This window comes from Streptomyces griseocarneus, from assembly GCF_014655595.1.
GTDB classification, from domain to species: domain Bacteria; phylum Actinomycetota; class Actinomycetes; order Streptomycetales; family Streptomycetaceae; genus Streptomyces; species Streptomyces griseocarneus.
Window position 1 is genome coordinate 7,877 of the sequence record NZ_BNBL01000003.1, and the last position, 115,343, is coordinate 123,219.

At 72.9% G+C, this 115,343-nt stretch carries 91 protein-coding genes, 2 pseudogenes and 1 riboswitch (1 of these 94 cut by a window edge); of the genes and pseudogenes, 22 read left to right on the top strand and 71 right to left on the bottom strand.

From position 1 onward, the window contains the following. Window positions 1-168: 168 nt before the first annotated feature. The 3 genes from IE295_RS08795 to eccD form a co-directional block, all read right to left on the bottom strand. Window positions 169-2,388 (bottom strand): polyribonucleotide nucleotidyltransferase, encoded by a 2,220-nt coding sequence (locus IE295_RS08795; protein WP_190063439.1) that lies wholly within the window; start codon window positions 2,386-2,388, stop codon window positions 169-171. 315 nt (window positions 2,389-2,703) lie between these two features. Continuing rightward, on the bottom strand, window positions 2,704-2,991 hold the full coding sequence (gene rpsO / locus IE295_RS08800; RefSeq protein ID WP_190063001.1) for a 30S ribosomal protein S15: 288 nt from the start codon (window positions 2,989-2,991) through the stop codon (window positions 2,704-2,706). A 230-nt stretch (window positions 2,992-3,221) separates the two neighbouring features. Then, on the bottom strand, window positions 3,222-4,658 hold the full coding sequence (gene eccD, locus IE295_RS08805) for a type VII secretion integral membrane protein EccD (RefSeq protein ID WP_190063002.1): 1,437 nt from the start codon (window positions 4,656-4,658) through the stop codon (window positions 3,222-3,224). Window positions 4,659-4,853: 195 nt separating this feature from the next. Between eccD and eccCa the strand changes: the two genes are divergently transcribed. Next, window positions 4,854-8,807: a type VII secretion protein EccCa gene (gene eccCa, locus IE295_RS08810; RefSeq protein ID WP_190063003.1), complete on the top strand. Its 3,954-nt coding sequence runs from the start codon at window positions 4,854-4,856 to the stop codon at window positions 8,805-8,807. Window positions 8,808-8,877: 70 nt separating this feature from the next. Here the strand turns inward: eccCa and IE295_RS08815 are convergent, their stop codons facing one another. Continuing rightward, complete coding sequence (locus IE295_RS08815; RefSeq protein ID WP_190063004.1) at window positions 8,878-9,186, bottom strand: WXG100 family type VII secretion target; 309 nt, start codon at window positions 9,184-9,186, stop codon at window positions 8,878-8,880. A 109-nt stretch (window positions 9,187-9,295) separates the two neighbouring features. Beyond that, window positions 9,296-9,700: a WXG100 family type VII secretion target gene (locus IE295_RS08820; RefSeq protein WP_190063005.1), complete on the bottom strand. Its 405-nt coding sequence runs from the start codon at window positions 9,698-9,700 to the stop codon at window positions 9,296-9,298. 222 nt (window positions 9,701-9,922) lie between these two features. Here IE295_RS08820 and IE295_RS08825 point away from each other — a divergent pair, with 222 nt between their 5' ends. Further along, the gene (locus IE295_RS08825) at window positions 9,923-10,123 is read left to right on the top strand and encodes a DUF397 domain-containing protein (RefSeq protein ID WP_190063440.1); all 201 of its coding nucleotides are present in this window, start codon (window positions 9,923-9,925) and stop codon (window positions 10,121-10,123) included. Window positions 10,124-10,215: 92 nt separating this feature from the next. Here the strand turns inward: IE295_RS08825 and IE295_RS08830 are convergent, their stop codons facing one another. Genes IE295_RS08830 through eccB form a run of 4 tightly spaced genes read right to left on the bottom strand, consistent with a single transcriptional unit; the run spans window position 10,216 to window position 16,182 of the window. Next, entirely contained in the window at window positions 10,216-11,691 is a 1,476-nt protein-coding gene (locus IE295_RS08830; protein ID WP_190063006.1) for an outer membrane protein assembly factor BamB family protein, read from the bottom strand. Window positions 11,692-11,747: 56 nt separating this feature from the next. After that, window positions 11,748-13,304 carry an outer membrane protein assembly factor BamB family protein gene (locus IE295_RS08835; protein WP_190063007.1) on the bottom strand — a complete coding sequence of 519 codons (1,557 nt, stop codon included), beginning with the start codon at window positions 13,302-13,304 and terminating at the stop codon, window positions 11,748-11,750. A 25-nt stretch (window positions 13,305-13,329) separates the two neighbouring features. Then, on the bottom strand, window positions 13,330-14,607 hold the full coding sequence (gene mycP / locus IE295_RS08840; RefSeq protein WP_190063008.1) for a type VII secretion-associated serine protease mycosin: 1,278 nt from the start codon (window positions 14,605-14,607) through the stop codon (window positions 13,330-13,332). A 12-nt stretch (window positions 14,608-14,619) separates the two neighbouring features. Next, on the bottom strand, window positions 14,620-16,182 hold the full coding sequence (gene eccB, locus IE295_RS08845) for a type VII secretion protein EccB (protein WP_190063009.1): 1,563 nt from the start codon (window positions 16,180-16,182) through the stop codon (window positions 14,620-14,622). Between the two features lie 227 nt (window positions 16,183-16,409). On the opposite strand from eccB, the gene eccE reads away from it, so the two are divergent. From eccE to IE295_RS33380, 3 genes are all read left to right on the top strand, one after another. Next, entirely contained in the window at window positions 16,410-17,696 is a 1,287-nt protein-coding gene (eccE, locus tag IE295_RS08850) for a type VII secretion protein EccE (RefSeq protein WP_190063010.1), read from the top strand. Further along, on the top strand, window positions 17,696-18,430 hold the full coding sequence (locus IE295_RS08855) for a hypothetical protein (protein WP_190063011.1): 735 nt from the start codon (window positions 17,696-17,698) through the stop codon (window positions 18,428-18,430). Before eccE ends, IE295_RS08855 begins: the two co-directional genes overlap by 1 nt. Window positions 18,431-18,626: 196 nt before the next feature. Beyond that, window positions 18,627-21,644: an SCO5717 family growth-regulating ATPase gene (locus tag IE295_RS33380; protein ID WP_224323647.1), complete on the top strand. Its 3,018-nt coding sequence runs from the start codon at window positions 18,627-18,629 to the stop codon at window positions 21,642-21,644. Window positions 21,645-21,721: 77 nt separating this feature from the next. On the opposite strand, the gene IE295_RS08865 is transcribed toward IE295_RS33380, so the two are convergent. From IE295_RS08865 to rimP, 9 genes are all read right to left on the bottom strand, one after another. Next, entirely contained in the window at window positions 21,722-22,687 is a 966-nt protein-coding gene (locus IE295_RS08865) for a bifunctional riboflavin kinase/FAD synthetase (RefSeq protein ID WP_190063012.1), read from the bottom strand. Window positions 22,688-22,739: 52 nt separating this feature from the next. Next, entirely contained in the window at window positions 22,740-27,323 is a 4,584-nt protein-coding gene (locus IE295_RS08870; RefSeq protein WP_190063013.1) for a trypsin-like peptidase domain-containing protein, read from the bottom strand. 251 nt (window positions 27,324-27,574) lie between these two features. Beyond that, a complete protein-coding gene (gene truB / locus IE295_RS08875; RefSeq protein ID WP_190063014.1) occupies window positions 27,575-28,477 on the bottom strand; it encodes a tRNA pseudouridine(55) synthase TruB in 903 nt (300 codons plus the stop codon). Further along, window positions 28,474-28,929 carry a 30S ribosome-binding factor RbfA gene (gene rbfA, locus IE295_RS08880; protein WP_190063015.1) on the bottom strand — a complete coding sequence of 152 codons (456 nt, stop codon included), beginning with the start codon at window positions 28,927-28,929 and terminating at the stop codon, window positions 28,474-28,476. The genes truB and rbfA overlap by 4 nt, the downstream gene beginning before the upstream one ends. Before the next feature lie 55 nt (window positions 28,930-28,984). Further along, the gene (locus IE295_RS08885) at window positions 28,985-29,281 is read right to left on the bottom strand and encodes a DUF503 domain-containing protein (protein WP_190063016.1); all 297 of its coding nucleotides are present in this window, start codon (window positions 29,279-29,281) and stop codon (window positions 28,985-28,987) included. Window positions 29,282-29,433: 152 nt separating this feature from the next. After that, window positions 29,434-32,487: a translation initiation factor IF-2 gene (gene infB, locus IE295_RS08890; RefSeq protein ID WP_190063017.1), complete on the bottom strand. Its 3,054-nt coding sequence runs from the start codon at window positions 32,485-32,487 to the stop codon at window positions 29,434-29,436. A 151-nt stretch (window positions 32,488-32,638) separates the two neighbouring features. Next, window positions 32,639-32,920, bottom strand: a complete 282-nt coding sequence (locus tag IE295_RS08895) for a YlxR family protein (RefSeq protein WP_190063018.1) — start codon at window positions 32,918-32,920, stop codon at window positions 32,639-32,641. Window positions 32,921-33,122: 202 nt separating this feature from the next. Then, on the bottom strand, window positions 33,123-34,112 hold the full coding sequence (gene nusA, locus IE295_RS08900) for a transcription termination factor NusA (RefSeq protein ID WP_190063019.1): 990 nt from the start codon (window positions 34,110-34,112) through the stop codon (window positions 33,123-33,125). Between the two features lie 2 nt (window positions 34,113-34,114). Further along, entirely contained in the window at window positions 34,115-34,642 is a 528-nt protein-coding gene (gene rimP / locus IE295_RS08905; RefSeq protein ID WP_190063020.1) for a ribosome maturation factor RimP, read from the bottom strand. Between the two features lie 170 nt (window positions 34,643-34,812). On the opposite strand from rimP, the gene IE295_RS08910 reads away from it, so the two are divergent. From IE295_RS08910 to IE295_RS08920, 3 genes are read left to right on the top strand one after another with little or no spacing between them, the layout of a single operon-like run. After that, window positions 34,813-35,370, top strand: coding sequence for a hypothetical protein (locus tag IE295_RS08910; protein WP_190063021.1), 558 nt, complete (start codon window positions 34,813-34,815; stop codon window positions 35,368-35,370). Beyond that, a complete protein-coding gene (locus IE295_RS08915; protein WP_190063022.1) occupies window positions 35,367-35,813 on the top strand; it encodes a ferritin-like domain-containing protein in 447 nt (148 codons plus the stop codon). Before IE295_RS08910 ends, IE295_RS08915 begins: the two co-directional genes overlap by 4 nt. Before the next feature lie 47 nt (window positions 35,814-35,860). Further along, window positions 35,861-36,799, top strand: coding sequence for an aminoglycoside phosphotransferase family protein (locus tag IE295_RS08920; protein ID WP_190063023.1), 939 nt, complete (start codon window positions 35,861-35,863; stop codon window positions 36,797-36,799). A 31-nt stretch (window positions 36,800-36,830) separates the two neighbouring features. Here IE295_RS08920 and IE295_RS08925 read toward each other — a convergent pair whose 3' ends face one another. The 10 genes from IE295_RS08925 to IE295_RS08970 form a co-directional block, all read right to left on the bottom strand. After that, a complete protein-coding gene (locus tag IE295_RS08925; RefSeq protein WP_190063024.1) occupies window positions 36,831-38,525 on the bottom strand; it encodes a proline--tRNA ligase in 1,695 nt (564 codons plus the stop codon). A gap of 116 nt (window positions 38,526-38,641) precedes the next feature. Beyond that, window positions 38,642-39,175, bottom strand: a complete 534-nt coding sequence (locus IE295_RS08930; RefSeq protein ID WP_190063025.1) for a GNAT family N-acetyltransferase — start codon at window positions 39,173-39,175, stop codon at window positions 38,642-38,644. A 37-nt stretch (window positions 39,176-39,212) separates the two neighbouring features. Beyond that, window positions 39,213-40,058, bottom strand: coding sequence for a GNAT family N-acetyltransferase (locus IE295_RS08935; RefSeq protein WP_190063026.1), 846 nt, complete (start codon window positions 40,056-40,058; stop codon window positions 39,213-39,215). A gap of 146 nt (window positions 40,059-40,204) precedes the next feature. Then, window positions 40,205-41,362, bottom strand: coding sequence for a flavodoxin-dependent (E)-4-hydroxy-3-methylbut-2-enyl-diphosphate synthase (gene ispG / locus IE295_RS08940; RefSeq protein ID WP_190063027.1), 1,158 nt, complete (start codon window positions 41,360-41,362; stop codon window positions 40,205-40,207). 164 nt (window positions 41,363-41,526) lie between these two features. Then, a complete protein-coding gene (locus IE295_RS08945; RefSeq protein ID WP_190063028.1) occupies window positions 41,527-42,828 on the bottom strand; it encodes a M50 family metallopeptidase in 1,302 nt (433 codons plus the stop codon). Continuing rightward, entirely contained in the window at window positions 42,825-44,099 is a 1,275-nt protein-coding gene (dxr, locus tag IE295_RS08950) for a 1-deoxy-D-xylulose-5-phosphate reductoisomerase (protein ID WP_190063029.1), read from the bottom strand. The genes IE295_RS08945 and dxr overlap by 4 nt, the downstream gene beginning before the upstream one ends. Window positions 44,100-44,169: 70 nt before the next feature. Continuing rightward, on the bottom strand, window positions 44,170-46,104 hold the full coding sequence (locus IE295_RS08955; RefSeq protein WP_190063030.1) for an acyl-CoA dehydrogenase family protein: 1,935 nt from the start codon (window positions 46,102-46,104) through the stop codon (window positions 44,170-44,172). 253 nt (window positions 46,105-46,357) lie between these two features. Continuing rightward, window positions 46,358-47,803: an aldehyde dehydrogenase family protein gene (locus IE295_RS08960; RefSeq protein ID WP_190063031.1), complete on the bottom strand. Its 1,446-nt coding sequence runs from the start codon at window positions 47,801-47,803 to the stop codon at window positions 46,358-46,360. Window positions 47,804-47,936: 133 nt separating this feature from the next. Then, window positions 47,937-49,529, bottom strand: coding sequence for a PucR family transcriptional regulator (locus tag IE295_RS08965; protein ID WP_190063032.1), 1,593 nt, complete (start codon window positions 49,527-49,529; stop codon window positions 47,937-47,939). A 110-nt stretch (window positions 49,530-49,639) separates the two neighbouring features. Further along, entirely contained in the window at window positions 49,640-52,129 is a 2,490-nt protein-coding gene (locus IE295_RS08970; RefSeq protein ID WP_190063033.1) for an ATP/GTP-binding protein, read from the bottom strand. 279 nt (window positions 52,130-52,408) lie between these two features. Here IE295_RS08970 and gabT point away from each other — a divergent pair, with 279 nt between their 5' ends. After that, window positions 52,409-53,761 (top strand): 4-aminobutyrate--2-oxoglutarate transaminase, encoded by a 1,353-nt coding sequence (gene gabT / locus IE295_RS08975; RefSeq protein ID WP_190063034.1) that lies wholly within the window; start codon window positions 52,409-52,411, stop codon window positions 53,759-53,761. A gap of 384 nt (window positions 53,762-54,145) precedes the next feature. Next, window positions 54,146-54,646: a phosphatase PAP2 family protein gene (locus tag IE295_RS33385; RefSeq protein ID WP_224323541.1), complete on the top strand. Its 501-nt coding sequence runs from the start codon at window positions 54,146-54,148 to the stop codon at window positions 54,644-54,646. Here the strand turns inward: IE295_RS33385 and IE295_RS08985 are convergent. Genes IE295_RS08985 through IE295_RS09000 form a run of 4 tightly spaced genes read right to left on the bottom strand, consistent with a single transcriptional unit; the run spans window position 54,629 to window position 58,927 of the window. After that, window positions 54,629-56,041 carry an NAD(P)/FAD-dependent oxidoreductase gene (locus IE295_RS08985; RefSeq protein WP_224323540.1) on the bottom strand — a complete coding sequence of 471 codons (1,413 nt, stop codon included), beginning with the start codon at window positions 56,039-56,041 and terminating at the stop codon, window positions 54,629-54,631. The genes IE295_RS33385 and IE295_RS08985 overlap by 18 nt on opposite strands. 5 nt (window positions 56,042-56,046) lie before the next feature. Further along, window positions 56,047-56,853 carry an ABC transporter permease gene (locus IE295_RS08990; RefSeq protein ID WP_190063036.1) on the bottom strand — a complete coding sequence of 269 codons (807 nt, stop codon included), beginning with the start codon at window positions 56,851-56,853 and terminating at the stop codon, window positions 56,047-56,049. Continuing rightward, on the bottom strand, window positions 56,853-57,764 hold the full coding sequence (locus tag IE295_RS08995) for an ABC transporter permease (protein WP_190063037.1): 912 nt from the start codon (window positions 57,762-57,764) through the stop codon (window positions 56,853-56,855). Before IE295_RS08995 ends, IE295_RS08990 begins: the two co-directional genes overlap by 1 nt. After that, complete coding sequence (locus tag IE295_RS09000; RefSeq protein WP_190063038.1) at window positions 57,761-58,927, bottom strand: ABC transporter ATP-binding protein; 1,167 nt, start codon at window positions 58,925-58,927, stop codon at window positions 57,761-57,763. The genes IE295_RS08995 and IE295_RS09000 overlap by 4 nt, the downstream gene beginning before the upstream one ends. 347 nt (window positions 58,928-59,274) lie before the next feature. Between IE295_RS09000 and ybiA the strand changes: the two genes are divergently transcribed. Beyond that, window positions 59,275-59,940 (top strand): riboflavin biosynthesis intermediates N-glycosidase, encoded by a 666-nt coding sequence (ybiA, locus tag IE295_RS09005; protein ID WP_190063039.1) that lies wholly within the window; start codon window positions 59,275-59,277, stop codon window positions 59,938-59,940. Here ybiA and IE295_RS09010 read toward each other — a convergent pair. Continuing rightward, a complete protein-coding gene (locus tag IE295_RS09010; protein WP_190063040.1) occupies window positions 59,886-60,701 on the bottom strand; it encodes a DUF4190 domain-containing protein in 816 nt (271 codons plus the stop codon). The genes ybiA and IE295_RS09010 overlap by 55 nt on opposite strands. Before the next feature lie 109 nt (window positions 60,702-60,810). On the opposite strand from IE295_RS09010, the gene IE295_RS09015 reads away from it, so the two are divergent. Then, a complete protein-coding gene (locus IE295_RS09015; protein ID WP_190063041.1) occupies window positions 60,811-61,833 on the top strand; it encodes an adenosine deaminase in 1,023 nt (340 codons plus the stop codon). 27 nt (window positions 61,834-61,860) lie between these two features. After that, entirely contained in the window at window positions 61,861-62,580 is a 720-nt protein-coding gene (locus tag IE295_RS09020) for a glycerophosphodiester phosphodiesterase (protein WP_190063042.1), read from the top strand. Window positions 62,581-62,618: 38 nt separating this feature from the next. Here the strand turns inward: IE295_RS09020 and IE295_RS09025 are convergent, their stop codons facing one another. Together IE295_RS09025 and IE295_RS09030 are read right to left on the bottom strand one after the other, a co-directional pair. After that, the gene (locus tag IE295_RS09025) at window positions 62,619-63,782 is read right to left on the bottom strand and encodes a polyamine ABC transporter substrate-binding protein (protein WP_190063442.1); all 1,164 of its coding nucleotides are present in this window, start codon (window positions 63,780-63,782) and stop codon (window positions 62,619-62,621) included. Between the two features lie 152 nt (window positions 63,783-63,934). Beyond that, on the bottom strand, window positions 63,935-65,386 hold the full coding sequence (locus IE295_RS09030; RefSeq protein ID WP_190063043.1) for a gamma-aminobutyraldehyde dehydrogenase: 1,452 nt from the start codon (window positions 65,384-65,386) through the stop codon (window positions 63,935-63,937). Window positions 65,387-65,553: 167 nt separating this feature from the next. Here IE295_RS09030 and IE295_RS09035 point away from each other — a divergent pair, with 167 nt between their 5' ends. The 5 genes from IE295_RS09035 to IE295_RS09055 all read left to right on the top strand — a co-directional run bounded on the left by IE295_RS09035 (window position 65,554) and on the right by IE295_RS09055 (window position 70,713). Continuing rightward, a complete protein-coding gene (locus IE295_RS09035; protein WP_190063044.1) occupies window positions 65,554-66,057 on the top strand; it encodes an Lrp/AsnC family transcriptional regulator in 504 nt (167 codons plus the stop codon). Beyond that, window positions 66,042-67,421, top strand: coding sequence for an aspartate aminotransferase family protein (locus IE295_RS09040; protein ID WP_190063443.1), 1,380 nt, complete (start codon window positions 66,042-66,044; stop codon window positions 67,419-67,421). Before IE295_RS09035 ends, IE295_RS09040 begins: the two co-directional genes overlap by 16 nt. A gap of 301 nt (window positions 67,422-67,722) precedes the next feature. Beyond that, a complete protein-coding gene (locus IE295_RS09045) occupies window positions 67,723-68,460 on the top strand; it encodes an ABC transporter ATP-binding protein (RefSeq protein WP_190063045.1) in 738 nt (245 codons plus the stop codon). Then, window positions 68,442-69,662: a hypothetical protein gene (locus tag IE295_RS09050; RefSeq protein ID WP_190063046.1), complete on the top strand. Its 1,221-nt coding sequence runs from the start codon at window positions 68,442-68,444 to the stop codon at window positions 69,660-69,662. The genes IE295_RS09045 and IE295_RS09050 overlap by 19 nt, the downstream gene beginning before the upstream one ends. A 127-nt stretch (window positions 69,663-69,789) precedes the next feature. Next, a complete protein-coding gene (locus IE295_RS09055; RefSeq protein WP_190063047.1) occupies window positions 69,790-70,713 on the top strand; it encodes a DMT family transporter in 924 nt (307 codons plus the stop codon). 56 nt (window positions 70,714-70,769) lie between these two features. Here the strand turns inward: IE295_RS09055 and IE295_RS09060 are convergent, their stop codons facing one another. The 9 genes from IE295_RS09060 to rpsB all read right to left on the bottom strand — a co-directional run bounded on the left by IE295_RS09060 (window position 70,770) and on the right by rpsB (window position 80,675). Next, the gene (locus tag IE295_RS09060) at window positions 70,770-71,786 is read right to left on the bottom strand and encodes an ABC transporter ATP-binding protein (RefSeq protein WP_190063048.1); all 1,017 of its coding nucleotides are present in this window, start codon (window positions 71,784-71,786) and stop codon (window positions 70,770-70,772) included. Continuing rightward, a complete protein-coding gene (locus IE295_RS09065; protein ID WP_372479727.1) occupies window positions 71,787-73,490 on the bottom strand; it encodes an ABC transporter permease in 1,704 nt (567 codons plus the stop codon). Continuing rightward, a complete protein-coding gene (locus IE295_RS09070) occupies window positions 73,466-74,557 on the bottom strand; it encodes a thiamine ABC transporter substrate-binding protein (RefSeq protein WP_190063049.1) in 1,092 nt (363 codons plus the stop codon). Before IE295_RS09070 ends, IE295_RS09065 begins: the two co-directional genes overlap by 25 nt. Then, window positions 74,553-74,658, bottom strand: a riboswitch (TPP riboswitch). (Overlaps the previous gene by 5 nt.) Window positions 74,659-74,705: 47 nt before the next feature. Further along, the gene (gene rlmN / locus IE295_RS09075) at window positions 74,706-75,815 is read right to left on the bottom strand and encodes a dual-specificity RNA methyltransferase RlmN (RefSeq protein ID WP_190063050.1); all 1,110 of its coding nucleotides are present in this window, start codon (window positions 75,813-75,815) and stop codon (window positions 74,706-74,708) included. Between the two features lie 231 nt (window positions 75,816-76,046). Beyond that, window positions 76,047-77,132, bottom strand: coding sequence for a phosphatidate cytidylyltransferase (locus IE295_RS09080; RefSeq protein ID WP_190063051.1), 1,086 nt, complete (start codon window positions 77,130-77,132; stop codon window positions 76,047-76,049). Beyond that, window positions 77,132-77,689 carry a ribosome recycling factor gene (gene frr / locus IE295_RS09085; protein ID WP_071965847.1) on the bottom strand — a complete coding sequence of 186 codons (558 nt, stop codon included), beginning with the start codon at window positions 77,687-77,689 and terminating at the stop codon, window positions 77,132-77,134. The genes IE295_RS09080 and frr overlap by 1 nt, the downstream gene beginning before the upstream one ends. 167 nt (window positions 77,690-77,856) lie before the next feature. Then, entirely contained in the window at window positions 77,857-78,636 is a 780-nt protein-coding gene (gene pyrH / locus IE295_RS09090; RefSeq protein ID WP_190063052.1) for a UMP kinase, read from the bottom strand. Between the two features lie 160 nt (window positions 78,637-78,796). Continuing rightward, a complete protein-coding gene (tsf, locus tag IE295_RS09095) occupies window positions 78,797-79,633 on the bottom strand; it encodes a translation elongation factor Ts (RefSeq protein WP_190063053.1) in 837 nt (278 codons plus the stop codon). 175 nt (window positions 79,634-79,808) lie between these two features. Further along, window positions 79,809-80,675, bottom strand: a complete 867-nt coding sequence (gene rpsB / locus IE295_RS09100; RefSeq protein WP_190063054.1) for a 30S ribosomal protein S2 — start codon at window positions 80,673-80,675, stop codon at window positions 79,809-79,811. A 313-nt stretch (window positions 80,676-80,988) separates the two neighbouring features. Between rpsB and IE295_RS09105 the strand changes: the two are divergent. Beyond that, a pseudogene (locus IE295_RS09105) lies at window positions 80,989-81,552 on the top strand (murein hydrolase activator EnvC family protein); the annotation flags it as partial. A gap of 69 nt (window positions 81,553-81,621) precedes the next feature. Here IE295_RS09105 and IE295_RS09110 read toward each other — a convergent pair. From IE295_RS09110 to proS, 18 genes and pseudogenes are all read right to left on the bottom strand, one after another. Beyond that, window positions 81,622-82,179 (bottom strand): TetR/AcrR family transcriptional regulator, encoded by a 558-nt coding sequence (locus IE295_RS09110; RefSeq protein ID WP_190063445.1) that lies wholly within the window; start codon window positions 82,177-82,179, stop codon window positions 81,622-81,624. Window positions 82,180-82,277: 98 nt separating this feature from the next. Beyond that, window positions 82,278-83,114: an RNA polymerase sigma factor WhiG gene (whiG, locus tag IE295_RS09115; RefSeq protein WP_190063055.1), complete on the bottom strand. Its 837-nt coding sequence runs from the start codon at window positions 83,112-83,114 to the stop codon at window positions 82,278-82,280. A gap of 232 nt (window positions 83,115-83,346) precedes the next feature. After that, window positions 83,347-84,528: a DNA-processing protein DprA gene (dprA, locus tag IE295_RS09120; protein WP_224323539.1), complete on the bottom strand. Its 1,182-nt coding sequence runs from the start codon at window positions 84,526-84,528 to the stop codon at window positions 83,347-83,349. Further along, window positions 84,525-86,138 carry a YifB family Mg chelatase-like AAA ATPase gene (locus IE295_RS09125; protein WP_190063446.1) on the bottom strand — a complete coding sequence of 538 codons (1,614 nt, stop codon included), beginning with the start codon at window positions 86,136-86,138 and terminating at the stop codon, window positions 84,525-84,527. Before IE295_RS09125 ends, dprA begins: the two co-directional genes overlap by 4 nt. After that, on the bottom strand, window positions 86,138-86,500 hold the full coding sequence (locus tag IE295_RS09130) for a YraN family protein (protein ID WP_190063057.1): 363 nt from the start codon (window positions 86,498-86,500) through the stop codon (window positions 86,138-86,140). Before IE295_RS09130 ends, IE295_RS09125 begins: the two co-directional genes overlap by 1 nt. A 103-nt stretch (window positions 86,501-86,603) precedes the next feature. Beyond that, window positions 86,604-86,912: a DUF2469 domain-containing protein gene (locus IE295_RS09135; protein WP_071965846.1), complete on the bottom strand. Its 309-nt coding sequence runs from the start codon at window positions 86,910-86,912 to the stop codon at window positions 86,604-86,606. A gap of 39 nt (window positions 86,913-86,951) precedes the next feature. Next, window positions 86,952-87,464, bottom strand: a complete 513-nt coding sequence (locus IE295_RS09140; RefSeq protein ID WP_190063058.1) for an NUDIX hydrolase — start codon at window positions 87,462-87,464, stop codon at window positions 86,952-86,954. Beyond that, window positions 87,457-88,197: a signal peptidase I gene (lepB, locus tag IE295_RS09145; RefSeq protein ID WP_190063059.1), complete on the bottom strand. Its 741-nt coding sequence runs from the start codon at window positions 88,195-88,197 to the stop codon at window positions 87,457-87,459. The genes IE295_RS09140 and lepB (IE295_RS09145) overlap by 8 nt, the downstream gene beginning before the upstream one ends. Before the next feature lie 108 nt (window positions 88,198-88,305). Next, window positions 88,306-89,397 carry a signal peptidase I gene (gene lepB, locus IE295_RS09150; protein WP_190063060.1) on the bottom strand — a complete coding sequence of 364 codons (1,092 nt, stop codon included), beginning with the start codon at window positions 89,395-89,397 and terminating at the stop codon, window positions 88,306-88,308. Further along, window positions 89,318-90,483: pseudogene (gene lepB, locus IE295_RS09155) on the bottom strand (signal peptidase I); the annotation flags it as partial. The gene lepB (IE295_RS09150) and the pseudogene lepB (IE295_RS09155), both read right to left, overlap by 80 nt. Next, window positions 90,476-91,321 (bottom strand): signal peptidase I, encoded by an 846-nt coding sequence (gene lepB / locus IE295_RS09160; RefSeq protein WP_190063062.1) that lies wholly within the window; start codon window positions 91,319-91,321, stop codon window positions 90,476-90,478. The pseudogene lepB (IE295_RS09155) and the gene lepB (IE295_RS09160), both read right to left, overlap by 8 nt. Before the next feature lie 45 nt (window positions 91,322-91,366). Then, window positions 91,367-91,717 carry a 50S ribosomal protein L19 gene (gene rplS, locus IE295_RS09165; protein WP_190063063.1) on the bottom strand — a complete coding sequence of 117 codons (351 nt, stop codon included), beginning with the start codon at window positions 91,715-91,717 and terminating at the stop codon, window positions 91,367-91,369. 130 nt (window positions 91,718-91,847) lie between these two features. Next, a complete protein-coding gene (gene trmD / locus IE295_RS09170) occupies window positions 91,848-92,657 on the bottom strand; it encodes a tRNA (guanosine(37)-N1)-methyltransferase TrmD (protein WP_190063064.1) in 810 nt (269 codons plus the stop codon). Next, window positions 92,657-93,220 carry a ribosome maturation factor RimM gene (gene rimM, locus IE295_RS09175; protein WP_190063065.1) on the bottom strand — a complete coding sequence of 188 codons (564 nt, stop codon included), beginning with the start codon at window positions 93,218-93,220 and terminating at the stop codon, window positions 92,657-92,659. Before rimM ends, trmD begins: the two co-directional genes overlap by 1 nt. Before the next feature lie 192 nt (window positions 93,221-93,412). Then, entirely contained in the window at window positions 93,413-93,652 is a 240-nt protein-coding gene (locus IE295_RS09180) for an RNA-binding protein (RefSeq protein ID WP_190063066.1), read from the bottom strand. A 2-nt stretch (window positions 93,653-93,654) separates the two neighbouring features. Further along, entirely contained in the window at window positions 93,655-94,089 is a 435-nt protein-coding gene (gene rpsP / locus IE295_RS09185) for a 30S ribosomal protein S16 (protein ID WP_190063067.1), read from the bottom strand. 268 nt (window positions 94,090-94,357) lie between these two features. Further along, entirely contained in the window at window positions 94,358-94,948 is a 591-nt protein-coding gene (locus tag IE295_RS09190; RefSeq protein WP_086566029.1) for a hypothetical protein, read from the bottom strand. 244 nt (window positions 94,949-95,192) lie between these two features. Then, window positions 95,193-96,608, bottom strand: a complete 1,416-nt coding sequence (gene proS / locus IE295_RS09195) for a proline--tRNA ligase (protein WP_190063068.1) — start codon at window positions 96,606-96,608, stop codon at window positions 95,193-95,195. 318 nt (window positions 96,609-96,926) lie between these two features. Here proS and IE295_RS09200 point away from each other — a divergent pair, with 318 nt between their 5' ends. Next, window positions 96,927-97,754: a methyltransferase domain-containing protein gene (locus IE295_RS09200; protein WP_190063069.1), complete on the top strand. Its 828-nt coding sequence runs from the start codon at window positions 96,927-96,929 to the stop codon at window positions 97,752-97,754. Window positions 97,755-97,853: 99 nt separating this feature from the next. Here IE295_RS09200 and ffh read toward each other — a convergent pair whose 3' ends face one another. The 5 genes from ffh to nsdA form a co-directional block, all read right to left on the bottom strand. After that, window positions 97,854-99,401 carry a signal recognition particle protein gene (ffh, locus tag IE295_RS09205; RefSeq protein WP_190063070.1) on the bottom strand — a complete coding sequence of 516 codons (1,548 nt, stop codon included), beginning with the start codon at window positions 99,399-99,401 and terminating at the stop codon, window positions 97,854-97,856. A gap of 74 nt (window positions 99,402-99,475) precedes the next feature. Next, window positions 99,476-101,869 (bottom strand): [protein-PII] uridylyltransferase, encoded by a 2,394-nt coding sequence (locus tag IE295_RS09210; RefSeq protein WP_190063071.1) that lies wholly within the window; start codon window positions 101,867-101,869, stop codon window positions 99,476-99,478. A 17-nt stretch (window positions 101,870-101,886) separates the two neighbouring features. Continuing rightward, on the bottom strand, window positions 101,887-102,225 hold the full coding sequence (locus tag IE295_RS09215; RefSeq protein WP_086566034.1) for a P-II family nitrogen regulator: 339 nt from the start codon (window positions 102,223-102,225) through the stop codon (window positions 101,887-101,889). Then, window positions 102,222-103,496: an ammonium transporter gene (locus IE295_RS09220; protein ID WP_190063072.1), complete on the bottom strand. Its 1,275-nt coding sequence runs from the start codon at window positions 103,494-103,496 to the stop codon at window positions 102,222-102,224. Before IE295_RS09220 ends, IE295_RS09215 begins: the two co-directional genes overlap by 4 nt. A gap of 279 nt (window positions 103,497-103,775) precedes the next feature. Continuing rightward, on the bottom strand, window positions 103,776-105,272 hold the full coding sequence (gene nsdA / locus IE295_RS09225; RefSeq protein ID WP_190063073.1) for a transcriptional repressor NsdA: 1,497 nt from the start codon (window positions 105,270-105,272) through the stop codon (window positions 103,776-103,778). 424 nt (window positions 105,273-105,696) lie between these two features. Here nsdA and IE295_RS09230 point away from each other — a divergent pair, with 424 nt between their 5' ends. Continuing rightward, window positions 105,697-106,368: a bifunctional DNA primase/polymerase gene (locus tag IE295_RS09230; RefSeq protein WP_190063074.1), complete on the top strand. Its 672-nt coding sequence runs from the start codon at window positions 105,697-105,699 to the stop codon at window positions 106,366-106,368. 100 nt (window positions 106,369-106,468) lie between these two features. On the opposite strand, the gene ftsY is transcribed toward IE295_RS09230, so the two are convergent. Beyond that, the gene (ftsY, locus tag IE295_RS09235) at window positions 106,469-107,722 is read right to left on the bottom strand and encodes a signal recognition particle-docking protein FtsY (protein ID WP_190063075.1); all 1,254 of its coding nucleotides are present in this window, start codon (window positions 107,720-107,722) and stop codon (window positions 106,469-106,471) included. 209 nt (window positions 107,723-107,931) lie between these two features. Between ftsY and IE295_RS09240 the strand changes: the two genes are divergently transcribed. Beyond that, a complete protein-coding gene (locus IE295_RS09240) occupies window positions 107,932-109,440 on the top strand; it encodes a purine-cytosine permease family protein (RefSeq protein ID WP_224323538.1) in 1,509 nt (502 codons plus the stop codon). Window positions 109,441-109,837: 397 nt separating this feature from the next. Here IE295_RS09240 and IE295_RS09245 read toward each other — a convergent pair whose 3' ends face one another. The 3 genes from IE295_RS09245 to IE295_RS09255 all read right to left on the bottom strand — a co-directional run. Continuing rightward, window positions 109,838-111,256: a sugar porter family MFS transporter gene (locus IE295_RS09245; protein ID WP_190063076.1), complete on the bottom strand. Its 1,419-nt coding sequence runs from the start codon at window positions 111,254-111,256 to the stop codon at window positions 109,838-109,840. A gap of 190 nt (window positions 111,257-111,446) precedes the next feature. Next, window positions 111,447-115,016 carry a chromosome segregation protein SMC gene (gene smc, locus IE295_RS09250; RefSeq protein WP_190063077.1) on the bottom strand — a complete coding sequence of 1,190 codons (3,570 nt, stop codon included), beginning with the start codon at window positions 115,014-115,016 and terminating at the stop codon, window positions 111,447-111,449. Window positions 115,017-115,263: 247 nt separating this feature from the next. After that, window positions 115,264-115,343 carry the end of a hypothetical protein gene (locus IE295_RS09255; RefSeq protein WP_086574568.1) on the bottom strand. Its footprint extends 124 nt past the window's final position, so the window shows 80 of its 204 coding nt (coding positions 125-204); its start codon lies beyond the right edge, outside the window — the gene reads right to left on this strand; it ends in the stop codon at window positions 115,264-115,266.

The window sequence follows — 115,343 nt, forward strand, 5'->3', positions numbered from 1 at the left end:
CACATGGGCGGGTGTCCCTCCTCGGTAGGCGATCCCCCGTGGGGCACGGTCCGCCGGTGGTGCGGCGGACCGTGCCGATGCCGTTCTCGCCCTTGAGAAGCGTTTGGGTACGGGCGACGGCCCGCCCCTCCGAGGAGGTGCGGGCCGTCTTCCGTGTACTACGGGACGTCACTTGTCGGACTCGTCCTTGCTCTCGCCCTCGGCGTCCTCGCCCTCGATCACGGGGATCAGGGAGAGCTTGCCGCGCTGGTCGATCTCGGCGATCTCGACCTGGACCTTGGCGCCGACGCCGAGCACGTCCTCGACGTTCTCCACGCGCTTGCCACCGGCGAGCTTGCGGATCTGCGAGATGTGCAGCAGGCCGTCCTTGCCCGGGAGCAGGGAGACGAACGCACCGAAGGTGGTGGTCTTGACGACCGTGCCCAGGTAGCGCTCGCCGACCTCCGGCATGGTCGGGTTGGCGATGCCGTTGATCGTGGCGCGGGCGGCCTCGGCGGCCGGGCCGTCGGCGGCACCGATGTAGATGGTGCCGTCGTCCTCGATCGTGATCTCGGCGCCGGTGTCCTCCTGGATCTGGTTGATCATCTTGCCCTTGGGGCCGATGACCTCACCGATCTTGTCCACGGGGATCTTGACGGTGATGATCCGCGGGGCGTTGGGGGACATCTCGTCCGGGGTGTCGATCGCTTCCATCATCACGTCGAGGATGTGGAGGCGGGCGTCGCGGGCCTGCTTGAGGGCCGCGGCCAGGACGGAGGCCGGGATGCCGTCCAGCTTGGTGTCCAGCTGCAGGGCGGTGACGAACTCCTTCGTACCGGCGACCTTGAAGTCCATGTCGCCGAACGCGTCCTCCGCACCGAGGATGTCGGTGAGGGCGACGTAGTGCGTCTTGCCGTCGATCTCCTGGGAGATCAGGCCCATGGCGATGCCGGCGACGGGGGCCTTCAGCGGCACACCGGCGTTCAGCAGCGACATGGTGGAGGCGCAGACCGAGCCCATGGAGGTGGAGCCGTTGGAGCCGAGGGCCTCGGACACCTGACGGATCGCGTAGGGGAACTCCTCGCGCGTCGGCAGCACGGGCACGATGGCCCGCTCGGCCAGGGCGCCGTGGCCGATCTCGCGGCGCTTCGGCGAACCGACACGGCCGGTCTCACCGACGGAGTACGGCGGGAAGTTGTAGTTGTGCATGTAGCGCTTGCGGGTCACCGGGGAGAGGGTGTCCAGCTGCTGCTCCATGCGGAGCATGTTGAGGGTGGTGACGCCCAGGATCTGGGTCTCGCCACGCTCGAACAGGGCGGAGCCGTGGACGCGCGGGATGGCCTCGACCTCGGCGGCGAGGGTACGGATGTCCGTCACCCCACGGCCGTCGATGCGCTTGCGCTCCTTGATGACGCGCTCACGGACCAGGGACTTGGTCAGCGAGCGGTACGCGGCGGAGATCTCCTTCTCGCGGCCCTCGAACTGCGGGAGCAGCTTCTCGGCGGCGATCTCCTTGACGCGGTCGATCTCGGTCTCGCGCTCCTGCTTGCCGGCGATGGTCAGCGCCTGGGCGAGCTCGGTGCGGACGGCGGCGGTCAGGGCCTCCAGGACGTCGTCCTGGTAGTCCAGGAAGACCGGGAACTCGCCCTCGGGCTTGGCGGCCTTGGCGGCGAGCTCGGACTGGGCGCGGCACAGCACCTTGATGAAGGGCTTCGCGGCCTCGAGACCGGCGGCGACGACCTCCTCGGTGGGGGCGTCGGCGCCGTCCTTGACGAGCTGGATGGTCTTCTCGGTGGCCTCGGCCTCGACCATCATGATCGCGACGTCGCCGTCGGGCAGGACGCGGCCGGCCACGACCATGTCGAAGACGGCGTCCTCGAGCTCGGTGTGGGTCGGGAACGCCACCCACTGGCCCTTGATCAGAGCGACGCGGGTGGCGCCGATCGGACCGGAGAAGGGCAGGCCCGCGAGCTGCGTGGAGCAGGAGGCGGCGTTGATCGCGACCACGTCGTACAGGTGGTCGGGGTTGAGCGCCATGACCGTCTCGACGATCTGGATCTCGTTGCGCAGGCCCTTCTTGAAGGAGGGGCGCAGCGGCCGGTCGATCAGGCGGCAGGTGAGGACGGCGTCCTCGGAGGGCCGGCCCTCACGGCGGAAGAAGGAGCCGGGGATCTTGCCGGCCGCGTACATCCGCTCCTCGACGTCCACCGTCAGGGGGAAGAAGTCGAGCTGGTCCTTGGGCTTCTTGGAAGCGGTGGTGGCCGACAGCACCATGGTGTCGTCGTCCAGGTACGCCACGGCGGAGCCGGCGGCCTGCTTGGCCAGGCGGCCCGTCTCGAAGCGGATGGTGCGGGTGCCGAAGGTGCCGTTGTCGATGACGGCCTCGGCGTAGTGGGTCTCGTTCTCCACCAGGGATATCTCCTCGTCTGCGTCCTCGCCCGTGTGGCGGGGACGGTGGCGGAGGGCGCCGCTTGCTCCGTGCGGGCCGGTCTTCGATCGAAGCACCCGGAATTCCCTGTTCCGGGGGCCACTACCGAGGACCGGCGAAGAGCCCGGCGCTCCTCCTCGTCAGGTGTCTCGTTCTGTATGCCGTTGTGGGACCAGACTACAAAGCTTCTGCTCGTCTCTGCTTCCCACAGGACGCGGTGCGGGATCGTTCTACGCGCCGCGGCATACGCGAAGGGAGCGGCTCCCGGGTGTGGGAACCGCTCCCTTCATGGCGTCTTACTTGGCGCCGGCGGCACCGCGGCGGATGCCGAGGCGCTCGACCAGGGCGCGGAAGCGCGTGATGTCCTTCTTGGCCAGGTACTGCAGCAGGCGGCGACGCTGACCGACCAGGAGCAGCAGACCACGGCGGGAGTGGTGGTCGTGCTTGTGCTGCTTGAGGTGCTCGGTCAGGTCCGAGATGCGGCGGGTGAGCAGCGCGACCTGGACCTCGGGGGAGCCGGTGTCGCCCTCCTTGGTGGCGAACTCGGTCATGATCTGCTTCTTCGTAGCGGCGTCGAGCGACACGCGGTACTCCTTCTGAGTCTCGTTTCGGCCACCGAGTGCCCCTGGTCTCTTTCTCAGGGGAGCTTCCGTTACTCGGGAGGCGGGGTCCGCTGGGCGCTGTCTCCAGAAGCCCTTCGGGGCGGTCCGGAGGCGCGTACACAAACGGCCACTGCACACAGTACCAGCCCGGGTGCGCGGGCCCGGCCGCCGGTCGCAGGTCAGTGGCGGTGCGGCGGGCCGCGGGGCCGCGCTCAGCCGCCGGCCAGCCCGCGCGCTGTCGAGTACACGTCGAGTACGGCGAGGCACAGGGGCACCAGTGCGAGGAGGAGGGCACTCTCCGTTACGTCCGACAGTCTCCCCCAAAAGGGTGACAGTCCCTTGCGGGGGACGATCAGGGCGACGCCGGTGAGCGGGGCGGCGACGGCGATGACGGCCGCGGTGAGCCACAGCGTGCGGGTGTCGGAGGGGACGCCGGCCGGCGGGTGCAGGGCCAGGCCCAGGACCAGCAGTGCGAGGCCGGCCAGGCCGGCGCCGAGGAGGGCCGCGACCTGGGCGGTGTAGCGGAAGAGCCGGGCGCGCAGCAGGGCGGCCAGGGCGGTGGCGAGGGCCAGGCCCTGGGCCCAGGGGTCGGCCGAGAAGGCGAGGACGGCGGTAGCGCCGGTGACGACGGCCGCGCAGCCGGCGACCAGGCCGAGCAGCAGCTCGTGGCCGCGGCGGGCCTGCGCGGCGACGCGCTCGGCGTCCACGGGCTCGGCCGGGTCCGCCTCGCCGGGGGCGTCGAGGTCGTCGTCGGCGGCGGCGCGGGGCGCGGCGTAGCCGACGGGCAGCCGGGCCACGCGGGCCGAGAGGGCGGGCAGGAAGGCGAGGGCGCCGATCGCGACGACCGCGCAGACCGCGGCGGCCGCGGTGGGCCGGGCGGCGACGAGGATCGTGCCGAAGGTGGCCAGGATGCCGGTGGCGGAGGCCACGACGACCGCCACGAAGGGGGCGTCGCCGGAGGGCATGAGGGCGACCAGGACGACGGCGGCGAGCAGGACGGCCGAGCAGCCGAGCAGGAACTGCAGCCGGCCCGCGCCCTCCCCGGCCGCCGGCGCCGGCACCCCCGCCCCGGCGATCAGCAGGTGCGGCACGGCGGCCAGTCCCAGGGCCACGGCGGAGGTCCGGTCGTCGTAGACGCGGGCGCGTACGCCCGCGAAGGCGGTCAGGAAGACGGCGACCGCGCCGGCGGCGATGCCGGGCGTGCCGTGCGTGTCGTGGCGCACGGGATCGGCGAACCACAGGACGCAGCCCATGAGGGCCAGCAGCAGGGCGCCGGCGGTCAGGCCGAAGCCGTGCAGCAGCCGGGCGTCCCACAGCGCGCGGTCGCGCAGCACCGCGGTGGCGACGGCGTCGGAGACGTCGTCGTGGACCGCGGGCGGCAGCGATTCGGCGAACGGGCGCAGCGAGAGGATCTCGCCGTCGAGGACGTGCTGGGCGGCGAGGGTGCGGGCGCCGTCGAGGACGGTGCCGTCGCGGCGCACGAGGTGGTAGCCGGTGGGGGTGCCCGCCGGCTGCGTCCCGCCGGTGAGCCTGAGGACCTCGGGGTGGACGTCGGCGACGGGCAGGTCGTCGGGCAGGGCCACGTCGACGCGGCGGTCCGGCGCGACGACGGTCACCCTGCAGAAGCCGGTCGTGGCGGACGTACTCACCCTGATTGCCCCCTGATGCTCTGTTTCCTGTCGCACGCTCATCCACGCGCCCACGTCGTCGCGTTGTGGCGGCTCGTCACCCTACCCGGGCCGAACGTCCGTACGCCGATAGGATCACCGTCTCGCGAGGGGAGGCCGGGCCGCTGGGGCGCCGGGAGCGAACTGCCCCGTCGCTTCGAGGGGTTGAGCCGTTTCGTGAGCCAGGTGGTCGTCAAACGCCAGCCGCGGGTGCTCCCGCCCGAGGTGCCGGGCGGGGAACTACGGCTGGAGGCGCCTCCCGAACTGCCGCGCGGCCGTCAGGACGGCATCCTGATGCAGCTGCTGCCCACCCTGGGCATGGCGTCGTCGATGGTCTACTTCTTCATGCCGGGCGCCCACCCCATGATGAAGATCATGGGCGTCCTGATGATGATCTCGACGCTCGGCATGACGGTCGCCATGGTGGTCCGCTACCGGCAGGGCTCACAGGGACAGCTGGCCGACATGCGCCGCGACTACCTCAGGTACCTCGCCCAGACCCGGCGCACCGTCCAGCGCACGGCCCGCGCGCAGCGCGACGCGCAGCTCTACCTGCACCCGGCGCCCGACCAGCTGTGGTCGGTGGTGGCCGAGGGCGGCCGCGTCTGGGAGCGGCGGGCGACCGACGACGACTTCGCGCAGACCCGGATAGGGCTCGGCGCGCAGCAGCTCGCCACGCCGCTGGTGGCGCCGGAGACGGCGCCCATGGACGAGCTGGAGCCGCTGACGGCGGGCGCGATGCAGCGCTTCCTGGCCGTGCACGGCTCGCTGGACGGCCTGCCGATGGCGGTGTCGCTGCGCGCCTTCTACCACGTGACGCTCTCGGGCGAGGCGGAGACGGTCGCCGGCGCCGCGCGGGCGCTCGTCGCCCAGCTCGCCACGCTGCACTCCCCGGAGGACCTGATCCTCGCGGTGGTCGCGGGGCGGGGCTCGGCACCGCGCTGGGAGTGGACGAAGTGGCTGCCCCACGTGCAGCTGCCGGGGGCCGCCGACGGGGCCGGGACGCGGCGGCTGATCGGTGACGACCTCACCGAGCTGGAGGAGCTGCTGGGGCCCTGGCTGGAAGGCCGCCCGCGCTTCAGCCGTGAGGCCCGGCCGCCGCACGACCAGCCGCACGTGGTGCTGCTGCTGGAGGGCGCGGCGGTGCCTCCCGACTCGGCCTTCGCCGCGCCGGAGGGCCTGCAGGGCGTGACGGTCGTGGAGGTGGTGCCGGGCGAGCTGGACGAGCTGCGGGGCGGGCTGGCGATCGCGGTGCGGCCGGGCAGGCTGCGGCTGCGCTCGCAGGTCGCGGCGTACGACGGGGTGCCGGACACGCTGTCGCCGGAGGCCGCCGAGGCGCTGGCGCGGCAGCTCGCGCCGCTGCGCGTGGGCGGTGACGACGAGGACGAACCGCTGCTGGCCAACTGGGACTTCACCGACCTGCTCGGGCTCGGCGACGCCGCGGCGGTGGACGTGGCCCGCACCTGGCGGCCGCGGAACGCCGCCGAGCGGCTGCGGGTGCCGATCGGCGTGGGCGAGGACGGCTCCCCCGTGATGCTCGACCTCAAGGAGGCGGCGCAGGACGGCATGGGCCCGCACGGCCTGTGCGTCGGCGCGACGGGCTCGGGCAAGTCCGAGCTGCTGCGCACGCTGGTGCTGGGGCTGGCGGTGACGCACTCCTCGGAGACGCTGAACTTCGTCCTCGCCGACTTCAAGGGCGGCGCGACCTTCGCCGGGATGTCGGGGCTGCCGCACGTCGCGGCCGTCATCACCAACCTGGCGGACGACCTGACGCTGGTCGACCGCATGCGCGACTCCCTCACCGGCGAGCTGCAGCGCCGCCAGGAGCTGCTGAAGTCGGCGGGCAACTACGCCAACCTCCACGACTACGAGAAGGCGCGCGCCGCCGGTGCCGCGCTGGAGCCGCTGGCTTCACTCGTCCTGGTGATCGACGAATTCAGCGAGCTGTTGACGGCCAAGCCCGACTTCATCGACATGTTCATCCAGATCGGCCGGATCGGCCGCTCCCTGGGCGTCCATCTGCTGCTGGCCTCGCAGCGCCTGGAGGAGGGCCGGCTGCGCGGCCTGGAGACCTATTTGTCGTACCGCATCGGCCTGCGCACCTTCTCGGCGGCGGAGTCGCGCACGGCCCTGGGCGTGCCGGACGCCTACCACCTGCCGACGGTGCCGGGGTCGGGGTACCTGAAGTTCGGCACGGACGAGATGACCCGCTTCAAGGCGGCGTACGTCTCCGGTGCGTACCGCGCGGGCGCGTCGGCGGGCACCGGCGGCGGGGGGCTGCCGGTCGAGCGCCGGCCCGTGCTCTTCACGGCGGCTCCCGTGCCCGTGACGTACACCGCCCCCGAGCCCGCTCCGGCGCCGGTGGCCGCCCCGGGCGGGGACGACGCGCTCGCGGACACCGTCCTGGACGTCGTGGTGCGCCGGATCGAGGGCCAGGGACCGCCGGCCCACCAGGTGTGGCTGCCGCCGCTGGACCGGGCGCCGTCCCTGGACCAGCTGCTGCCGCCGCTGACCGACGTGCCCGGCCGCGGCCTGACGGCCGGCGGCCATCCGCACCTCGGCCGGCTCGTGGTGCCCCTGGGCCTGATCGACAAGCCCTTCGAGCAGCGCCGCGACGTGCTCCACCGCGACTTCTCCGGCGCGGCCGGCCACATGCTCGTCGTCGGCGGCCCCCAGTCGGGCAAGTCGACGCTGATGCGCACGCTGATCACCGTCTTCGCCCTCACCCACACCCCGGCGGAGGTGCAGTTCTACGGGCTCGACTTCGGCGGCGGCGGCATGAGCGCCGTCGCGGGGCTGCCGCACGTCGGCGGCGTCGCCTCCCGGCTCGACCCGGAGCGGGTCCGCCGCACGGTCGCCGAGGTGGCGGGCATCCTGGCCCGCCGCGAGGAGCACTTCCGGGCCCACGGCATCGACTCGATGAGCACCTACCGGCGGCAGCGGGCCGCCGGCCACTTCGCCGACCAGCAGTGGGGCGACGTCTTCCTGGTCATCGACGGCTGGGGCGGCTTCCGGCAGGAGTACGACGTGCTCGAGGGCGTCGTCGCCGACATCGCGAGCCGGGGCCTGGGCTACGGCGTCCACGTGGTGGTGACCGCCTCCCGCAACATGGAGGTCCGGGCGGCGCTCAAGGACCAGCTGCTCAACCGCCTCGAGCTGCGGCTGGGCGACACCATGGACTCCGAGTTCGACCGCAAGGTCGCGGCCAACGTCCCCGTCGGCGTCCCCGGCCGCGGCCAGCTCCCCGAGAAGCTGCACTTCATGGGCGGCCAGCCGCGCATCGACGCCGGCAGCGACCCGGCGACGATGACGGAGGCGACGGCCGCCCTGGTGGAGCGGGTCGAGCGGGCCTGGTCCGGGCCGAAGGCGCCGCCGGTGCGGCTCCTGCCGCGCCTGCTGCCCGCCGACGAGCTGCCCAAGGGCGGCGAGCACCCCGGGCTGGGCGTGGCCATCGGCCTCGACGAGGCCGGCCTCGAGCCGGTGTTCGTCGACTTCGAGACCGACCCGTTCTTCCTCGTCTTCGGCGAGAGCGAGTCCGGCAAGACGGCCCTGCTGCGGCTGCTGGCCCAGCGGATCTCGGAGCGGTACGGCCCGGACGAGGCGAAGATCGTGGTCGGCGACTACCGCCGGGCGCTGCTGGACGTCGTCCCCGAGACGCATCTGCTGGAGTACGCGCCGATCGCCTCGGCGCTGACCGTCCACGCGGGCGCGCTCAAGGGCCTGATGGACCGCCGCGCCCCGCAGCCCGGCATCACGCCGCGGCAGCTGCGCGAGCGCAGCTGGTGGAGCGGCCCGCGGTTCTTCGTCATCGTCGACGACTACGAGCTCGTGGCCACCGGCAGCGGCAATCCGCTGGCGGTCCTGACGGAGAACCTGCCCTTCGCGCGGGACGTCGGCGTCCGCTTCATCATCGCGCGCAGTGCGGCGGGGGCGTCCCGCTCGATGTTCGAGTCCTTCATGCAGCGCGTGAAGGAGCTCGGCGCCCAGGGCGTCGTGCTGTCCGGCGACCCCGGCGAGGGCGAGGTCCTCGGCGGCGTCCGGCCGCGCCCGATGCCGCCGGGCCGGGGCTTCTTCGTCTCCCGCAAGCGGGGGACGCCGCTGGTGCAGCTGGGGTGGGTGCCGGAGCAGTGAGCCGGCGGTGGGCCCGCGGTGGGCCCGCTCCCCCGGGCGCGGGCTCACCGTGCGGGTGCCGTCAGCCGGTTCAGTAGCTGACGTCGAACAGGCGGGAGGCCTTGCGGTCGGTCTCGGCGTAGTGCGAGCTGCCGGTCCGGATGGTCTCCGCGATCTTCGTCAGCGTCTCGTGGATGTGGTTGCCGCGCGCGTGGAACTGCGTGTCGGCCGCGTTGAACATCTCGCGGGCCTCACCGGTCCAGCTGCCCGAGACGGTCCGCACGGCGGCCCAGATCTCGTCGAGGTTCTTCTGCACCACGCCCGCGGCCTGGTCGATGGCCGTGGCCAGTTCGCTGACGTGCGCGTAGCTGACCTTCAGGTCGACGTCGTTGCCGGACATGTGCTGCTCCTTGGGAATCGAAAGTCTGTGAAACGGCCCGAGCGTGTGAAAGGCCTGAGCCCGTTGACGTCCTGAGTCCGTGAACGGCCCGGCCCATGAGCCCGATCGGCTACAGGGAGTAGCTGTCGATCTTGCTGGTGAGGCCGGCGCTCACGTCACTGGTGCCGCCGTTCGCCTGGCTCATGCCGCCCAGGTGGCCGCCCGCGGCGGCGCCGTTGACGTCGATTCCCTTGAAGCTCGCGAGCACGTCGTGGTCGTTGGCGCTCGTCGCGCGCCGGGTGGCGATCGCGGCCTGGTGGATGCCGTCGATCAGGCGGCGCAGCGCGTCGTGGTCGTCGTTGAGCGCGCGCTGCGCGGTGACGAAGGCGTTGGCGCCCTCGCCCTGCCAGCCGGCCCGCACGGTCTCGAGCAGGTTGGCGAGGGTCTGCAGGTTCTTGGAGAGGTGGCCGGTCACCTCCCCGATGGTGTTCTCGAACTTGGCGAACGTCTCGTAATTGATGGACTGTCCGGACATGGTCCTTGCCCCTTCCCCCCCATGCGTGTGCGTAAAGCGCAACTCTAGTCACTCGCTGCACGCGCCCCAACTGACCAGCACGGAACGGCCGAAAGCCTGTCCCGGCGGCCGCGGCCGTTGCTAGCGTCGGTCTCTCGCGACCGGACGCCGAAGAGACGGCAGGCATCGGAAAGAGGAGCCCGGACAGTGGCTACAGAAGAAGAGACGGCGGCGCTGTACGCCATGGACATCTCCGGCGCCGAGTGGATCGGCGCGCCGGGCGACACGTCCGAAGAGCGGGTGGAGATCGCCTACCTCGAGGGCGGGGCGGTCGCGATGCGGTCGTCGGCGGACCCGGACACGGTGCTGCGGTACACCGAGAGCGAGTGGCGGGCGTTCGTCCTGGGCGTGCGGGACGGGGAGTTCGACATCGAGGTGCCCTGAGGCGGGCAGCGAGGTGTCCTGAACGTGGGCATCGAGGTGCCCTGAACGCGGGTGGGGCCGGGGACACAGGTCCCCGGCCCCTCCGGCGGGCGTCAGTCGTCGTCCGACGGCGCGTTGATCGCGAAGATCATGCCGCTGCCCGCGTCATCGTAGGCACCGTCGTTGATGAGCAGCAGGCGGTCGTTGCGCAGGCGCGGATAGCCGTCGATCCTCGCCATCATCGCCTCGTTCCTGCGGTCCGCCTCCCGGTCGGAGTGCTCGACCGTCCGCAGGGACTTCCCGCTCGCGGCGGACACGTAGGTGACGCGGCCCCGGCGCTCGGCGGTCGCGGGCGTGTAGGCGGCGACCTCGCCGTCGCGTACGGACACGGGCAGGGTGACGCGGCTCGCGTCGGCCTTGTAGGTCCAGCGCTCCTTGCCGGTGGTCAGGTCGTAGGCCATGGTCACGCCCTTGCCCGCGACGTAGAGGCTGGTGTTGTCGGTGAGGGCTCCGGTGCAGCCGGACGTCGGGAGGAAGCAGACGCCCAGCCGCCAGAAGCTGTTGTAGGGGACGCGCGTCTTCTCCTTTCCGCTCGACGGGTCGAGGACGACGAAGTCGAAGCGGGCGTCCGGGCCAGCCTTGCCCGGGCTCTGCGTGAGGACCAGGGGGCTGGTGGAGACGATGGACAGGATGCCGTCCTGCTTCTCCTCGATCTTCCTGCTCCAGCGGGGCTTCTCGAGCTTCTCGGGGTCGAGCGACCGGATGGTGGTGCCCTTGTCGCCGCAGTAGGTGATGGCGATCAGCTGGTCACCGCCCGCGGTGTCGACCATCTCGCAGGCGTCCCGCTTCTCCTCCTCGACCCGCTTGCCGTCCGTCAGGCGGCGCGTCTGTCCTCCCGTGGCCCACAGCGCGTAGACGTGGCCGTGGTGGAGGGCGATCTCGAGGCCGGCCTTCTTCCACTTGCCGGGGGTGAGGGCTTCGGCGCCCTCCTTCTCGTCGACGATGAGCTCGTCCCAGACGCGGTGGCCGTCCCGCAGGTCCACGGCCATCATGCGCGCGCACACGCCGGCGAACTGGACGGCGACCACGGCGATGTTGTCCTCGGACTCCCGGGAGGCCGCGCAGAGGGGGCCGGCGAGGAGGAAGGACCACTTCTTCTCGCCGGTCCGGACGTCGTAGGCCGTGACCATGTCCGGCTCGGCCTTGACGACGAGCGAGGAGGTGAACCAGGTGCCCAGCGCCTCCTTCATCCCTTTGTCGTCCGGCTTGGTGCGGGCCCCGGCCTTCCAGGCGACCGTTCCGGCGGCGTCCTTCGCGGCGGCCGGGGTCTTGCGGCCCGGGCCGCCGTGGCCGAGGTAGGACCACAGCCCCCAGCCGCCCGCGCCGAGCACGAGGGCGAGCACCAGGCCGAGGACGGCGGGCCTGCGCCACACGGGCCGGCGGGCGGGGGACGGGGCCGGGTCCGGCGGGATCTGGACGACGGGCGAGGGGAGGGTGGGTGGTGCGAGCGGGGGCAGCGGCGCCGACGCGGGCTGCTGGTGCCTCTCGTCCGGCCGGGGCGGCCGGCCGTGGTGCGGTGGGTGCGACACTGACGGGACTCCTGCGTTCTCTGCGTTCTCGTGCGGGGGCTCTGGCCGGGGTCCGGTCAGTGGAAGGCCATGATCATTGAGCTGTCGCTCATGCCGTTGGAGGCGATCAGGTAGAAGCGCCCGTCGTGGAAGACGGCCGTTCCGTTGCGGGCGACGTTGTACTCCCGCTCGGCCGACTCCTGCGGCAGGTTCATGAAGACCTTGGAGTCGCCGTTGGCCGGGTCGAGGGAGAGCAGCTTTCCGCCCTCCTCCTTGGTGCCCTGCTGGTACACGAGCAGCCGGCCCTCGTGCATGGTGAGGGGGCGGTTGGTCCTGGTGCCGCCGAGGGGAACGGTCCAGCGCGGCTTGCCGGTGGCCAGGTCGATGGCGACGACGGCGTTGGGGCTGGCCCCGTCGTCGGTGACCTTGTCGTTCTGGGTGGCGAGGTAGAGCGTGCGGGCGTCGGTGACCGTCTTGTGGCAGGAGTCCAGACGACGGGGCTTGCAGTCCGCGATGTCGTAGGGGCCGGCGGAGAGGGATATCAGGGGCCGCATGCGGCCCTTGTCGTCCAGCGCGACGACGTCCGAGGCGAAGGTGTCGTTCTCCCTGCCGACGGCGAGCACCGCCGGTTCGACGGAGAAGACGTTCTTGACGGCGATGCCGTCGAGGACCTTCCAGGTCCACTTCTCCTGACCGCTCTTGGGGTCGACGTTCAGGATGAACTGCCGTCCGCTGATGAGCTCGCACTGGGCGAGCGTGAGCTGCCGGGAGCCCCTGACGACCGAACCCTGCTGCTGGCAGCCGTAGTCGGGGGCCTTGCTCCGCTTTCCGGTGCGCGCGGCGTAGACGTACGGCTCGCCCACGACGTCCACCAGCGTGACCTTGCCGTGGTCGACCGAGATGTTGGCCATGTCCCGGGACTGCGTCCGGCCCTTGGAGTCGACCACGTCCTGCGACCACAGCTGCCGGCCGTGCTCGAGGTCGACGGCCATGAGCTTGTCGCAGTCGTAGTCGCCCTTGCCCCAGACGACGGCCGCCACTCCCCCGTCGGACCGCGGGGAGGTGTTGCAGATCCTCCCGTCGACCGGGATGGTCCAGCTCTGCTTGCCGCCGTCCGTCGCGTACGCCGTCACCGCGTGCCGGGTGGCCATGACGACGGCGTCCTTGGTGAACCAGGGGGCGGGGAAGTCGTCCGCGTGCTCCTTGTCCTTCTCCGGCCTCGGCGCCATCCAGTCGAGCTTGGCGTCGACGGGCTGGGCCGTCGTCTTCCGCTTGGGTGCGGGATCGTTTCCGCTCCGCCCCCACAGCAGCCAGCCGCCCGTGCCCGCGCCGGCCACCAGCAGCAGGCCCAGGCCGATGACCAGGGCCTTGCGGCGCTTGCCGGCGCCGGTGCCCTCCGGTCCGCCGGCCCGCTCTCCCGTGGCGTCCGGCGTAACGAAGGGCAGCGGCGCGGGACCGAAGCCGGGAGGGGCCGTCGGGTGGTCCGCGAAGGACCGCGCGGGCGGCGGGGACGGCTGGGGTGCCGCGGGCGGGGCGCCCGGGGACGACGCGGCGCGGTCCCCGATGCGGGTGTCCCAGACCTGGGGTGGTCGTGGGCCGCCGTCGTGTGGGGGGAGGGAGGGTGGCTGAGTCATGGGTTCCTTGGTGGAGTGCCGCCCTTTAGGGCAGGCGGCGGCGGTTACGGTCTCGTACGACCACGGCCGATCCGGTGATCACGGCCACGAGGGCGGCCGTGCCGCCCAGGGCGTACGTGGCCAGGCGCACCTGTCGCTCCCGCTCGCTCTCCCCGAAGGGGAGAGCCGCGGGCTGGGGGGCGGCGATGCCGTGCGCCGGTCCTTGGGGGGTGGTGACGCGGTCGATGGGGTGGTCGTCCTCGGTGAGCGCGCGGGCGGGGTCGACCACGCCCCAGCCCACGTGGCGGTCACGGCCGTTGGCGACGCGTTCGGCGGTCTGCTCGATCTGGGCGACGACCTGGTGCTGCTTCCAGTCGGGGTGCTTGGCCCGGATGAGGGCGGCGACTCCGGCGACGTAGGGGGCGGCGAAGCTGGTGCCGTAGTCGACGCACTGACCGCCGCCGGGGACGGTGGAGACCATGTCGACGCCGGGCGCGGCGACGCCGATGAAGTCGCCGGACTGGGAGAAGGGGGCGCGTTCGTTGTTGCGGTCGGACGCGCCGACGGCCAGGACGCCCTGGTAGGCGGCCGGATACGTGGGCTTGGGCAGGCCGTCGGCGCCGTCGTTGCCGGCCGAGGCGACGACCACGACGTCCCGTGCGAGGGCGTACCCGACCGCGAGCTCGAGCTCGCGGTCGGCGTCCGGGCCCGGCGGCGTGGTGGTCTCCTGCGAGATGTTGATGACGCGGGCGCCGGCGTCGACGGCCTGTTTGATGCCCACGGCCAGGGTCCGCGAGGTGCCGGTGCCCTTCTCGTCGTTCTGCCGGATCGGGATGATGACCGATTCCGGGGCGATGCCGACGAATCCGCTGGCCGGGGAGGGCCGGGCGGCGATGATGCCGGCGACCTTGGTGCCGTGGCCGACGAGGTCGACGGCCGGGCCCCTGGCGGGGTCCTTGGGGCCCGAGAGCAGGTCGGTGCCGCTCTTGACGTCGACGGCGCCGGCCAGCTGCGGGTTCTTCACGTCCACGCCGGTGTCGATGACGGCGACGCGGACCGGGCGGCCCTCGGCGTCCCTGCCCTTGGTGTCCTGCCAGAGCTGGTCGAGGAGGACGCGCTGCAGCGCCCAGGGGGTGCCCTTGATGGGCTTGGCGGGGTAGTCGCACTCCCCGCTGCCGTTCAGGGCCGTCGCCGTGGGGCCGGAGGAGGCGGGGGCAGCCGTGGTGGAGCCGGTCGCGGCGGCGCTCCCCGCGGCGGCCGGCGCGAGGAGGGCGGCCGTGAGGGCCGTGGTGGCGGCGAGGACGGCCCGGCGTGTGAGGCGCATGCGGAGCCGTCCCTACGAACCCTGCGGCTGCCGGGCGCTGTTGGCGTCCAGGCGGGGTCCTGTCGGCAGGAACTGCGACCAGTTCGCGGGCACGGCGACCGGGGCGACGTTCTGGTAGCCGAGCCGGACGCGGGCCTGGTCCGACTCGCTGACCCCGGGGGCCGCACCGGTCGCGCCGGGCTCCGCCGCCGGCCGCTCCTCGCCGATCTTCGACCTGGCCGTCGCACTGTCGCTGTTGGACTGCACGGCGTAGCGCAGCCCGGTGTCGGTGACGAGGAAGACCGCGCCGCTGTGCGTCTGGCGCCCGGTGACCTGGCGGTAGAGGAGGCCCGAGCCGGGGGTGACGTACGCGCTGGTGGCGCCGTCGGGGATGGTGGCGGGGTAGTCCTTGCCCGCCCACACGCCCAGGTTCGGGGTGCCGTCCGCGTCGAGGCCGGCGAAGAGGCTGCAGACGGTGCCCTTGTCGTCGCCGCCGGCGTTGGCCTGGCGCGGCACCTGCGTGGGCCAGTGCCTGCCGCCGTAGAACTCCTCGGCGTCCGGGGTGAAGTCGGCGGCGCTCACCCGCTGCGGCGTGCCGGCCTGGTCCAGCGGGCTGAGGGCGCGGCTGCTGAGGAGGAGCTTGGCGACGAACTCCGAGACGCGGGCCACCTTTCCGGGCAGCACGACGTAGTGCTGGGTGGTGGTGCCGGTGGGGGCCTGCAGGATCATGCCGACGCGGTTGGCCCTGCCGAGCGTGGGCACGCCGGCCGCCTCGCCGACGGTGCCGCCGACCTCGGGGAAGGTGATGGGCGTGCCCTCCTGGAGGGTTGCGAGCCACTCCTTGGTGACGCGCCGCGGCTGGGCGCCGTCATGGAAGAGGGCGCGCAGCAGGAGGTTGTGGTCGGCGTCGTCCGCGTTCTTCCAGTCGGGGCCGCCGAGGAGGTAGCGGGTGCCCCTGGGGTCGACGAGGTAGCGGGCGCCGTCCGGCCCCTGGACGTACAGCGCCTGTGCGCCGCGCAGCCGTTGGGGACCCTCGAGCCGCTTGGCCTCGGGGTCACCGTCGGAGAAAAGGAATACCGCCTTTTGCGTGGTATTCCCGTTGCCGCCGGGTTGTTGGCAGACCGCCCACTGTTTCTCTTTCCCCGCCTGGGCGGCGGAGGGCATTCGGTCCGGTGCGTACGGAATGCCGAGCGTGGGGCCGCGCGGAATGTGTCCGTTGTCCAGCTCGGATTCCCGGACCTTGATCACTCCCGATCTGCCCGGGGAGATGAGGAGCCTTGCGGAGGCGAGATTGAGAACGGGATGCAGCTGTTTCTTGCCTTCCGTCACGAGCACGACATAACGGGTGGTGGAGTCGCTGCCGACGATCACATGCGCGGCGACGTCGTCCCAGCCCTTGGGGGCCACCGGCTTGAACACGCCCCACGCGCCGAAGCCCGCGACGAGCAGGGCACCGACGACGATGCCGGGCAGGACCGTGCGCAACGGGCGCGGGGCGCCTTCTTCCGAGCCGCTGGGCGAGGGCTGCAGAAAGGCGGCAACTGTCCGTTTCTTCGCGAAAGTGTAGGCGTTGAGTTCATCCCGCCGAGATGCCATGTCGAGCCGTTTCTCCCCCGTTTTCCTGCGACTTCACTGCGAGTTCACCGGCGTCCCGGCCAAAGCCGCGGCCGCCGCCCGATCGGACCCGGTGTCATACCGAGCCTCTACTATGCCCGTAGGTGATCGGCACCTGCCGCCGGGGGACGCCACCAGGCCGGTGGAGACGGAGGCGGCGGCCGATTTCCGAGGATGTGTGACGGGACATCGGAGGGGGCTTGACGGTCATGGCTGTCGCCACGCGCGTACGAGCCGCTGCCGGCCCGGAGACCGGCGCCGACGCGGTCGCCCCGCGGCCGGCTCCCGGGCGCCGCCCGCCGGGCCCGGTGGGGCTGCGCCAGCTCGTCCTCGTCGAGGTGGCGGCCGCCGTGGTGGTCACCGCCTGGGCGACGGCACGGACGCTGCTGGCCCCCGCGGTGGTGCTGGCCGTGGTGCTGGTGCTGCTCGCGCTGGTCCGCCGGGGGCGCCGGCCGGTCACGGAATGGCTGGCGTCGGCCGTCGCCCTGCGGCTGCGCGCCGGCCGGGAGGCGGCCGGGCCGCCGGCGGCGGGCACGGACCCCCGGCTCGCGCCGCTGGTGGAGTGCGAACCGGCGCTGCGCACCGACTCCTTCGCCGTTCACGACGACCGGACGCTGGGCCTGGTCGGCGACGGCACGTTCCTGACGGCGGTGCTGCGGCTCGAGGCCGTGGACAGACCGCTGCGCGCGGACCGGGTGGCGGGCGCACTGCCGCTGGGACTGCTGCGGGACGCCCTGGACATCGACGACATCCGGCTGGAATCGGCGCAGGTGGTGCAGACCACGCTGCCCTCCCCCGCCCCGGACCTGCCCGCCGGGGCGCTGCCCGCCGCGAACTACGCGCCCCTGCAGGCCCTCACGGGCTCGCCCGCCGTCCGCCAGACCTGGGTGGCGCTGAAGTTCGACCCCGAGCTGTGCCCGGCGGCCGTCGCGGCGCGCGGCGGCGGCACCGAGGGGGCGCGGCGGTGCCTGCTGCGGGCGGTGGACCAACTGGCGAGCCGGCTGCGGGGGGCCGGATTCGCCGCCACGCCCCTGACCGAGGACGGCCTGACGGCCGCCCTGGCAGCGGCCGCCGACCTCAACGCGGCGGCCACGGACCGGGCGGCCCTCGCGCCCGTGCCCGCCCGGCGGACCGCCGAGAGTGCCCGGGCCTGGCGCTGCGACGACCGCTGGCACACGACGTACTGGGTGAGCCGCTGGCCACGGCTGGGCGGGGGCGCGGCCCCCCTGCCGCAGCTCGCCGCGCTGCTGACCTCGCTGCCCGCGCTGTCCACGACGCTGAGCCTCACCCTCGGCCGGGGCCGGACGGTGCGCGGCCGGCACGCGCCCACCATGACGGGACACATCCGGATATGCGGGCGCAGTGCGGACGAACTTCACGGCGTCGGCCGGGAATTGGAGCGCGCCGCCAAGGCCGTGCGGGCGGGACTCGTGCGGCTGGACCAGGAGCAGGTGCCCGGCGTGCTCGCCACACTGCCCCTGGGAGGGACCCGCTGATGAGTGGCGGAACGTCCGTGAACTCCGTCCTCCGGCCGCGGTTGGGCTTCGGCCTGCTCGGCCCCCGGCGCGGCCGGCACGAGCTGCCGCCCGAGCAGTTCGACGCGCTGGCCCTGCCCGTCGGTGACGACGGCGTGGTCATCGGCACCGACGCGCAGGGCGCTCCCGCCGTGCTGGGCCTCGCCCGCCCCTCGGCGTTCGGCGTCGTGCTGGTGGGCGGCGCGTGGACGGCGCAGGTCCTCGCCCTGCGCGCGGTCGGCACGGGCGCGCGGGTCGCGGTCGAGACGGGACGACGGCAGCTGTGGACCACGCTCGCGCAGGCGGCCAACGGCGGCCGGCAGTGCGTCACGCTCCACGACGTCGGCCGGGTACCGCCCCAGGGGCCGTCCGCCCACAGCCCCGTGCTCGTCGTCCGCGACTGCGGGGCACGGCCGCCGCGCGGCCGCGTCGGCGCGGCCCCCTGGCAGTCCGTCCTCACCCTCCTCCCCTACCTCGGCCCCACCACCGGGCGCCTCATGGAGCGGGCGGATCTCGTGGGGGTGCAGCGCGTAGCGCCCGAAGAGGCCCTGCTCGTCGGCCGGACCATGAACCTTCCCGCGGACGACGTCGAGGCGCTGTCCACCCTCCCGGACGGGGTCACGCTGTGGTGCACGCGGTCCGCCCGCACGTATGTGACCACGCGTCCGACCGAGCCGGAGACGGGCCTCCTGGGCACCGCACGACGCATGGAGTGACACGCGGGGAGCGGGGTGGGGCGGGCCTGACGCCGTGATGCGGATGACGATTAGTCTGTATGAACGTACGCACTGGAGAACCGACGCCGGGCCTGTCGCGTGACAGCCGACGAAAAGCGGGCGTTCGGGGCGACAGGAACGGTCGGCCCCGCCGGATGACATCCATGGGCGCCGGACCACACCAGCAGGAGGCATTGTGAGCAGCGATCGGGACGAGATCCGCGCGGCCGGGAAGACAGCCGGCGAGGACCGGCCCGACGCCGAGCACGAACCCGAACACACGGGCGAGTTCACCATCGATTACACGCCGCCCGCGTGGTACACGCAGACCACGACCCCGGCCACCGACCCGGCTCCGGCTCCGGCTCCGGTTGAGGAGGCGGCTCCGGCTGCCGAGGTCCCGGCCCCTTCCCCCGCTACCGGCGCGGACGAGGCGAACAGCCCCGTCGGCCCCACCCCGGAACCGGCCGCTCCGGAAGGGCCGGTGGGGGCGTGGACCCCGCCGCCGGTGCCCCAGGGGGCGCTGCCGCCGCTGCCGCCGGACTTCCCGCCCGCGATGCCGCCCGCGCCCCCGGGCGCCCCGCAGGCCGCCGCGTACGGACTGCCCCACCCGCACCCCGACGCGCAGGAGCCTTCGGCTCCCGCGGCCGAGCAGCACGAGGGCGCGCCCGGCGCGACGGACTCCCACGAGCCGACGGCTGCCGACGCGCCCGCCGCTCCGACCGGCTACGACTCCCCCGCACCGCAGGGCGGTTACGGCTACCCGCGCCCGGACGCGGCGGCCACGCCCAACCCGCCCGGCGGATACGGCCACCCCGGCCCGAGCACACCGCCCGCACCCCCGGCCGCACCGGCCTTCCCGCCCGCGCCGGCCGCCGAGACGCCTGCGGCGCCGCAGGATGCCCCGGCTCAGGCCGCCGTTCAGGCGAGCCCGGAGGTACTGGCGGTTCCGACCGCTCCCGCCGCCGACGTGCCCGTAGCACCGCAGGAGGCGCCGGCTCAGGCGGTTCCGGCCGCTCCGGAAGCCCCGGCGCTTCCGACCGCACCGGTCGCCGAGGTGCCCGTAGCAGCGCAGGAAGCGCCGGCGACCCCCGAGGCTCCGGCTCCCGCTCCGGCCGCCCCGGCCGTCCCCTTTGCCGAGATGCCCGCGCCCCAGGAGACGCCGGCTGCGCCCGCCGCACCGCCGGCTCCCGAGGTCCCGGCCCTCCCGGCTGTTCAGGCAGCCCCGGAAGCCCCGGCTGCCGAAGCGGCCGCGCCGCAGGCCGCACCGGCGCAGGAAGTCAACGCCCCCGGCCCGTACGCCGACGCCGGCCGGCCCACGCCGACCGCCCCGGCCCCGGCACCCGCGCCGATGCCGCCCACCGCCCCGGTCGCCGACGCGCCCGCGCCCCCCACCTACGGCTACCCGGCCCCCGCCACACCGGTCGCACCCGCGCCCGAACCAGCCCCGGCCCCGGCCCCGGCCCCGGCCCCGGCCCCCGTGGGCAACCCGCCCGCGCTCTCCGGTGGTTACGGCTACCCCGCGCCCACTCCGCCCGCGCCGCAGGACGGCTACGGCTACCCGCGCCCGGACCTGACGGCCGTTCCGGCCCCGGCGCCCACCACGGCCGCCCCCGCTGCTCCGGCCCCGGCGCCGGCTCCCCAGGACGGCTACGGCTACCCGCGTCCCGACGCGGCGGCCCCGGCCGGCTACGGCTACCCCGCCGCCCAGCCGCCCGGTGCGCTGCCCCCGGCCGTGGTGCACGGTCAGCCGGCGCCGGGACAGCCCGCGCCCGGCCCGTACGCCCCGCCGGCCGCCCACCTCCAGCCCCAGCCTCAGCCCCACGTCCAGGCCCAGCCCCACCCCGGCGTGCCTCAGCCTCAGCCCCAGCCGCAGGCCGACGGGGTGCCGCAGGAGGTGCGGGAGGCCCTGGACCGGGGGCCCTCCCTGCCCTGGACGGGGGAACAGGGTTACCCCGCCCAGCCGGTGGCCGACGACGGCGCGCCCGTCGACCCCCGCGCCGGCGGCTGGCCCACCGTGACGCCCGAGCAGCGGCAGCGGTCCGTGCACGGGGCGCCGCTCGGGTTCACGGCGGCGGTGGAGCTGTCCTCCGAGCGGCTGCTCAAGGGCAAGCCCAAGCCGCGCAAGCAACCCAGCAACCGCTTCAAGTTCGGCGGCAAGAAGGAAGAGGCCGAGCGCCAGCGCAAGCTCGAGCTGATCCGCACGCCGGTGCTCTCGTGCTACCGGATCGCGGTGATCAGCCTCAAGGGCGGCGTCGGCAAGACGACGACCACCACCGCGCTCGGCGCGACGCTCGCCAGCGAGCGCCAGGACAAGATCCTGGCGATCGACGCCAACCCCGACGCCGGCACCCTCGGCCGTCGCGTGCGCCGCGAAACCGGCGCGACCATCCGCGACCTGGTGCAGGCGATCCCGCACCTCAACAGCTACATGGACATCCGCCGTTACACCTCGCAGGCACCCTCCGGACTGGAGATCATCGCCAACGACGTGGACCCGGCCGTCTCCACCACCTTCAACGACGAGGACTACCGGCGCGCCATAGACGTGCTGGGCAGGCAGTACCCGATCATCCTCACCGACTCGGGCACCGGCCTCCTCTACAGCGCGATGCGCGGGGTGCTCGACCTCGCCGACCAGTTGATCATCATCTCGACGCCGTCCGTCGACGGCGCGAGCAGCGCCAGCACCACCCTGGACTGGCTGGCCGCGCACGGCTACGGCGAGCTGGTCTCGCGCAGCATCACGGTGATCTCGGGCGTCCGGGAGACCGGCAAGCTGATCAAGGTCGAGGACATCGTGTCGCACTTCGAGACCCGCTGCCGCGGCGTGGTGGTCGTGCCGTTCGACGAGCACCTGGCGACGGGCGCGGAGGTCGACCTCGAGATGATGCGGCCCAAGACCCGCGAGGCGTACTTCCACCTGTCGGCCATGGTGGCCGAGGACTTCACCCGGGCCCAGCAGCAACAGGGCCTGTACGGAGCGCCCGCGCCCCAGCAGGCCCAGCAAGTCCAGCAGGCCCAGCAGGTCCACCAGGCGCCCGCCGGGTACGCGCCGGAGGCGGCGCCCTACCCGTACGGCCAGGGCCAGCAGCAGCCCATGGCGCAGCCGGGCCCGTATCCGCAGCACCCCCAGCCGTACCCCGACCAGGCCCAGGCCCAGCCCTACCCCGACCAGGGCGGCTGGTCCCAGCCGCAGCCTCCCCAGCAGTAGCGGGAGCCGACGCGAAGGGCCCCGGGCGCACACAGCGCCCGGGGCCCTTCCGCATGTGATGCGGGCAAGCGGTGCGGTCAGCCGGCGACGACGGCCGCCTCGTGCGCCGCGACCATGTCGCGGGCGCGCTTCACGTCGTCCGCCATGCACTCCAGCAGTGCCTCGATGGACTCGAACTTCTCCATGCCGCGCAGGTAGGCGAGGAAGTCCACGCCCGCGTGCAGCCCGTACAGGTCGAGGCCGACGCGGTCGATGGCGTAGGCCTCCACCGTCCGCTCGGTCGCGTCGAACTGCACGTTCGTGCCCACCGAGATCGCGGCGGGCATCGACTCGCCGGCGACCGTGAGCCAGCCCGCGTACACGCCGTCCGCGGGGATCGCGGAGTGCGGCAGCGTCTCCACGTTGGCCGTGGGGAAGCCCAGCTCGCGGCCGCGCTGCGCGCCGCGCACGACGACGCCCTCGACGCGGTGCGGGCGGCCGAGGATCTCCATCGCGCCCGCGACGTCGCCCTCGGCGACCAGGCGCCGGGCCAGGGTGGAGGAGAACGGCAGCCCGCCGCCCGCCTCGCCGGAGACGAAGAGGTCGATGACCTCCACGCCGAAGTCGTAGGTGACGCCGAGCTCCTTGAGGAAGCCGACGTCGCCCGCGGCGCGGTGGCCGAAGCGGAAGTTGGGGCCCTCGACGACGAGCTTGGCGTGCAGCTTGTCGACCAGCACCTTCACCACGAAGTCGGCCGGCGACAGCTTCGAGAACTCCGCCGTGAACGGCAGGATCAGCACGGCGTCCACGCCGAGTTCCGCGATGAGCTCCGCGCGCCGGTGGTGCGGCGCCAGCAGCGGCGGGTGGCTGCCGGGGCGGACGACCTCGCTGGGGTGCGGGTCGAAGGTCACCACGACCGAGGGCACGCCGAGCTCGCGCGCCCGGTCCACGGCCCGGCCGATGATCAGTTGATGCCCGCGGTGCACGCCGTCGTACGAGCCGATGGTGACGACGCTGCGCCCCCAGTCCTGGGGGATGTCCTCCAAGCCACGCCAGCGCTGCACTGTGCCCGCTCCTCGCCCGAACCCGAACCTTTGTCTGTCTGATGACGCAGGACTAAGAGTGCCATGCCGGTTGGCGGCGTCCCGCATCGGCCGGTGCGGTGCCGGTCACGTCCGCTGGGTGCGTGGGATCCGATGCGCCCCCCTGACCCCTCCCACCCCCCTTCTCGCGCCCTGCCGTCAGCCGGATGCGGGCGCTCGGCCCCACCACCACGGCCCACTGCGCGGGCGCCGATTTCAGCCATCCGCGTACCTGGTCGCCGAAGACCGGCACCTCCCGGGCCAGCTGCGTCAGCCGCCGGTCGAAGCAGGCGGCCCCCTCGGGCGTGCGGGCCATCAGCAGGCCGGTGCGGTGGACGAGGTCGCGGGTGCGGGCCTCGGTGCGCTCGGCGGCACCCGCCGCCACCGCCCTCAGCAGCGCGTCGAGGACGGTGACGTCCTGCTCGTACGGCCCGTACTCCTCCCGCTCCATCAGCACCTCGAGCAACTCCTGGCGCAGGGGCCGGGAGACCGGGGTGCCGGGGTCCGCGAGGACGGGCGCCAGGGCGCGACGGACCTGGGCGGGCCGGGTGCGCAGCAGGTCCACGACGAGCGGGAAGAGCACGGAACGGGCGGCGGGGCCGTCCTCCAGGCGGCGGTCGACGAACGCGGCGGCGTTCTCCGCTCCCTCCGGGCGGTGCTCGACGTGCTCCCGCACGAGATCGGCGACCCGGCGGGCGAGGGCCGGGGCGGAGACCTCGGAGAGCGTGCGCAGCACGGCGGCGGGCCGGTCCCCCGGCTCGTACAGCCGGGCGCGGAAGGCGGCCAGCACGGGCTCGGAGTGGGTGGTCAGGGCCGGGGCGAGGACCTCGGGCGGCAGATGGGGGTCGCCGGCCGCGAACCGGCCGAGGGCCTGCGGCAGGTGCCGGGCACGGGTGCCGGGGTCGCGGACGAGCAGGGCGAGCGCGGTGCCGTGCAGGGCGCCCTCGGCGGGGCGGGCCAGCAGGGCGAGCGCGGAGAAGCGCAGCAGCTCGCGGTCGGCGTCCGTGGTGACGTGCGGCGCGGTCCGCAGTCCGTACGCGGCGGCGGCCACATGGCGCTCGACGCGCTCGTCGTGCGCCCAGCGGTCCACGGCCCGGCAGAGCGCGGACGGCTCGTCCTCGGCGAGGGCGGCCAGCAGCTCGTCGGCCCGGGGGTGGCCGGCCTGCACGAGCGCCTCGGCGAGGTCGTCGATGGCCCGCCTGCGGTGGGTGTGCAGCAGCGCCTGGGCGGCGGTGGCCACCGTGGGCCGGACGCGGGCGGCGTCGGGAGCGGTCTGCAGCGGCCGCTCGTCGGTGAACCAGCGGCAGAGCAGGGGCTGCGCCGCGCAGGGATGGTCCGCCAGCAGGGTCGCGACGGCGGTCAGGAAGCGGTCCGCCTGGGGCGGGGCGACGGGCCCGGGCGCCTCCTCCGTACCCGCCGGGGCGGGAGTGCGGGCCGTCGTGGCACCTCGCGTCTGGCCGGGTACGTGCGGGAGCGGTCCGCCCCGGGAGGTGCCGGGACCGGGCGCCTGCCCGGCCTCCGGCTGCCTGCCGGGGCCCGTCGGCCCGGCGGCCGCCCGGGTCGCCCCGGAGCGTGGCTTTCCGGCGCCGCGCCGGCGGCCGGGCACCCGGCCGACCACGGGCTCGCGGCTCCGAGCGGAGCCGGCGGAGTCCCCGGAGTCCCCGGCCCGGGAGGGGTCGTCCTCGTGCCGCGCCTGACCCGGCACGCGCGCCGCCGTCCCGGCCTCGCCCTCCCCGTCCGCCCTGGTCTCCCCGTCATCGAGGTCGTCGGCGTCCGCGCCGAGCACACGTGCCGCGGCGTCCTCCTCCGCCGGCTCGGGCCGCCCCGGGCGGACGGCACCGGCCGGCGCTCCGGGCGTCCCCTCGCCCCGGTCCGCGGCGGTGTCCGACACGGCGTCGTGCCGCTCGCCGACGAGGCCGGCCGCACCGGCGCCGACGCCCCCGTCGAGGTCCCACTCGACATCGACCCACCCGCCGGCGTCGCCGTCCGCTCCGGAGCCGGCCGCCCCGGAGTCCACCGCCCCGGCCTCGTCCGACGCCCCGCCGACGGCCGCCCGGTCCGGGACCGCCGCCCGCCCCGCGCCCGCCGGCAGCGCGGCGTCCTCCGCGCCCCCGTCCAGGGCGTCGGGGGCCTCCTCGGCCGCCGCCGCGCCCGGAGGCGGGCCGTCGGCCGGGAGGAGGATGCGCAGGAGCTCGAGCCGGTCGGCGAGGCCGAGCGGGACGCGGCGCCAGAACCACGGGCCGAACTCGGCGAGGCCGCCCAGCTCGGGGGCCGCCTCGCCGTCGAAGCCGCCGACGGCGACCGAGCGGGCGGTGACGCGCTCGGCGAGCAGCCGCAGCACGCCGAGGTAGGGCGTGGCGTCGGGGACCCGCAGCAGCGTCTCGCCGAGCAGGTGGGCGGCCCACCAGGAGGGGTCGCCGAGCGGGCGGCCGGCGCCCTCCTCCTTGGCCTCGGCCTCCGCCGTCCGCTGGGAGAGCGTCTCGACGGCGTGGACGAGGGCGCTGAGGCGGCGGGAGAGCTCGGTCGGCCCCGACCGGCGGGCCAGCAGCAGCATCGCCTGCAGCACGGGCCCGATGCGGTGCCGCGGCACGGGCAGCGGCCGGGGCGGCTCCGCCGGGGCGCCGCGCTTGCGGCGGCGGGACGCGCGGGCCCGCGCGGCGCCGGTGGAGCCGGGCGGGGGCGGTACGTGGCCCCCGGGCACGGGCATGGGGCCGCCGCCGGCGCGCGAGGGCAGGCGGACGGCGGCCTCGGCGGGCGGGCCCTCCGGTTCGTACCAGCGGTGGACCAGCGCGTGCAGGGCGGCGTCGAGGTCGAGGTGGGTGCCCTGCAGCCAGTCGGCGAACTCCTCGTGGGCGAAGCGGTAGCCGGAGCCGGCCGGGACGAGCAGGCCTTCGGTCAGGACGGCGGACGCCCAGCCCGTGCGCCAGGGGAACAGCTCCTCGAACGCCTCCCGCTCGAGCTCCCCCTGCCCGGGTCCCAGGCAGCGCCGGGCCGCCTCGTGGACCTGGCCGGCGACCCGGGCGGCGAGCCTGCGGACCGCGGCGCCGCGCAGCGGCGGCCTGCGGGCGGCGGCGAGCCGGACGGCGATGCGCAGGCAGACCAGGTCGAGGTGGGCGGCGAACACGCCCCAGCGGTCGGGGGCCGCCTCGCCGTCGCCGCCGGCGCCTTCCGTGCCGTCCGGGAGCGCGGCCCGGACCTCGGCGAGCAGCCGGAGGGCCAGGGGGTGGCCCGCGTCGGCGGGGTCGATGGCCTCCGGCGGGATGCCGTAGGACGCGCGCGCCTCGGCGGCCTGGCCGGGGGTCAGTGCGGGCAGGCGCGAGCAGGGCGGCAGGGCCCGCGGCCCCGGCGCGGACGGCAGGCCGCAGGGGCCGTGGAGGGCGTGCGGGGGGAAGAGCGCGCCGGCGCTCTCCCAGTGCTCGGGGCGGCAGGCCACGATCAGGCGGGCGGCGTTGGCCTCGAGCCACTTGGCGGTGGCGGCCGTCCAGGCGGGCAGGGCGTGGGCGAGGACGGGCGGCATCTCCTCGGGCCCGTCGAGGAGGACGAGCAGGGGACGGCCCACGCGGCGGGCCAGCTCGGCGACGGCCTCCGGGGTGGCGGCCGAGGTGTCGCCGACGGTGCCCGCGGCGCCCGCCGAGGCGGTGACGATCCGCCCGGCGGCGGCGAGGGCGCGCTCGAGGGCGTCGCGCACGCTCTCGTCGCCCACGCACAGGTCGGCGCCGCGCAGCCAGAGGGTGGGGGCGGGCTCGGCGCCGCGCGCCCGGCGCCAGGCCAGCGCGCCGAGCTCCGTGGTGCGGCCCGTGCCGGGGTCGCCGACGAGTCCGAGGACATAGGCCCGGCCGCCCGGGTCGGTCTCCTCGACGTCCAGGAAGCGGGCGAACGCGCGCTCGGTCTCCGGGCGCTCCACGGGGTCGCGCCAGACGCGCGGGGTGACGACCGAGCCCAGGGCGGTGGCGGTCAGCTGCAGCGCGCCGGCGAGGTTGAGGTCGGGGCCGAACGCCGGGACGCTGGCGTCGTTGCGGTGCAGCAGCTGGGCCAGCGGCCCCTCCGGGTCGGCCGCGGCGGCCGCGCGCAGGGGGATCGCGAAGCCGGCGGCCCGGCGGTCGGCCTGCAGCGCGGTACCGAGGACGGCGATGACGGCCCCGCCGGCGGCGTCGAACACGGGCCCGCCGGTGGCCTCCTCGCCCAGGCGCAGCCCGGCGCGCTCGGACAGCGACAGCTCCAGCGCGGCCCCGAGCAGGTGGAAGCGGTCGGTGGCGGTGTAGGTGACGGGGACGTCGCCGATGATGCGGGCGTTGTGCCAGCGCCCGGCGCGCAGCCGTACGTCCGTGCCGCCCTCGACGCGCTCGGCCGCCGCGACCGGCAGCGGGGGCACGCTCAGGCCCTCGGTACGCACCAGGGCGAGGTCGTATTCGGGCAGCGGTGTGACGTCGTCGGAGGAGACGACGCAGGTCAGCTCGCCGTGGGCGTGCAGGACCAGGCGGGCGAGGCCGTCGACCGCCTCATGGCTGGTGATCAAAGTGCCGCGGTCGTCGGCGAGGAATCCCGTACCCCGCGCGCGACCGGCTAGGTCGCGGATGCGTACCAGCGACACTTCGGCATCGGTCCGCCGACCGTTCATCCGAGTCGAACCTCCCGCCGTGCTCGTCCACACGACGGTAGGCAGCGGGTGATCGGCGAGACCAGATCACATCCTGAACGCGCCCCCTTGCACCCCCCTGGTTCACTCCGAGCGCCTGCCCGTTGGGGTGAATCATCAGTCCCGGATGGATAGAGACCAGTGGGAGGGGGATCGTGGGGCGGGGATCGCGCGATGCGCGCTCCCCGCCCCACGGTGTGCGGCGCCGCCTCGGGGCGGCCGCCGCGGCGTCGCTAGACGAAGACGGCCAGGCTCTTGGCCTTGCCGCCCTGGTTCTCCACCAGCACGAGGAAGCGGCCGTCGGGGCCGAAGACCGCGATGGGGCCGGTCGTCTCGAACGCCGGCACCTTGATCCGGACGCCGTTGGCCAGCAGGCGGGCCTGCTCGGCGTTCACGTCCCAGCGTTGGAAGGCGGCGGACGCCGCCTCGGCGACGGGCATCACGGTCAGCTCCTCCTGGAGCGCCTCGAGCGTGCGGGCGTCGCCGATGCCGTACGGACCGACCCGGGTGCGCCGCAGCGCCGTGAGGTGGCCGCCCACGCCCGTGTCGGCGCCCAGGTCGCGGGCGAGGGCCCGGACGTAGGTGCCGGAGGAGCAGACGACGGAGACCAGCAGGTCCTGCACCGGCGTGCCGTCCTCCGCCTCGGCGGGGTGCACGGCGTGCACGGTGAAGGACGAGACCGTCACCGGCCGGGCGGGGATCTCGAAGTCCTCGCCCTCGCGCGCCCGCTTGTACGAGCGCACGCCGTCTATCTTGATCGCGCTGACCTTGGACGGCACCTGCATGATGGCGCCGGTCAGCTTCGCGACCCCGGCGTCGATGGCCTCGCGCGTGACGCCGGAGGCGTCCGCGGAGGAGGTGATCTCCCCCTCCGCGTCGTCCGTGACCGTGTTCTGCCCGAGGCGGATGGTCGCCACGTACTCCTTCTCGGTCAGCGCGAGGTGACCGAGGAGCTTGGTGGCGCGCTCGACGCCGAGGACGAGCACGCCGGTCGCCATCGGGTCGAGCGTCCCCGCGTGGCCGACGCGCCGGGTGCGGGCGATGCCCCGCATCTTGGCGACGACGTCGTGCGAGGTGAAGCCGGCCGGCTTGTCGACGATGATCAGGCCGTCCGGGCCGCTGTACTTCTGCTTCATTCGGCGGCAGCGTCCTTGTCGTCCCCGTCCTCGCCGGGCTTGCGGTACGGGTCCGCTTCGCCGGCGTAGGCGGCGCCCGAGGAGGCCTGGCGCACCTGGGCGTCCGAGGCCCGCGCCCGGTCGAGGAGGTCCTCGATCGCCCGGGCGTTGTCCGGCAGGGCGTCCGCCACGAAGGTCAGGGTCGGCGTGAACTTGGTGCCCGCCGCACGGCCGACCTCGGAGCGCAGGATGCCCTTGGCGCTCTCCAGCCCGGCGGCCGCGCTGGCGCGCTCCTCGTCGTCGCCGTAGACCGTGTAGAAGACCGTGGCCTCCCGCAGGTCACCGGTGACCCGGGTGTCCGTGATGGTTACATGCGAGCCGAGCCGCGGGTCCTTGATTCCGCGCTGCAGCTTCTGAGCGATCACCTCGCGGATGAGGTCCGCCAGCCTCTTCGCCCGCGCGTTGTCGGCCACTGGTCCGTCTCCTTCTCGTCTTCCAGCATTGTGCTCTCGGCGCCAGCCGACCGCTTCAGTCGTCATGGTCGCCGTGGAACCGCCGCCGTACCGACAGCAGCTCCACTTCAGGACGTGCGGCGACCCAGCGCTCGCAGCGGTCCAGTAGGTCTGTGAGGTGCCCCGCGTCCCCGGAGACCGCCGCCACGCCGATGGTGACCCGGCGGTAGAGGTCCTGGTCGCCGACCTCCGCCACGCTCACCGCGTACTTGCGGTGCAGCTCGGCGACGATCGGGCGGACGACGGAGCGCTTCTCCTTCAGCGACCGTACGTCGCCGAGGAGAAGATCGAAGGACAGTGTCCCTGCATACATGCGTTACGGGTGAGGCCCACCCGGGAGGCGTGAGTTGTGTGCCGGTACCTCGCGGTACCTGATGTACGACCTCTTCGAACCGTACACGCAACGGCCGGGGCCGATCGACGGAAATATGATCCGCCGACCGGCCCCGGGTCGAGCTATGCGATTCAGCCGCGGGGCTTCTCGCGCATCTCGTACGTCGCGATGACGTCGTCGATCTTGATGTCGTTGAAGTTTCCGAGGTTGATACCACCCTCGAAGCCTTCGCGGATCTCGGTGACGTCGTCCTTGAAGCGACGCAGACCGACGATGTTGAGCTCCTCCGCGATGACCTTGCCGTCGCGGATGAGGCGCGCCTTGGTGTTGCGCTTGACCTCGCCGGAGCGGATGAGGACACCGGCGATGTTGCCCAGCTTGGACGAGCGGAAGATCTCGCGGATCTCCGCCGTACCGAGCTCGACCTCTTCGTACTCCGGCTTCAGCATGCCCTTCAGGGCCGCCTCGATCTCCTCGATCGCCTGGTAGATGACCGAGTAGTACCGGACGTCGACGCCCTCGCGCTCGGCCATCTGCGTGGCACGGCCCTCGGCGCGGACGTTGAAGCCGATGACGATGGCGTCGGAGCCGGTCGCCAGGTTGATGTCCGACTCGGTGACCGCACCCACACCGCGGTGCAGGATCCGGATGTCGACCTCTTCACCGACGTCGAGCTGGAGCAGCGAGGACTCGAGAGCCTCCACCGAACCGGACGCGTCGCCCTTGATGATGATGTTGAGGTCCTGCACCAGGCCGGCCTTGAGCACCTTGTCGAGGTCCTCGAGGGACACCCGGCGGGTGCGCTTGGCGAAGGCGGCGTTGCGCTCACGCGCAGCGCGCTTCTCGGCGATCTGGCGAGCCGTGCGGTCCTCGTCGACGACGAGGAAGTTGTCGCCGGCGCCCGGGACGTTGGTCAGACCGAGGACGAGGACCGGGGTCGACGGACCCGCCTCTTCCACGTTCTGGCCCTTGTCGTCGAGCATCGCGCGGACACGGCCGTAGGCGTCACCGGCGACCATCGTGTCGCCGACGCGGAGGGTACCGCGCTGGACGAGGACGGTGGCCACGGCGCCGCGGCCGCGGTCGAGGTGGGCCTCGATCGCAATACCCTGCGCGTCCTGCTCCGCGTTGGCGCGCAGGTCGAGCGAGGCGTCCGCGGTGAGGACCACGGCCTCCAGCAGGCTGTCGATGTGCAGGCCTTGCTTGGCGGAGATGTCGACGAACATGGTGTCGCCGCCGTACTCCTCGGCCACCAGACCGAACTCGGTGAGCTGACCGCGCACCTTGGTCGGGTCGGCGCCCTCGACGTCGATCTTGTTGACCGCGACCACGATCGGCACGTCGGCCGCCTTGGCGTGGTTCAGCGCCTCGATCGTCTGCGGCATCACACCGTCGTTCGCCGCCACCACGAGGATCGCGATGTCGGTCGACTTGGCACCACGGGCACGCATGGCGGTGAACGCCTCGTGACCCGGGGTGTCGATGAAGGTGATCGCGCGCTCTTCGCCGTTGACCTCGGTGGCGACCTGGTACGCACCGATGTGCTGCGTGATGCCGCCGGCCTCGCCCGCGACGACGTTCGTCTTGCGGATCGCGTCCAGCAGTCGGGTCTTACCGTGGTCGACGTGACCCATGACGGTCACGACCGGCGGACGGGAGACGAGCATCTCCTCGCCGCCCTCGTTCTCACCGAACTCGATGGAGAACGACTCGAGCAGCTCGCGGTCCTCCTCCTCGGGGCTGACGATCTGAACCTGGTAGTTCATCTCGTCACCGAGGAGCGTCAGCGTCTCGTCGGACACCGACTGGGTGGCCGTGACCATCTCGCCGAGGTTCATCATCACGGCGACGAGCGACGCCGGGTTGGCGCCGATCTTCTCCGCGAAGTCGGTGAGGGAGGCACCGCGGGACAGACGAATGGTCTCGCCGCCACCACGGGGCAGCATCACGCCGCCGACGGACGGGGCCTGCATGGCCTCGTACTCCTGGCGCCTCTGCCGCTTCGACTTGCGGCCACGACGGGCCGGACCGCCGGGACGGCCGAAGGCGCCCTGCGTGCCACCACGGGCACCGGGGCCGCCGGGACGACCGCCGAAGCCGGGACGACCGCCGAAGCCGCCGCCACCACCGGGAGCGCCGCCGCCACCGGGACGACCGGCGAAGCCGCCGCCACCACCGGGACGACCGCCGCCGCCGGGACCGGCCGGACGACCGGCGAAGCCGGGACGACCGCCGCCGCCGCCGGGACGACCCGCGCCGCCGCCGGGACCGCGACCGCCGCCGCCGGGGCCCGGACGCGGGCCGGCAGCGGGACGCTGCGGCATCATGCCGGGGTTCGGACGGTTACCGGCCGGGGCACCGCCGGGACGCGGGGCGCCACCGGGGGCACCCTGCGGACGGGGCATGCCGCCGGGGGTCGGACGCGGAGCGCCGCCCTGCGGACGCGGGGCGGCGCCGGGGCCGCCCTGCGGACGGGGAGCACCGGGGCCGCCGGCACCCGGACGCGGGGCGCCACCCGGACGGGGGGCCTGCGGACGGGCCATGCCGGTGGAGCCACCGGACGTGAAGGGGTTGTTGCCCGGACGGGGACCGGCCGGACGGGCGCCACCGGGACGCGGGGCACGCTCACCCTGACCACCCGGGCGCGGGGCGCGCTCGGGACGGCCGCCGTCACGCTGACCGGCGGGGCCGGGACGCGCGCCGGGGCGCGGACCGGGGGCACCACCGGGACGCGGCGCGGGGCGGTCCTGGGCGGGCTGGGCCGGGGCCGGCGCGGAGAACTCCGCGGCGGGCACCGGGGTGACCGGGGCAGGCTTGGCCGGAGCCGCCGGAGCGGGCTTCGGACCGGGGCGCGGACCGGGGGTCGGCGCGGCGCCTGCCGGCTTGGGGGTGCTGGGGGTCTCCGCGGCGGCCGGCTTGGGGGCCGGGGCAGCGGGACGGGGGGCGCCCGGAGTGGGGGCACCCGGCTTCGGCGCAGCCTTGCGCGGCGCCGCGGGCTTCGCAGCGGACTTGCCGGCGTTGCCGCCGGGTCCCTGCAATGCGTCAGTCAACTTACGGACGACCGGCGCCTCGATGGTCGAGGACGCCGAACGGACGAATTCACCAAGTTCTTGGAGCTTGGCCATGACGACCTTGCTCTCCACTCCGAACTCCTTGGCGAGTTCGTATACCCGGACCTTAGCCACTTCGCTCCTTCTAGGTCCGGGTGTCCGCCGGACCGTCGCTACTTCATGGGCGTACTCATCGCGTACTCATCGAGTGCTCATCGCAATCTCGACCTACTTCCAACTCGCGAGGTACCTGACGTGGGTCTCCCCGCACACTCGCGGGGCCGATCTATTGCTGCTCGGTCTGTTCGACGTACTGGCGCAGTCGCGCCGTGTCGAGCGGTCCCGGGACCTTGAAGGCCCGGGGAAACGCCCGGCGGCGCACCGCCAGATCGAGGCAGACCAGTGTGGGATGCACGGAGGCACCCCGGCCGGGCAGCGTACCGCGAGGATCGGGGACGCAGACGCCCTCGATCACCACGGTCCGCAGCAGTTCGCCCTTGGCCGCTCGCTCCCGGCACCCCACACAGGTGCGCTCAGGGCATGCGCGGGCATGCGTCCGGCCAGACACTGGTTAAGTCTACCTCCCCGCGCCGACCTCACCCCTTCGGGGCACTGATCGCGCGCGTATGCGTTTCGGCCATGATCGGCCAGGAATACGGGCCCGGAACAGGCCCCGCACGGGTCGGCGCGGTCCTCGACGGTCGTTTTACGGACCAATCGAGGCCGCTCGGGGACGCTTGTCGCGCGCCCCCTGCCGCTTCCGTGCGCCTTTACTCGCCCTGCTGCTGCTCGGTGTCCGGACGGATGTCGATCCGCCATCCGGTCAGCCGCGCCGCGAGCCGGGCGTTCTGCCCCTCCTTGCCGATGGCCAGGGAGAGCTGGTAGTCCGGCACGGTCACCCGGGCCGAGCGGGCGGAGAGGTCCACGACCTCCACCTTGCTCACCCGTGCGGGGGACAGCGCGTGCGCCACCAGCTCCGCCGGGTCGTCCGACCAGTCGACGATGTCGATCTTCTCGCCGTGCAGCTCGGCCATGACGGCGCGGACCCGGCCGCCCATCGGGCCGATGCAGGCGCCCTTGGCGTTCAGGCCGGAGCGGGTCGAACGCACCGCGATCTTGGTGCGGTGACCGGCCTCACGGGCGATGGCGGCGATCTCCACCGAACCGTCCGCGATCTCCGGGACCTCCATGGCGAAGAGCTTCTTCACCAGGTTGGGGTGGGTCCGCGAGAGCGTCACGGACGGGCCGCGGACACCCTTCGCCACCCGTACGACGTACGTGCGCAGACGCGTGCCGTGCTTGTACTCCTCGCCGGGCACCTGCTCCTGGACCGGCAGGATGGCTTCCAGCTTGCCGATGTCGACCAGGACGTTCTTGGGGTCCTTGCCCTGCTGCACGATGCCCGCGACGACGTCGCCCTCGCGCCCGGCGAACTCACCGAAAGTGATCTCGTCCTCGGCGTCGCGCAGACGCTGGAGGATGACCTGCTTCGCGGTGGTCGCGGCGATCCGGCCGAAACCGGACGGGGTGTCGTCGAACTCGCGGGGCTCCTCGCCCTCGGCGAGGTCCTGCGGGTCCTCCTTGGCCCAGACCGTCACGTGCCCGGTCGACCGGTCCAGCTCCACACGGGCCCGGCGGCGGCTTCCCTCGGTGCGGTGGTACGCGATGAGGAGGGCCGACTCGATCGCCTCGACCAGCAGGTCGAAGGAGATCTCCTTTTCCCGCACCAGACCCCGCAGGGCGCTCATGTCGATGTCCACGGCTACGCCTCCTCTTGATTCTCGTCTTGAATGTCGTCAGCGGTCTTTTCCGCCGTCTTGCGGTTGAACTCGATTTCCACGCGCGCCTTGGCGATGTCGCCGAAGGCCAGCCTGCGGGCGGTGGGCTTGCGGCCCTTGACGCCCGGGACCTCCAGGTCGAGACCCTCGTCGTCCACGGAGACGATCCGCGCGACGAGCTCGCCGCCCTCGGCCAGCTGCGCCTTGATCAGGCGGCCGGTGGCCCGGACGTAGTGCCGGTGCTGGGTCAGGGGACGGTCCGCACCCGGGGAGGTGACCTCGAGGACGTAGGGCGCGCCACCCATGACGTCCGTCTCGTCGAGCGCGGCGGAGATGTCGCGGCTCAGGTCCGCACAGGTGTCCAGCTGCACGCCCTCTTCGGAATCCACCACGATGCGCAGCACACGCCGCTTGCCGGCCGGCGTCACCTCGACCTCTTCCAGGTCCAGCTCCCGCGCGCTCACGAGAGGGGCCAGCAGCTCGCGCAGCCGCTCGCTCTGGGTGGTGCTCATCCGGGTGACTCCTCGGCCGCGTGTGCTGTTGTGGGAAAGTCGCGTGTCAGGTCAAAGCCTATCTGTTCCGGCAGCCGACTGACGATTCGGTGCCCGGTCCACGCCGACGCGGCCACGCGCCGGTACGCTCGCGTGCGGTGATCATGCCCGGACGACGCGGAAAGAGGATCGTGCCGCTCACGACGACGACGCGGGGCGCCGACGGCCCGCGCAGACGCAGGGTACTGGCAGGAGGCGCCGCGGCCCTCATGGCCGGGGGCGCCGCCGTGCTGCTCGCCGGATGCTCGGGCGGCGGGAACGCCGGCGAGGACGCGGCCGACGAGCGCTCCCCGGCCGCCGAACGGCTGCGGGCGCGCGCCGGGCGGGACGCAGCGGGACTGCTGCAACGGTACGACGCGACGATCGCCGCGCACGCGACGCTCGGGGAACGGCTGCGCCCGCTGCGGGCCGAAGTCGCCCGCCACGTCACGGCGTTCGCCCCCGCCGCCGCCCGGTCCGCCGCGCCGTCCGCGTCCCCGTCCGCCTCGGCCTCTCCCCCGCCCGTACGGCCGGAGGTGCCCGGCGACGAGGAGGCGGCGCTGGGCGCGCTCGCCGACGCCGAGCGCCGCGCCGCCGACGCCCGCACCGCCGACCTCGGCTCGGCACCCCCCCAACTCGCCCGGCTGCTGGCCTCCGTGGCCGCGGCCGGCGCGGCACACGCCTATCTGCTCACCGGAGGCGGCTCATGACGACGTCCCAGGACTCCGCCGTCGCCAGGGCGACGGTGGCGGCCGCCCAGGCCGCCCTCGCGGCGGAGCACGCCGCCGTGTACGGCTTCGGCGTCGTCGGCGGTCGCGTCGAGGAGGAACGCTCGGCACAGGCGCGCGAGGCGTACGACGCCCACCGGGCGCGCAGGGACGTGATGAGCCGCGCGGTGCGCGCGCTCGGCGCCGAGCCGGAGGCCGCTTCGGCCGCGTACGCGCTGCCCTTCCCGGTGACCGACGGGGCATCGGCGGTGCGACTGGCGGCGGAGCTGGAGCGCCGGCTCGCGGCCGTCTACGCCGATCTCGTACGGGCCTCCACCGGGTCGCTGCGCCGCGAGGCGGCCGCGGGGCTGCGCGAGGCGGCGGTGCGGGCGGTGCGCTGGAGCGGCGGCAGCGTAGCCTTCCCTGGGCTCGCCGAGCGGGTCTGACCGGCGGGAGCGCCGTACCGGTGAACGAGGAAAGGGACTGCTCAGGGATGGCCACAGCGCACGACAGCCTCGAACCGCCCCAGCGGCTGGTTCGGACCCTGGGCGCGGACCCCGCGTACGGCGACGCCGCAAACCGGTGGCTCGCCGCGCTGCCCGGCCTCGCCCGGGAGTGCCTGGAGCGCTGGGACCTGACGCCCGAACGGGTGCAGACGCCCGGCGGCCGGACCAGCATGGTCGTGCTCGCCCGGCGCTCCGACGGCACGCCCGTCGCCCTCAAGCTCTGCCTGCCCGACGGCTCGGCCGCCCTCGAACACGCCGCGCTCGCCCACTGGGACGGCCGGTCGGCCGTGCGGGCGCTGGACGTCGCCCCCGAGGCGGGCGCGCTGCTGCTGGAGCGACTGCACGCCGACGTCAGCCTGCGCTCGCTGGCCGAGGCCAAGGCCCAGCTGGAGGCGGCCGCCACGCTGCAGCGCCTGTGGGTGGCGCCGCCCGCCGGGCACTCCTTCCCGGACGTGGCCGGCCACACGGCCGCCCTGGCCGACGCGTTGCGCGCGCACCGCGAACAGCCGTGGGCCGCGGACGCACGGGCCGTGCTCGACGAGGCCCTCGAGCTGCGCGACGCCCTGGTGGCCGAACCGCCCGCCGGCGAGGGGGCGGTGCTGCTGCACGGGGAGTACCACCAGGGCAACGTCCTGGCCGCCGACCGCCTGCCCTGGCTGGCCATCGCCCCGCGCCCGCTGGTGGGCGAGCGGGCCTACGACCTGGCGTGGCTGGTCCGCGACCGGCTCGACACCCTGCTCGCCGCCCCGGGCGCCGCGGCCGCGGTGCGGCGGCGGGTGGCGAAGCTGGCCGAGTCGCTGGACGTCGACCCCGGCCGCCTGCGCGGCTGGACGCTCTTCCGCACGGCGCGGGAGGGGGCGCACCAGCTCGCGCTGGGGGCGCGGGGACAGGGCGAACTGCTGCTGGAGTTCGCCGGGTTGCTGTGACGGCGCACGGCGGCCCGGCCGCTCCCCGGGGTCAGCGGGCCGTCAGGCGGGCGACGACCTCGGCCACCGGGACCTCTTCCTTCTCGCCGGTGCGCCGGTCCTTCAGCTCGACCACGCCGTCCGCCGCCCCGCGGCCCACGACCAGGATCGTCGGCACGCCGATCAGCTCGGCGTCCGTGAACTTCACCCCCGGCGACACCCCCGCCCGGTCGTCCAGCAGCACTCGGACGCCCGCCTCGGCCAGCCGGTCGGACAGCTCCGCGGCGAGCTGCGTCTGGACGGCCTTGCCCGCCGCCACGACGTGCACGTCCGCCGGCGCGACCTCGCGCGGCCAGCACAGCCCGGCGCCGTCGTGGGTCTGCTCCGCCAGCGCGGCGACGGCGCGCGAGACGCCGATGCCGTAGGAGCCCATCGTGACGCGGACCGGCTTGCCCTGGGGGCCGAGGACGTCGAGGCCGAACGCGTCGGCGTACTTGCGGCCGAGCTGGAAGATGTGGCCGATCTCGATCGCCCGGCCGATCTCCAGGCCGGCCCCGCAGTTGGGGCACGGGTCGCCCGGCTCGACCACGACGACGTCGAGGTAGCGGTCGACCGTGAAGTCCCGGCCGCAGACGACGTTGCGGGCGTGCGTGTCCGGCTTGTTGGCGCCGGTGACCCAGGACGTGCCGGGCGCCACGCGCGGGTCGGCGAGGTAGGGCAGGTCCAGGCCCTGCGGGCCGACGTAGCCCCGGACCAGCTCCGGCCGCCCCACGAAGTCCTCGGCCGTCACCAACTCCACCACGGCGGGCGCCAGGTGCTCCCCCAGCTTGGCCAGGTCGACCTCGCGGTCGCCGGGGACGCCGACGGCCGTGATCTCGCCGTCGACCTTGACGAGCAGGTTCTTCAGCGTCGCCGACGCGGGCACGCCCAGGTGCTCGGCGAGGCTCTCGATGGTGGGGGTGTCCGGGGTGTCCAGCTCCTCCACCGGGCCGTGGCCGGAGGGGTCGGCGGGGGCCACGGCGGTGGTCACCGCCTCCGTGTTGGCGGCGTAGTCGCACTTCGGGCAGTCGACGAAGGTGTCCTCGCCGGCCGCGGCCGGGGCCAGGAACTCCTCGGACGCCGAGCCGCCCATCGCGCCCGAGACGGCGGAGACGATCCGGTAGTCCAGGCCCAGGCGTTCGAAGATGCGGGTGTAGGCGGTGCGGTGGAGGCGGTAGGACTCGGCGAGGCCCTCGTCGGTGGTGTCGAAGGAGTACGAGTCCTTCATCTGGAACTCGCGCCCGCGCAGCACGCCCGAGCGCGGCCGCGCCTCGTCCCGGTACTTGGCCTGGATCTGATAGAGCATCACCGGCAGGTCCTTGTAGGACGTGCACTGGTCCTTCACCGTCAGCGTGAAGATCTCCTCGTGGGTGGGGCCGAGCAGGTAGTCCGCGCCCTTGCGGTCACGCAGCCGGAACAGCAGCTCGCCGTACTCCTCCCAGCGCCCGCTCGTCTCGTACGGCTCCTTGGGCAGCAGCGCGGGCAGCAGGACCTCCTGGCCGCCGATGGCGTCCATCTCCTCGCGCACCACGCGCGAGACGTTGTCGAGCACCTTCTTGCCCAGCGGCAGCCAGGTCCAGACCCCCGCCGAGGAGCGGCGGACGTAGCCGGCGCGGACCAGCAGCTTGTGGCTGGCGGTCTCCGCGTCGGCCGGATCGTCGCGCAGTGTCTTGATCAGGCTCGTGGACATGCGCTGGACGTGGGCCATGGTCTCTCCTGCGGACGTGCGGGGCGCGGGATGCGCGGGTGCTTCGAGGTGCCGGCGCGCGTGCGCGCGGTTGCGAGGAGCGTATGCGGCGCCCGCCGATGCCCCAAAACCATTTGTCAGGGCTGCAGGGGCAGTGGCGCCCCCATCACCGCGTACGGCCGCGCGGCGCTCGGGAAGACGACGTTGCGGGCGAGGTCCCGGTAGCCCAGCTTGCGGTAGAGCGCCCGGGCGGGGCTCTCCTTGTCGATGGCGGACAGGATGGAGCGGGGTTCGCTCGCCGTGGCCGTGATGGCGGTGATGAGGGTCCGCCCGATCCGCCGGTTCTGGAAGGCGGGGTGGACGTGCAGCTCGGTGATGACGAAGGAGTCGTCCAGCCAGGTGTCGTTGCCGTTGGCGCGCAGGTACGGTTCGACGACCGTGGACCACCAGTGCGTGCGGTCGTTCGGCATCCCGTAGACGAAGCCCACGAGCCGCCCCTCGGGGGTGGTGGCGCCCAGGGCGCGCGCACCGGGGCACTGCAGGTGCCGCAGGACGATGTGGCGCCGCACGCCGACCTCTTCGGGGGTGAGGCCGAAGGCGACCGCCTGGACGGCCAGTGCCTCGTCCACCCGTGCGGCGAGGTCGAGCGGTCCGACCGCGATGTCATTCATGCCGGGGAGGCTACCCGCCCGTACGCCGGCGGTCGCCTCAGAACAGCACGCTCATGAACGCGCCGACTTCCTCGAAACCCACCCGCCGGTACGCGGCCCGCGCGGCGGTGTTGTAGTCGTTGACGTAGAGGCTCACGACCGGGGAGACCTCCTCCAGGGCGTGCCGCAGCACGGCCGCCATGCCGGTCACGGACAGGCCGCGCCCCCGGTGCTCGGGGGCGACCCACACGCCCTGGATCTGGCAGGCGCGGGGGGTGGCGGCGCCGATCTCGGCCTTGAAGACCACGCGGCCGTTCTCGACGCGGGCGAACGAGCGCCCGGCGCCGACGAGCTCGGCGACGCGGGCCTGGTAGAGCAGCCCGCCGTCGCCGGCGAGCGGCGAGACGCCGACCTCCTCGGTGAACATGGCCACGCACGCCGGCATGATCAGCTCCATCTCGTCCCTGCGGACGCGGCGCACGAGCGGGTCGGGCTCGACCCGCGCGGGCATGGAGTGGGCGACCATCAGGGGCTGGTGGGCGCGCACCTCGCGGGCCGGGCCCCAGTGGGGCTCGAGGAGGGACCACAGCTCGGCGGTGGCGTCGGCGGGCCCCACGATGGAGGAGCAGCGGCGGCCGGAGCGGCGGGCGCGGTCGGCGAAGGCGCGTACGGCCTCGGGGCCGGCGCAGATGGGGACGAGGTTGGCGCCCGCGTAGCAGAGCGACTCCAGGCGGCCGCCCGCGTACCAGCCCCACATCTCGCCGCCGAGCCGCCAGGGGTCGAGGCCGGCGACCTGGACGCGTGCGGCGACGAACGCGTTGGCCACGGGGTCGCGGTCGAGGACGGCGAGGGCGGTGTCGAGTTCGCCGGGCTCCAGGACCCTGGTGGTGGTCGTCGTCAGCACGTGTGCGATTGCCTCACGGTCGCGGGCGGTAGGCCATGGGGAACAGGTCTTGGCACTGTACCTCCCGCCCCGCGCGGGCACCCCCTGGCGGGCGGAAACGACGCCGCCCCGCCCTCTCGGGCGGGGCGGCGGTGGTGCGGGGGGGGTCAGCCGGCGACGCTGATGGTCGGCTCGCCGGAGGCGACGCCGTCCTTCTCCATCTGCTCGGCGATCTTCATGGCCTCTTCGATGAGGGTCTCGACGATCTTCGACTCGGGGACGGTCTTGATGACCTCGCCCTTGACGAAGATCTGGCCCTTGCCGTTGCCGGAGGCGACGCCCAGGTCGGCCTCGCGGGCCTCGCCGGGGCCGTTGACGACGCAGCCCATGACCGCGACGCGCAGCGGCACCTCCATGCCCTCCAGGCCCGCCGTGACCTCCTCGGCCAGCTTGTAGACGTCGACCTGGGCGCGGCCGCAGGACGGGCAGGAGACGATCTCCAGGCGGCGCTGGCGGAGGTTGAGCGACTCCAGGATCTGGATGCCGACCTTGATCTCCTCGGCCGGCGGGGCCGACAGCGAGACCCGGATGGTGTCGCCGATGCCCTCGGAGAGCAGGGCGCCGAAGGCGACGGCGGACTTGATGGTGCCCTGGAAGGCCGGGCCCGCCTCGGTGACGCCGAGGTGGAGCGGGTAGTCGCACTGGGCGGCGAGCTGGCGGTAGGCGTTGACCATCACGACCGGGTCGTTGTGCTTGACCGAGATCTTGATGTCGCGGAAGCCGTGCTCCTCGAAGAGGGAGGCCTCCCACAGGGCGGACTCCACCAGGGCCTCGGGCGTGGCCTTGCCGTACTTCTGCAGCAGGCGGCGGTCCAGCGAGCCGGCGTTCACACCGATGCGGATGGGGGTGCCGGCGTCGGAGGCCGCCTTGGCGATCTCCTTGACCTTGTCGTCGAACTGCTTGATGTTGCCCGGGTTGACCCGGACGGCGGCGCAGCCGGCGTCGATGGCGGCGAAGACGTACTTCGGCTGGAAGTGGATGTCCGCGATGACCGGGATCTGGGACTTCCGGGCGATGATCGGCAGCGCGTCGGCGTCGTCCTGGGTCGGACAGGCGACGCGCACGATCTGGCAGCCGGACGCGGTGAGCTCGGCGATCTGCTGCAGCGTGGCGCCGATGTCCGAGGTGCGCGTCGTGGTCATGGACTGCACCGACACCGGGGCGTCGCCACCGACGGCCACGGATCCGACCTGGATCTTGCGGCTGACCCGGCGGTCGGCGAGCTTGGTCGGGACGGAAGGCATTCCCAGCGAAATCGCAGTCATCAGGCGAGCAACCCCAAGGTCTTAAATCATGGTCCCGAGATCGGCGGGCTCCGGCATCCGAGGTTACGGCAAGCGATCCCCCCGGGGCACATCACGACCCGAACACCACCCAAACACGGACGGCCGGGCACATAGCGCGCCCGGCCGCCACAATCGGATGTCCGCTAGGTCAGCCGGACCGGGTTCACCACGTCCGCGATCAGCACCAGCAGCGTGAAGCAGACGAAGATGCCCGCCACCACGTACGCCACCGGCATCAGCTTGGCGACGTCGAAGGGGCCCGGGTCGGGGCGCCGGAAGACCTTGGCGAAGGCCCGGCGGACCGACTCCCACAGCGCCCCGGCGATGTGCCCGCCGTCCAGCGGCAGCAGCGGCAGCATGTTGAACAGGAACAGCGAGAGGTTGAAGCCCGCGACCAGGAAGAGCATGGTCGCGATCTGCTGCGACGGCGGGATGTCGAGGTTGAAGACCTCGCCGCCCACGCGGGCCGCGCCGACGACGCCCATGGGCGAGTCGGCCTTGCGCTCGGCGCCGTCGAAGGCCGCGTTCCACAGGTCGGGGATCTTGCCGGGCAGGGCGATCAGCGACTCCACGCCGGACTGCACCATGTCGCCCATACGGTCGACGGACTGTCCGAAGGACTGCTGGACGACGCCGGTGGCGGGCGTGAAGCCGAGGAAGCCCGCGGTGACGTACTGGCCCTTGAGGGGCGCGCCCTTGCCGTCGTACTTCTGGACCTGGTTGGAGATGAGGTTCGCGCTGAGCGTCTTCTCCTGCCCGTCACGGACCACGGTGATCGTGGCCGGGCCGGTGGTCCGGCGGATCTCCTTCTGCAGGGTCGTCCAGTCGGTGGCCTTGTGGCCGTTGAACGCGACGATGCGGTCCTTGGGCTGCAGGCCGGCCGCCTTGGCGGGCGAGTCCTTGGCACCGGAGGGGCACTTGTCCGTGGGGGCGCTGGCGGACACCACGCAGTCGGAGACGGCCGAGACCGTCGTCGTCTGGGTGTTGACGCCGAACGACATCATCACGCCGAGGAACACCGCGACGGCCAGGACCAGGTTCATGAACGGTCCGGCGAACATCACGATCACGCGCTTCCAGGGCTTGCGCGTGTAGAACATCCGGGTCTCGTCGCCGGGCCGGAGCTCCTCGTAGGCCGCCGATCGGGCGTCCTCGATCATGCCGCGCCACGGGGAGGTGGAACGGGCGCTGACGCGGCCGTCCTCGCCGGGCGGGAACATGCCGATCATGCGGATGTAGCCGCCGAGCGGGATGGCCTTGATGCCGTACTCGGTCTCGCCCCTGCGCCGCGAGAAGATCGTCGGCCCGAAGCCGACCATGTACTGCGGCACGCGGATGCCGAAGAGCTTCGCGGTCGAGAGGTGGCCCAGCTCGTGCCAGGCGATGGAGAACAGCAGGCCCACCACGAAGACGACTATCCCGAGGACGGTCATCAGTGTCGTCATGCGCGGGCCTCCGAGGTCGCTTTCGCCGTACGGGCGCCCGTACGGGCCGCCAGTTCACGGGCCCGGGCGCGGGCCCAGGTCTCCGCTTGCAGGACGTCCGAGACGGTCAGGAGGGTTCCCGCGGCGGGGGTGCCGTGCTCCGCGACCACCTCGGCGACGGTGTCCACGATCCCATTGAACGGCAGCTGTCCGCTCAGGAACGCATCGACGCACTCCTCATTGGCGGCGTTGAAGACGGCCGGGGCCGTGCCGCCGAGGGCACCGACGTGCCGGGCCAGCGCGACCGACGGGAAGGCCTCCTCGTCGAGCGGGAAGAACTCCCAGGTGGAGGCCTGGGACCAGTCGAAGGCGGGAGCGGCGTCGGGCACCCGCTCGGGCCAGCCGAGACCGATCGCGATGGGCCCGCGCATGTCCGGCGGGGTGGCCTGGGCCAGCGTGGAGCCGTCGGTGAATTCCACCATCGAGTGGACGTAGGACTGGGGGTGGACGACGACCTCGATGCGGTCGAAGGGGATGTCGTAGAGCAGGTGGGCCTCGATCACCTCCAGCCCCTTGTTGACCAGGGTGGCGGAGTTGATCGTGATCACCGGGCCCATGGACCACGTGGGGTGGGCCAGGGCGTCCTGGGGGGTGACCGAGGCCAGCTCGGCCTTCGTACGGCCGCGGAAGGGGCCGCCGGAGGCGGTGACGACCAGCTTGCGGACCTCGGCGCGGGTGCCGCCCAGCAGCGCCTGGAAGAGCGCCGCGTGCTCGGAGTCCACCGGGATGATCTGGCCCGGCTTGGCGACCGCCTTGACCAGCGGGCCGCCGACGATCAGCGACTCCTTGTTGGCCAGGGCCAGGGTCCGGCCCGCCTCGAGGGCGGCGAGGGTGGGCGCGAGGCCGATGGAGCCGGTGATGCCGTTGAGGACCGTGTGGCACTCGCCGCGGGCCACCTCGGTGGCCGCGTCGGGCCCCGCGAGGATCTCCGGCAGCGGCTCGGCGCCGTACCGCGCGGCCAGCGCCTCGCGCAGCTCGGCCGCCTTGTCGGCGCGCGCCACCGCGACCCGGCGGACCCCCAGCCGGTGCGCCTGCTCGGCGAGCAGCTCCACGCGGCCGCCGGCCGCCGACAGGGCGGTCACCCGGAAGCGCCCGGGGTTGCGCAGCACGAGGTCGATGGCCTGGGTGCCGATCGAGCCGGTCGAGCCGAGGATCACGATCTCGCGCGGTCCGCCGCCGGGGTGGGCGGCGGCGGAGTAGCGCAGGTGCGGGTCAGCGAGGGAGTCCGTCATTCCACCATTGTGGCCGCTGCGCCGGGACGGCCCGACAGGGGCGTCCCGGTGCGGCGGTCGCGGGGCGGGCTCAGCGGATCGGGCGGTGGACGTTCTCGGCCTTGGAGGGGCCTGGGGTGGCGTCCGCGATCCAGGGTCCGTCGCCGCTGGGGTCGACGATCCCGCTCTCCAGCCACGCGTACGCACCGGACATCACGCCGGAGACGACCTTGCGGTCGAGGTCGTCGGTGTTCGCCCACAGCCGCCCGAAGAGCTCCTCCACCCGGATGCGGGACTGCCGGCAGAACGCGTCGGCGAGCCGGTAGGCCTCGCTGCCGTGGTCGCCGAGGACGCGCAGGTGCTCGGCGCGCACGCAGGCCGCGCTCATGGCGAAGAGCTCGGCGCCGATGTCGACGATGCGGCCGAGGAAGCCCTGCTTGGTCTCCATGCGGCCCTGCCAGCGGGACATGGCGTAGAAGGTGGAGCGGGCGAGTTTGCGGGAGGAGCGCTCGACGTAGCGCAGGTGCCCGGAGAGGTCGACGTGGCCGGCCGGGTGGAACTCGGCGTACGTCCGCGGCAGCTGCCCGGGGCCCGTCATGAGCTTGGGCAGCCAGCGGGCGTAGAAGCCGCCGGCGCGGGCGCCGGCGCGCGCCTTGTCGCCCAGGGACTTGTCCGGGTCGATGAGGTCGCCGGCCACGGAGAGGTGGGCGTCGACGGCCTCGCGGGCGATGAGCAGGTGCATGATCTCGGTCGAGCCCTCGAAGATGCGGTTGATGCGCATGTCGCGCAGCATCTGCTCGGCCGGGACCGCGCGCTCGCCGCGGGCGGCCAGCGAGGCCGCGCTCTCGTAGCCCCGGCCGCCGCGGATCTGGACCAGCTCGTCCGTCATCAGCCAGGCCATCTCGCTGGAGTAGAGCTTGGCGAGGGCGGCCTCGATGCGGATGTCGTTGCGGTCCTCGTCGGCCATCTGGCCCGACAGCTCGAGGACGGCCTCCAGGGCGAAGGTGGTCGCGGCGATGAAGGAGATCTTCGCGCCGACGGCCTCGTGCCGGGCGATGGGCTTGCCCCACTGCTCGCGCGCGGTGGACCACTCGCGGGCGATCTTCAGCGCCCACTTGCCGCCGGAGACGCACATGGCGGGGATGGAGAGCCGGCCGGTGTTGAGGGTGGTCAGCGCGATCTTCAGGCCCGCGCCCTCGGGCCCGATGCGGTGGGCGGCGGGCACGCGGACCTGGTGGAAGCGGGTGACGCCGTTCTCGATGCCGCGCAGGCCCATGAAGGCGTTGCGGTTCTCCACGGTGACGCCGTCGGCCGCGGCCTCGACGACGAAGGCGGTGATGCCGCCCTTGTGGCCCTCGCTCCTGGGCACCCGGGCCATGACCACGAGCAGGTCGGCGACGACGCCGTTGGTGGTCCACAGCTTCACGCCGTCCAGGACGTAGTCGTCGCCGTCGGGCACGGCGACGGTGGCCAGCCGGGCCGGGTCGGAGCCGACGTCCGGCTCGGTGAGCAGGAAGGCGGTGATGTCCGTGCGCGCGCAGCGCGGCAGGAACTTCTCCTTCTGCTCCTGGGTGCCGAAGAGCTTCAGCGGCTGGGGCACGCCGATGGACTGGTGGGCGGACAGCAGCGCGCCGACGACGGGGCTGGCGGAGCCCACGAGCGCGAGCGCCCTGTTGTAGTAGACCTGCGTGAGGCCGAGTCCGCCGTACTTGATGTCGATCTTCATGCCGAGGGCGCCGAGCTCCTTGAGCCCGTTGACCGTCTCGTCCGGGATCTTCGCCTCGCGTTCGATGCGGGCGCCGTCGATCCGCGTCTCGCAGAAGTCGCGGAGCTTGGAGAGGAACTCCTCCCCGCGCCGGACGTCCTCGGCCGCGGGGCTGGGATGCGGATGGATCAGGTCGAGGCGGAACCGGCCGAGGAAGAGCTCCTTGGCGAAGCTGGGCTTCTTCCAGTCCTGCTCGCGGGCCGCCTCGGCGACCTGGCGGGCTTCGCGCTCGGAGACCGGTCGTACGGATGGTGCGGTCATCGGGCACCTCACCGTCTGAGTCGGGGCAGTTGTCCCGGTCGACTACCGACCGGTGCTACTCATCCGTATGTACCTACCCGATCCGTCCGGGCTCTACCAGACCCCCGGCAAGCTTCCGGCCCGCGGCGGACGGCTGTGTGCCGGACGGCGCAGTGCGGAGAGCGGGGTGCGGGAAGCGCAGTGCGCCCCGGGACGGTGGTCCCGGGGCGCACTGGTGTCGCGACCTGTGAAGGGCCGGTCGCGGGCCCGTCGCCTAGAGGGCCAGGCCCGTCAGGACCAGCACGCGCTCGTAGGTGTAGTCGTCCATCGCGTAGCGCACGCCCTCGCGGCCCACACCGGACTGCTTGGCGCCGCCGTAGGGCATCTGGTCCGCGCGGTAGGAGGGGACGTCGCCGATGACCACGCCGCCGACCTCGAGGGCGCGGTGGGCGCGGAAGGCGGTCTGCAGGTCGTGGGTGAAGACACCCGCCTGCAGGCCGTACGGGGAGTCGTTGACGGCCGCGAACGCCGCGTCCTCGCCCTCGGCCTTCGTGATGGTCAGGACCGGGCCGAAGACCTCCTCGCAGGCGATCGTCACGCCGGCCGGGACCTCGGCCAGCACGGTCGGGGCGTAGGTCGCGCCCTCGCGCTTGCCGCCCGCGAGCAGCTTCGCGCCGGCCGCGACGGCCTCGTCGACCCAGGCCTCCACGCGCTTGGCGGCGTCCTCGCTGACCAGCGGGCCGACGTCGGTGGAGGCGTCGGACGGGTCACCCGTGACCTGGGCCTCGACGGCCGCGACGACCTTCGGCAGCAGCCGCTCGTAGAGCGAGGCGTCGGCGATGACGCGCTGCACGGAGATGCAGGACTGGCCGCCCTGGTAGTTGGAGAAGGTGGCGATGCGCTGCGCCGCCCAGTCCAGGTCGGCCTCGGAGGACCAGTCGGCGAGGACGACGGCCGCGCCGTTGCCGCCGAGCTCGAGGGTGACGTGCTTGCGCGGGGCGGAGTCGAGGATCGACCAGCCGACCGGGCCGGAGCCGGTGAAGGAGATGACCGGCAGGCGCTCGTCCTGGACCAGGGCGGGCATGCGGTCGTTGGGCACCGGCAGCACGCTCCAGGAACCGGCCGGCAGGTCGGTCTCGGCGAGGATCTCACCCAGGATCAGGGAGGAGATCGGGGTCGCCGGGGCGGGCTTGAGGATGATCGGCGCGCCGACAGCGATGGCCGGGGCGACCTTGTGGGCGCTCAGGTTGAGCGGGAAGTTGAAGGGCGCGATGCCCAGGACCGTGCCGCGCGGGACGCGGCGGGTCAGCGCGAGGCGGCCGGTGGAGCCGGGGTCGGTGTCCAGGCGCTGGGCGTCGCCGGCGTTGAAGCGGCGGGCCTCCTCGGCGGCCCAGCGGAACACGGAGACGGCACGGCCGACCTCGCCGCGGGCCCACTTGATGGGCTTGCCGTTCTCGGCGGAGATCAGCTGGGCGATCTCCTCGGTGCGCTCGGCGAGCCGCTTGGCGACGTGGTCGAGGGCGGCGGTGCGCACGTGGGCGGGCGTCGCCGCGAACTCCTCGCGCACGGCGTGGGCGGCCGCGACGGCCTCCTCGACCTGCGCCTCGGTGGGCACGCTCACGGTGCCGACGAGACGGCCGTCCCAGGAGTTCGTGACGTCGAAGGTCTCCTCGCCGGTGGCCTCGCGGCCGGCCAGCCAGAACGCGTGGGGAGCAGTCACGGATTCCCTCCGGGGGGTGCAGACGATTTTGGCTTCCCCACCGTAGGTCCGCCGCGCTCCACGGTCGCTTGTCCGCAATGGAGCAGGCGGCCTCGCGGGCGCGCCGCATTGGCAGGTCCCGGCCGCCCGCCGCCTACGCCGAGGGGCCGGACGTCGCCTTCAGGGCCAGCCACAGCTCCATGCGGGCGTCCGGATCGTCGAGCGAGCGCCCCAGGATCTCCTCGACGCGCCGCATGCGGTAGCGCAGGGTGTGCCGGTGCACGCCCAGGTCGGCGGCGGCGGCGTCCCACTGGCCGTGGCGGGCGAGCCATGCCCGCAGGGAGGCGACGAGGTCGCCCCGGCCGGTCGCGTCGTGCTCGTACAGCGCCCGCAGCATGCCGTCGGCGAAGGCCCGTACGGCGTCGTCGGCCAGCAGCGGGAGGACGGATCCGGCGGCGACCTCCTCGTGGCCGACCAGGACGCGGCCGCGCCGGCGGGCCACGGACAGGGCCTGTTCGGCCTGGTGGAAGGCGGCGCCGGCGGTCGCGGCCGTGGTGGGGGCGGACAGGCCCACGGACATCGGGGCGGGGCCGCCGCGCTCCCCGCCGGCGGTGCGCCGGGCCTCCGCCTCGCGCGCCCGGTCGGTGCAGGCCGCGACGGCCGCGCCGCCGTCCACGGCGAGGACGACCACCCGCCCGCCCTCCGCGACGACCAGCACCGGCTCGGCCGCCCGGCTCGCCGCCGTGTCGGCCGCGTCGGCGAGCGCGCTCAGCTCCCCGTGGGGGTCCGTCTCCGCCGCCACCGCGACGAGCATCCGGAAGGGGCCCTCCAGCAGGCCTCCGTACAGCTCCCCCGCCACCGCCCGGGCGTGGTCCACCTCGCCCGCCAGCAACATCCGCAGCACCGCCGCGCCGAGGCGCTGCTCGGCGTCCTGCAGCGCGCGGGAGCGCTCGGTGGTGAGCGTGAGCAGGGCGATCGCGGAGTGCACGGCGTAGCGCTCGGCGGTGCCCAGCGGCTCGTCCGTGCCGACGGCGAGGACGCCCCGGGTGCGCCGGCCGGAGCCGAGGGACTGCAGCTCCACGCGGTCGCCGCCCTCCTCGTCGTCGTCGGCGCCGACGACGGCGCTGGCGGGCGCGGGCCGGGCGCGCAGGCGCTCGACGTCGGCGCTCAGCCGGGCCGCGCGCCGCGCGGCCCACTCGGGCGCCGCGGCCACGACCGCGCCGGAGGCGTCGTAGAGCGCGGCCCATCCGCCGAGGTGCGCGGCGAGCCGGGCGAGCAGCGCGGCGGGGCCCTCGGGGGCGAGCGCGGCCCGCGTGAGCTCGCGCTGGGCCTCGAAGCCGGCCGTCACCGCGCGGTACTGGTCGGCGGCGATCGCCGCCGAGACGGCCTTGGTGATGGCGAGGAACGGCGTGCGGCGCGGCACCTCCAGCAGCGGCAGCCCCTCGTCCTCCGCCGCCCGGATCAGCGCGTCCGGCACCCGCTCGTAGTTCACGCCCACCGCGAAGCCGAGCCCGACCACCCCGGCGCGCACCAGCCGCCGCACGTAGCCGCGCATCGCCTCGCGGTCCTCGGCGTCGATCTTCATCGCCGTGATCAGCAGCAGTTCCCCGCCGTCCATCCACGGCACGGGGTCGGCGAGCTCGCTGACGTGCGCCCAGCGGACGGGGGTGTCCAGCCGGTCCCCTCCCGCGAGCACGGCGAGCTTGAGCGCGGAGTGGTTGACCAGCGAGGCGAGCGTGAGGGGCATGGCACCTTCGGACGGGGCATGTGCGGTGACGGTGCCGTCCCGTATGAACGGCTGTGACCGATTCTGCCTCAGTGGAGCATTGCGCGGGAACGCGAGCGCCCCCGGCCGTCTCACCCCTCCAGGTCGACCAGCACCGGCGGCGCGCTCCCGCCCCGCACCGAGCTCACCGACAGCACCGCGTGCCCGGCGGGCACCTTGTGGGCCAGCTCGGACGCGGACCAGCGCTCGCGCTCGACCGTGCGGACCGTCACCGACTGCGCGGTGACCGCGCGGCCCGTCACCACGTGGCGCAGCACGTGCAGGGCACGCGTCAGCGGCTCATGGGCGATCACCTGCCGGTCGGTGACGTCGCGCGTCTGGACCCACTCCTTGCCCCACACCTCCGCGAACCGCGCCCCGTCCCACGTCGTCACCCCGGAGAAGGCCATCCGGCAGCCGACGGAGCCCAGCAGCGTGCTGCGCAGCGCCTCGGGCACGTCGTCGAGCGTGCGCAGCGTGAGCACCGCGCCCGCGTTGGCCGAGCGCAGCCTGCCGAGCCCCCGGACGGCCTCCGCCGTGACGGTGTGGGTGGCGTCGTCCAGCACCAGGCAGGCGAACAGCGACCGGTCCGCCCGGCCCGCGGCGCACTCCGTGAACTGGGCCAGCACCAGCCGGGCCAGCAGCCGCGACGCCTCGGCGTGCCCGCGCTCGGGCAGGTCGATGCGCACCCGCAGCGGGTGCTCGAGGGCCCGCAGGGAGAAGGTGCGGCCGGGGTCGGTGGTGCTGAAGAAACGTGCGAAGGCGGGCCGGTCGAGGAGCGCGAGCCGGTCGGCGAGCACGGGCCCGGCGTCGCCGGGGCGCAGGGCCTGCCGCTCGCGGGCGTCGATCTCGCGGACCAGCGCGTCGTGGCCGCCCTCGGCCAGCGCGGCGCGCAGCGCGGCGAGCGCGGCGGACGAGCCGTCGAGGAGTTCGCGCAGCTCGGGGACGGAGGGGAAGCGGCCGTGGGCCGCGCGGTACGGGCCCAGGAGCTGGGCCAGGGTGGTGGCGGCGCGCCGGCTGTCGCCGCCGGGAAGGGCGGCGGTGAGGTCGCCGACGAGCCCTTCGGCGAGGATGGCGGCCGCCTCGTCGGGGTCGTCCGTGCCGCCGTAGAGGTCGAGGTCGTAGGCGGAGTCGGGGCGGCCGATGCCGACCACGACGTCGAACGCCTCGTCCGGCGCGAGGCCCGCGCCGGCCGCGCCCACGGCGACGACCGCCGCCCGTCCGGCGAGCGCCTGCAGGCACAGCGACTCCAGGACGGGCCGCACCAGCCGGCTCGTCTTCCCGCACCCGGAGGGGCCGACGGCCAGCAGGGAGGTGCCCAGCAGCGCGGGTTCGAGGGCGCAGCCGGCGCCCCGGTGCTCGTAGGGGTTGCGCTCGTCCTCGGCGGCGGTGCCGATGCGGACCTGGCGGGTGACGAGGTCGTGCCGGGCGGCGCGTACGGGCAGGTCGCGCGCCCCTGATGGGTGGGCGCACGCGGCCGCGCCGTGGCGCAGCACGGTGTCGGTGAACGCGGCCAGCCGGTCGGGGCGGGCCCGCACGGACTCCCAGGCGCGCTCGATGCGGGCGTGGTCGACGTCGTTCATCCGCCCGGCCTGGGCGTCGGCCGCCAGCCGGTCGGCGGCGTCGTGCGCGCCGGCCGCGCGCAGCGCGGCCCACTCGGCCGGGTCGCGCGGTGCGGCGGCGGGGGGCGCCGCGGCCGCCGTCTCGCGCACCGGCCCGCCCTCCCGCGCGAGGTTTCGGCGGCGCCGGAGCTCAGACCAGTGGCCGGCTCGGGACGCGAGGAGGAGCAGCGCGCCGGTGAAAAGCACGTAGTAGGTGTACGCGGCGTACGACCACTCGGCGATCGTCCACGACGGCTCGCCGAACTGCTCCAGCGGCCACAGCCATCCCGTGCCGAGGGCGCCGTTCCAGCACAGGGTCCACAGCAGGGCGGCGGCGGCGAAGGCCAGGCCGGCCCGGACGCGCAGGGTGCCGTCGGGGATGCGCTCGGGCCGCGGCGGCTCGAGGAGCGCGGGGAAGCGTCGCCCCAGCCCCCGCCGGACGAGCGCGGCGGCCCGGCGGCCGGCGGGAGCCAGATACCGGCGCCCGAGCTCGGGCCAGCGGCCGATCCGGCCGAAGAGGGCGGCCAGCGCGCCGAAGACCAGGGCGTAGTAGACGTAGGACGCCTCGTACCACTCCTTGGTGTTCGCGTCCCAGGACTCGGGGATCACGGCCCGCAGCGGCCAGGTCCAGTACGGGCCGAGGTAGCCGTTCCACAGCAGCGACCAGAACAGCCAGCCGCACAGGAAGGCGATCAGCGCCCCGCTGATCAGCTGCCGGCCGGGGACCCGGCCCGGCTCCTCGGGGGGCCTCGGCCGGTGCTCGTGGGCCCACACGCCCGGCTGGACGGCCGGGCGCGGGGCGCGCAGCCAGGCCACGAACGGCGAGTCCCGGGGCCCGTCGGGGCGGCCTCGCGAGCCGGGGACCGCCGGGACGGGCGCCGGCGGGCGCGCCGGCATGGGCGGGGCGCCGTGCGGGCCCGGCCGGGGCGGCCCGGCGTGGCCGCGCGTGTCGGATGCTCCGTACGTGTCCTCGGTTGCCATCGCTGCCCTCTTGCCCCCACCGGCCGGTCGTGCGCGCACGCGTGTGACGTCGCGGCCCAATCTAGTGGCGACGCGCGGGGAGTTCAGCGTCCTCGGCGCCGCCACGCCCGGATCATGAGCATGATCACCTCGTGGGGCGTGCCGGGACCCGCCATGTCCGCCGCGGACAACGCGCCCCGCGCACTTCTCCCGAACGGAGCATGCCCGACCCCCGCCCCCGCCCCTAGCCTGCGACTAAAAGCCCGAGTAAAGACCGAGTCCTTCCCCCTGGAGCCCCTCATGACCGAACTGTCCGGAGGCGCCGCCCTCCCCCAGGAGCGCCGCGTCGTCACCGCGATCCCCGGCCCCAAGTCGCTCGAGCTCCAGGCCCGCCGCCTCAACGCGGTCGCCGGCGGCGTGGGCTCCGTGCTGCCGGTGTTCACCACGCGCGCGGGCGGCGGTGTCATCGAGGACGTCGACGGCAACTCGCTGATCGACTTCGGCTCGGGCATCGCGGTGACCTCGGTCGGCGCCAGCGCCGAGGCCGTGGTGCGCCGCGCGTCCGCGCAGCTCGCCGACTTCACCCACACCTGTTTCATGGTGACCCCCTACGAGGGCTACGTGGAGGTCTGTGAGCAGCTCGCCGAGCTGACCCCGGGCGACCACGCCAAGAAGTCCGCGCTGTTCAACTCGGGCGCCGAGGCCGTCGAGAACGCGGTCAAGATCGCCCGTGCGTACACCAAGCGCCAGGCGGTCGTCGTCTTCGACCACGGCTACCACGGCCGCACCAACCTGACGATGGCGCTGACCGCCAAGAACATGCCGTACAAGCACGGCTTCGGCCCGTTCGCGCCCGAGGTCTACCGCGTGCCGGTGGCGTACGGCTACCGCTGGCCGACCGGCCCGGAGAACTGCGGCCCCGAGGCCGCCGCCCAGGCCATCGACCAGATCACCAAGCAGGTCGGCGCCGAGAACGTCGCCGCGATCATCATCGAGCCGGTCCTCGGCGAGGGCGGCTTCATCGAGCCGGCCAAGGGCTTCCTCCCGGCGATCGTGAAGTTCGCCAACGACAACGGCATCGTCTTCGTCGCCGACGAGATCCAGTCCGGCTTCTGCCGCACCGGCCAGTGGTTCGCCTGTGAGGACGAGGGCATCGTCCCGGACCTGATCACCACCGCCAAGGGCATCGCCGGCGGTCTGCCGCTCGCCGCCGTCACCGGCCGCGCGGAGATCATGGACGCCGCCCACCCGGGTGGCCTCGGCGGCACCTACGGCGGCAACCCGGTGGCGTGCGCCGGTGCCCTCGGCGCCATCGAGACCATGCGCGAGCTGGACCTCAACGCCAAGGCCAAGCGCATCGAGGAGGTCATGAAGGGCCGCCTCGCCGCCATGCAGGAGAAGTTCGGCATCATCGGCGACATCCGCGGCCGCGGCGCCATGATCGCCATCGAGCTGGTGAAGGACCCGGTCACCAAGGAGCCGAACCCGGAGGCCGCCGGCGCGCTCGCCAAGGCCTGCCACGCCGAGGGCGTGCTGGTCCTCACCTGCGGCACCTACGGCAACGTCCTGCGCTTCCTGCCGCCGCTGGTCATCGGCGAGGACCTGCTGAACGAGGGTCTTGACATCATCGAGGCCGGTTTCGCGAAGCTGTAACAGAGTGAAGAACCTGTGCGGGGCGGGTGGCGGACGGGTGATCCGACTATCGGAGTCGTCTTACCTGCCGTACGGTTTCCTCGAATGAACGCAACACCCCGCCCGCAGGGGACTGCGGGTGACGCCGCGCCGGTACTTCCCCAGTGCCGGACCGGCCGTGCCTTCGCGCACACCACCGGAGCCTCTGGCTCCGGACATCCTCACCGATCGGACGGCCGCCCGCCCCAGACCCCCCGGGGCGCGCGGCACACCGGCCGGCACGGCGGCCTCGGAACCTCCCCCCCTGTTCCGGGGCCGCCGACCTTTGCGCTTTTCGCGCTTTTCGCCCTTGCCACTCTTTTCGCGGTAACCACCTGGCAGGTCCTTGCCCATGGGCCGCTGCGCGTGCTCGACGAGCGGGTGGGGCGGGCGGCCGCGGGTGCCGTGCCGACGGGTCTCGCCGAATTCTTCGCCGACCTCGGCAATGCCGTGGTGGCGGTGCCGGTGTTGATCGTGGCGATCGCCGTTTCGGCTGTGCGGCACCGGCGGTGGAGGCCTGGGGTGGGTGCCGCGCTGGCGATGGCTGCCGTACCTGCTCTTGTCGTTCCGCTGAAGATGTGGATCGGGCGGCCGGGGCCGCCGGCCATGGCCGGCGGCGCGCACGACGGGTTCTTTCCGTCCGGGCACGCGGCTACGGCGGCTGTTGCCTACGGAGCCGCGGTGCTGCTGCTCACCCGGTCGCGGTGGTGGGTGAGCGCCTGCGTGCTGCTCAATGCCGGGGTCGGCGTCGGGCTGGTGGTTCGGGGGTACCACTGGCCGTTGGACGTGGTGGGGGCGTGGTGTCTGGCCGGGGTGGTGCTGTCGGCTTTCCGCCGGGGGTCACCCCACTCAGCTGTCGAACCCTAGCCCCACCTTGTCCATCGCCCTCAGCCATACGTTCCGGCGGCCGCCGTTCGCGTCGGCGCGGGTCATGGCCCACTGGGTGATGCCGATGCCCACCGACCGCACCGGCTCGGGCGGGAACGGGAGCGGCCTGCTGCGGACCATCTCCAGGTCCGTGCGCTCGGTGCGCTCGCCGGCGAGCAGGTCGAGCATGACGTCCGCACCGAAGCGGGTCGCTCCCACGCCGAGCCCGGTGAAGCCCAGCGCGTAGGCCACGCGCCCGCCGTGAGCCGCGCCGAAGAAGGCCGAGAAGCGCGAGCAGGTGTCGATGGCGCCGCCCCAGGTGTGGGTGAAGCGCACGCCCTCGAGCTGGGGGAAGCAGCGGAAGAAGTGCCCGGCGAGCCGCTGGTAGGTGGCCGGGTGGTGGTCGTACTCGGCCCGCACGCCGCCGCCGTAGCGGTAGACGATGTCGTAACCGCCCCACAGGACGCGGTTGTCGGCGGTCAGCCGGAAGTAGTGGAAGTGGTTCGCGCTGTCGCTCAGGCCCTGCCGGCGCCGCCAGCCGACGGCGGCCAGCTGCTCCTCGGTCAGCGGCTCGGTCATCAGGGCGTAGTCGTAGACGGGCGCGATGTACGGGCGCAGCCGCTTGACCAGCGAGGGGAAGGCGTTGGTGCCGAGCGCGGCGTGGCGGGCGAACACCCGGCCGTAGGGGGTGCGGACGGCCACCCCGGCGCGGCGCGAGGAGAGTTCGGTGCCGGGGGTGTGCTCGTAGACGCGTACGCCCGCCTCGAGGCAGGCGCGCTTGAGGCCCCAGGCGAGCTTGGCGGGGTGCAGCATGGCGACGCCCGTGCGGTTCCACAGGCCCGCGAGGAAGGTCGGGGAGCCGACCTCGGCGCGCACGGCGTCGCGGTCGAGGAACTCGTGGCCGCCGACGCCGAGGGCCTCGGCCTCCTCGGCGGCCTCCTTGAGCTCGTTGACCTGGTGGGGGGCGGTGGCGACGTCGATCTCGCCGGTGCGCTCGAAGTCGCAGTCGATGCCGTGGCGGGCGAGGGTGGCCTCGATGCCGTCGAGGTTGCGGCGGCCGAGCTCCTCGAGGGCGGTGAGCTCGGCGGGCCAGCGGGCGTGGCCGTTGGCCCAGCCGTGGGTGAGGGAGGCGGCGCAGAAGCCGCCGTTGCGGCCGGAGGCGGCCCAGCCGGTCTCCTGGCCCTCGATGAGGACCACGTCCCGGCCGGGGTCGCGCTCCTTGGCGCGCAGGGCCGTCCAGAGGCCGGAGTAGCCGCCGCCGACGACGAGCAGGTCGCAGTACTCGTCGCCGACGAGGGCCGGAAGCGCCTTCGGCCGGGCGGGGTCGTCGAGCCAGAAGGGGCGGGGGATGGCGTCGGAAAGTGCTTTAACAGGGGTCATGGCAGTGGAAGCCATGGGTCTCAGCTCCTTTTTCGGCGTCTCCCGGCCAGTTGGGCGACGAGGACGCACAGCACGGCGATGGCGAACATCGCCGTTCCGATGACATTGATCTGCACGGGTGTGCCCCGCTGCGCGGATCCCCAGACGTACATGGGGAAGGTGACGGTCGAGCCCGAGTTGAAGTTGGTGATGATGAAGTCGTCGAAGGACAGGGCGAAGGACAGCAGCGCGCCGGCGGCGATGCCGGGGGCCGCGATGGGCAGGGTGACCTTGCGGAAGGTCTGCAGCGGGGTGGCGTAGAGGTCCTGGGCGGCCTGTTCGAGGCGGGGGTCCATGCTCATCACGCGCGCCTTGACGGCGGTCACCACGAAACTGAGGCAGAACGTGATGTGGGCGATGAGGACGGTCCAGAAGCCGAAGGAGACGCCCATGTTGAGGAAGAGGGTGGCCAGCGAGGCGGCCATGACGACCTCGGGCATGGCCATCGGCAGGAAGATCAGCGTGCTGACGGTGGAGCGGGCCCGGAAGCGGTAGCGGGCGAGCGCGAAGGCGATCATCGTGCCCAGGACGGTGGAGCCGACGGTGGCCCACAGGGCGATGCGCAGGCTGAGCGAGAGCGAGCCGCACAGGTCGGCGACGCCGCAGGGGTTCGTCCAGGCGTCGGTGGAGAAGCGCTGCCACTCGTAGTTGTAGCGGCCGTTGGGCTTGTTGAACGAGAAGACCGTCACGATGACGTTGGGCAGCAGCAGGAAGCCGAGGGTGCCCAGTCCGGCGATCACCACGAGGTTGCGGCGCAGCAGGCGCGCGGCACGGGTCAGGGGGTTCATCAGACCACGTCCTCCGTCCCGGACTTGCGGATGTAGACGGTGACCATGGTGAGGATGGCGGCCATCAGGATGAAGGACAGGGCGGCGGCGGTCGGGTAGTCCAGGACGCGCAGGAACTGGGACTGGATGACGTTGCCGATCATCTTCTGGTCGGTGGAGCCGAGCAGTTCGGCGTTGATGTAGTCGCCGGTGGCGGGGATGAAGGTCAGCAGCGTGCCGGCCACGACGCCCGGCATGGACAGCGGGAAGGTCACCTTGCGGAAGACGGTCAGCGGCCGGGCGTAGAGGTCGCCGGCGGCTTCGTGCAGCCGCCCGTCGATGCGTTCGAGCGAGGTGTAGAGCGGCAGGATCATGAAGGGCAGGAAGTTGTAGGTCAGTCCGCAGACGACGGCGAGCGGGGTGGCGAGCACCCGGTGGCCCTCGGTGACGCCGAGGGCGTCGGTGAGGCCGAGGACGTGCAGCGAGCCCAGGGCGGAGACGACGGGTCCGCCATCGGACAGGATCGTCTTCCACGCCAGGGTGCGGATGAGGAAGCTGGTGAAGAACGGCGCGATGACCAGGACCATCAGGAGGTTGCGCCAGCGGCCGGCCCGGAAGGCGATGAGGTAGGCGAGCGGGTAGCCCAGCAGCAGGCACAGGGCGGTGGCGGTCGCGCCGTAGGCGACCGAGCGCAGGAACTGGGGGTAGTACTCGCTCAGGGCGTCCCAGTAGGTGGCGAAGTGCCAGGTGACGCGGAAGCCGTCCTCGAGCGAGCCGGTCTGTACGGACGTGGAGGCCTGGTAGACGAGCGGGGCGACGAAGAAGACCAGCAGCCAGAGGATGCCGGGGAGCAGGAGCCAGTAGGGCACGCGTCGCGTGCGGCGGGCCGGCTCGTCGTGCGGGGTGCTGACGGGGGTCGTGACAGTACTCATCCGGCACCCTCGGCTTCCACGTCCGTGCCCGCCTCGACGTTCTGCGCCGCGTCCAGGCCGAAGCTGTGGCCGGGGTTCCAGTGCAGGACGACCTCGGCGCCGGGCACGAGGCGGCCGTCGCGCTCGACGTTCTGCGCGTAGACGGACAGACCGGTGGCCACGGAGCTGTCGACGAGGTACTGGGTGGAGACGCCGGTGAAGCTGGACTGGGCGATGCGGCCGGTGACGCGGTTGCGGCCGTCGGCGATGGTGCCGGCGTCGTCGGCGTGGGTGAGGGTGATCTTCTCCGGTCGTATGCCGACCAGGAGCTTCTCGCCCGTCCGGGCGGGGGCTGTACTTCGTGTCGCCGGAAGGGTGAGTTTGGTATCGCCGGCGCGCAGAAGGATGTCGTCGCCCGCCGTGCCCAGGACGTCGGCGGTGATGAGGTTGGAGGTGCCCAGGAAGTTGGCGACGAAGGTGGTGCGGGGGGTCTCGTAGAGGTCGGCGGGGGCGCCGAGCTGCTCGACGCGGCCGGCGTTCATGACCGCGACCGTGTCGGCCATGGTCATGGCCTCCTCCTGGTCGTGGGTGACGTGGATGAAGGTGATGCCGACCTCGGTCTGGATGCGCTTGAGCTCGAGCTGCATCTGGCGGCGCAGCTTGAGGTCGAGGGCGCCGAGCGGCTCGTCGAGGAGCAGCACGTCGGGGTGGTTGATGAGCGCGCGGGCGACGGCGACGCGCTGCTGCTGGCCGCCGGAGAGCTGCTGGGGCCGGCGGCGGGCGAGGTCGCCGAGCTGGACGAGCTCGAGCATCTCCTCGACCTGCTTCTTGACGGACTTCACGCCCCGGCGGCGCAGGCCGAAGGCGACGTTCTCGTAGATGTCGAGGTGCGGGAAGAGCGCGTAGCTCTGGAAGACGGTGTTGACGGGCCGCTTGTACGGGGGCAGGGCGGTGACGTTCTTGCCGGCGAGCTCGACGGTGCCGGTGGTGGGGTCCTCGAGACCGGCGATCATGCGCAGGGTGGTGGTCTTGCCGCAGCCGGAGGCGCCGAGCAGGGCGAAGAAGGACCCCGCGGGCACGGAGAGGTCGAGCGGGTGCACGGCGGTGAAGGCGCCGTAGGTCTTGCTGATGCCGGTCAGGCGGACGTCGGTGCCGCTGCCGCGGGTCGTGGCGGTTGCCGTCATGGGTCTGGATCCAGGGGGCTCGGGGGAGATGAGAGCAGATAACAGTGACATACGGCCGCGCGTGATGCGGTACGGGCCGTGCCGTCGTCCCATCGCGCACACTCCTTCGCCCACCGCGCGCGCACGCGCGCGGGGCCAGGCCGGGTGTTGCTCCAACCGGAATGGTTGCCGATCCTGGCAGAGCGAACGGCTTGCAACAAGTGATTCCGTCGCCACTTTTTGACTGCGCGACGGATTCGGTGTGCGGGGGCGCCGGAGCCGGATGCCGTCCGCGCGGGGGGCGCCGGGGGCGCTGTCAGTGGCCTGGCGCACAATGGCGGGCAGTACATCACGGGGGAGGAGATCTCATGGGGACGACGGAGACGACGAAGACGACGGCAGCTGAGGCCGCGGAGGCCGCCGCCGGCACGGCGGACCGGGCGGCGGACGGCCCGCGCTCGGTGGCGGAGCTGACGGCCGCCGTGGCCCGGGGCGAGCGGCTGAAGTACGTGTACTTCTGGGGCCACCAGCCGCGCCGCGACGGGAGCCTGGGGGCCGGCTGCTTCAGCCAGTGGTGGCCGTCGCCGTTCTCGGTGGACGGCACCGTCTACGCCACCGCCGAGCACTGGATGATGGCGGGCAAGGCGCGGCTCTTCGGCGACGCCGAGGCGGAAGCCCGCGCGATCGCCGCCACGCACCCCAAGAAGGCCAAGGACGCGGGGCGTTCCGTGCGCGGCTTCGACGACGAGCGCTGGCTCCGGCACCGCTTCGAGCTGGTGGTCGAGGGCAGCATGCACAAGTTCGGCCAGGACCCGGAGCTGTGCGCCTACCTGCTCGGCACGGGCGACAGGGTGCTGGTGGAGGCCAGCCCCCTGGACCGGATATGGGGCATCGGGCTGGCCGCCGACGACGAGGCCGCCCAGGACCCGGCCCGCTGGCGCGGGCTGAACCTGCTCGGCTTCGCGCTGATGGAAGCCCGTCAGCGCCTGGCGGAGGCCGGCAAGGGGCCCGGCGCGGGCGGATCGGCCAGGTAGACGTCGTAGGTGGAGTTGGCGTCGGGCTCGTCGTCGCGCCCGCCGGTGTCGGCCGGGGCGGCGATGAACAGCGCGATCATCAGCGCGGACAGTACGAGCGCCACTCCGCCCAGGATCACGCCCGCCAGGCCCTGGCCGGCGTTGTTCGCCTCCCCGCGCTTGACCTTGCCCCGCCCGATCAAGCCGAAGACGACCGCGAGCACGCCGAAGACGACCCCGAGCACCATGGTGACCGCGAAGACCACGCCGAGGATGCCGAGGACCATCGCGGCGAGGCCCAGCCCGTTGTTGGGCATCCTCGCGGGCCCCGGCCAGCCCTGCCCGTAGCCCGGTACGGGGCCGGCCGGGTAGCCGGGGGCGCCGACGCCGTAGCCGGTCTGCCCGTAGAGCGGCTGAGCGTAAGGGGCCTGGCCGTAGGGGGCCTGGCCGTACGGGCCGGGCGGCGGGTAGGGGTACTGCGCCTGCCCCGGGACGGGCTGCCCGTAGGCGGCGGCCGGGGCGTAGGGGTCGCGGTAGTCGCTCGGGGTGCCCGGGCCCGTCGGGGCCGGGGGCACCGGCGGCACTCCCGGGCCGGCGGGCGGGAACGGCGGCCCGGCGGGGCCGGTACGGCCCCAGGCCCCCGGCGCGGTCGATGCTGCGCCCGGACCGGGCGGCGCGGCCGTGACGTGGTGCGCGGGCGTCCCGAGCGGTGCCCGCCGCTCCGGCGGCGCCCAGGGATCGGTGTCCTGCGGCTCCGGCTGCGCGTTGTCCTTCTCGGACATGGCCCTCCCCAGTCGGTACTCCGTCATGCTAAGGCCTGAGCACGGAGCCGATACCCCCCGCGCATACGATGATCGGTGCACACGCCACCCAGCAGCCATGGAGGCCCGCATGTCCGTACTCGACTCGTTCATCGCAGGGCTCCCCAAGGCGGAGCTGCACGTGCACCACGTGGGCTCCGCCTCCCCGCGCATCGTCGCCGAACTGGCCGCCCGGCACCCGGACTCGCCGGTGCCCACCGACCCCGAGGCGCTCGCCGACTTCTTCACCTTCCGCGACTTCGCCCACTTCATCGAGGTCTACCTCTCCGTGGTCGACCTGATCCGCGACGCGGAGGACGTCCGGCTGCTGACGTACGAGGTCGCCCGTGACATGGCCCGGCAGAACATCCGCTACGCCGAGCTGACCGTCACCCCCTACAGCTCCACCAAGCGCGGCATCCCCGACGCCGCCTTCGTCGAGGCCATCGAGGACGCCCGCAAGGCGGCGGAGTCCGAGCTGGGCGTGACGCTGCGCTGGTGCTTCGACATCCCGGGCGAGGCGGGCCTGGAGGCCGCCGAGGAGACGGCCCGCATCGCCTGCGACCTGAAGCCGGAGGGCCTGGTCTCCTTCGGTCTCGGCGGCCCCGAGATCGGCGTGCCCCGCCCGCAGTTCAAGCCCTACTTCGACCGGGCCCTCGCCGCCGGGCTGCACAGCGTGCCGCACGCCGGCGAGACCACGGGCCCGCAGACGATCTGGGACGCCCTGACCCACCTGCGCGCCGAGCGCATCGGCCACGGCACCAGCGCCACGCGGGACCCGAAGCTGCTGGCCCACCTGGCCGAGCACCGCATCCCGCTCGAGGTCTGCCCCACCTCCAACCTCGCCACCCGGGCCGTGACCGACCTGGACCGGCACCCGATCAAGGAGATGGTGGCGGCGGGCGTGCTGGTGACCATCAACAGCGACGACCCGCCCATGTTCGGCACGGACCTCAACACCGAGTACGCGGTGGCCGCCCGCCTGCTGGAGCTGGACGCGCACGGCGTGGCCGCGCTCGCCAAGAACGCGGTGGAGGCGTCGTTCATGGACGCGGTCGGCAAGGCCGCGCTGACCGCCGAGATCGACGCGTACACCGCCGCCTGGCGCGGCTGAGCCGGCTCCCCCGCCACAATGGTGCCCATGGCTCCCACGGACACCGCGTTCGCCGCCGTCACCGCCGTCGCCCACCGCGGCGACCCCTATGTGCACCGCGAGAACACCCTGCCCTCGATCCACTCGGCGCTCCAGGCGGGGGCCGGCGCGGTCGAGATCGACGTCCGGCTGACCCGCGACGGCGTGCCCGTGCTGCTGCACGACGCGACGCTCGAGCGGCTGTGGGGGCACGAACGGGCCCTGGCCGCGCTGACGGTCCCGCAGCTGCGGGACCTGACCGGCGGCAGGGTGCCGACCCTCGCGGAGACCCTCTCCGGAGTCACCGGCGCCCTGTCGGCCTCCTCGGGGCGGCTGTTCGTCGACCTGCCCGACCCGTCCGCAGCGGCGGCCGCCGTCGCCGAGGTGCACGCGGGCGGGGCGGCCGGGCACGTGTACTACTGCGGGGGCCCGGCGTCCATGCTCGCCGTGCGCCGGGCCGACCGGGACGCGGAGATCGCGCTGACCTGGACGACGCTCGCGCCGCCCCGCCCGGCGCTGCTCGCCGAGGTGCGCCCGCGCTGGCTCAACTACCGCTTCGGGCTGATCACCCCGGAGCTGGTCGCCCGCGACCACGCCGCCGGGCTGCTGGTCTCCGCCTGGACCGCCGACACCCGCCGCACCATGCGGCGGCTGCTGGGCGCGGGCGTCGACTCGATCACCACCAACCGCATCGGCACGCTGCGGTCCCTGCTGCGCCCGCCGGCCTGAGACGAGAGGTCACGGCCCGACGGGTTCGGGGCGACGGGTCACAGCCCGACGATCTCGTTCCACTCCTTGGCGAAGCCGGGGCGCTCCTTGGCGGTCATGTCCCGCGCGGTGGCCAGCCGCCGGCGCATGTCGTCGCTGGGGAAGACCAGCGGGTTCGCGGCCAGCTCGGCGAGCTCCTTGTCCTTCGACGAGGCCAGGACGTCGCGCGCGGCCGGCACCGGGCAGACGTAGTTGACCGCGGCCGCCAGGCGCGCGGCGACGTCGGGCCGGTAGTAGTAGTCGATCAGCCGCTCGGCGCTGCGCTTGTGGCGGGCGAGGTTGGGGATCATCAGGCTCTCCGCCCACAGCTCGGCGCCCTCCTCGGGGACGACGAACTCGATGTCCGGGTTGTCGGCCTGCAGCTGGATGATGTCGCCGGAGTAGGCCTGGCAGGCCAGGACGTCGCCGGAGGAGAGGTCCTTGAGGTAGTCGTTGCCGGTGAAGCGGCGGATGTGCCGCTTGGCGACGAGGCGGCGCAGCTGGTCGGTCATGCGGTGGAAGTCGTCGGCGGTCCAGCGGGTGACGTCGACGCCGTTGCCCTGCATGAGCAGCGAGAACGCCTCGTCCATGCCGGACAGCAGGGTGACGCGGCCGCGCAGGTCGTCGTGCCACAGCTCCGAGGTGCGCCGGATCTCGCGGCCGAGCTTCTTGCGGTTGTAGGCGATGCCGGTGATGCCGGACTGCCAGGGCACGGTGTGCAGCCGGCCCGGGTCGAAGTGCGGCTTGCGCAGCAGCGGGTCGAGGTGGCGGGCGACGTGGGGCTGGGCGGCGCGGTCCATCTCCTGGACCCAGCCGAGCCGGACGTAGCGCGAGGCCATCCAGTCGCTGACCACGACGATGTCCCGGCCGGTCTCCTGGTGGTTCATCAGGGCCGGGCTGATCTTGCCGAAGAACTCGTCGTTGTCGTTGATCTCTTCGGTGTACTTCACCGAGACGCCGCTGAGCTTCTCGAACTCGTCCAGCGTCGGCCGCTTCTCCAGGTCGTCCTCGTCCGCGTCGATGTACAGCGGCCAGTTGGCGAAGACGAGCCGCTTGTCGCGCTCGGAGCGGTCGGCCGCGGCCCGCTCGCCCGGGGCGACGTACGCGGCCGGCACCCCGCAGCCGGCGAGGGCCGCGGCCCCGGCGCCGGCGCCCAGCGCGCGCAGCACGGTTCGGCGGGACAGGGGCTTCACGGGCTTCTCGCATTCCGGCGACGGCGGGGCAGGGCGGTACGGGCACGGCGGTACGGGCCACGGCGGTACCGGCCGTTCGGCCGGGCGTCGATGATACGCGCACGCGCGTACGGAACGTACACGCGTGCGCGAGGGCGACGGGATCAGCCCAGCGAGGTCATCACGTGCTTGATGCGGGTGTAGTCCTCGAAGCCGTAGGCGGAGAGGTCCTTGCCGTAGCCGGACTTCTTGAAGCCGCCGTGGGGCATCTCGGCGACCAGCGGGATGTGGGTGTTGATCCACACGCAGCCGAAGTCGAGCGCCTTGGACATCCGCATGGCGCGGCCGTGGTCCTTGGTCCACACCGAGGAGGCCAGGGCGTACTCGACGCCGTTGGCGTAGGCGACGGCCTGCTCCTCGTCGGTGAAGGACTGGACGGTGATGACGGGGCCGAAGACCTCGTGCTGGACGATCTCGTCGTCCTGCTTCAGCCCGGAGACGACGGTCGGGGCGTAGAAGTAGCCCTTCTCGCCGACGCGGTGGCCGCCGGCCTCGACCTTGGCGTGGGCGGGCAGCCGCTCGATGAAGCCGGTCACCTGCTGCAGCTGGTTGGCGTTGTTCAGCGGGCCGTAGAGCACGTCCTCGTCGTCCGGCTGCCCGGTCTTGGTGTCGGCCGCGGCCTTGGCCAGCGCGGTGACGAACTCGTCGTGGACGGACTCGTGCACGAGCACGCGGGTGGCGGCCGTACAGTCCTGGCCGGCGTTGAAGTAGCCGGCGACGGAGATGTCCTCGACGGCCTTGGCGATGTCGGCGTCCTCGAAGACGACGACGGGCGCCTTGCCGCCCAGCTCCAGGTGGACGCGCTTGAGGTCCTTGGAGGCGGACTCGGCGACCTGCATGCCGGCGCGCACGGAGCCGGTGATGGAGGCCATGGCGGGCACCTTGTGCTCGACCATCAGGCGGCCGGTCTCGCGGTCGCCGCAGATCACGTTGAAGACACCCTTGGGGTGGCCCAGCTCCTCGAGCACGCCGCCGACGATCTCGGCGATGAGGACCGTGGAGGCGGGGGTGGTGTCGGAGGGCTTGAGGACGACGGTGTTGCCCGCGGCGAGCGCCGGGGCGAACTTCCACACCGCCATCATCATCGGGTAGTTCCAGGGGGCGACCTGGGCGCAGACGCCGACCGGCTCGCGCCGGATGATGGAGGTCATGCCCTCCATGTACTCGCCGGCGGAGCGGCCCTCGAGCAGCCGGGCGGCGCCCGCGAAGAAGCGGATCTGGTCCACCATCGGCGGGACCTCTTCGCTGCGGGTGAGGGCGAGCGGCTTGCCGGTGTTCTCCGACTCGGCGGCGATCAGCTCCTCGGCACGCGCCTCGAAGGCGTCGGCGATCTTGAGGAGCACCTTCTGGCGCTCGGCGGGCACCAGGTCGCGCCAGGCCGGGAAGGCGGCCTCGGCGGCGGCCATGGCCGCGTCGACGTCGGCGGCTCCGGACAGCGGGGCGGTCGCGTACGCCTCGCCCGTGGCCGGATTGACGACCTCGAGGGTCCGCCCGTCGGCGGCGTCCCGGAACTCCCCGGCGATGTAGTTACGCAGGCGGCGCAGCTCGGTGGTCACGTTGTGCCACCCCTTCTGTTCGGACGTCCAATGGCTGAGACGCCCAGCCTAATCACTGAGGCCACGCTTTCGACATACCCGATCCCGAGGAACAACGGAATCAGTTATTTCGCAGCTGATCCACAACGAATTTCATCGCTCAAGGCTTGCCTCACGGCTGAGTCCTCATGCACAGTGGGGTTGTGGCCACTCGTAGCGCAGATCCCAAGAGCCTGAACAGCGCGCAGCCGATCGATGCCGTCTCCCTGGCGATCATCGAGCAGCTCCAGGAGGACGGGCGCCGCCCCTACGCGGCGATCGGCAAGGCCGTCGGACTGTCCGAGGCGGCGGTGCGGCAGCGCGTGCAGAAGCTGCTCGACCAGGGCGTCATGCAGATCGTCGCCGTCACTGACCCGCTCACCGTGGGCTTCCGGCGGCAGGCGATGGTCGGCGTCAACGTCGAGGGCGACCTCGACCCCGTCGCCGACGCCCTGACCGCGATGGACGAGGTGGAGTACGTGGTCGTCACCGCGGGCTCCTTCGATCTCCTGATCGAGATCGTCTGCGAGGACGACGACCATCTCCTCGAGACGATCAACAAGCGCATCCGCACCCTGCCGGGCGTGCGCTCGACGGAGAGCTTCGTCTACCTCAAGCTCCGCAAGCAGACCTACACCTGGGGAACCCGATAGCCGTGAGCAAGGACCTCTCCCGAACCGCGTACGACCACCTGTGGATGCACTTCACCCGCATGTCCTCGTACGAGAACGCCCCCGTGCCCACCATCGTGCGCGGCGAGGGCACCTACATCTTCGACGACAAGGGCAAGCGCTACCTCGACGGCCTCGCCGGGCTGTTCGTGGTCCAGGCCGGCCACGGCCGTGCGGAGCTCGCCGAGGCGGCCAACAAGCAGGCACAGGAGCTGGCCTTCTTCCCGGTGTGGAGCTACGCCCACCCCAAGGCCGTCGAGCTCGCCGAGCGGCTGGCCCACTACGCCCCGGGCGATCTGAACAAGGTCTTCTTCACCACCGGCGGCGGCGAGGCCGTCGAGACCGCGTGGAAGCTGGCGAAGCAGTACCACAAGCTGACCGGCAACCACGGGAAGTACAAGGTCATATCCCGGGCGGTCGCCTACCACGGCACCCCGCAGGGCGCCCTGGCCATCACCGGCCTGCCGGCCCTCAAGGCCCCCTTCGAGCCGCTGGTGCCCGGCGCCCACAAGGTGCCCAACACCAACATCTACCGCGCTCCCGTGCACGGCGACGACCCGGAGGCCTTCGGCCGCTGGGCCGCCGACCAGATCGAGCAGCAGATCCTCTTCGAGGGCCCCGACACCGTCGCCGCCGTCTTCCTCGAGCCCGTGCAGAACGCGGGCGGCTGCTTCCCGCCGCCGCCCGGCTACTTCCAGCGGGTGCGCGAGATCTGCGACGCGTACGACGTGCTGCTCGTCTCGGACGAGGTCATCTGCGCCTTCGGCCGCCTCGGCACCATGTTCGCCTGCGACAAGTTCGGCTACGTCCCGGACATCATCACCTGCGCCAAGGGCATGACCTCCGGCTACTCCCCGATCGGCGCGGCCGTGATCTCCGACCGCATCGCCGAGCCGTTCTTCAAGGGGAGCAACACCTTCCTGCACGGCTACACCTTCGGCGGCCACCCCGTCTCGGCCGCCGTCGCGCTCGCCAACCTCGACATCTTCGAGCGCGAGGGGCTCAACCAGCACGTGCTGGACAACGAGTCCGCCTTCCACGGCACCCTGTCGAAGCTGCACGACCTGCCGATCGTCGGCGACGTGCGCGGCAACGGCTTCTTCTACGGCATCGAGCTGGTGAAGGACAAGGCGACCAAGGAGTCGTTCACGCCGGAGGAGTGCGAGCGGCTGCTGTACGGCTTCGTCTCCAAGAAGCTCTTCGAGAACGGCCTGTACTGCCGGGCCGACGACCGCGGCGACCCGGTCATCCAGCTCTCGCCGCCGCTGATCTCGGACCAGTCGACGTTCGACGAGATCGAGCAGATCGTCCGCGGCGTCCTCACAGAGGCCTGGACCAGGATCTGACCCCCTCGCACCACCTCACGACGGGCACCCCCCAGTGCTCTTCCGGCCCGTCTCCACGCCGTGGCCCACGTGCGCGCACCGCTCCCCCGCGCGCCGTGGGCCGCGGCACGTTCCCCAAACCCCGAAATTCGAGCTCGAAACCTCGGAATATGAGCCCGATGGGAGGAAAGTGGGGCCCTCCAGCGCCGAGCCTGGACGGAGGCTAGGATCCCGGTTCCGTACGGTGCCAGTGACCCAATGGCCTCCGGTTCGTTCACCCGGACAGGGGAACGAACCCTCTCAGCGACCCGAGGTGCTCGATATGGTGGCCCCGCCGGACAACGACGTGCTCTGGGCACGCGGCCTGCACTACTCCTACAGCGGTTCACCGGCCCTGACCGGTGTGTCCATCGGTGTCCGCGAGGGCGAGATCCTCGCCGTGACCGGGCCCCGCGGGTCCGGCAAGACCACGCTCCTCAAATGCCTCTCGGGCCAGATCCTGGCGGACCCCGGCGAGGTGTGGTTCAACAGCGCCCCCGTGCACACCCTCTCCCGCTCCGCGCGCGAGCGGCTGCGGCGGGAGCGGTTCGGCTGGATCGACTGCCGGCCGCACCTCGTCCCGGAGCTCACTGGCTGGGAGAACGCCGCCCTGCCGCTGCTGGTGCGCGGCACCACCCACCGCGCGGCCAAGCAGACCGCCACCGAATGGCTCGAACGCCTGGACGTCGGCGACTGCGCCCGCAAACGGCCCGGCGCGCTGACCCAGGCCCAGCGCCAGCGCATCGCCATCGCCCGCGCCCTGGCCGCCGACCCCACCGTCGTCTTCGCCGACGAGCCGACCGCACCGCTGCACCACACCGACCGCGCCCAGGTGCTGCGCACCCTCACCACGGCCGCCCGCTCGCACCAGATCACCGTCGTGCTGGCCACCCTCGACGAGGAGAGCGCCGCCCTCGCCGACCGTACGGTCACGCTGGTCGACGGCCGCCGGGGCGGCGCGATCCCGGCTCCCGACGCGTCCGAGGGGGAGGGCAGGGCCGCGTGCTCAGTCTCCGCCTAGCGCGCGGCGCGCACCCGCTCGTCCTGCTGCGGCGGCTGCTGGTGGCCCTCGCCGCGGCCGGGGTCGGCTTCCTGCTGCTGTGCTCCCTCGGATACGCGGTGGCGCACCCCAAGGCCACGCACGAGTCGCTCGTACGGCTGCTGTGGTGCGCCGCGCCGCTCGCCGCCGTCGTGCAGTTCGCGCTCGCCGTCGCCCGCAACGACCCCGCCACCCGGCCCCGCGACGGCCTCGACGCGATCGGGCTCGGCCCGGTGCGCCTGTCGGTGCTCGCCGCGACGTCCACGGCCATCTCCTGCTCGCTGGGCAGCGCCGCCGCCCTGCTGGTCTACCTCGAGCTGCGCGGAGACCTGGGCGCCACCCCGCTGAGCGGCGCCGCCTCCGGACTGCTGGACGGACGGGCGGCCCTGCCCTGGGGAGCCGCACTGACGCTGCTGGGGCTGCTCCCGGCGCTGTCGGCGGGCGCGTGCGCCATCGCACTGCGCCCGCGCAAGGAGCGCGCCGGCCGCGCCCCGGGCGCGTCGGAGGCGACCGCCGGCGAGGAGGCCGCGCCCGCCGCGGCGCGGGCGCCCCGCCCCTCCTACGCGGGGCTGCCCTGGGGCGTGTCGATCATCGCCTGCGGCCTCGCCCTGGAGGCCTACGTCGGGCACGGCCCGGCACCCGCCCCGAACTCTCTGCTGGCCCTGCCCGGCCAAAACAGCGGCGCCTCCCCCGGCCTCCTCGGCGGCTGGCTGCTCGCCTCCCTGGGCCTCGTCCTGGCCGGCCCCGGGCTCACCCACTGGTGCGGGGTGCTGCTGTCGGCCGGGCGGCCCGGGGCGATGCGCCTGCTGGCCGGGCGGATGCTGCAGGACACGGCGACGCGGATCGGCCGGCCGCTCGGAGTGCTGTGCGCGGTCGCCTCGGGGGCGCTGGCCGCCGTCGAGCTGTACGGCGCTGCCTGGGAGCGCTCGGGGCCCCGGCCGTTCGGGCCGCTGACCGGACTGGGCGCGGCGGTGGTGATGGCCTGCGTGACGGCGACGGCGATCACGGCCGCCCTGGACGCCCGGCAGCTGCGCTCCGACACCACCGCGGCCCTGGACCGGCTGGGCGTCCCCGCCTCGCTGCTGCGCGGCGCCGCGGCCGTGCGCAGCCTGGTGCTGCTGGCCGTGCTCGCCCCGCTGACCTGGGTGATCGCCGAGCTGACCGCGCTTCCGCTGAGCCGCTGAGGAGCGGCCGGAGCCACCGGCTCTTGACCAATTCTTGACTCAAGGCAACTTCGAGGCCGAAAAGTACGTCTGCTTCATACGTCTGCTTCAAACAGCACGACGGGCAATCAGGCGAACGGAGCTATCGGTGATCATCGGCCTTGTCACGGCTGTCGCGGCCTCGGTGTGTTACGGCACAGGTTCGGTCCTGCAAGCCGTGGGGTCGCGCAAATCGGCCCGCAAGGAGGCCGCGACGGCCTCCGGGACGGGCACCACCCAGCACGGCGGCCCCAGCCTGTCGTCCACCGCGAAGGCGGCCGTGACCTGGGAGTTCATGGTCGGCACGGTCCTGGACTTCGTGGGCTTCGCCCTCGGCGCGCTCGCCGCGCGGATGCTGCCGCTCTTCCTCTCCCAGACCGTCATCAGCGCCAACCTCATCGTCACCGCCCTGCTGAGCATCAAGCTGCTGGGCATCCGGCTGAACCGCAAGGAATGGCTGTCGATCGGCGTGGTCTGCTCGGCGCTGGTGCTGCTGGCGACCGCCGCCGGCCACGAGGGCAACGGCGACGCCGCCCGGTCCACCCACTGGTGGCTGCTGATCATCTCCTGTGTGCTGATGGGCGGCGGCTGGATCGCCGTCCACTTCCTCGGCTCGCGCGCCGCGATCCTCGCCGGTCTGCTCTCCGGCCTCGGCTTCGGTGCCATCGGCGTGGGCGTGCGCATCCTCGACGGCATCGACCCGTTCGACCTGACCGCCCTGATCTCCGACCCCGCGCTCTACGCCATCCTGATATCCGGCGGCGTGGGCATGTACCTCCACACCGTCGCCCTGCAGATCGGCTCGGTCAACGGCGCCACGGCCGCCCTGGTGGTCGGCGAGACCGTCCTGCCCGGCATCATCGGCGTCCTCTGGCTCGGCGACGCCTCCCGCGAGGGCTTCGCCTGGATGGCCGTCCTCGGCTTCCTGCTGGCCGTGGCGGGCGCGGTGGCGGTCGCCTGGTTCGGCGAGCCGGACGCGCATTCGGCCGCGCCGACGGAACCGAAGGCGCCGGAACCCACAGCCGTGGGCTGACGTCTTGTCCTCAAACGCCGGACGGGCTGACATTCCTTGTCAGCCCGTCCGGCGTTTCAGGGGAGAACCACCACGTCGTCCGCCACGAAGACGGCACCCACCCGGTCCCCCACCCCCGGCGCCCCGGCGAGCGGGCACGCCGCCTCGATCTCCGGTCCGCCGTCGGGCCGCAACCGCACCACCACGTGGTCACCGCGGAAGGTCCTCGCGGTCACCTCGCAGGCCAGGCCCGCGGCCGCGGACGCCAGCCGCACCCCCGTCGGCCGCACCAGCACCCGGCACTCGCCCTCCGGCGTGTCCCCCGGCACCGGCAGCTTGCCCCACGCGGTGTCCGCGCGGCCGCCCCGCACCGTCGCCGGGACCACGTTCTCGAACCCCAGGAAGCGCGCCACGAACTCCGACGCGGGCCGCTGCCACACCTCAAGCGGGGTGCCCGCCTGGGCGATGCGCCCGTCGCGCATCACCACCACCCGGTCGGCGAGCGCGAACGCCTCGCCCTGGTCGTGGGTGACCGCCAGCACCGTCGTCCCCAGCCGGTCGAACAGCGCCCGCAGCTCGACGACCAGCCGCTCGCGCAGGCTCCGGTCGAGCTGGCCCAGCGGCTCGTCGAGCATCAGCAGCCGCGGCTCGGGGGCCAGCGCCCGGGCCAGCGCCACGCGCTGCTGCTCGCCGCCCGACAGCGCCCCCACCGGCCGCTTCCGCGCCCCCGGCAGGCCCACCAGGTCCAGCAGCTCGCCGACCCGGCGCTCGGTCTCGGCGCGCCCGGTGCCGCGCATGCGCAGGCCGAAGGCGACGTTGCCGCCCACGTCGCGCTGCGGGAAGAGCTGGTGGTCCTGGAACATCAGGCCCACCCCGCGCCGGTGCGTGGGCACGCCGCCCTGGTCCCGCCCCGCGAGCAGCACCCGCCCGGCGTCCGCCCGCTGCAGCCCGGCGACCACCCGCAGCAGCGTGGACTTGCCGCTGCCGCTCGGGCCGAGCACGCACACGATCTCGTGCTCGGCGACCTCGAGGTCCACCGCGTCCAGCGCCGCGCGCTCGCCGAAGCGGACGGTCACCCCTTCGAGCCGAAGCATCTAGAACTCTCCCGTACGGTCGGTGCGCACCCGCTCCAGCACCAGCAGCGCCGCGGCGCACACCAGCATCAGGATGGTGCTGAGGGCCATCGCCTGCCCGTAGTTCAGCTCGCCGGGACGGCCCAGCAGCCGCGCCACGGCCACCGGAAGGGTGGGGCTGTCGGGGCGGGCGATGAAGACGGTCGCCCCGAACTCGCCCAGCGACACCGCGAAGGCGAAGCCGGCGGCCACCGCCAGCGCCCGACCCACCAGGGGCAGGTCCACCTCGCGCCACGCCCGCAGCGGTGACGCGCCGAGCACCGCCGCCGCCTCGCGCAGCCGGGCGTCCACCGCGCGCAGCACCGGCAGCATGGTGCGGACGACGAAGGGCACGCCCACCAGCGCCTGCGCCAGCGGCACCAGGATCCAGGAGGTGCGCAGGTCCAGCGGGGGTTCGTCCAGGCTGATCAGGAAGCCGAAGCCGACGGTCACCGCGGAGGTGCCCAGCGGCAGCATCAGCAGCGCGTCGAAGCCGCGCACGAGCCGTCCCTCGCGCCGGGTGAGGGCCGCGGCGGCGAGGCCGCCCACGACGACGGCGATGGCGGTGGCGGCCAGCCCGTAGGCCAGGGAGTTGCCGATCGCCTCCAGCGGGGCGACGACGAACGTACCGCCGTTCTCCCCGGCCGAGCCCAGGGCGCGGTAGAAGGTCAGGCCGTAGCCGTCCGGCCCGTCGAAGGAGCGCAGGACCAGGACCAGCAGGGGGACGAGCACGAGCAGGGCGACGACGGCCAGTACGGAGCCCAGAAGCGTCCACTCGGCGGCGCCGCGCGGCCGGCGGGCGGTGCCCGCGGCGTCGACCAGCCGCAGCGTCGCCTCGCGCCGCCGCACGGTCCAGGCGTGCACGCCCAGCAGCGCGGCCACCGCCGCGAACTGCACCAGGGTCAGGACGGCGGCCGTGGGCAGGTCGAGGAGCTGCGCGGTCTGCTGGTAGATCTCCACCTCGAGGGTGGCGTAGCGGGGCCCGCCGAGGATCTGGATGACGCCGAAGGAGGTGAAGGTGAACAGGAAGACCATCAGGGCGGCGGCCGCCACCGCCGGCGCCAGCGCGGGCAGCGTCACCCGCCGCCAGGCCGCCAGCCGCCCGGCGCCCAGGACGCGTGCCGCCTCCTCCTGGCGCGGGTCGAGCTGCGCCCACAGGCCGCCGACGGTGCGCACGACGACGGCGTAGTTGAAGAAGACGTGCGCGAGGAGGATCGCCCAGACCGTGGTGTCCAGGCGCACGCCCCACAGCTCGTCCAGCAGCCCTCCGTGGCCCAGCAGGGCCAGGAAGGCCGAGCCCACGACGACGGTGGGCAGGACGAAGGGCACGGTGACCACGGCCCGCAGCAGGCGCTTGCCGGGGAAGTCGAAGCGCGCGAGGACGTACGCGCCGGGCAGCGCGAGGAGCAGCGTCAGCGCGGTGGAGGCGGCCGCCTGCCAGGTGGTGAACCACAGGACGTGGCCGATGCGCGGGTCGGTGATCACCTCGCCGATGCGGGCGAACTGCCACTGCCCGCCGTCCTTGAGGCCACGGCTGACGATCGAGGCGACCGGATAGGCGAAGAAGACCCCGAAGAAGGCGAGCGGCAGGGCCATCAGGCCGAGCCGCGTCGCCGTGCGCCGGGGGCCGCCGCCCTCCGGGGCGGCGGCGTCGCGGGCGGCTACCTCAGGACGAGCGAGGACCATTCCTTGACCCACTGGTCGCGGTTCGCGGCGATCTTCTCCGGGGCGAGCGTCTCGGGCTTGTCGATCCGCGCGCCGTACGTGGTGAAGACCTCGGGCAGCTTGGCGTCGTCGGCGGCGGGCCGGACGAACATCTGCAGCGGCATGTCCTCCTGGAACCTCTTGCTCAGCAGGAAGTCCAGCAGGGCCTTGCCGCCCTCGGCGTTCCCCGCGCCCTTGAGCAGGCCGGCGAACTCGATCTGCCGGAAGCAGGTGCCGGTGGCCACGCCGGTCGGGCCCTCCTTGGGCGCCGGCTTCACGCCGAGCACCTCGGCGGGCGGGCTGGAGGCGTAGGAGACGACGAGGGGCTTGTCGCCCTTGGCCTTCTTGCCGGCGGCGGAGCCGGAGAAGCGGTCGTTGTAGGCCTGCTCCCAGCCGTCGACGACCTCGACGCCGTTGTCCTTCAACTTCTTCCAGTAGTCCTTCCAGCCGTCGTCGCCGTACTTGGCGACGGTGCCGAGCTGGAAGGCGAGGCCGGGAGAGGAGGTCGCGGAGTTCTCGGTGACCAGGAGGTTCTTGTACTCCGGCTTGATCAGGTCGTCGAAGGACCGCGGCGGGTCCAGCTTGTGGTCCGCGAAGTAGGCGCGGTCGTAGTTGACGCAGATGTCGCCGGTGTCGACCGGCGTGACGCGGTGCTCTCCGGCGTCGAGCTGCAGGTTCTTGGGGACGCGGTCCAGGCCCTTGGCCTCGTACGGCGCGAAGATGCCCTTGTCGAGGGCGCGGGAGAGCAGGGTGTTGTCGACGCCGAAGAAGACGTCGCCCTGCGGGTGGCTCTTGGAGAGGATCGCCTGGTTGACGGCCCGGCCGGCGTCCCCGCTCTTGAGGACCTTGACCTTGTAGCCGGTCTGCTCGGTGAACTCCTTGAGGACGTCCTCCGAGGCGGCGAACGAATCGTGCGAGACGAGCGTGACCGTCTTGCTCTTCGACCCGTCCGAGCCCTTGTCGTCCGATCCCCCGCAGGCCGCGAGGACGGGCAGGCCGAGCGCGGCCACGGCGGCCGCGCCGACGGCACGCCGGAAGTTGGTGATCATGGTGGTGCTGACTCCCTACGCCGGTACTAACCGGATCAGGTCCGAGGGTCTGCGGGCCGTGCCGCACTCTCAGCGCCCTGGGCGCTCCCCTGTCGGATTGTTCATTTGTGCGAATGATCGCTTGTGCGAGTGGTGCAGGTGGACAGTATCAGCGCTCGGTGGCGGCCAGCTGTCCGCACGCGCCGTCGATCTCCTGGCCACGGGTGTCGCGTACGGTCACGGGCACGCCGTGCGCCGCGATCGCCTGGACGAAGGCCCGCTCGTCCTCCGGACGGGAGGCCGTCCACTTGGAGCCCGGGGTGGGGTTGAGCGGGATGAGGTTGACGTGCACCCGCTTGCCCTTGAGGAGGCGGCCGAGCAGGTCACCACGCCATGCCTGGTCGTTGATGTCCCGGATCAGGGCGTACTCGATGGAGATCCGGCGGCCGGACTTCTCGGCGTACTCCCACGCGGCGTCGAGGACCTCACGGACCTTCCAGCGGGTGTTGACGGGCACGAGGGTGTCGCGCAGCTCGTCGTCGGGGGCGTGCAGCGAGACCGCCAGGCGGCACTTGAAGCCCTCGTCGGCGAAGCGGTGCATCGCCGGGACCAGGCCGACGGTGGAGACGGTGATGCCGCGCTGGGAGAGCCCCAGGCCGTCCGGCTCGGGGTCGGTGAGCCGGCGGATGGCGCCGACGACGCGCTTGTAGTTCGCCAGCGGCTCGCCCATGCCCATGAAGACGATGTTCGACAGGCGGGCGGGGCCGCCCGGCACCTCGCCGTCGCGCAGGGCGCGCATGCCGTCCACGATCTGGTGCACGATCTCGGCGGTGGACAGGTTGCGGTCCAGGCCCGCCTGGCCGGTGGCGCAGAACGGGCAGTTCATGCCGCAGCCGGCCTGGGAGCTGATGCACATGGTGACCCGGTCGGGGTAGCGCATGAGCACGGACTCGACGAGCTTGCCGTCGTGCAGGCGCCACAGGGTCTTGCGGGTGGTGTCGTCGTCGCACGAGATGTGCCGCACCACGCTCATCAGGTCCGGCAGCAGCTCGCCCGCGAGCTTCTCGCGGGCGGCGGCCGGGATGTCCGTCCACTGGGCCGGGTCGTGGGCGTAGCGGGCGAAGTAGTGCTGGGACAGCTGCTTCGCGCGGAACGGCTTCTCACCGATCGCGGCGACGGCCTCGCGGCGCTCGGCCGGGCTGAGGTCGGCGAGATGGCGCGGCGGCAGCTTGGCCCCGCGGGGGGCGACGAACGTCAGTTCTCCAGGCGCGGGGGCCATGAGCGGGAACTCCTCATTGCGACGATGGCGGATGACCTCCGCTGTCGCGGAGCCGGCGGCAGGACGTGCCGGAACCCGGAGACCTCACAGGGCCACCCCCGGGCGCGGAGCCGGAAAAGGGCCCGCCGCACGCGACGAGCCCTTCCAGGGTACCCGGCCCGGAATCAGGCCGAGTCGATCACAACCGACGGTCCGGACCAGCGGTCCGGTCCGGTACGCCGGTCCGGCGCCTCAGGCCGAGCCGACGAACGCCACCATGAGCAGCCACACCACCGGTGCCGTCGGCAGCAGCGAGTCCAGCCGGTCCATGATCCCGCCGTGCCCGGGCAGCAGGGCGCCCATGTCCTTGATGCCCAGGTCCCGCTTGATCATCGACTCGCCGAGGTCACCCAGCGTGGCGCTGACCGCGACCGCGAAGCCCAGCAGCAGGCCCTGCCACCACACTCCGTCGTCGATCAGGAACTGCATGCACAGCGCGCCCGCCACCATCGCGAACGCCACGGCGCCGATCAGGCCCTCGCGGGTCTTGCCGGGGCTGATGCGCGGGGCGAGCTTGTGCTTGCCGAAGCGCCAGCCCACCGCGTACGCACCCGTGTCGCTGACGACCGTCAGGATCAGGAACGTCAGCACCCGCCAGGCGCCGTCGCCCGCCGCCAGCATCAGCGCCACGAACGTGGCCAGGAACGGCACGTAGAACGCCGCGAAGATGCCGGCCGTGACGTCCCTGAGGTAGTCGTCCGGCGGCTCCGTCATGCGCCACACGAGCACGGCGAGCGCGGTGAAGGCCATGGCCACCCACGCGCCCTCGGCGCCGCCCACGTAGCCCGCGACGGTCATCGCGGCGCCGCCGATCGCCAGCGGCACCAGGGGAGCCCTGATGGCCTTGCGCTCGGCCAGGCGGGAGGTCAGCTCCCACAGCCCGACCACCACGGCGACGACGATCACGCCGAGGAAGACGGGCTTGTAGATGAACAGGGAGGCGAGGATCACCGCGCCGAGGCCGACACCGACCCCTATCGCGGCACGCAGATCCCGGCCCGCACTCTTCTTCGCCTTGGACCCCTGGGGGTTGGCAGGCTCCTGCGGCCGGATGTCGGGCTCCTGTTCATCGCGGAACAGGGGGCCACCGATGTGGGCGGCCCCCTGCTCACGGTCGGCACCGTCGTCCTGGTGTCCGCCTGCTCCGGGCACAATGGGCATGGCCCGAGTCTGCGCCGCGACGCCCGCCTCGTGCACAGGACCCGCCGGGGCAGGTCCCTGGTCGGTGGACCCCCAGTATCCGGCGCGCGGCGGGGCTCCCCAGGATGCGTCGTTCATCAGACCTCGAGCAGCTCGGCTTCCTTGTGCTTGAGCAGCTCGTCCACCTGCGCGACGTACTTCGCGGTGGTGTCGTCGAGCTCCTTCTCCGCGCGGCGCACCTCGTCCTCGCCGGACTCCTTGTCCTTGACGAGCTTGTCGAGGGCGTCCTTCGCCTTGCGGCGGATGGAGCGGATCGAGACCTTGGCGTCCTCGGCCTTGGTCTTGGCGACCTTGACGAACTCCTTGCGGCGCTGCTCGGTCAGCTCCGGGAAGGTCACCCGGATGATGTTGCCGTCGTTGCTCGGGTTGACGCCGAGGTCCGAGTCGCGGATCGCCTGCTCGATGTTGCGCAGCGCGCTCTTGTCGAACGGGGTCACCACGGCCATGCGCGGCTCGGGCACCGAGAACGACGCCAGCTGGTTGATGGGCGTCAGCGCGCCGTAGTAGTCCGCAACGATCTTGTTGAACATCGCCGGGTGCGCACGCCCGGTGCGGATCGCCGCGAAGTCCTCCTTGGCGACCACAACGGCCTTCTCCATCTTCTCCTCGGCCTCGAGGAGGATCTCTTCGATCACCACTTGCTCCTGGTGTTATCAGTAAGCAGAGCCTCGCCCCTGCGCGCGTCTTCTCCTGCACGGTGTCCGACCGGCAGGCAGTTGTCCATCCCCGTGCCGAGGTCTTCCCATGGCACGGAGTTGCCGTCCGTCATCGTTCGGTGAGACGCGGACGGCGTACGGGCTCTTCAGTCCCGCGTGCCCTGGTCGCTCACGAGCGTGCCGATCTTCTCACCCTTGACGGCACGTGCGATGTTGCCCTCGGCGAGCAGCTCGAAGACCAGGATCGGCACCTTGTTGTCCATGCACAGGCTGATGGCGGTGGCGTCGGCGACCTTCAGGCCGCGGGCGAGCACCTCGCCGTACTCCAGGGCGTCGAACTTCACCGCGTCGGGGTTCTTCTTCGGGTCGGAGTCGTAGACCCCGTCGACGCCGTTCTTGCCCATGAGGATCGCCTCGGCGTGGATCTCCAGGGCGCGCTGGGCGGCGGTGGTGTCGGTGGAGAAGTAGGGCATGCCCATGCCCGCGCCGAAGATCACGACGCGGCCCTTCTCCAGGTGGCGCACGGCGCGCAGCGGGATGAACGGCTCCGCGACCTGGCCCATGGTGATGCCGGTCTGCACCCGGGTCTCGACGCCTTCCTTGGACAGGAAGTCCTGGAGGGCGAGGCTGTTCATGACGGTGCCGAGCATGCCCATGTAGTCCGAGCGGGCGCGGTCCATGCCGCGCTGCTGCAGTTCGGCGCCGCGGAAGAAGTTGCCGCCGCCGATGACGACGGCGATCTCGTAGCCCTCGCGGACCACGGCCGCGATCTCACGGGCGATGGCGTGCACGACATCGGGGTCGACACCGAGCCCGCCGCCGCCGGCGAAGGCCTCACCTGACAGTTTCAGCAGGAACCGACGCCGCTTGCCCTGGTCGGCGCTGGTGTCGTCGGCTGCCTGCTTGGCGTCCGCGCCCTGGTTCATTGCAGTTCTCCTCGTGCACATACGAAGAAGGCCATTGCCGGATGGATCCTTTCGGTTCCCTCTGCGGCAATGGCCTCCTCGTCACATCAGCGGCCGGCCGGTGGACGGTCGGCTGCATACGACCCTAGCGGGTCGCGGGTCATTCGCTGCTGCCGACGGCTCAGGCGCCGACGCGGATGCGGGCGAAGCGCTTCAGCGTGACACCGGCCTCGTCCAGAACCTTCTGGACGGTCTTCTTGTTGTCCTTGGCGAAGGGCTGGTCCAGCAGGACCTGCTCCTTGAAGAAGCCGGTGACGCGACCCTCGACGATCTTCGGCAGGGCGGCCTCGGGCTTGCCCTCCTCGCGAGCGGTGGCCTCGGCGACGCGACGCTCGTTCTCCACGACGTCGGCCGGGATGGCGTCACGGGAGAGGAACTTCGGCGCGAAGGCGGCGATGTGCTGCGCGACGTCCTTGGCGACCTCGGCGTTGGCCTTGTCCAGCTCGACCAGCACGCCGACCTGCGGGGGCAGGTCCGCGGCGGTGCGGTGCATGTAGGCGAAGACCTGGCCGTCGGCGAACTGCGCGAAGCGGTCCACGACGATCTTCTCACCGAGGGTGGCGTTGGCCTCGTCCACGTACGCCTGGACGGTCTTGCCGGCCTCGATCTCGGAGGCCATCAGGGCCTCGACGTCGGCCGGAGCGGTCTTGGCGATGTGGGCGGCCAGGGCCTCGGCGACGGCGATGAACTTCTCACCCTTGGCGACGAAGTCGGTCTCGCACTTCAGCTCGACGATGACACCGGAGGTGTTGTCGTCGGCGATGACGGAGACGACGGCGCCGTTCTCGGTGGTGCGGCTCTCGCGCTTGGCCACGCCCTTCAGGCCCTTGACGCGGACGATCTCGACGGCCTTCTCGAGGTTGCCCTCGGCCTCGTCGAGCGCCTTCTTGCAGTCCATCATGCCGGCGCCCGTGAGCTCGCGGAGCTTCTTGACGTCAGCGGCGGTGAAGTTCGCCATCCTTCAATCCTTCTTCTGCACTACGCCTTGCCGCGGCCTTCGGGCGTCATCGGCAAGGCTGGTCCGTCTTGAGGTCACCACAGCTGCCGGTCCCCGTCCCGCTGACGGGGTCCGACAGTGGATCCACCAGGCGACGGCGGGGGCGAGGGCCCCCGCCGTCCGGTACGGCAGGGCGTCAGGCCTGCTCGGCGTCCGCCGGCTTCTCGGCCTCGGCCTCGGCCGGAGCCTCGGCAGCGGCCTCGGCCGGCTTCTCGGCCTCGTCGGCCTTCTTCTCGCCCTCGAGCAGGTCGCGCTCCCACTCGGCCAGCGGCTCGCCCGCGGCCTTCTCGCCCTTGCCCTCACCGGCACCACCGGAGCGGGCGATGAGGCCCTCGGCGACGGCGTCGGCGATCACGCGGGTGAGCAGGGTGACGGAGCGGATGGCGTCGTCGTTGCCCGGGATCTTGTAGTCGACCTCGTCGGGGTCGCAGTTGGTGTCGAGGATCGCGACGACCGGGATGCGGAGCTTGCGCGCCTCACCGACGGCGATGTGCTCCTTCTTGGTGTCCACGATCCAGACGGCGCTGGGCACCTTCTGCATCTCGCGGATGCCGCCGAGGGTCTTCTCGAGCTTGGCCTTCTCGCGGGAGAGGACCAGGAGCTCCTTCTTGGTGAGGCCGGAGGCGGCCACGTCCTCGAAGTCGATGAGCTCGAGCTCCTTCAGGCGCTGCAGGCGCTTGTAGACGGTCGAGAAGTTGGTGAGCATGCCGCCCAGCCAGCGCTGGTTGACGTAGGGCATGCCGACACGGGTCGCCTGCTCGGCGATGGCCTCCTGGGCCTGCTTCTTCGTACCGACGAACATGATGGAGCCGCCGTGCGCGACGGTCTCCTTGACGAACTCGTAGGCGCGGTCGATGTACGACAGCGACTGGAGCAGGTCGATGATGTAGATGCCGTTGCGCTCCGTGAAGATGAAACGCTTCATCTTCGGGTTCCAACGACGGGTCTGGTGACCGAAGTGGACGCCGCTCTCCAGCAGCTCCCGCATCGTGACGACGGCCATGGCCGCGCTCCTTGAAATACTCGGTTCCACGACGGCCGGGCGGCCGCCGCTCCTGACGCCCCGACGCGCCTGCCGTGGACGGATCCCTTGCGAGGAGCCGTGCACGGACCGAGAGACACGGCCACCGGGCTGCCCGAGTGGGTCTGACGCGCCAGTGGCGGGGCGTGCGAAGTCGACCCGGTGACCCGGATCGCCAAGAGAAGTGTACGGGACCGGAGAACCACCGGGTGACGGCGTTGTCCACAACCGGCGAGTAGTCCACAGATCACCGTCAAGATCCCCCCGGCCCGCCGATCTCCGTCACCGTTGCGCCATGCGACGACTGGGCTCGGCCGTGCGGGCGCTCGCGCTCTGCGCCCTCGCGGTCCTCATCCATTGGTGTACGTGCGCCCCGGCGGTTGCCGCCCCCGGCCCGAGGGGGCCGGACGGTGACCGCGCGTGGCCGGTGACCGGGGCGGCGGGGGCGCGCCGGCCGCCGGTCCTGCGGGCGTGGGAGCCGCCCCCGGCGCCCTGGGCGGCCGGGCACCGAGGCGTGGATCTACGGGCCGGGGCGGGCCTGCCGGTACGGGCCGCGGCGCCGGGGACCGTGTCCTTCGCGGGCACCGTGGCCGGGCGCGGGGTGCTGGTGGTGGAGCTGGCCGGGACGGGCAGCCCGCCGCTGCGCACGACGTACGAGCCGGTGCGCGCCTCCGTGCGCGAGGGGGCGCGGGTGGCGGCCGGTGAGGTGGTGGGGGTGCTGGAGCCGGGCCCGTACCACTGCCCGGGCGGCTGCCTGCACTGGGGACTGCGGCGCGGGGAGGCCTATCTGGACCCGCTGAGCCTGCTGCCCCCGTGGATGCTGCGGGGCGGCCCGTCGCGGCTGCTGCCCCTGACCGGCCCGCTGGGGGCCGGTCCGCCGGGGTTCGGTTTACGGGGAGCCGGCCTGCCGGGGCGCGGCCCGCTGGGGTCAGCCCTGTACGCCGCGCAGGGCCATGGTGACGGCGGCCTCGGTGATCCGGTCCGGTTCCTCGGCGGCGCCGAGCTCGATGCGGCGGACGGCGGCATCGACCACGCCCTGCAGCAGCATGGCCGTCAGCCGGGGCTGCTCGTGGCCGAGGGTCATCAGGGCCTCGACGACCATGGCGATCAGCCCGCCGTGGGCGGCGCGGATCTTCTCGCGGGCGCCCGCGTCGAGCTCTCCGGCGGAGATGGCGACGACGGCGCGGTGCCGGCGGTCACCGACGAGCGCCAGCTGCTGCCGCACATAGGCCTCGATCTTGCCCTCGGGGGTGGCCGACCGCTCCATGGCGGCCTCGACCTCCGCCGCCCAGACGGGGAAGTCGACGGCGCACAGCTCCTCGACGACGGCCGCGCGCGAGCGGAAGTACTCGTAGACCGAGGACCGCGCGAGTCCCGTGCGCTCGGCGAGGGCGGGGAAGGTCAGCGCCTCCGTACCGCCTTCGGACAGCAATGAGCGTGCGGCGTCCAAGAGGGCGTCGCGCTGCATCGTCCGGTGCTCGGCCACTGAGGCCGCTCGAATCCTGGGCACGGTCCCACTTTACGGACAGGGCCCGCCGGGGACGACGGTGGAGGGACGATTCAGCGAAGGGATCCGCGCACGGATCAGCGCCCGACGTCCGCCAGCTTGGCCCTCAGCTGGAGGACCGACTTGGTGTGGATCTGGCTCACCCTGCTCTCGGTGACGCCGAGGACGTGGCCGATCTCGGCGAGGGTGAGGCCCTCGTAGTAGTAGAGGGTGACGACGGTCTTCTCCCGGTCGGGCAGGGTGTTGATCGCCCGGGCCAGCAGCCGGCGCAGCTCGTGGTCCTCGGCGACCTCGACGGGGTCGTCGGCCGCCGTGTCCTCGAGGGTGTCCATCAGGCTCAGCCGGTCGCCGCCCTCGCCGCCGGCGTAGAGCAGCTCCTCCAGCGCCACCACGTTGGCCAGCGACAACTGACTGAAGACCGCGTGCAGTTCCTCGAGCGAGATGTCCATCTCCGCGGCCACCTCGGCCTCGGAGGGGGTGCGGCGCAGCGCGGCCTCCAGGGTGGCGTACGCGCGCTCGACGGCGCGCGCCTTCTGCCGGACCGAGCGGGGGATCCAGTCCAGGGCCCGCAGCTCGTCGATCATCGCGCCCCGGATGCGGGTGATGGCGTAGGTCTCGAACTTGATGGAGCGGGAGGGGTCGAACTTCTCGATGGCGTCGATGAGGCCGAAGATCCCGGAGGAGACGAAGTCGGCCTGCTCGACGTTGGGCGGCAGGCCGACGCTGACCCGCCCGGCCACGTACTTCACCAGGGGCGAGTAGTGAAGGATCAACTGTTCCCGCAGCCGGTCGTCGCCCGAGGCCTTGTACGACCGCCACAGCTCGTCGAGCGTCGTGGGTGCGGGAGGGCGCACGGCGCCACGCGCCGCGGGCGGTGCCGCCGCGTGATCGGACCCGGAAGTGTGCTGGGGCATTCGTCGTTCTGAGCCGTTCTGCTGTGACGTGGATCGGTTGGTACGAATGGATGGATCCCGTGAGCGTAGCGTGACCGGAGCGCTGCGGTGAGCGAGGAGACTCCTTTGATGGACGCGGCCGTGTCCCGCCGTACTCCGAGTGACGGCCACCGGGGCGCCCGGCGGCCCCGCGGAGCCCGCCGTATCGGCCGCCGCGGTCACCGCCTTAACCCTTTCACCCGATCACCCCAGGTCAAGCACCGCCTCGCCGCACAGGGTGGCGCCGTCCGGGGGGCTTGGGGGTGCCGGATGTTGACGTGGCGTCAGCCAGCCGCCAGAGATCGCCCCGCCGTTCCACGAATCCCAGCGCCTGGAGTTCGTACAGGCCGGCGAGCGCCCGCTCCCGGCCCGTCCCGGCGTTTCGTGCGATGAGCGCGGTGTCCCCGCCGCCCCGTCCGGGGACGGCCTCCAGCACCCGCAGCGCCGCCGGCTCCAGCAGGTCCCGGGCCACCACCGGGCCGCGCCGCTCGGGAGCCAGCTCGCCGATGCCGCCCACGAGCTCGGCGATCTCGTCGGCGTCGGTCACCACGCAGGCCCCCTCGCGCAGCAGTTCGTGCACCCCCGCCGAGAGGCCGGACGTGACCGGGCCGGGCACCCCCATCGTGTGCCGCCCCAGCTGCCGCGCCCGGCGCGCCGTGACCAGCGATCCGCTGCGGTACTCGGCCTCCACGACCACCGTGCCCCGCGTCAACGCCGCGATGACGCGGTTGCGGAGCACGAAGCGGCTGCGCGTGGGATGCCCGCCCGGCGGCAATTCCGCCAGCACCAGCCCCTGTTCCGTGATCCGGTCGATCAACTCGGTGTGCCCGCGCGGATAGGGCACGTCCACCCCCGAGGCCAGCACCGCCACCGTCGCCCCGCCCACGGCGAGCGCCCCGCGGTGCGCCGCCCCGTCGACCCCGTACGCCGCGCCCGAGACCACCACCCAGCCGCGCTCCGCGAGCCCCGAGCCGAGCAGGGCCGCCACGTAGGAGCCGTAGTCGGTGCAGGCGCGGGCGCCCACCACCGCGACGGACCGCAGCGCCCACAGCCGCAGGCTCGGACTGCCGCGCACCCACAGCCCGATGGGCCGGGCGTCCCCCAGGTCGTCCAGCTGCCCCGGCCACTCGGCATCGCCCGGGCACAGGAAGCGGCCGCCCAGCCGGTCCACGGCCGCCAGGTCCGCGGCCGGGTCGAGCGTCGCGGCCCGCGCCCGGCACCCGGCGAGCCGGTCCGCCCGCGCCCCCGCCGGCGGCGGCCCGGCCCCGGTCAGCCCCCGCACCAGCGCCACCGGCCCCATCTGCCGCAGCCACCGCCCCACGCTCTCGTCCCCCGGCTCGGTCAGCCCGGTCAGCGCGGCCCGCGCCAGTCTCTCCTCCGGACCGGGCGCGGTCACGGCCGGCCTCCGGCGCCGACCACGCCACGCAGCACACCCGTGCGCAGCTCCAGCGCCTGGACGACGTCCTCGGCACCGGGCCGGTCGTGCCCGGCGAGGTCCGCCACGGTCCACGCGACGCGCAGCACCCGGTCGAGCCCCCGGGCCGTCAGCAGCCCCCGCTCCATGTCCCGTTCGGCCTCCGCCAGCGCCTCCGGCGCGGCTCTCCAGCGGGTGCGCAGCTCGTGCCCGGGGACCTCGCTGTTGGTGTGCCACGGCGTGCCGGCGTACCGGGCGGCGGCCCGCTCCCGGGCGGCGCGCACCCGGGCCGCGACCTCGGCGCTGCTCTCGGCCGCCGCGCCGGCGCCGGTCAGCTCCGAGCGCGAGACCGGCTCGATGCGCACCCTGAGGTCCACCCGGTCCATCAGCGGCCCGGACAGCCGGCTCAGGTAGCGCCGGACCGCCTGCGGCGGGCACTGGCAGCCCTCGCCGGTCATGCCGTGCCGCCCGCAGGGGCAGGGGTTCGCGGCGAGCACCAGCAGGAAGGCGGCGGGCAGCCGCATCATCCCGCCCGAGCGGGCCACCACCACGTGCCCCGACTCCAGCGGCTGGCGCAGCGCGTCCAGCACCCGTCCGGAGAACTCGGGAGCCTCGTCCATGAAGAGCACCCCGTGGTGCGCCAGGGAGACCGCTCCCGGCCGGGGCAGCCCCGACCCGCCGCCGACGAGGGAGGGCATGGACGCCGAGTGGTGGGGCGCGCAGTAGGGCGCGCGGTCGATCAGGGGCTGTCCGGCGGGCAGGACTCCGGCCACCGAATGGACCGCCGTGACCTCCAGGGACTCCTGGGGCGTGAGGGGCGGCAGCAGGCCGGGCAGCCGCTCGGCCAGGAGCGTCTTGCCGGCCCCGGGCGGGCCCAGGAAGTAGAGGTGGTGCCGCCCGGCGGCCGCCACCTCCAGCGCGCGGCGGGCCCTGGCCTGCCCGGCGACCTCGGCCAGGTCGGGAAGCCGCTCGCCGTACCGGTCCCCGTTCGGCGGCGCCGTGCCCGGCAGCGCCAGCCCCGCCAGCATCGGATCGGGCCGCCCCTCCCCCGGCGGCTCCTCGTCCTCCTCGGGCACCGGCTCGTCCGTCAGCACCGCGATCAGCTGCCGCAGGCTGCGCACCCCCAGGACCGAGACCCCCGGCACCAGCGCCGCCTCCGCCGCCGTGCGCTCGGGCACCACGACCTGCCGATAGCCGGCGTCGGCGGCGGCCAGGACCGCGGGGAGCACCCCGCGCACCGGGCGGACCCGGCCGTCCAGGCCCAGCTCGCCGATCATCACCAGGTCGGCGATCGCGCGGGGGTCGAGGCGCTCGGCCGCGCCCAGCACCGCGCAGGCCACGGCCAGGTCGAAGCCGCTGCCGCCCTTGGGGACGGAGGCCGGGCTCAGGCCCACGGTCAGCTTCTTCTGGGGCCACTCGCCTCCCGAATTCACCACCGCCGCCCGGACCCGGTCACGGCTCTCGCTCAGGCTCTTGTCCGGCAGTCCCACCAGGGTGAACGCCGCGACACCCGGCTCCAGGTCCGCCTGGACCTCGACGACCACGCCCTCGACGCCCACCAGCGCCACCGAGCACGTACGGGCGAAGCCCATCACGCCACCCCCCTGACGTGCTCCACCACGGGCGCGCCCCGGCCGGGGACGACCACGCCCACCAGGTCGATGCGCACCCCGCCCGCCGGCGGCGCGCCGCCGTGCCGCTCCAGCCAGCGGCCGGCGAGCAGGCGCAGCCGGTCGGCCTTGCCGGCCCGGACCGCGGCCATGGGATGTTCGAACGGGCCCTCGCGCCGGGCCTTCACCTCGCAGATGACCAGGGTGTCGCCGTCCGCGGCCACGATGTCGATCTCGCCGTCGCGGCACCGCCAGTTGCGGGCCAGCACCCTCATCCCGGCCTCGGCCAGCCGGCGCGCGGCCAGGTCCTCCCCGTACCTGCCGAGTCCCCCTCGGGCGTTCATCGGCACCACCTCCGGTGCCGACTATGAAGCCCCCGCCGCCCCCTGTTGGATCTTGGTGGATAACCGACGGGTTGTGGAAAACCCCGCCACCCGAACGAGCGGCTCAGGTCCCCGGAAGGTCCAGATCGCTCTTGTTGAGCTCCTCGATGTTCACGTCCTTGAACGTGAGCACCCGCACCTGCTTCACGAAGCGGGCCGGGCGGTACATGTCCCACACCCACGCGTCCGCCATCGAGACCTCGAAGAAGACCTCGCCCTGCACGGAGTGCACCTGCATCTCGTAATCGTTGGTGAGGTAGAAGCGCCGCTCGGTTTCGATCACGTATTTGAACAGACCGACGACGTCGCGGTACTCCCGGTAGAGCTTCAGCTCCATCTCGGTCTCGTACTTCTCGAGGTCCTCGGCGCTCATGGCATGTTCCCCTTCAGCCGTGCGTCCCCCCATTGTGCGTCAGGCGCGCTCAGTCTCCAGGAGCACCGGCGTACTCGGGGGCCCCTCGTCGAGCAGCGTACGCAGCAGCTCGGCGAGCCTGTTCGGATACACCGTCTCATGGGCCGCGAGGAGTTCCTCGCACGTCCACCACCGCAGCCCGCTGGTACTGCGCCGCTCCAGCTCCGTCCGCCCGCCGGTCCACAGGTCCGGCTCCCGGCGCCGGGTGCGGGCCAGGAAGTAGCGCTCGTCCTGGTCCCAGCGCCGCCCGGCGAAGGGGAAGGAGCAGGTCCGCAGCCACAGCACCGGACCCAGTTCGATCTCCGTGATCCCCGTTTCCTCGGCCACCTCCCGATGGGCCGCCTCCTCCCAGCTCTCGTCGCCCTCGAGGCCCCCGCCCGGGGTGAACCACCAGGTCACCGAGGGGTCGTCGGGCTCGTGGCCGTGGATGAGCAGCACCCGGTCGTCGGGGTCGAGCAGGATCACCCGCGCCGCCCGGCGCGGGGCCGCGCCTTCCCCGCCCGGATCAGCCATGGGGCACCGCCGCCTTCCCGCGGCCCGCCGACCGCCGGGCCAGCGGTCCGTACGCCGCACCTCCCAGGATGAGCACGGCGCCCGCGATCACGCACGTGACGATCAGGGGCAGCGGTCCGGGGCGGGAGGTGCCGCCGGGCAGGGCGGCGAAGGAGCCGGGCCGGTCGATCATGCCCCAGCCGGCCACGGGCCAGGCCGTGGCGTCCACCCGGGCCCGCACGGCGTCGCGCGGGACCGCGCCCTGGCCGCCGTCGGTCAGGTGGGTGCGGGAGTCGACCGAGTCGGTGCGGTGGTCGCCGAGCAGGAAGAGGCGGCCGTCCGGCACGGTGGCGGTGAAGGGGGTGGGCGAGGCCGGACCGCCCGCCGCCAGGTACGGCTCCTCCACCGGCTTGCCGTTGATCATCAGGCGGCCCTGCCGGTCGCAGCACTCGATCCGGTCCCCGCCGGTGCCCACGACCCGCTTGATCATGGGCATGTTGCCCCAGACCTTGTCCTGGAAGACGACGACATCCCCCCGGCGCACGGCGTCGCCGTGCACGCGCTGGGCGAGGACCCGGTCGCCGATCCCGATCGTGGGGGCCATCGAGTCGGTGGGGACGGTGTACGGCCGGTACAGCAGGGCGGCCCAGGCGAACCCGCCGAGGAAGAGGACCAGCCCGAGGGCCACGGCCAGTCCGGACACCACTCTGCCCGTGCGGCCCTGGCCGTCCCCGTCACGTCCCGCTGTGCTCATCGCGTCGCGCCCCCGCGTCAGGACCACGGGGCCGACGCCTCGTGGAAGATCGGATTCCGCATGCCTTGGGGCACGGAATCGCACACTACCCGGGGGTACGGCCGCCAGTCAGCCCCTCCGGCCGGCCCGCGTGACGGGCTCGCAGGCCGCGGCCTTCCGCACGATCCGGCGCCGGCGCCACAGCACCACCGGCAGCGCCCCCGCCAGCCCCAGCGCCGGCGGCACGGCGGCACCCGCCGCGCTCAGCCCGGGCTGGTCGAAGGTCTTGGGCACCGACAGGACGTCCAGGCGGTTGAGCGGCCACGCCACGGCGACCGCGCGGCCGACGACGTCGTCCTCCGAGACCGTGCCCTGGAACTTGTCGCCCTCCATGTGCCAGCGCGAGTCGAGGGAGTCCTGGCGGTGGTCGCCCATCACCCAGATCCGGCCCTCGGGCACCTTGACCGGGCCGAACGGCTTGTCGCCGCAGGGAGTGTTGCCGGGGAAGATGTACGGCTCGTCCAGCGGCTTGCCGTTGACGACCACCGGCTGGTTGTCGCCCTTGCACTCCACGGTGTCCCCGCCGGTCGCGATGACCCGCTTGATCAGGTCCTTCTCCTCGGCCGAGGGCATCAGGCCGACGAAGCTGAGCACCTTCTGGATGCCGGTGCCGATCGGCCCGTTGTTCGCGGCGGGGCTCTCGCCGAGCCAGCCGCCCGGATCGTGGAAGACCACGACCTCGCCCCGCTCGGGTTTCGACCCGAACCACGGGGTGAGCTTGTCCACCAGCACCCGGTCACCGCGCTGCAGGGTGTTCTGCATCGACTCGGAGGGGATCGAGAAGGCCTGCACCAGGAACGTCTTGATCACCAGCGCGAGCAGCAGGGCGATGCCGATGAGGAGCGGCAGCTCCTTCCAGAACGAGCGTTGCCTCGAGGGCTCGCGCCGGGCCGGCTCCGGATCCGCTCCGCCGTCGGGCGGCTGCTGCCCGCCGTCCCGGCCGGCGTCCGTGCGGGGCGCCTCGTCCGGGTTCCCGGCGTCCACCGGGGGACGGCCGTCCGGACCGTCGCCGGCCCGGGGGCCGGCTTCGTCCCGCGCCTCGTCCCGTGCCCCGGGCCGCCCGCCGAGGTCCCGGGGGTGCTCCCCCGGTTGCCCCTCGTCCCCGGGCCGCCTCTCGGGCTCTCCGTGACCGGACCGCGCGCCGACCGCCAAGTCCCCCACATCCACTCCTCACTCCACGCTGCCGCCTGCCGCATCCATGACGCAGGCCCACCACTCCCCTAACGAGCGGGAGTTCCGCAGGGGTCGGGAGCCGGGTCAATCCCTCGCGATCCGCAAGGACACACTATGCACCGGTTCGTCCCCGGGCATGCCCCTGGACGGCGCGTCGAATTCACCCGGTACGACCGTTCGCGAGGTCCTGCAGGAGGCGCGGGCGAGTGGCGCCTACAGCCGCCGCCAGTGCCCGAACGGCCAGGCGATGACCGCCGCACGTCCCACCACCAGGTCCTCCCCGACCGTGCCGTGCCCCGGCTCGCTCAGGTGGTAGCGCGAATCGGCCGAATCGGAGCGGTGGTCGCCCATGACGAACAGCCGGCCCTTCGGCACCTTCACCTCGAACGTCAGCTTCGAGGGCGCGTCGCCGGGATGGATGTACGGCTCCTCGACCGGCTTTCCGTTGACCGTGACCCTGCCGTCCTTGTCGCAGCACTTGACCGTGTCCCCGCCGACCCCGATCACACGCTTGATCAGGTCCCGCTCGTCGGCGGACGGCAGCAGCCCGATGAACGTCAGGGCCTGCTTCGCCTGCTTGATCCCCACCGGGTCCGGCCCGCCGGAGTACTTCTGGTCGCCGTCCAGCCAGCCGCCCGGGTCCTTGAAGACCACCACGTCCCCGCGCTCCGGCCGGGAGCCGAACCACGGCGTCAGCTTGTCGACGAGCACCCTGTCGCCGATCCGGATGGTCTGCTCCATCGAGCCGGACGGGATCACGAACGCCTGCACGAGGAACGTCTTGAGGACCAGGGCGATCAGCAGCGCCACACCTATGAGGACGGGCACCTCCTTGATCACGGACCGGCGGCGCCGCCGCTTCAGCCGCTGGGCGGCCTTCCGCCGCTCGGCCCGTCCGCCGGTGACCGGTGGCGCGACGCCGGAGGCCGCCGGGGCCCCCGCTTCCGCCTCCGCGTCCACCGCTCCCGCGTACCCGCCGGCGGCCGTCGCGCGTTCACCCGTGCGCGTGCGCCCGTCCGGGGCCGTCCGCCCGGCCAGGACCGTACGGCCGCCGGGGCGCCCCCGGCTACCCATGCGGGCCACCGCCGTGGCCCGCCGCGCCGCCGGCGCCCGGATCCGGTACGCCCGCGAAGGCACCGGACCGTTTCAGCGAGGTCATGCGGCCCATGGGCCAGCCGATCCAGTCGGCCCGCCCCAGGACGCGGCCGACCGGAACCGTGCCGCCACCGGGCTCGCCCAAATGGTCACGTGAATCACGGGAGTCACTGCGATGGTCACCCATGACCCATAGCTTGCCCTCCGGCACCACGATGTCGAACGGCACTTGCGAAGGCGAGTCGCCCGGGTAGAGGTAGTCCTCGAGCACCGGATGGCCGTTGACCTCCAGCCGGCCGCCGCGGTCGCAGCACCTGACCCGGTCGCCGCCGACGCCCACCACCCGCTTGATGTAGTCGCTCCGCGCGGACCGCATGAGCCCCACGGACGACGCGCCCTTGCGCACCAGCGCCGCCACCGGGTTCTCCGTGGGCGCGCCCTGGACGAAGGAGTCGGTGCCGTCGAAGACGATCACGTCGCCGCGCCGGGGCCCGTCCCCGAAGCGGTAGGCGAGCTTGTTGACCAGAACCCGGTCGCCGACCGCGAGGGTGTTCCTCATCGATCCGCTGGGAATCACGAAGGGCTGCACGACATAGCTGCTGACCAGAAGCAGGAAGATCATGCAGATGAACAGCAGCAGCCCGGCCCGGCGCAGCGGCCCGCCACCGGCCGGCCACCGCCGGGCGCGGGCCGCGAAGGACGCGAAGGACGCGAAGGCCGGAAAACGCGCGGAGCGCGACCCCCGCTCCCGGCCCTGTTCGGGGCCGGGAGAGCGGTCGCGCTCCGGAAGCTGTGCGAGCTGTTCGTCGGTGTCCATCGAGCCGAGAGCCTATCCGGCCCGGCCGGGACGCCGACGGAAAGCTTACTTGTCGCGCTTCTCCTTGATCTTCGCGGCCTTGCCGCGGAGCTCACGGAGGTAGTACAGCTTGGCGCGACGGACGTCACCGCGGGTGATGAGCTCGATCTTCTCGAAGATCGGGCTGTGCACCGGGAAGGTGCGCTCGACGCCGACGGAGAAGGAGACCTTGCGGACCGTGAAGGTCTCGCTGACGCCCGCGCCCTGGCGGCGGATGACGACACCCTTGAACTGCTGGATGCGGGAGCGGTTGCCCTCGATGACGCGAACGTGGACGTTCACGGTGTCGCCGGGGCGGAAGGCCGGGATGTCGGTGCGCAGGGAAGCGGCGTCGACGCCGGAAAGCAGGGTGGACATGAATGTCTGCTTCCTCGCTGATGCCACAGGTCATCAGCGGAATCGTGCTGAAGGATGGAGTGGTGCCGAAACGCCGGGCGGACGTCGTTCCCCCTGTGGCAGGGGCGTGCGCCGGACGCAAGGCAACGGCTTATTCTTCCACGTCCTGGGCCACTCGCCAAAATCGGCCGTCGTCGCCCGGGGCCCAGCCCAGGATCGAGAGCATCTCGCGGTCCTTCTTGTCGAACGCCGCCGGGTCGGCGCGCTCGATCAGGTCCGGCCGGTTCCGGGTCGTCCGCCGGAACGCCTCGTCCCGGCGCCAGCGGGCGATCTTGCCGTGGTGACCGCTGAGCAGGACGTCCGGAATGCCCCGGCCGCGCCACTCCGGCGGCTTGGTGTAGACCGGGCCCTCGAGCAGGTCGGCCATGGCGCCGGGCGCGAAGGAGTCGTCGCGGTGCGACTCGGCGTTGCCGAGGACGCCGGGCAGCAGCCGGGCGATGGCCTCGACCATGACCAGCACCGGGGCCTCGCCGCCGGCCAGCACGTAGTCGCCGATGGAGACCTCGCGGACGTCGCACCGCTCGGCGTAGTCCTCGATGACGCGGCGGTCGATGCCCTCGTAGCGGGCGGGCGTGAAGACCAGCCACGGCTTCTCGGACAGCTCGACGGCGAGCTCCTGGGTGAAGGGGCGCCCGCTCGGGGTGGGCACCACGATCACCGGCCGGCCCTCGCCGGACTCGATGACCGCGTCGAGCGCCTCACCCCACGGCTCCGGCTTCATGACCATGCCGGGTCCGCCGCCGTACGGGGTGTCGTCGACCGTGTTGTGCTTGTCGTGCGTCCAGGAGCGCAGGTCGTGCACGCGCACGTCCAGCTGGCCGCGGGCCCGGGCCTTGCCGACCAGCGAGACGTTCAGCGGCTCGAGGTACTCGGGGAAGATCGTGACGACGTCGAGGCGCATCAGGCGTCACCCTCGCCCTGCTCGGCGTCGCGGGAGCTCGCGACCTCGGCCTCGCCGCCGTCGATCAGTCCGCGCGGCGGGTCGACGACCGCGCGCTGCGCCTCGAGGTCGATCTCGGTCACGATCTCGGAGACGAAGGGGATCATCACCTCGCCGCCGTCCTCCCGCTCGACGATGAACAGGTCCTGGGACGGCAGGTGGGAGATCTCCGCGATGCGGCCGATCACGGTGCCGTCGACGGTGACGACCTCGAGGTCCATCAGCTGGTGGTCGTAGAACTCCTCGGGGTCCTCGGGAGTCTCGTCCGGGTCGACGTCGGCGATCAGCAGGGTGTTGCGCAGCGCCTCGGCGGCGTTGCGGTCGCCGACGCCCGCGAAGCGCAGCAGCAGCCGGCCACTGTGCACCCGGCCGGTCTCGATGGTCAGCGGCCCCACGCCCGCGGGGTCCGTGGCCAGCACGGCACCCGGGCCGAGCCTCAGCTCGGGCTCGTCCGTGCGCACCTCAACGGTGACCTCGCCCTTGATGCCGTGGGCGCGGCCGATCCTGCCGACTACCAGCTGCACAGTCTCAAATCCCCTCTTCGCGGCCGGCCTCCCCGGCTACCGCCGGGAGGGGCCCCCGCGGTCTCGCGGAAGCGGTACCTCGCCGTCCGGGTACCTCAATTATCGGTTGCTGCCGACGCAACGGCCGGTTACACGAAACGAGGCCGGGGGTGGCGTGCCACCCCCGGCCTCGTGCCGGTGCTCTATCGCTGCTCAGCGGACGTCGTCCACGTCGACCAGGTCGACGCGGATGCCACGGCCGCCGATGGCGCCCACGACGGTGCGCAGTGCGCGCGCGGTGCGGCCGTTGCGGCCGATCACCTTGCCGAGGTCATCGGGGTGCACCCGGACCTCCAGCACGCGCCCGCGACGCAGGTTGCGCGAGGCGACCTGCACATCGTCGGGGTTGTCGACGATGCCCTTTACGAGGTGCTCGAGGGCCTCCTCGAGCATGCTCAGGCCTCGGTCGACTCAGCGGACTCGGCCTCAGCGGCCTCGTCCTTCTTCTCCGACTTCTTCGCCTTGGGGGTGATGGCCTCACCCTTCGACGCGTCGGCGGCGTTCACGGCGGACTCGAAGAGGCCGCTGACGTCCTTCTTCGGCTCCGCGACGAGCATCGGGGCCGGGGCCGGCAGGCCCTTGAACTTCTGCCAGTCGCCGGTGACCTTGAGGATGGCCAGAACGGGCTCGGTCGGCTGCGCGCCGACGCTCAGCCAGTACTGGGCACGCTCGCTGTCGACCTCGATGCGCGAGGGGTTCTGCACCGGGTGGTACAGACCGATCTCCTCGATGGCCCGGCCGTCACGGCGGGTACGGGAGTCGGCGATGACGATGCGGTAGTGAGGCGAACGGATCTTGCCCAGACGCTTCAGCTTGATCTTGACTGCCACTGGAGTGGTGTCTCCTGGTCTTGACGTGGTTGGGCACAACGAGATGCCACGTGGGGTTTGCGGTACTCGGGGTGCCCGATGGACGCGTCAGCCGGAGGAGAGAGGGGTCCTATGCGACTGTCGAGTACAGCGACCCATTGTGCCACACCGCCGCGAACCTGCCGACCGCGGATCTTGGCAGCCGGGGGCCGGGCAACCGTGAACCTGCCGAGCGCGGACGGGCCCGGGCCGCACCCCGGGACGTCATGGCTCGTCCGGCCGGTCCCGCTCAGCCGACGGAGACCGCCTCGGGAATGCGGAAGGGCTGGCCGCAGCCGCCGCACATGATCGGCGCCTGGGCGAGCACGGACGGCACGACGCGGACGTTGCGCCCGCACTGGCAGACCGCCTTCACCCGCACCCCGCCACCGGAGGAGCCGTGGCGCGCGGCCGGGCCGCGGAAGGTGCGCGAGGTGTCGGCGGCCGTGGCGACCGTGTGCGCCTTCAGCGCGCGCTGCAGTCTGTCGATGGTGGAGCGGTAGCGCTTGCGCGCCTCCGGGTTGAGCACGACCAGGGAGAAGCCGCTGCTGGGATGCGGCTCATCGCTGTGATCGAGCCCCAGCTCCTCGGCGATCGCCAGGAACCGGCGGTTGTGGTAGCGGCCGGCACGAGAGGTGTCGCGGACACCGCGGGCGGCCGCGATGCCGTGCACTGCCTCGTGCAGCAGCCTTTCGAAGGAGAGCTCGGCGCCACAGGCGGACGACGACTCCCCGATCAACGATTCGGGCGCGGCTAGATCCGGCAGCTCGGGGTGGAACCGCTGAATGTCGGCCCACGCCTGCGCCAGCTCTGCGGCGAGAACAGGTGGTGTCGTGCTCACGTCGTGACAACGAGCCGGGGCGGCCCGGTGTTCCGATACCGGGCCATCCCAAATAATTTGCACGTACCAGTCAGTTTCCCGCCTCATACGTCCTGAGGAGGGCGGGTGCGCAGAACTACGGAGAAGGCGGATGAGCCGTGCACCAGTTCGCAAGGTGGGACGTACTGACTCATCAGTAAGGAAGATGCCCCAGCGCAAACGCCTCGGGCGCGCGCCGGAAGGCGCGCGCCCGAGGACACACGGATCAGTAGGCGCGGGCCACGATCGCCACGGCGCCCGGCTGGTCGTCGGAGTCCGGCACCGAGCCGTCCTCCGCCACCAGGCAGCGCACCGTCACGGCCTGCTCGGCCAGCTTGGCCTCGCCCTCCGCACCCAGCGTCGCCCACGGAATGCGGGCCCAGCCACCGGCGGCAGCGGCCTCGGCCGCCTCCTCGATGGTCTTCACGTCCGTCGTGCGAGACTCGCGGCGCTCGCGGGACTCGCGCAGCAGCTGCGCCTGGTCCTCCTCCAGGACCTTCGGCAGCAGCGCGGCCAGCTCCTCGATGCGCACCGGCTCCTTGCCGCCCGGAATGCGGCGGGCCAGCATGGCCGTGCCGTTCTCCAGGTCGCGCGGGCCGATCTCGATGCGGACCGGAACGCCCTTGAGCTCCCAGTCCACGGCACGACGGCCGAAGGGGGTGTCGGTGCGGTCGTCGACCTGGACGCGGATCCCGGCGGCCTTGAGCTGGTCGCCGATCTCGCGGACCTTGGCGAGGACGGCGTCGTCGCCCTTGATCGCCAGGACCACGGCCTGGACGGACGCCAGGCGCGGCGGGACGCGCAGGCCCTTGTCGTCGCCGTGCGACATGATCAGACCGCCGACCATGCGGGTCGACACGCCCCACGAGGTCTGCCAGACCAGCTCCTGCTGCCCGTCCTTCGACAGGTAGGAGGTGTTGAACGCCTTGGCGAAGTTCTGGCCCAGCTCGTGGCTGGTGCCCATCTGCAGCGCCTTGCCGTCGCCCATCATGCCCTCGAGCGTGAGCGTGTTGATCGCGCCGGCGAACCGCTCCTTGGCCGTCTTGCGGCCGAGCACGACGTCGATGCCCAGGACGTTGACCATGAAGTCGTAGTAGACGTCACGGTGGATCCGGGCCGCGTAGTCGCGGGCGTCCTCGTACGTGGCGTGGGCGGTGTGACCCTCCTGCCACAGGAACTCGCTCGTCCGCAGGAAGACGCGCGGACGCATCTCCCAACGCACCACGTTCGCCCACTGGTTGATCAGCAGGGGCAGGTCGCGGTAGCTCTGCACCCACTTGGAGAAGTACTCGTTGATGATCGTCTCGGACGTGGGCCGGACCACGACCGGCTCCTCGAGCTCCTTGCCGCCGCCGTGCGTGACGACCGCGAGCTCGGGCGCGAAGCCCTCGACGTGCTCGGCTTCCCTCGTCAGGTACGACTGCGGGATGAACAGCGGGAAGTACGCGTTGGAGGCGCCCGCGTCCTTGATCCGGGCGTCCATCTCCTGCTGCATGCGCTCCCAGAGCCCGTAGCCGTACGGGCGGATGACCATGGTGCCGCGCACCGGGCCGTTGTCGGCCAGCTCGGCCTTGTTGATCAAGTCCTGGTACCAGCGCGGGAAGTCTTCCGCCTGGGGGGTGAGAATGGGAGCCTTTGCCATGCTGCGAATGGTACGGGCCTCGCCACGCCGAGTGTGAATCCGTCCGCCGGCCACCCCTCCTTCCCGGCCGCACCGCGCCCCTGTTCGCCTTCCGTTTCCGTATCCGCCCACCCCGCCATTTCGTGCGACGAGCCCCGGCACATGCCATCGTGGACAGACGCGAACGTTCTCGCGCCACCCCCTGGACTCGACGGCGGAAGCGGAGTTCTCTGGCATCGGGGGGTTCTTCACCACAACGCACGGACAGCGGCACTCATGGGGGCGGAACAACGGACCAGGGCACAAGGACACGTCACCCGGCGGATTGGGGCGCATTCGATGACACCAACGCTCGTACGGCGGCACCGGCCGTCCCCGACCTCGCCCGCGTCACGGGCCCGCGACTGGGCGGAAATCCAGGAACGGATGCTGGTACCGCTCTACGAAGCGGTCTACGAACGCCTCGAGGTCGGCCCCGGGGCCCGGCTCCTGGGCCTGGGCTGCGGCTCCGGACTCTCCCTGCTCATGGCCGCCGCCCGCGGCGCCACCGTCTGCGGCGTCGACCACGACGGCCGCCGGCTCGAGCTCGCCCGCGAGCGACTGCTGCCCGAGGGTGCTCCCGACGACGACGCCCGGCTCCACCTCGGCGGCCCCGAGGCCGTCCAGGAACCCGCGGACGGCCCGTTCACCCTCGTCACCGCCTTCGAGCCGCTCGTCACCGCCACCGGCGACGCCCGCGCACTGGCCGGCACCCTGACCAGCGCCGCCGACAAGGCGGCCCAGGGCGCCCCCGTCGTCCTGGCCGGCTGGGGCCCGCAGGAGCGCTGCGCCGCCTCCGGCGCACTGCGCGTCGCCGCCCGCCTCGCCGACCCCATGTGCGCCCCCGCCCGCTGGCGCCCCAGCGGACGCGACGACCTGGAGAACCTCGCCCGCCAGGCCGGCCTCACTCCCGACGGCTCGGGCCGCGTCTCCTGCCCGTACGGCTACGCCGACATGGCCAGCGCCGTACGCGGCCTGCTGTCCATCGGCGCCTTCGACGCGGCGGTACGGGCCACGGACGAGGAACAGGTCACCAAGGAACTCGTCGAGGCGCTCCACCCGTATCTGCGGCGCGACGGCACGGTGTGGATGCCGAACGTGTTCCGCTACCTGATAGCCAGGGTGTAGCCGGGCGGGCCGCCGACACGCGAAAAGCCCCCCGGCATCCGCCAGGGGGCTTTCGTACGGGCCGTGCGGCTGAGGCTTCGGCCGCGGCTTTGGCTGTGATCAGCCCATGAACTTCTTGAACTCGTCGGGCAGTTCGAAGTTCTGGGCGCTCTCACCGGCCGGCAGGCCCAGCGGATTGTCCGCCTGCGCCGCCTCGCGCCGCGCGGCGGCGGCCTGCTCCTCGGCCTTGCGCTTCATCGGGTTGCCGGACTGACGCTTGCCCTTGGACTGCTTCTGCTGCTTCTTCTTGCGGGACGCACCGCCGCCCATGCCCGGCAGGCCCGGCATTCCCGGCATGCCGCCGCCCTGCGCCATGCGCGACATCATCTTGCGGGCGTCGAAGAAGCGCTCGACCAGGTTCTTGACCGCGCTGACGTCCACGCCCGAACCCTTGGCGATACGGGCCCGGCGCGAGCCGTTGATGATCGTCGGGTCCTGGCGCTCGGCCGGGGTCATCGACTTGATGATCGCGGCGGTGCGGTCGACGTCGCGCTCGTCGAGGTTGTTGATCTGCTCCTTGATCTGACCCATGCCGGGCAGCATGCCGAGGAGCTTGCTGATGGAGCCCATCTTGCGGACCTGCTCCATCTGCGACAGGAAGTCGTCGAGCGTGAACTCCTTGGGGCCCTTCGCCAGCTTGGCCGCCATCTTCTCGGCCTCGTCCTGGCTGAAGGTCTGCTCGGCCTTCTCGATGAGGCTGAGCATGTCGCCCATGCCGAGGATGCGGGACGCCATGCGGTCCGGGTGGAACGCGTCGAAGTCGTCCAGCTTCTCGCCGTTGGAGGCGAACATGACCTGCTTGCCGGTCACGTGCGCGACCGACAGCGCGGCACCACCGCGGGCGTCGCCGTCGAGCTTGGAGAGCACCACGCCGTCGAAGCCGACGCCGTCGCGGAAGGCCTCGGCGGTGTTGACCGCGTCCTGGCCGATCATGGCGTCGACGACGAAAAGGATCTCCTGCGGCTGCACCGCGTCACGGATGTCCGCGGCCTGCTGCATCAGCTCGGCGTCGATGCCGAGGCGGCCGGCGGTGTCGACGATGACGACGTCGTACTGCTTGGACCGGGCGTGCTCGACCGAGTCCTTCGCCACCTGCACCGGGTCGCCGACGCCGTTGCCCGGCTCCGGCGCGAAGATCGCCACACCGGCGCGCTCGGCGACGACGCCGAGCTGGTTGACGGCGTTGGGACGCTGCAGGTCACAGGCGACGAGCAGGGGTGCGTGACCCTGCTTCTTCAGCCAGCTGCCGAGCTTTCCGGCGAGCGTGGTCTTACCGGCACCCTGCAGACCCGCGAGCATGATCACGGTCGGGCCGCTCTTGGCGAACCGCAGGCGGCGGGTCTCGCCACCGAGGATCGTGATCAGCTCGTCGTTGACGATCTTGATGACCTGCTGGGCCGGGTTCAGCGCCTGGGAGACCTCGGCACCGAGGGACCTCTCCTTGACCTGCTTGATGAAGGCGCGGACGACGGGCAGGGCCACGTCCGCCTCGAGCAGGGCGATGCGGATCTCGCGCGCGGTGGCGTCGATGTCCGCCTCGGAGAGGCGGCCCTTGCCCCGGAGGTTCTTGAAAGTCGCTGCGAGGCGGTCGGAGAGGGTATCGAACACGGTGGTCGCGGATCCTTCTGTCGGGTCGGGGCGGCGGGCTGACCCCCAAGGGTATCCGCCCCTCGCCGATCCGGTCAGCCGCCCAGTGACTCCTGTACCTTCCTGGCCACCCCGGCCGCCTCCCCCTCCCCCAGCGGCACCCCCTCCACGCCCGTCACATAGAACGCGTCCACCACACTCGCCCCCAGCGTGCTCACGTGCGCGCTCCGCACCCACACGCCCGCGTCCTCCAGCGCCCGCCCGATCCGGTGCAGCAGACCCGGGGCGTCCTGGGCCCGTACCTCCAGGACCGTGGCGGCGTGCGAGCCGCCGGGCGCGACGGTGACGCGGGGCGGGGCGTGGGGGACGCCCCGGCGTCGCTTGCCGTACGCGGCCTCCCGCTCCGCGAGGCGGTCCTCGACGTGCAGGGAGCCGTCCAGGGCGCGCACGAGGTCGCCGCGCAGGCGGGCGGCGTCCGGCAGGGAGCCGTACTCGGCCGCCACGCGCCAGTTCAGCAGGAGGGCGCCGGAGAGGGAGCGCAGGTCCGCCGCGCGGACCGTCAGGCGGTGCAGGGCCAGGACGCCGGCCGTGGCGGGCAGGATGCCGGGCCGGTCGGGGACGGCGACGGTCAGCCGCACGGTGTCCGCGACGAGGCCGTCGCCGGGCGCGCCGAGGACCACCACCGGTCCGGACGTGCGCAGGGCCTCCTTCGCGAGGCGTTCCTCCTCGGCCGTCGGCGCCGGCTCCGCGCGGTCGGCGACCGGCTCTCCGGCCAGGGCGGCCGAAGCGCGCCGGACCAGGTCGGCGACCAGGGTGGCCCGCCAGTCGCTCCAGGCCGCCGGGCCCGTGGCGCGGGCGTCGGACTCGGTCAGGGCGTGCAGCAGTTCCAGCGTGCCGGTGCGCGAGACGGCGTCCGTGACGGTGCGGACCGTGGCGGGATCGTCGAGGTCGCGGCGCGTGGCGGTCTCGGCGAGCAGCAGGTGGTGGCGTACGAGCGTGGTGAGGACGGCGGTGTCCTCGGCGTCGAGGCCGAGGCGGGCGGCGATGCCGGGGACGAGGGCCGCGCCCGCCTCGGAGTGGTCGCCGGGGTAGCCCTTGCCCAGGTCGTGGAGGAGGGCGGCGACGAGCAGCAGGTCGGGGCGGCCGACGTTCCGGGTGAGGGCGGAGGCCTGCACGGCCGTCTCGACGAGGTGGCGGTCGACGGTCCAGCGGTGGACGGGGTTGCGCTGGGGCCGGCAGCGCACGTGCTCCCATTCGGGCAGGAGCCGGGAGACGATCCCCTCCGCCTCGAGGGCCTCCCAGACGGCCACGGTGGGCTCGCCGGCGCCGAGGAGGGTGACGAGCTGCTCACGGGCCTCGGCCGGCCACGGCACGGGCAGCGGGCCCGCGGCCGTCATGCGCCGCACGGCGTGCCGGGACAGCGGCAGTCCGGCCTGCGCGGCGGCGGCCGCGGCACGCAGCGGGAGCACGGGGTCGCGCTCGGGGCGCGCGGTGCGCGCGAGCACCACCTCGCCGTCCTGTTCGACGACGCCCTCGGCGAGCGGGACGCGCTCGGGTTCCACGAAGCCGCCGCGGCCGCCCCGCCCGCCCAGGATGCGGCGCAGCCGGGGCCGGCCGGAGCGGGACTTCAGCACCCGGCCCACCTCGCGCCAGGTGACCTCGGTGGCGTAGGTGACGGTGCGGGCGGCCTCGTAGACGCCGCGCAGGAGGGCGTCCGCGTCGGCGAGGCCCAGGCCTGCCGCGACCTGGTCCTGTTCCTGGAGGGCGAGCCGGTCGGTGGCGCGGCCGGTGGCCAGGTGGAGGGCGTCGCGGGTGTCGAGGAGCAGGGTGCGGGCCGCCTCGAGTCCTTCGCGGGGCGCGTCGGCGAGCCAGGAGGCGGCGACGGCGCGCAGGGCGGTGGCGTCGCGCAGTCCGCCGCGGGCCTCCTTGAGGTCGGGTTCGAGGAGGAAGCGCAGTTCGCCCTGGCGTCTGCCGCGTTCCTCGCACATCTCGCGCAGTTCGGGCAGGCGGGCGGGGGCCTGGGCGCGCCAGTCCTCGTAGGCGGTGGTGCGCAGGCGGGCGGTGAGCTCGGGGTCGCCGGCGAGGTGACGGGCGTCGAGGAGGCCGAGGTGGACCTTGAGGTCGCCGGCGGCGGTCCTGCGGGCCTCGGCGGGGGTGCGTACGGAGTGGTCGAGGGCGAGGCCCATGTCCCACACGGGGTACCAGACGCGGTCGGCGACGGCGGCGATGCCGCCGGCCGGGGTGGAGCCGTCGTGCAGGAGCAGTACGTCGAGGTCGCTGCGCGGGGAGAGCTCGCCGCGTCCGTAGCCGCCGACGGCGACGAGCGCGACGCCCCGGGTGCCGCCCAGGAGCGAGGCCAGCCAGCGGTCGGTGAGGCGGGCGAGCTCGGTCCGCAGGGCCGGCCCGGCCGGCGGCTCCCGGTGCAGGAGCCGCAGCCGGGCCGCCGCGTAGCCGGTGGGTTCCTCGGCGGCCTGACTGTTCGGCGTCACGTGGGGCTCCCTGTCGTTCAGAGCGCGTCCGGGCCGCGCTCGCCGGTGCGGACGCGCACGACGGTGCCGGCGTCGACGACCCAGACCTTGCCGTCGCCGATCTTCCCGGTGCGGGCCGCCTTCACGATGACGTCGACGATGTCCTCGGCGTCGACGTCCTCGGCGAGGACCTCTATGCGGGCCTTGGGCACGAAGTCGACGGTGTACTCGGCGCCCCGGTAGACCTCGGTGTGGCCGCGCTGGCGTCCGTAGCCCCTGGCCTCGGTGACGGTCAGGCCGTGGACGCCGAAGGTCTGCAGCGCGTCCTTGACCGCGTCGAGCTGGTGGGTCTTGATGACGGCGGTGATGAGCTTCATGCGTCCACTTTCCTGGTCGGGTGCTGCGGTGCGGGCGTGGCGTGGCCGGACCGGGAGGCCGGGGCGCCGCCCACCGCGCTGAGGTCGTAGGCGGATTCGGCGTGGTAGGCCTGGTCGACGCCGCTGATCTCGTCCTCCTCGCTCGCCCTGAAGCCCATCAGCTTGTCGACGAGCTTGGCCAGGAGCCAGGAGACGGCGAACGAGTAGGCCATCACGGAGAAGGCTCCGGCCGCCTGCCGGCCGAGCTGGGTGAGGCCGCCGACGCCGTCGGTGGCGAGGAGGCCGACCAGCAGGGTGCCGATGACGCCGCCGACGAGGTGGACGCCGACGACGTCGAGGGAGTCGTCGAAGCCGAGCCGGAACTTCCATCCGACGGCCCAGGAGCAGACGGCTCCGGCGACGAGGCCGATGAGGACGGCGCCGAAGGCGTTGACGGCGGCGCCGGAGGGGGTGATGGCGACGAGGCCGGCGACGGCTCCGGAGGCAGCGCCGAGGGTGGTGAACGCGCCGTGCCGGATGCGCTCGTAGACGAGCCAGCCGAGCATGGCCGCGCCGGTGGCGACCTGGGTGTTGAACGCCATGTTGGCCGCGACGCCGTTGGCGGCGAGGGCCGAGCCGGCGTTGAAGCCGAACCAGCCGAACCACAGCAGTCCCGCGCCGAGCATCACCAGGGGGAGGCTGTGGGGGCGCATGGGGTCCTTCGCGAAGCCGACGCGCTTGCCGACGACGAGGACGGCGGCCAGCGCTCCGATGCCCGCGTTGATGTGGACGGCGGTGCCGCCGGCGAAGTCGATCACCTTGAGCTTGAAGAGCCAGCCGTCGGGGTGCCAGACCCAGTGCGCGACGGGGAAGTAGACGACCGTCACCCACAGGGTGATGAACAGGGCCCAGGCGCTGAACTTCACGCGGTCCGCGAGGGCGCCGCTCATCAGGGCCGGGGTGATGACGGCGAACATCAGCTGGAAGAGGGCGAAGGCGAGGACCGGGATGCCTTCCTTGCCGCCGGTGAGGGTCTCGGGGTCGATGCCCTTGAGGCCGATGTGGCCGAGGTCGCCCAGCAGTCCGGCCCCGAGGTCATCGCCGAACGCGAGGGAGTAGCCGAACAGCACCCACAGGACGGTGACGATGCCGAGCGAGATGAACGACATCATCAGCATGTTGAGCGCGCTCTTGACCCGGACCATGCCCCCGTAGAAGAAGGCGAGGGCCGGTGTCATCAGCATCACGAGCGCGGCACTGATCAATACGAACGCGGTATCTGCGCCATTCAATGATGTCTCCTCGCGGCGGCGGCCCTCGCCCCCGTACGGGCTGGTGCATCCCATGGGCCGGTGTCGCCTCGAGGCTCGCGCAGCGCGGTTTCGGCGGGCGCAGCGGGTTGTTTCGCGTGCGTGACGATGGGGGTGGGGGTGTTACGCCGGAGTGAACGGGCGGACAGCGGCCCGGGAGTGTGGGCCGGCCGCGGCGACCTGCCCGGGGTGACCTGGCGTGGGGGAGCCGAGTCGGGTGTACGGGAGGTCGCCGCGGCCGGGTAGGGGGGCCGGGCGGGGTCAGACCGCCTGGGCGGCCTCGGCCGGTTCCGGCAGGTGGACGGCGAGCTGGTCGGTCAGCTCGACGACCTCGGCGACGTCGCCGAATTCGCGCGCGGCGTTGTCGACGGTCTTGCGGAGGCGGTTGTTCACCCGCTCCGAGCGGACCTGCTTGGCGATCCTGAGCGCCTTGCCGGCGAGGACCGTCGACTCCTCGGGCTCGCGTTCCATGAGGTGGACGGTGGCCATGCCGATGAGGTTGAGGGCGTAGGAGCGCTGGTGCTCGCTGTCCTGCGCGAAGAGCTCGACGGCCCGCTCCATCTTGGGCCGCGCCAGCGAGGCGTAGGTGGGGCTGCGCCCGGCCACGTAGGCGAGGTCGCGGTAGGAGTGGGCGTTCTCGGCGTTGAGCTCGGCCTCCGAGAAGAACCGGATCCAGTCGGGGTCGCCGTCGCCGCCCCCGCAGTCCGAGAAGCAGTCCTCGGCCATGCTCACGGCACGCTTGACCTTGGCGGGCTGGCCCATGTTGGCGTAGGCGCGGCCCTCCATCGCATACAACATGGCCTGGGTCCGCGGGGTGGCCGTCTCGCGGGAGCCGTACTGCCCGAGGTGGATGAGCTCCAGGGCGTCGTCCGGCCGTCCCAGGTGGATCATCTGGCGGCTCATGCTGGAGAGGATGTACGAACCCAGGGGGCGGTCGCCCGCCTCCTTCGCGGCGTGCAGGGCGAGCACGAAGTACTTCTGCGCCGTGGGGTGGAGCCCGATGTCGTAGCTCATCCACCCGGCCAGCTGGGCCAGCTCGGCGGCGACGGTGAACAGGCGCTGGGCGGTATCGGCGGGCTGGGGCTCCTGGAGCAGGTCGGTGACCTCGTGGAGCTGGCCGACGACGGCCTTCCGGCGGAGTCCGCCGCCGCACTGGGCGTCCCACTGACGGAACATCACCGTCGTGGACTCCAGCAGCTCCAGCTCGGGCGCCGAGAGCCGGGACCTGCGCACCCGGTCCCGGTCGGCGCCGCCGCCCTCCCGGCCGGTGGTGCCGGGCACGAGCCAGCGCTGCATGGGTTCGATGAGGGCGGGCCCCGCGGAGAGCGCCAGCGAGGTCCCGAGGAAGCCCCGCCGCGCCAGCATCAGGTCGCTGCGGGAGAACTCGCTGAGCAGCTCGACGGTCTGGGGGCCCGCCCAGGGCAGGTCCACGCCCGACACGGACGGTGACTGGTGCGCGGCCCGCAGCCCGATGTCCTCGACGCCGACGACGCAGCCGAAGCGTTCGGAGAACAGCTCGGAGAGAATCTTCGGAATGGGCTCGCGCGGCTGCTCGCCGTCCAGCCAGCGGCGCACCCGCGAGGTGTCCGTGCTGATGTGGTGTGCACCCAACTGGCGTGCCCTGCGGTTCACTTGCCGTGCCAGTTCGCCCTTGGACCAACCGCTGCGCAAGAACCACGAATTCAGCTGGTCGTTCGGGCGTTTCTCGGCCTTGTCGGCCTTGTCGGCACCGCCGGTACCACTGACATTGCCGCCCACGGGAACGCCCCCATCCGAAAACTCTGCATCCACTGCGTCTGCAATCCACTGCGTCTGCGGCGCCGCCCGACGCGGCCGCGCGTGAACCGCCAACAGCCTGCCGCTCGTCAGGGCCGCTTGTCCGGCGGGATTCATGTACCGAAAGTAATCCTACGATCACCGCTCACGCGAGGGCAGTCCAGTAAACGCCACCATTCGCCACCCCAACGTATGAACCCCTTCCTCCCGCATCGCGATTGACTTGACACCGGACATCGGCAGCAAAACCCGTGAAGAGGTGGACTGTTGCACGCCACGGCGTGCGGCCTGCGCCGCACCACCCCTCGCACACCGTCGCGCCGCCACAGAGCAGAGGTCCGCGACCGTGCGTGTCCGAGACACTCCGACACGTAACCATCCGCGAGCACGACCCGTTGGAGGGGGCATGGGCTTCACAATCGGCGGCATCCGGGACCGGCGCTCGAGCTCTCGGCGCCGAGGCCGCGCGTCGGAATCCGTGATGACGGTCGCGGAGTACACGGGTCTGTGGGGGTGGGACGTCGTCCCCGGGGCCCGGGCCACCCGCGGCGGTCACGTGACGTGCTCGTGCGACGCCGCCGACTGCCCCTCCCCCGGGGCCCATCCGCTCTCCTTCGCCCCCTCGGTCCCGGCCGGCGCCACGCTGGACGAGGCCGCGGCCGCCTGGGCCGACGTGCCGGGCGCGGCCGTTCTGCTGCCCGTGGGGCGGTCGTTCGACGTTTTGGAGGTCGCCGAGGCGGCCGGCCGGCACGCGCTGGCGCGGCTGGAGCGGATGGGAGTGCCACTGGGCCCGGTCGCCCTCGCGCCGCACGGGCGCGCGTCGTTCTTCGTCGCCCCGGGCGCCGCGGCCGAACTCCCCCAGCTCCTCTACCGCATGGGGTGGGACGACGCCCGCCTGGACCTGCGCGGGCTGGGGCTCGGCGATCACATCACCGCCCCGCCGTCCGACCACGCCGGGCTGGGGCCGATGCGGTGGCTGCTCCCTCCCACGCTGGACACGGCGGGACGGCCGCCGGAGGCGCGGCTGCTGCTGGGGACGCTGGCGTACGTCTGTCATCGGTCGGGCGGGGCGGGCTGAGGCCGAGGCTCAGGCGGGCGCAACGGAAGGGGCCCCGTGGTGCTCTCGCACCACGGGGCCCCTTCTGTCGTGTTCTGTCGCGTTCTGTCGCGGTGACGCGTCAGTCGCCGATCAGGGCGTCCACGAACGCCTCCGGCTCGAACGGCGCCAGGTCGTCCGCGCCCTCGCCCAGGCCGACCAGCTTCACCGGTACGCCCAGCTCGCGCTGGACGGCCACGACGATGCCGCCCTTGGCGGTGCCGTCCAGCTTGGTCAGCACGATGCCGGTGATGTCCACGACCTCGGCGAAGACGCGCGCCTGCACCAGGCCGTTCTGACCGGTGGTGGCGTCGAGGACGAGCAGCACCTCGTCGACCGAGCCGTGCTTCTCCAGGACGCGCTTGACCTTGCCGAGCTCGTCCATGAGCCCGGTCTTGGTGTGCAGCCGGCCGGCGGTGTCGACGAGGACGACGTCCGCGTTCTCGGCGATGCCCTCCTTGACCGCGTCGAAGGCGATCGACGCCGGGTCGCCGGCCTCGGGACCGCGGACGGTGCGGGCGCCGACGCGCTCGCCCCAGGTCTGCAGCTGGTCGGCGGCGGCGGCACGGAAGGTGTCCGCCGCGCCGAGCACGACGGACTTGCCGTCGGCGACGAGCACGCGGGCGAGCTTGCCGGTGGTGGTGGTCTTGCCGACGCCGTTGACGCCGACGACCATCACGACGCCGGGCTTCTCCTCGCCGTTCACGCCCACACCGGGCTCGGTGTGGACGGCGCGGTCGGCCTCGGTGCCGATGAGGGTGAGCAGCTCCTCGCGGAGCAGGGCGCGCAGTTCCTCGGGGGTGCGGGTGCCGAGCACCTTCACGCGCTCGCGCAGCCGCTCCACGAGCTCCTGGGTGGGGGTGACGCCGACGTCGGCGGTGAGCAGGGTGTCCTCGATCTCCTCCCAGGTGTCCTCGTCGAGGTGCTCACGGGAGAGCAGGGTCAGCAGACCCTTGCCGAGGGAGTTCTGCGAACGGGACAGCCGGGCGCGCAGGCGCACGAGGCGGCCGGCCGTGGGCTCGGGCACCTCGATCTCGGGCTCGGCCGGGGCGGGGGCCGCGGCCTCGGCCGCGGTCTCCGGCTCGACGACCGGCGCGGTCTCCTCCGCCGGGGCGGGGGCCGCGGGGAGCTCGACCTCTTCGACGGTGCGGCGCGGCTGCGCGGTTGAGGGTTCGGCCTCCTCGCCGACGTGCGGCTCGGCGGGCGGCGCGGTGACGGACGGGCTGCTCGGAGGAGCGGGGGGCAGCTGCTTCTTCTTGCGGCTGCTGACCACGAGCCCGCTGATCGCGCCCAGCGCGACCACAGCGATGACTACAGCAAGGATGACGATGTCCATAACGCACCCAGTATCGGACACCGGCGGGTGCGGGCGCTGCGGCGCCTCGGCGCGTGGCGTCCTTGTGGTTTTCCACAAGGACGAATGACCCTAACTGCACAAAGTTAGATCAAAGTACGATGGCGTGGGCTCACGCGACGCGCGTAGAGTCCCAACGTCCCTTTCTGCCCAGGCCCCGCCCTGTCACACCCCGCAACGGAGCCCCCGATATGGCCCCCACCATGGACAACGCTGCCGACGGCGCCAACGTGTCCAGCCCCGACGGCGCCGCCGGCGCCGCGAGCGCCATCGAGACCCGCGGCATCGAGCCCGTACCCGACCACGAGCGGCACGGCCGGGTCCGGGAGCTCTTCCCGACCTGGGTCGCCGCGAACATCAGTGTGCTGCTGCTCACCATGGGTGCGGCGCTGGTCGTCTTCAACGCCCTGAACTTCTGGCAGGTCCTGGTCGTCGCGGCGTGCGCCGCGGTCGTCTCGTTCGGCCTGGTCGGCGTGCTGTCCGTGTCCGGCAAGTGGGGCGGCGCGCCCGGCGCGATGCTCTCGCGGGCCACGTTCGGCGTGCGCGGCAACCTCTTCCCGGGCGCGATCCTGTGGGTCGCCCGCTTCGGCTGGGAGACGATCAACGCGGTCACCGGCGCGTACGCCGTTCTCACCGTTCTCGACCTGCTCTTCGGCGTGAAGAGCAACACGGTGCTGATCGTCGTCACGCTGTTCGTGTTCGTGGCCTGCACGTTCCTGGTGAGCGGCATGGGGCGCAAGGCGCTGAACGTCTGCAACACCTGGTCGACGTACCTGTTCGGCATCTTCAGCGTGCTGGTGCTCGGCTACCTGATCATGAACATCTCGTGGGACGACGTCTTCTCCAAGCCCGCGGGTACGACCGCCATGGTGATCGCCGGCATCGGGACCATCGCCGCCGGCGGCATCAGCTGGGTGCCCACCGGGCCGGACTTCGCCCGGTACCTGCCGCACGCGGCGTCGGGCAAGAAGATCGTCGGCGCGACGGTGTCCGGTGCGGGTCTGGTCATGGTGCCGATGGTGCTCATGGGTGCGGTGATGGCCGTCTCCACGCCCAAGCTCGCCGACGCCCCGGACCCCGTCTCCTTCCTCGGTGACATCCTGCCGACGTGGCTGGCCGTGCCGTACCTGGCGACCGCGATCGTGGGCATGCTGCTGATCAACAGCCTGTCGATGTACTCGGCCGGCTTCACCGCCCAGACGATGGGCGTGAAGCTCCCGCGTGCGATGGCCGTGAGCATCAACGCGGCGATCTCGCTCATCGGCGGTCTGCTGCTGATGCTCGTCGCCAAGAGCTTCCTGAGCTCCTTCATCACGTTCCTGATCCTGCTGGCCGTCTCCTTCTCGGCGTGGATCGGCGTCTACGCGGTGGACATGGCGCGGCGCCGGGTGCGCGCGGTGCGCTACGACGCGGAGGCGCTGATGGACACGGGCCGTACGAGCCGGTACTGGTACGTGGGCGGCTTCTGCTGGCAGGCGATGACGGCGTGGGCCGTGGCGCTGGCGGCGGGCATCTGCTTCACGAAGTGCGACTGGTTCACCGGGCCGTTCGCGTCGACGTTCGTCGGCAAGTACGGGCTGGGGTGGGCGGCGACGATCGTGATCTCGGCGGTGCTGATGGCGGTGCTGCCGGTGCCGCGGGAGACTGGCGTCTCCGCGGCCGTTCGCCCGGAGGGTGAGCGCGAGAAGGTCGCGGCGTAGTCGCTCGAGCGTTTTGAGGGCCCCTTCGGGGGCCCTCTTTGCGTTGGGGGGGCGGGGTGGGGCGGGGCCGGGGTGGGATGGGGCGGGCCCTTCCGGGGCTGGATTATTTACGGCCCGGAGCCCCCAACCGGGTGCGGTGCCCCCTGCCTGGGCCGCAAATAACCCCTACGCCCCTTCCAGGGCCCGCCCCATCCCACCCCGGCCCCTCCCGCCGTCAGCCGAGTGCCGCCAGTGTGTGGGCAATCGTTCCGCAAGGCGGAACGGGTGGGCACACACCGGCCCACCGGGCCGCACCCATCCGCCATGCGCCCGGTTCGGGCCCGCGTACAACGAAAAGGGCGTTGCCCCGGCTCGGTGCCGGGGCAACGCCCTTTCGAGGAGAGGGGCGGCGGGGGGGTTAGCCCATCTCCTCCAACGCCTTGCCCTTCGTCTCCTTGACGTACTTGAGTACGAAGGGAATCGAGAGCACGGCGAAGACCGCGTAGATCACGTACGCACCGGAGAGGTTCCAGTCCGCCAGGCTCGGGAAGCTGGCCGTGATGGCCCAGTTCGCGATCCACTGGGCGGACGCGGCCACGCCCAGTGCGGCGGCGCGGATGCGGTTGGGGAACATCTCGCCCAGGAAGACCCAGACCACGACGCCCCAGGAGAGGGCGAAGAAGAGGACGAAGGCGTGGGCCGCGATCAGCGCCACGGTGCCCTGGGTGGTCGGCAGGGTGCCGTCCGCCGTCTTGGAGGCGAAGGCCCAGGCCTCGAGGGCGAGGGAGAGCGCCATGCCGACGGAGCCGACGAGGGCGAGCGGCTTGCGGCCGATGCGGTCGACGAGGACCATCGCGATCACGGTGCCGACGATGTTGATGATCGACGTCGTGAAGCTGTAGAAGAACGAGCTCTCCGGGTTCACGCCCACCGACTGCCACAGCGTCGAGGAGTAGTAGAACGCGACGTTGATGCCGACGAACTGCTGGAAGACCGAGAGGCCGATGCCGACCCAGACGATCGGCAGGAGGCCGAAGCGGCCGCCGAGCAGGTCCTTGAAGGTGGACTTCTGCTCGCTCTTCATGGCGTTCTCGATCTCGGCGACGCGCTTGTCGAGGTCGACGGTGTGGCCCTCGACGTCGGCCAGGACCTTCTTGGCCTTGTCGGTCTTGCCGACCGAGATCAGGAAGCGGGGGGACTCGGGGATGGCGAAGGACAGCAGGCCGTAGAGGACGGCCGGGACGACCATGACGCCGAGCATGACCTGCCAGGCCTCGATGCCCATGAGCTTGCCGCGCTGGTCGCCGTCGGCGACGTTGAGGATGCCCCAGTTGACCAGCTGCGAGACGGCGATGCCGATGACGATCGCGGCCTGCTGGAACGCGCCGAGGCGGCCGCGGTAGGCCGGCGGGGAGACCTCGGCGATGTAGGCCGGGCCGATGACGGAGGCCATGCCGATGGCGATGCCGCCGAGGACGCGCCAGAAGGCGAGGTCCCACAGGGCGAAGGGCAGTGCCGAGCCGACGGCGCTGATGGTGAACAGCGTCGCGGAGATCTGCATGACGCGGATGCGGCCGATGCGGTCCGCGAGCCGGCCCGCGGTGGCGGCGCCGATGGCGCAGCCGATCAGGGCGATGGCGATGACCTGGGCGAGGGCGGCCGAACCGATGTCGTACTTCCCCCGGATGCCCTCGACCGCACCGTTGATCACGGAGCTGTCGTAGCCGAAGAGGAAACCACCCATCGCCGCGGCGGCGGTGATGAAGATGACGTGGCCGAGGTGGTCCGGTTGGGCCTTGCGGCCCTCGGACGCCTGCGCCGGCGCGGTGCTGGTCAACGTAACTCCTGGAACCCGGCCACGTTGCCGGGGTGGGGGGCGCCTTTCCAGTGGCGCACAAGATCGAAGTGACCACCACTTGAAGGCGTAAGCAACGTGGGAGACCCTATGTCTTCAATTTTCTAAGTCAATAGGTTGTGACCAAGATGTTTCCCGGGTGTTTTCCGGGCGTTGGGTTCAATAGTTGAAGCTATCGGAGGCGACTACTGATCACCTTCGACACTCCGTCGCCTTGCATCGACACTCCGTAGAGCGCGTCGGCCACCTCCATCGTGCGCTTCTGGTGGGTGATCACGATGAGCTGGGAGCTCTCCTGGAGCTCCTTCATGATCCCGATCAGGCGCTGGAGGTTGGTGTCGTCCAGTGCCGCCTCCACCTCGTCCATGACGTAGAACGGGCTGGGGCGGGCCTTGAAGATCGCCACGAGCAGGGCGACCGCGGTCAGCGAGCGTTCGCCGCCGGAGAGCAGGGACAGGCGCTTGACCTTCTTGCCCGGCGGACGGGCCTCCACGTCGACCCCGGTGGCCAGCATGTCGTCCGGGTCCGTGAGGACCAGACGGCCCTCGCCGCCGGGGAAGAGCCGGGAGAAGACGCCCTCGAACTCCCGGGCCGTGTCGTGGTACGCCGCCGTGAAGACCTCCTCCACCCGTTTGTCGACGTCCTTCACCACCTGAAGGAGGTCCGCGCGGGTCTTCTTGAGGTCCTCGAGCTGCTCGGAGAGGAACTGGTGGCGCTCCTCCAGCGCCGCGAACTCCTCGAGGGCGAGGGGGTTGACCTTGCCCAGCTGCTGGTAGGCCCGCTCGGCCGCCTTCAGGCGCTTCTCCTGCTCGGCGCGGACGTAGCGGACGGGCTGGTTGCGGGGGTGGGCCGGGTCCTCGGGGAGTTCCTCGCCCTCGGCCGGGGGCGAGGGGGGTACGGGCTGGTCGGGGCCGTACTCCGCGGCCAGCGCCGTGGGCTCCACGCCCAGCTCCTCCAGGGCCTTCGCCTCCAGCTGCTCGATGCGCAGCCGCTTCTCCGCGCCCAGCACCTCGCCCCGGTGGACCGAGTCGGTGAGCTTGTCCAGCTCCGCCTTCAGCTCGCGCGCCCGGTCGCGGCCCACGGTCAGCTCGAGCTCGCGCTCGGCCTTGGCGGCCTCGGCCGTGCGGCGCTCCTCGTCGGCCCGTACGAGCGAGAGCTCGACGTACGCCAGGAGCTGCCGGGCGCCGGCCGCCACCGCCGAGGCGACCTCGGCCTCGTGGCGCAGCCGCGCCTGCCGCTGCTGGGCGCGGGCCCGTGCCTCGCGCTCGGCGCGGGCCGCGCGGTCGAGGCCCTCGGCCCGGCCGGCGAGGGCCTTCATCCGCTCCTCGTGGGTACGGACCTGCAGGCGCGCCTCCATCTCGGTCTGCCGGGCGTTCGCGCCGTCGGCGGCGAGGCGGTCCCGTACGGAGGTGTCGGGTTCGTCGGTGCCGTCGTCGTCGCCCAGGGCCCGCTCCTGGGCGGCGGCCAGGCGCTCGGCGAGTTCCTCGGCCTCCTCGGTGGCGCGCTGGAGCGCCTCCTGGGCCCGCTCGGCGGCGGCCGTCGTCCGCTCGGCCTCGCCGGCCGCCGCGCGGGCCTGCCCGGCGAGGCGTCCGAGGGCCTGGGCGGCCTGGGACTTCTCCCGGTCGGCGGCGCTGCGCCGGGTGGCCAGCTCCTCCACGAGCGCGGCGTGGCGGGCGCGGCGTTCCTGGGCTTCCTCGCGCGCCGCGGCCAGCTCGGCGCAGCGGGCGTCGAGCTCGGTGAGTTCCGCGGTGGCCTCGTCGACCGCCGCCTGGGTCTCGATGAGGCTGGGTGCGCCGCCGGAGCCGCCCTGGGCGACGTGCGCGCCGAGCAGGTCGCCCTCGGCGGTGACGGCGGTCAGGCCGGGGTGGGTGGCCACGAGGTGCTCGGCGTCCTCGAGGGTGTCGACGACGACGATGTCGCGCAGGAGCCTGCGCACGGCGGGCAGCAGGTCCAGGGGGGCGCGGACGAGGTCGGCCGCGGCGAGGTGGGGGGCGGGCGCGGCCGGGACGGCGTCGTCGTAGGGGGCTCCGCCCAGCAGCAGCACGGCCCGGCCGGCGTCCTCCTTCTTCAGCAGGCGCAGGGCCTCGGCCGCGGCGGCGGGTCCGGTGACGGCGACGGCGTCGGCCGCGGCGCCCAGGGCGGTGGCGACGGGGAGTTCGTGGCCGGGGGTGACCGACAGGAGTCCGGCGGCCGGGCCGAGCAGTCCGCCCAATCGTTCCTTCGCCGCCAGCAGCGCGCCCGTGCCGTCCTTGCGCCGCAGGCCCAGGGCGAGGGCGTCGCGGCGGGCGGTGATCGCGGCGCGGCGGCGTTCGGCCTCGGTCGCCGCCTCGCGGGCCGCGTTCAGCGCGGTGTCGGCGGCGGCGAGGTCGGCCTTGGCCCGGTCGTGGCGGGCGGCGAGTTCGGCGTCGTCCGCGTCGGCGCCGTCGGCCTCGGCCTGGTGCCGCTCGTACTCCTCCTGCGCGGCGGCGGCCCGTTCGCGGGCCTCGTCGCGGGCGGCGGCCAGGCGGCCGATCTCGGCCTCGGCCGAGGCGGCGCGGCCGCGGGCGGCGGTGACCTGACCCTGCAGGCGGGCGAGCTGCTCGCGGCGGTCGGCGACGGCGCGGGCGGCGTCGCGCAGGCGGCGCTCCTCGTCGGCCAGGCGGCGTTCGAGGTCGGCGCGGTGCTGGGCGGTGTCCTCCAGGGCGCGGCTCGCGGCCTCGAGGGCGGCTTCGAGCTCGGCCTCCTGCTCGCGGACGCGGGCGGCCTCGCGCTCGAGGTCCTCGGGGTCGCGGCCGCGCCGCTCCTCGTCGGGGGCGGTGGTGGCGCTGGTGACGCGGGCGTCGGCGAGTCCGATGGTGCCGCGCACGCGTTCGGCGAGGCGGGAGAGCTCGTACCAGGTCTGCTGGGCGGTGGCCAGGCGCGGCGTCAGTTCGCGCACCTGCTCCTCGAGGGCCGCCTCCCGCTGGGCCGCCGCGCGCAGCTCGGCCTCGGCGGCCTCCTTGCGGGTCTTGAGGGCGGCCTCGTCGGCGATCTCCGCGCGCAGGGCCTCCCGCAGGGTGACCAGGTCGTCGGCGAGCAGGCGCAGCCGGGCGTCGCGCAGGTCGGCCTGGATGACGGCGGCCCGGCGGGCGACGGCGGCCTGGCGGCCGAGCGGCTTGAGCTGGCGGCGCAGTTCGTCGGTGAGGTCCTGGACGCGGGCGAGGTTGGCCTTCATCGCGTCGAGCTTGCGCAGCGCCTTCTCCTTGCGCTTGCGGTGCTTGAGGACGCCGGCGGCCTCCTCGATGAAGGCGCGGCGGCCCGTGGGGTCGGCGTGCAGGACGGAGTCGAGCTGGCCCTGGCCGACGATGACGTGCATCTCGCGGCCGATGCCGGAGTCGGAGAGGAGTTCCTGGATGTCGAGGAGGCGGCAGGTGTCGCCGTTGAGCTGGTACTCGCTGCCGCCGTTGCGGAACATGATCCGCGTGATGGTGACCTCGGCGTAGTCGATGGGCAGTGCACCGTCGGAGTTGTCGATGGTGAGGGAGACCTCGGCGCGGCCCAGCGGGGGGCGGCCGGTCGTCCCGGCGAAGATGACGTCCTCCATCTTGCCGCCGCGCAGGGACTTGGCGCCCTGCTCCCCCATGACCCAGGAAAGCGCGTCGACGACATTGGACTTTCCGGAGCCGTTGGGGCCCACGACACAGGTGATGCCGGGCTCGAAGCGCAGGGTGGTGGCGGAAGCGAAGGATTTGAACCCGCGCAGGGTCAGGCTCTTGAGGTGCACGCGGAAGGACTCTACCGCGCGCCGGTCCACCCTCCCCGCGTGCGGGAGCCGTTGGCGCGCCGCCTCTTTTCCCGGGCTTCACCCGCTGGTTTCACCTGTGAAGGGGCAGGGCAGATCACTTGTGAGAGGACGGGGAGAAGACGTCGGGACCCGCCGCCGGGAAACGACGAAGGGACGCCGAAGCGTCCCTTGCAACTCTCAAGCGGCTGACAGTGCAGCCCGACCGGCCCCCGGGGCAGGGCACGGGTCAGGCAAGCGCAGGCTCCGCGTGGGATACGTCGATGCTGTCGAGCAGCGAGTCGCCGTGAGCGGCGGCAGTCAGCGCGT

What these genes read in the sequence shown, in the direction of transcription:
- rlmN (WP_190063050.1), bottom strand. Translation starts at nt 75,815, where the DNA reads ATGGCCCCCGCGCCTGGAGAACTGACGTTCGTCGCCCCCCGCGGGGCC.
- truB (WP_190063014.1), bottom strand. Translation starts at nt 28,477, where the DNA reads ATGAAGCAGAAGTACAGCGGCCCGGACGGCCTGATCATCGTCGACAAG.
- rpsB (WP_190063054.1), bottom strand. Translation starts at nt 80,675, where the DNA reads ATGGCCGTCGTCACGATGCGGGAGCTGCTGGAGAGCGGCGTCCACTTC.
- IE295_RS09230 (WP_190063074.1), top strand. Translation starts at nt 105,697, where the DNA reads ATGGGCTTCACAATCGGCGGCATCCGGGACCGGCGCTCGAGCTCTCGG.
- IE295_RS08985 (WP_224323540.1), bottom strand. Translation starts at nt 56,041, where the DNA reads ATGGCTTCCACTGCCATGACCCCTGTTAAAGCACTTTCCGACGCCATC.
- IE295_RS08820 (WP_190063005.1), bottom strand. Translation starts at nt 9,700, where the DNA reads ATGTCCGGACAGTCCATCAATTACGAGACGTTCGCCAAGTTCGAGAAC.
- IE295_RS08995 (WP_190063037.1), bottom strand. Translation starts at nt 57,764, where the DNA reads ATGAGTACTGTCACGACCCCCGTCAGCACCCCGCACGACGAGCCGGCC.
- rplS (WP_190063063.1), bottom strand. Translation starts at nt 91,717, where the DNA reads ATGTCCACCCTGCTTTCCGGCGTCGACGCCGCTTCCCTGCGCACCGAC.
- IE295_RS09130 (WP_190063057.1), bottom strand. Translation starts at nt 86,500, where the DNA reads ATGAACGCCCGAGGGGGACTCGGCAGGTACGGGGAGGACCTGGCCGCG.
- IE295_RS09020 (WP_190063042.1), top strand. Translation starts at nt 61,861, where the DNA reads ATGGCTCCCACGGACACCGCGTTCGCCGCCGTCACCGCCGTCGCCCAC.
- IE295_RS08945 (WP_190063028.1), bottom strand. Translation starts at nt 42,828, where the DNA reads ATGACGACACTGATGACCGTCCTCGGGATAGTCGTCTTCGTGGTGGGC.
- trmD (WP_190063064.1), bottom strand. Translation starts at nt 92,657, where the DNA reads ATGCGCCTCGACGTCGTCACGATCTTCCCCGAGTACCTCGAGCCGCTG.
- eccB (WP_190063009.1), bottom strand. Translation starts at nt 16,182, where the DNA reads ATGGCATCTCGGCGGGATGAACTCAACGCCTACACTTTCGCGAAGAAA.
- lepB (WP_190063059.1), bottom strand. Translation starts at nt 88,197, where the DNA reads ATGAGCACAGCGGGACGTGACGGGGACGGCCAGGGCCGCACGGGCAGA.
- IE295_RS08835 (WP_190063007.1), bottom strand. Translation starts at nt 13,304, where the DNA reads ATGACTCAGCCACCCTCCCTCCCCCCACACGACGGCGGCCCACGACCA.
- IE295_RS09010 (WP_190063040.1), bottom strand. Translation starts at nt 60,701, where the DNA reads ATGTCCGAGAAGGACAACGCGCAGCCGGAGCCGCAGGACACCGATCCC.
- mycP (WP_190063008.1), bottom strand. Translation starts at nt 14,607, where the DNA reads ATGCGCCTCACACGCCGGGCCGTCCTCGCCGCCACCACGGCCCTCACG.
- IE295_RS08915 (WP_190063022.1), top strand. Translation starts at nt 35,367, where the DNA reads ATGACGACGTCCCAGGACTCCGCCGTCGCCAGGGCGACGGTGGCGGCC.
- IE295_RS09000 (WP_190063038.1), bottom strand. Translation starts at nt 58,927, where the DNA reads ATGACGGCAACCGCCACGACCCGCGGCAGCGGCACCGACGTCCGCCTG.
- ftsY (WP_190063075.1), bottom strand. Translation starts at nt 107,722, where the DNA reads ATGGACATCGTCATCCTTGCTGTAGTCATCGCTGTGGTCGCGCTGGGC.
- IE295_RS08930 (WP_190063025.1), bottom strand. Translation starts at nt 39,175, where the DNA reads ATGAATGACATCGCGGTCGGACCGCTCGACCTCGCCGCACGGGTGGAC.
- IE295_RS08990 (WP_190063036.1), bottom strand. Translation starts at nt 56,853, where the DNA reads ATGAACCCCCTGACCCGTGCCGCGCGCCTGCTGCGCCGCAACCTCGTG.
- pyrH (WP_190063052.1), bottom strand. Translation starts at nt 78,636, where the DNA reads ATGAACCAGGGCGCGGACGCCAAGCAGGCAGCCGACGACACCAGCGCC.
- IE295_RS09045 (WP_190063045.1), top strand. Translation starts at nt 67,723, where the DNA reads ATGGTGGCCCCGCCGGACAACGACGTGCTCTGGGCACGCGGCCTGCAC.
- IE295_RS08970 (WP_190063033.1), bottom strand. Translation starts at nt 52,129, where the DNA reads ATGGCAACCGAGGACACGTACGGAGCATCCGACACGCGCGGCCACGCC.
- tsf (WP_190063053.1), bottom strand. Translation starts at nt 79,633, where the DNA reads ATGGCGAACTTCACCGCCGCTGACGTCAAGAAGCTCCGCGAGCTCACG.
- IE295_RS09080 (WP_190063051.1), bottom strand. Translation starts at nt 77,132, where the DNA reads ATGAACGACGCATCCTGGGGAGCCCCGCCGCGCGCCGGATACTGGGGG.
- IE295_RS08825 (WP_190063440.1), top strand. Translation starts at nt 9,923, where the DNA reads ATGGACATCTCCGGCGCCGAGTGGATCGGCGCGCCGGGCGACACGTCC.
- IE295_RS08815 (WP_190063004.1), bottom strand. Translation starts at nt 9,186, where the DNA reads ATGTCCGGCAACGACGTCGACCTGAAGGTCAGCTACGCGCACGTCAGC.
- IE295_RS08965 (WP_190063032.1), bottom strand. Translation starts at nt 49,529, where the DNA reads ATGCCCCTCACGCTCGCCTCGCTGGTCAACCACTCCGCGCTCAAGCTC.
- IE295_RS08955 (WP_190063030.1), bottom strand. Translation starts at nt 46,104, where the DNA reads ATGACCGCACCATCCGTACGACCGGTCTCCGAGCGCGAAGCCCGCCAG.
- IE295_RS09015 (WP_190063041.1), top strand. Translation starts at nt 60,811, where the DNA reads ATGTCCGTACTCGACTCGTTCATCGCAGGGCTCCCCAAGGCGGAGCTG.
- ybiA (WP_190063039.1), top strand. Translation starts at nt 59,275, where the DNA reads ATGGGGACGACGGAGACGACGAAGACGACGGCAGCTGAGGCCGCGGAG.
- IE295_RS08885 (WP_190063016.1), bottom strand. Translation starts at nt 29,281, where the DNA reads ATGTATGCAGGGACACTGTCCTTCGATCTTCTCCTCGGCGACGTACGG.
- gabT (WP_190063034.1), top strand. Translation starts at nt 52,409, where the DNA reads ATGACCGAACTGTCCGGAGGCGCCGCCCTCCCCCAGGAGCGCCGCGTC.
- IE295_RS09070 (WP_190063049.1), bottom strand. Translation starts at nt 74,557, where the DNA reads ATGATCACCAACTTCCGGCGTGCCGTCGGCGCGGCCGCCGTGGCCGCG.
- lepB (WP_190063062.1), bottom strand. Translation starts at nt 91,321, where the DNA reads ATGGACACCGACGAACAGCTCGCACAGCTTCCGGAGCGCGACCGCTCT.
- IE295_RS08855 (WP_190063011.1), top strand. Translation starts at nt 17,696, where the DNA reads ATGAGTGGCGGAACGTCCGTGAACTCCGTCCTCCGGCCGCGGTTGGGC.
- whiG (WP_190063055.1), bottom strand. Translation starts at nt 83,114, where the DNA reads ATGCCCCAGCACACTTCCGGGTCCGATCACGCGGCGGCACCGCCCGCG.
- IE295_RS09180 (WP_190063066.1), bottom strand. Translation starts at nt 93,652, where the DNA reads ATGCTCGAGGAGGCCCTCGAGCACCTCGTAAAGGGCATCGTCGACAAC.
- IE295_RS09215 (WP_086566034.1), bottom strand. Translation starts at nt 102,225, where the DNA reads ATGAAGCTCATCACCGCCGTCATCAAGACCCACCAGCTCGACGCGGTC.
- IE295_RS09200 (WP_190063069.1), top strand. Translation starts at nt 96,927, where the DNA reads ATGACACCAACGCTCGTACGGCGGCACCGGCCGTCCCCGACCTCGCCC.
- eccE (WP_190063010.1), top strand. Translation starts at nt 16,410, where the DNA reads ATGGCTGTCGCCACGCGCGTACGAGCCGCTGCCGGCCCGGAGACCGGC.
- proS (WP_190063068.1), bottom strand. Translation starts at nt 96,608, where the DNA reads ATGGCAAAGGCTCCCATTCTCACCCCCCAGGCGGAAGACTTCCCGCGC.
- IE295_RS09125 (WP_190063446.1), bottom strand. Translation starts at nt 86,138, where the DNA reads ATGGGCTTCGCCCGTACGTGCTCGGTGGCGCTGGTGGGCGTCGAGGGC.
- IE295_RS09035 (WP_190063044.1), top strand. Translation starts at nt 65,554, where the DNA reads ATGCACAGTGGGGTTGTGGCCACTCGTAGCGCAGATCCCAAGAGCCTG.
- IE295_RS09135 (WP_071965846.1), bottom strand. Translation starts at nt 86,912, where the DNA reads ATGAGCGCCGAGGACCTCGAGAAGTACGAGACCGAGATGGAGCTGAAG.
- IE295_RS09065 (WP_372479727.1), bottom strand. Translation starts at nt 73,490, where the DNA reads ATGGTCCTCGCTCGTCCTGAGGTAGCCGCCCGCGACGCCGCCGCCCCG.
- IE295_RS09140 (WP_190063058.1), bottom strand. Translation starts at nt 87,464, where the DNA reads ATGGCTGATCCGGGCGGGGAAGGCGCGGCCCCGCGCCGGGCGGCGCGG.
- IE295_RS08870 (WP_190063013.1), bottom strand. Translation starts at nt 27,323, where the DNA reads ATGAACGGTCGGCGGACCGATGCCGAAGTGTCGCTGGTACGCATCCGC.
- IE295_RS09060 (WP_190063048.1), bottom strand. Translation starts at nt 71,786, where the DNA reads ATGCTTCGGCTCGAAGGGGTGACCGTCCGCTTCGGCGAGCGCGCGGCG.
- IE295_RS08920 (WP_190063023.1), top strand. Translation starts at nt 35,861, where the DNA reads ATGGCCACAGCGCACGACAGCCTCGAACCGCCCCAGCGGCTGGTTCGG.
- ispG (WP_190063027.1), bottom strand. Translation starts at nt 41,362, where the DNA reads ATGACTGCGATTTCGCTGGGAATGCCTTCCGTCCCGACCAAGCTCGCC.
- IE295_RS09240 (WP_224323538.1), top strand. Translation starts at nt 107,932, where the DNA reads ATGGCCCCCACCATGGACAACGCTGCCGACGGCGCCAACGTGTCCAGC.
- IE295_RS08925 (WP_190063024.1), bottom strand. Translation starts at nt 38,525, where the DNA reads ATGGCCCACGTCCAGCGCATGTCCACGAGCCTGATCAAGACACTGCGC.
- dxr (WP_190063029.1), bottom strand. Translation starts at nt 44,099, where the DNA reads ATGACGGACTCCCTCGCTGACCCGCACCTGCGCTACTCCGCCGCCGCC.
- rimP (WP_190063020.1), bottom strand. Translation starts at nt 34,642, where the DNA reads ATGAGCACCACCCAGAGCGAGCGGCTGCGCGAGCTGCTGGCCCCTCTC.